The organism is Nonomuraea sp. NPDC001831, assembly GCF_042892035.1.
Classification (GTDB): domain Bacteria; phylum Actinomycetota; class Actinomycetes; order Streptosporangiales; family Streptosporangiaceae; genus Nonomuraea.
Map to the genome: position 1 here is coordinate 224,557 of NZ_JBIATU010000009.1, position 109,821 is coordinate 334,377.

Sequence of the window (109,821 nt, forward strand, 5' to 3'; positions counted from 1 at the left end):
AACGCCATGGTCGTGGCGACCTGCTGCTTGCCCGAGCCCTTGCCGAACTGGCTGTAGACGTCGTCGCCGGGCAGCTTGACCGGCTTGGCGCGCACGACCCGCTTGGGCAGCACACCGCCGAGCGCCGCGCGGCGCTCCTTCATGTACTGGATCTCGGGGTCGTTCTCGCCCGGGTGGAAGTACGGGGGCAGCTCGCCCTCCAGGGCCGAGTCCGGGATCGGCAGGTAGAGCCGGTCGCGGAACTCCTTCAGCTCGGCCTTGGTGAGCTTCTTCATCTGGTGGGTGGCGTTGCGCGCCTCGAAGTCCTTGCCCAGCGTCCAGCCCTTGATGGTCTGGGCGAGGATCACCGTCGGCTGGCCGACGTGCTCGCGGGCCGCCTTGAAGGCCGCGTAGACCTTGCGGTAGTCGTGGCCGCCGCGCGACAGCTTGCGGATGTCGTCGTCGGACAGGTGCTCGACCATCTTGCGCAGGCGCGGGTCGCCGCCGAAGAAGTGGTCGCGGATGTAGCCGCCGGTCTCCACCGAGTAGGTCTGGAACTGGCCGTCGGGCGTGGTGTTCATCTGGTTGACCAGCACGCCGTCGACGTCGGCCGCGAGCAGCGGGTCCCAGTCGCGGCCCCACACGACCTTGATCACGTTCCAGCCGGCGCCGCGGAAGTACGACTCCAGCTCCTGGATGATCTTGCCGTTGCCGCGTACCGGGCCGTCGAGCCGCTGCAGGTTGCAGTTGATGACGAACGTGAGGTTGTCCAGCTCCTCGCGGGCGGCCAGGCCGATCGCGCCGAGCGACTCGGGCTCGTCCATCTCGCCGTCGCCGAGGAAGGCCCACACGTGGCTGCGCGAGGTGTCCTTGAGCTCGCGGTTGAGCAGGTAGCGGTTGAACCGCGCCTGGTAGATCGCGCCGATCGGGCCGAGGCCCATGGAGACCGTCGGGAACTCCCAGAAGTCGGGCATGAGCCGCGGGTGCGGGTAGGAGGGCAGGCCGCGGAAGCCGTGCGACAGCTCCTGCCGGAACGCGTCGAGCTGGGCCTCGTTGAGCCGGCCCTCCAGGAAGGCGCGGGCGTAGATGCCCGGCGCGGCGTGGCCCTGGAAGAACACCTGGTCGCCCGACTCGCCGTGGTCCTTGCCACGGAAGAAGTGGTTGAAGCCCACCTCGTAGAGCGAGGCCGCCGAGGCGTAGGTGGCGATGTGGCCGCCCACGTTCGTACGGGCGTTGGCCCGCGACACCATGACCGCGGCGTTCCACCGGATGTAGGCGCGGATGCGCCGCTCGACGTGCTCGTCGCCCGGGAACCAGGGCTCGCGCTCCGGCGGGATCGTGTTGATGTAGTCGGTGCTGCGCAGGCCCGGCACGCCGACCTGGTGCTCGCGGGCCCGTTCCAGCATGCGGAGCATGAGGTAGCGGGCTCTGGTGCGGCCTTCGGTCTTGACGACATTGTCGAGGGACTCGAGCCACTCGTTGGTCTCACTGGGGTCGACATCAGGCAGCTGGCTGGGTAGGCCGTCGCTGATGATCGAGAATCGCTGGCGTCCGGAAGCCACTGGGTCTCGCCTTCCGAGAATGACTGAAGTCTGGTCTGGGTCGCCTTCCATCCTGGTCGCTAGTCGTAGAAAACGCATCTCTACTGACGGGTAACCAGAGCGTCCCTGCTGGCAGGGCCATGTTGGTGGCCTAGACCACCGATGGTAGGACGAATCGCCACCAAAGGTTACATCGGTGGAGCAATTTAACAAGACTAGAAAACGGACGAAATTTCCCCCCAATCCTAGGGGGCTGGCCCGGTGGGTCGGCCTCCGCCCTCAACCCTCCCCCGAACGGGGCGGTCCTCACCCGGACGGGGCGGCCGGGCCGCGCCGCGCGAGTCTAGCCACCGTCTTCGCGGCGGGGCCGGGCGGGGCGGCGCGTCGCGCCGGGGAGGGGAGCGGCACACACCTCTTCTCCTTGTTTCTGTACGCGCTTCGGAGCCGCCGCACCTTCACGGCGTGCACCCGAGGCGCGTCGTACCCGTGGCCGGTCGTACCCGTGGCCGGTCGTACCCGAGACGGGCCGTACCCGAGGCCGGTCGTACCCGAGACGGGCCGCATTCGGGACAGGCCGCACATCCGCGCCCGCCGCCGAGGTGTCCGCGCAGCGGCCCCAGAGAACTCAGGGAGCGGCGGGCGGTCGCGAAGCCGGGTCCTGCATCCTGTCGGCCCCTCTGAAGTCGTGTGTCCGGATGCCTGGGCGTCTCTCTCCTTGTGTCTCTTGCCGGGCCGGCCCTCTGTCGTGCATCCCCAGCGGCTGCCTCCGCTCGCGTCGCAAACGGCTCTCGGCCGGGCCGCTGCCGAAATGAGGCCATATCGGAACCATCAGGCGACAGAGCCGGACGCGACCCCGCCGTCCTGCCTCTGACCAGCCCTGACGCCGTAGTGGTCAGGTGATCCGACGACCATGGCCCGGCCGCGGCGCCCGAAACGCGGCGCCCGTGGCGCGTAACGTTTCGGTCATCATTTTCGGCCCCTATGAAGACCGGGCAAAAAATCGCCGTCATCGGCCTCCGCCCTTTTCCTGGGCCGTCCGCCGTACCAATGTGGAAGGTATGAATGCGACGGCAGGAGACCGGCTCCTGATGCACGGCAACACCGTCGGCGAAAGGGAGCGAAGCGGCGTCATCACCGAGGTCCACGGCCCGGACGGCGGGCCTCCGTACATCGTGCGGTTCGACGACGGCCACACCGGGCTGGTCTTTCCCGGCCCTGATGCGGTCGTTGTGCCTCAGTAGGATTTCCCTGTGAGATCAGAAATCATCTCCGTGGCCACGGGTTCACGCGAGACCGTGCACGACATCACCGCTGAATGCGCTGAATTCGTGCGCGCGCAGGGAGAAGACGGCCTGTTGCACGTTTTCGTGCCGCACGCGACCGCGGGCGTGGCGCTGCTGGAGCTCGGCTCCGGCAGCGACGACGACCTGCTCGCCGCGCTGCGTGACCTGCTCCCGGCCGACGACCGCTGGCGTCATGCCCACGGTTCGCGCGGTCACGGCAGGTCACACGTCATGCCCGCGCTGATCCCGCCGTACGCCACGATCCCCGTGCTGGGCGGGAGAATGGCGTTGGGCACATGGCAGTCCGTCGCGCTGGTCGACCTCAATGTCGACAACACGCAACGCCAGGTTCGCCTGTCGTTTTTGTCAGATTGATTCTGGCCGACTACGGCCGTACCCGTGGCGACCGTTGACGACTGAGGGTCACAGCGTGTGGACTGTGCCGAAGCGATAAACCGCATAGAGCGGGGCCACTCAAGCAGGAGGGATAAACGTGAGCGCGACCGCGGGTCAGGCGCAGGGCGAGCGCGGCCTGGCCGAACGACTCGGCCTCAAGCCGGGTCAGGTGGTGCAGGAGATCGGTTGGGACGAGGACGTCGACGACGAGCTTCGCGACTCCATCGAGGACCTGACCGGCAACGAGCTGCTGGACGAGGAGAGTGACGACGTCGTCGACGTGGTGCTGCTGTGGTGGCGCGACGGCGACGGGGACCTCTTCGACGCCCTCAGCGACGCCATGCGAGCACTCGCCGAAGCCGGCCAGATCTGGCTGCTGACTCCCAAGGCCGGGCGCGATGGCCACGTGGAGCCGAGCGACATCGGGGAGGATGCCGCTACCGCGGGTCTCTCGCAGACCAGCAGCATCTCAGCCGCACCCGACTGGTCCGGGACCAGGCTCGTCGCACCGAAGGGCCGACGTTAGGAAACTCCGAGGCCGGCCGATACGGCAGGATGATGGCTGTGAACGCACATCCTGCCGAGGTCGGCGCACCAGCTCCGGATTTCGAGCTGCAGGACCAGCACGGCGCCCCGGTGAGACTGTCCATGTTCCGGGGCGAGAAGGTCGTGCTGGTCTTCTATCCGCTTGCCTTCAGCGGGATCTGCGAGGGCGAGCTCACCGCGCTGCGCGACCAGCCTCTCGACGCGCGGGTGCTCGCCGTGTCGGTCGACTCCGTGTTCGCCCTGCGTGCCTGGTCCGATCGAGAAGGTTACGAATTCGCCCTGCTCTCCGATTTCTGGCCACATGGACAGGTCGCCCAGGCGTACGGTGTGTTCGATGAGGCGAAGGGGCTCGCACGTCGGGGGACCTTCGTCATCGACGGCGAGGGCGTGATCCGGTGGTCGGTGATCAGTCCGATCTCCTCGGCACGTGACGTCGCCGACTACGTCAAGGCACTCGCCGACATTTCCTGACCTCGGAGGGAACGATGCCCTGCTACCGATGCGGGGCCCGGCAGACCGACCCGGTCCGTGGCGCCAGCCCGTGGCAGCGCGGGGTGCGCAACGAGTCCCAGGTGCTGATCTGCCCGGACTGTCAACGGCTGCACGACCTCGATCTCGACTCCTGCGCCACCTGCGGGTCCACCGCGCTCATCTGCCGGCTGGGGGAGATCGAGTGCCGCGGCTGCGGCGCCGTCCGGCAGGCCCGGGAGCCGAAGGGGTTCGAGGAGCAGGGCGCGTACGCGGGGTCCGGGGCTCCGCCGGGGCTGTCGGCGGAGGTCGAGGCGGCGCTCAACCGGGTGCTGGGCAGGGCCTGACCGCCCGGGTGATCTTGGGCCCAAGGCTCTGGCGCCGTGCGGTCGGTCTCCCAGTTCAGGGCCCTGGTGCCGCCGGCTTCGACCGCGACGCCGCGCCCCCCTTCCGCCTGAGAGATTCTCAAGCGCCTTTTCGGACATTTGCTGACCTGCGCTATCGTCTCCTTTCGTGTCCGCTATGAGTTCGTTCGTCGTCGCGCTCGACGTCGGTGGCACGTCCATGAAGGGCGGCCTGGTCAGCGAGTCCGGTGAGGTGTTGCTGAGCGAGCGGCGCCACACTCCTCGCGCGGAGGGCCCTGAGGCGGTCGTGTCCGCCATTTCAGACTTCATCGGCCACCTGGCCTCCTCCGGCGACGGCGAACCCGCAGGCGTCGGTCTGGCCGTCCCCGGGCTGGTGTCCGAGAACGCGGCTCTCTATGCGGCGAACCTGGGCTGGCGTGACGTCCCCGCCTCGAACTTCACCACCCTGGACATCCCCGTCATGCTGGGCCACGACGTCCGCACGGGCGGTCTGGCCGAGAGCATCCTCGGCGCCGGAAGAGGCGTCTCCGACTTCCTGTTCCTCCCGATCGGCACCGGTATCGCCGGAGCCTCGATCATCAACGGCGACCCGTACGGCGGCTCCTCCGGCTGGGCCGGCGAGATCGGCCACACCCCCGTCTTCCCCGACGGCGAACAGTGCGCGTGCGGCCAGTTCGGCTGCCTGGAGACGTACGCCTCGGCGGCCTCGGTCGGCCGCCGCTACAGCCAGCGCGCGGGCGTGGAGGGCGTGCGCGCCGAGCAGGTGGTCGCCTCCGACGACCCCATCGCCATCGAGGTGTGGGACGAGGCCGTGGAGGCCCTGTCGCTCGCTCTGGCGACGTACACGCTGCTGCTGGACCCCTCGGTGATCGTCCTCGGCGGCGGCCTGGCCGAGGCCGGCCCCGCCCTCTTCGATCCCGTACGTACCCGCCTGGTCAAGCGCCTGGCCTTCCGCGACGCGCCCCCGCTCGTCCCGGCCGCGCTGGGCGTCGACGCCGGCATGCTGGGCGCCGCCCTGCTCGGCTGGCGAGCCGCCGGCCGCCCCGAACTGGGCCCCGGCTGGACGGTGAATGTGCGATCGGCCCCTCTGGTGTCGTAAGGTTAGTGCCGATCAGGGGGCGGTTAGCTCAGCGGTAGAGCACTCGCCTTACAAGCGAGGGGTCACTGGTTCGAACCCAGTACCGCCCACCTCGTAGAACAGCCCCGTTTCCGATCACGGAAACGGGGCTTCGTGCCATCAGCGTGCCATTAGCCGGTGCGAGGGCTTTTCTCGATCTTGCGTTCACGGCGTCGCCGATCTTGCCATCGACATGGGTTCGCGGCTCGGGCAGTACGGGTCAGGAGCGTGCGTGTCATCCGCAAGGCTTCAAAGCGAGGGGTAGGTGCGAGGCTCCACTACGATGCGGTGCCACGCCTGCACCGCCCTGGAGCACAGGAAGAGCGAGTACACGGAGAGCCCTCTGGGGCTGCTGTTCCGCGTCCGCCTGTAGGCCCGGTCGGTGTTCAGACAGGGCGTCAGACGGACTGGACGACGATGGTCACGGCCAATGCTGTCGCGCTCAGGAGCATCGCGACGATTGGCAGGGTTCGATTGGTGGCTGTCCCGACGCGAGCCTCGGACATGCCGAACCCCGACATGAAGGCGGCCACGTACGACACCCAGATCCCGACGCGGGCCAACACCATGGTCACGTCGAGCAGGAGGGCCAGGATACCGAGGCAAAGGCCGACGACACCTGCCCAGTTGTGCGTTGTCGGGGCTGGCATAGGCGGCTGCTAAGGCTACTGGTCGTACGGCTGGTGTACGACCCGTAGATTTGGCGAGTTTTGGGATCCCAGCCGCTCTCGGCGCCTTTCGGTGAAGGGACGTGCGAAGGCGAGCTTGCACCTCCGCTGCCAACTGACGTTTGTTGTCCTCGAAGGCCGATCCCAACGGCTTCCCGGCCCAAGCCTCGTCATGAAATGATCCACTGCGGTTGGATCCACGTGAGGACTGGCATGTCTCCCAAAGCGATGGCGTTCGTCGCCTTCCTGTTGATCGGCTCGGGCATTCTCACTGGCCTGATGTCCGTTACGGCAGGTGGTGAATCCTGCGGTTCGGCATTTGTCGGAGTCGCCTGGCAGCAACTCGATCCGTCCTCCGACGTGTTCGACAGGCTCCAACATATGGACAACTGCACAGACCGGCGGAACCTCGTCAAGATTCCCGCTACCGTGCTGATCGCCGTAGGCGGGGTCACATTGTTCGCCGCCTTCCTTTCACGGCGACGCATATCCGTTTCGGACGGATAGAGTGGCCGGCCGCTTCTACGGCGGTGGCCGGCGTTCGACTGTGCTCCGGTGACTGGCATGCTCTGTGGTGTGACGATTCGTACTGCGACCCGCCGGGATCTGCCCGCGATCATCGCGCTCCTGGCCGACGAGGACACCGTGGTCGATGCCGAAACCGTTGAGGTCGACGAGGCGTACGAGCGAGCCTTCAAGGCCGTCGACACCGACGAGCGCAACGAGATGATCGTGATGGACGAGGCAGACGGTACGGTCATCGGCTGCCTCCAGCTGACGTACATCCCTGGCCTGGGACGACACGGGCAGGAGCGGGCGCTCATCGAGGCGGTCCGGGTGCGTGCCGATCGACGTGGGGCGGGGCTCGGGCGCGAACTGCTCACCTGGGCGATCGAGCGGGCACGCGCCCGCGGCTGCACTCTGGTTCAGCTCACCAGCAACAAGCGCCGCACCGAGGCGCATCGTTTCTACGACTCTCTCGGCTTCGTCCGCAGTCACGACGGGTTCAAGCTGTCGTTCTGAGGCGGGGCGCCGAGCGGGGGGTCATGACCCCATGCGAGATGAGCCGACGATTTTGATCGTGCGTACTCCGGGTTTTCCGATCAGCTTGGCGAGTGCCGGTTTCGAGTGTCCGTAGACGACCAATCCATAGATCCTGCCTTCATGTGCTGCCTGACGTAAACGGCGGAGATCGAGCCCGAAAGACTTCAGGTTCAGTGCGTCGGTCCACTCCAGCTTGGCCGCCCAACGTCTGTACAGCTCGATCGGCGAAGTGTTCTGGCATTCGGTTTCATAGACCGCGCACGACCGCCAGTAGACCGGTTTGTCGGCGTCCCCGCGCGATCGGGAGAGGAACAGGAACACGGCGTCCAATCGGATTCCTTGCACGTCCAAGGTGGTGGTCAGTTCGTTCTCGGTCATGGGGGCCGTCAGTTCCACGACGGCGGTGGAGAAGTCATTCTTGCCCAGGGCCGCTATCGCCTGGCGGGCCTGGTTTTTGGCCGGCTCGTCGACGCCCTCGCCGCCGTGGAACGAGCGCAGCAACGGGCTCATCATCGCCTCGGGCATGGCGGGAGCGGAGGTCCTGCCCAGCACGTCGGTCACTATCTCTTCGTGTGCTGGATGATCTCGCAGACTCGGATGCGTCTCGAAACTGCTGACCGTCACGCCCATCGACAGGGGGCCCACACCCACCTCGTGGCCCACGATGACGTCGTACTCCGGATGCGCCACCTGGAAGGCGCCGCCATAGACCTCGCGCATGCGTTCGGCGCGCCCGCCGAACAGGTGCACGCCTTCGGCCAGACAGGCGAGCAGAACGAGGATGACGACGATGACATACCCGGTTCTGCGTGAATTTCCGGTGCGGCTGTCTGCGGTCAAGGCGGTCTCCCGTGCGTGCCGATGCCGGTCGAACAGTGATGATCAAATCAGATCGCCGGTGAATGGGGGCGCCTGGCCGGACACCGGTACGGCATCGTTTGTTCCGCTGTGCCGGCCGGTGCGGCGGTGCCGCACCAAGATCGCACTAAGATCGCGTCCCGTGTCTTCGGAACATTTATGGCGGTTTATCAGGATCGGATTAGTAAGTCTGATTCTTCTGACGGCGGTCGCGGGTCTGGTGCTCGGCGACACCTGGCTCTGGGTGGCCGCCGAGTGGTCGCCGCCGACCTTCGGCGAGCTGGACACGGCCGACGGGTCCGACGCCTCGGTCGGTCTGACGCTGTTCGGGGCCGCCCTGGTGAAGGCGGCGCTCCTGTGGCTGATTCTGCGCACCCCGGAACGGGGGTCGCTGGACCGCGCGGAGAGGGCGCTGCGCCGGCTGTTGTACCTGGCGGTGGCCCACGCGCTCGTGTTGTGGTACCCGCTGGCGCTGCTCCCGGACGCGGTCGATGCGGCGTTCACGCTCGTTCTGTGGGCCGCGATCGACGTCCTCTACCTGCTCGTCATCCGGTGGCGGTCCGGCCTGTTGCGCGGGGCGGCCGGAGTGCTGTTCGCGGTGGAGCTGGCCGGGGCGGCCGACGACCTGCTCGACGACCTCGACCTCCCGGAGCTCGGACCGGGCGGCGTCATCCAGGTGGTCCTGATCGGGGGCGGAGTGCTGGCGACCCTCGTCACCGTCCTCGGGCAGTGGCGTGACGGCCGCTGGAGCCGCGGCACGCTGATCGCCGGGGTGGCGTCGGTGGGCGGTTACGCGCTGGCGATCCCGTTCAACCTCCTCGTCGCAGGACCCTACGGCGGCGGTCTGGCGATGGTGATCGCGATGGACGCGACAGGGCTCCTCACCACCGTGTGGATCGCGGCCACCGCTCGTGAGCTGCCTGCCGAGGGCCGCCCGGCGGATCTTCAGCCCGTCCGGCGGCGCGGGTTCCGCGTCGCGGTGGCGGCCGTCGCCGTGCTGTCGCCCGTCGTACTGATCAATCCGGAGCAGGACGCGCGCCTGACCTACACCGCCGGGTCGGCGGAGTGCTACGACCGGCCCAGCTTCGGTGACGTGAATCCCGCGGACCGCGACGCCGTGTTCCTGTGCCGGGCGCGGAGCACGGACGGCGCGACTCCGCCCATGTTCCCCGACACCACGTCCGACCAGGCGGTCCTCGCGTACGGACGGGCGCTGTGCCGCGCGAAGGACGCCGGCGAGCAGGAGGCGATCCTGACGCGGGCCGGCAGCGCCCGGGCCGCCTGGCGGGTGGCCCCCGAGGAGCTCGTCTACCTCTGCCCGGAGATCATCGGCGCCACCCGCCCCGACCTGCTGCGGTCGACGGCGGAGGAGGCGGCGGCGAACGCGGCCCGCCTCGCCGGAGAGAACGCGAAGTGCCGGGACCCGTGGCCCCGGACGAAGGGCGTCGTCCAGGCCACGGCCAAGTACTTCCTGTTCGTCGACGGCGATCCGGGATACCTGGTCCAGGACGGCGAGGGCGAGGCGGCCATGGAGGAGGCGGAGCTGGCGACGGCCCGGTCCTACGAAGACGGCGCCCTCATCGGGGTGGCCGGCAGCACGGCGCTCATCGGGCACGTCGAGGACGTCGTCGATCTGTGCCTCACGGTGAAGGCCTTCCGCGCCGCGCCGCCGCTGCGGACCGCCGGGTGGGATCAGGTCCACGAGGTGCCGATCGTCAGCCGCGGCGGCCGGCTCGCGGTGCCCGAGATGGGCGACGGCGGTGACGTGGGCGCGGGCGCCCCGATGCCGAACCTGGCGATCGCCGGGAAGGGCCGCTACCGGCTCCGTGTCCACGTGCGGATCGGCGAGGCGGGGGAGGAGCACCTGGTCGTCGTGTTCCCGGGCGCGTCGAGGAAGAGGCTGAAGCTGAAGTCCTGATCCGAGGCCGGACGCGCCGGTGCTGGTCAGCGGCAAGGAGCGGATGCGGCACGGGCCGGCGAGGAACGCGCTCCGATCGCCAGGCCGATGTGCACTGACTGCGACTTCTCCGTAACGGCCGCGAAGTATTGTGGTGGAGGTGCCCGGGGTAAGGGCTCTTAAGCCGAAGGGGCTGCGCAGTCCGCGAACGGAGAGCCACCTGCCATGCGAAATCGCACGTTGCGGATCCCCGCCACCGCGGCCGCCGTCCAGGAAGCCATCGACCAGGCGACGGCGGGAGAGGTCGTCCTGCTGGAGCAGGACGGCCGCCTCGTGGCCGCGGTGGTGCCCTACGAGGTGGCCGCCGCCGGCGTCGACCTGCTCAACGAGGCTCAGGACGCCGCCGACCGGCGGTCGGGGCTGAGGCTGATCGCGGAGCTCGAAAGCGGCATGGAGACGATGCGGCTCGGCGACCTGCGCCGTGAGCTGGCCTCATGAAGGGCTACTACGAGATCCAGCTCTCGTCGGCGGCGGTGCGGCAGATCCGTGCCGTGCACGCCGCGGAGCCGATGGCCGCCACGTTCGTCCTCGACTGCCTGGAGTATCTCTCCACCGACCTCGACTCGGGCCTGCTGCGCACGATCGACAAGGAGGCGGGGCTGCTGAAGGCGGAGATGGGTGACTTCGAGGCCCTGTGCTGGGTGCGGCACGAGGAGATGAGCCTGGTGATCCTCACCGTCTCACGGAGTCGTCACCCAGCGTGACGCCGCGCCGTCGTTCGCCCGGACGGCGAAGTCGCGGACGTCCCGCATCCGCCGCGTGCTGACCGGCTCGGCGTAGATGTAGGGGCACATGTCCGACCGGGTCATCTTCGATCGCTGGTAGAGCGAGAAGTCGCACCAGGCGTAGTCGTGCCGGGTGAGCTGCTCGATCACCTCCTGCCTGATGCGTTCGCCGTACATGGAGTCGTGCATCTCGATCAGCAGCGCCGGTTGGTGGTGGGCGATTGTCTCCGCCGCGCCCGCCAGCGCCTTCCCCTCATGTCCCTCGATGTCCATCTTGACCAGCCGGATCCGCTCCCGGGACCGGGAGGCCATGACGTCGATCGGCAGGCCGTCCGCCTCGCCGAGGAACGCGCCGTACCCCTCCTCGCCGTGGTGGAGCGCGGACGTGAGGCAGTCGGCGGGGACGGTCGCCGGCTCGCCGGCGGCGAGCGTACGCGTGCAGGGGCCGGCGGTGACGTCGTAGGGGTCCCAGAGCCGCAGCCGTGCTCCGGAGTCGTGCGCGGCCACCGGGTGCACGTCGACGTTGCCGATCTCGTTGAGCCGCAGATTGAGGTGCAGCGCGCTCAGCGCGACCGGGTTCGGCTCGACGGCGACGACCTTCGTGAAGGCCCTGGCCATGCGTAAGGCGTAGTGGCCGACGTGGGCGCCGACGTCGAGGAAGGCCGAACCGGGCTCGGCGAAGGACTGCAGGAGGCGCCAGATGTCCTGCTCGTGCGGCCCCGGGCCGACGCGGTCACCGCTGGCGGGCCGGAGGGCCCAGGTGAGTCCGTCGCGCTGGGAGAGGGAAGGCGTCGTCGACATCAGGACTCCCGGGGAGGTGTTCCGCGCTCACCCACGTGTGATCGTTCTCGCGTCGGAGGAGATCCAGCTGCGGTGCGGGTAGTAGCTCCTGAGCTCCCGCATGCGGGAGGAGTCCGTGAAGAAGACGAACTCCAGGTTGGCGCGCCGCAGCATGCTGTGTTTCGACTCCTCGCCCAGCAGGCCCCCGACCAGCGGCACCGCGTTGACCGCCACTTCGGTGAGCGTCGACAGGCCGGTCATCGCGAACCGTTCGGCGACCTTCGCCAGGCCGGGCATCTTCCTGCGCAGGAAGATGCCGAGCTTCGTGGGCTTGACCGCCAGATGAGGACGCGTGGCCCGGATGTGGTCGCAGATGCGCTGCCAGTAGTCGGCGGCGCAGTCGGCCAGGGCGGCGGCCAGCACGTCGTCGGCGTCGCGGGCGTTCGAGACCTCGAGGTAGGACTGGATCTCGAACAGCTCCCTGGCCTGTTCGCGCAGTTCGAGTATCTCCTCGAAACGCAGCATGGCCAGCAGGTCGGGCGGCGGGCCTTCGACCATCCGATAGGCCGTCTCGACGAGCTCCCGCATGTCGAGCTGGGGGTCCGGCCCGCCGTGCGCGGGCCGCTCATCGGCGAGGACGGCCTCGGCGAGGCCGGTGGCGTCCCCGGAGTTCCAGTCCGAGCCCATGATGCGCGCGTTGAACGCGCGGGCGTGCGCGGTCTCGTCGAAGAGGCCGTGGATCTGGATCAGCTCGCTGCTCACCGGCAGTCCGGAGTCGTGGAGCAGCGCGAAGATGGGGGTGTGGGAGAACCGGGGCCTCGACAGGATGTCGTCGTACCGTCGTCTCAGTTCGATCGGCTGCGCTGCCAGCAGGCCGGTCAGCACCGAGCCGGGTGAGCTGGCGGCCTCGCGGACCTGCCGCATGAAGTCGTCCTTGGCGGTGACATAGTCGTAGCGGACGACGACGGAACCGTCCCCGGCGAGAACGCCGTCCAGTTCCCTGATCATGCGGTCGCGGGCGGCCGAGACCGGCGAGACGACCCATCCCTTCCCGTCGGGGCTGTTCCGCTTCCAGCTGTCCAGGACCTCGGCGAGAGAGTCGCAGGGATCGAGCCGGTCCTCCTGGTAGAGGTAGTTGTGGGCGCGGAGGCCGACCGCGACGACGCCTCCCGCGACGAGGTCTCTGAGCAGGCGGTAGAAGTTGTTCTCCCGCAGGTCGGACCTGCTGAAGTCGCCCACGACCCGGGGGTTGTCCACCAGCTGCGTGTCATGCACGTAGACCCGCTCGTTGAACAGCGCCCCGAACACCAGCAGGGCCCGTAGCTGCATGGTGGACGTGATGCCGGCCCAGATCGGTTCCAAGGCGGCGAATTGCGACGTGGCGCGCAAGGCGTTGATGGAGCGGGAGTCATCGCGCTTCATCTCTTCGAGATACCACCCTTCGGTCGCCACCCCTAAGGGAAGCACAGCCGGGTACCGCAGGGAAGGTCGTCATGGATAGTGGGTCGGCCGGGGGTCCCGGGTCGTACGATCCGCTTGGTTGCTCGTGGCGTCTCCTTGGGAAAGGGGCCGGTTGTGGCATCGCTCGAAGAGGCCGTGGAGTCCAGGGATCATCTCGTCGCCGTCTGGAGCGAGCTGGTACGGGACCGAGGCGGCCGGACCGGCACGGACGACGGCGTCGTGCACATGTGGGCCGACAGCCCCTTCGGCTTCTGGAACACCCTGACCCTGGCCGGTACGGGCATCCCCGCGGACGCGCTCGGCGAGCGGCTCGCGCGGGCGGCGTCCTTCATGAGGGGCAGGGCCGCAGGCGGATATGTGTGGATCTTCGAGGATCTGTTGAGCCCTCAGGCTCGGGAGAGCCTGTTCCGGCGGGCGGCCGAGGCCGGGCTGGAGCCGGCGTTCTCGGGCCGGGGCATGGCGGGCGACCTGTCCGTGCCCGATCCGGTTCATCCGGACCTGGAGTTCCGGCGGGTGGAGAACGAGGAGCACCTCGCCGCGTACGGCGACATCAACGCACGCGCCTACGGCATGACGCCCGAGGCGGGCAGGCTCGCCCTGGCCGGTTCCGAACTGTGGCGGCGCGACGTGCACGCCTACCTCGGGTACCGCGACGGACGGCCGGTGACCTGCGCCGCCACCGTCGCCGGGCCTCGTTCGATCTTCCTGGCGCTGGTCGCCACCCTGCCGGAGGAGATGCGCAAGGGGTACGGCGAGGCCGTCACCCGCAAGGCGATCCACGAAGGCGGCAGGCGCAGCGGGCACCGGCGGCTGGTCCTGCACGCCACGCCGGCCGGGCAGCCGGTCTACGAACGCATCGGCTGCCGAGCCAACACGGCGATCCACTTCCTCCAACTCGCCGGGCATGCCTACATCGGATGATCACGGGTAGCGCTGTGCGACCACCCCAGCCACAGAAGTGGAGCACGGCATGATCACTCTCATTCTGCTCATCCTCGCCCTGGCCTGCTTCGTCCTGTCCGCCTTCAACATCGGCGGCGCGCGCGTCAACCTGCTCGCCCTCGGGCTGGCCCTCTGGGTGCTCAGCGAGATCATCCCGAAGCTCGGCCAGCTCTGACCCCCAGCGCCTGAGACCACCCCCTACGGGCAGGAACACGCACATGGACGCCCTCACCATCGTCGCTCTGCTGGCACTCCTCGCCGGAATCCTGATCGCCCTCACCCAGAGGGTGTGGCCCATCGCGTTGTTGTGCGGCGGGTTGTTCATGTCCGTGCTGGCGGACGCCGGTCTCATCGTCACGTAGGCGAAGGAGACCGGCCGCCCGGCCCGTTCAGCAGTAGGTGATGCCCGTGACGGTGAACGGGATGTTGTGGTACGGCGTGTACTCCGACCGCTGGCCGGGGGAGACGCAGGGGCCGACCTCGGGCCACGAGCCCACGGTGGGGTCCGGATGGGTGACGCGGATGACCACGGCGTAGTTGCCGGAGCCGCCGCTGCAGTACGCCCAGGCGGTCTTGCCGTCCCGGCCGGTGGTGCAGCCGGTGGGGGAGGCGTGCGCGGGGGAGGCGGCGCCGAGGAGGGCGACGGTGGTGAGGACGGTCGCGAGGGAGAGGGTCACGTGCTTTCTCGCGCGCATGTGCTGACCTCCAGAGGGTCGTCAGGCAGTGCACTCTTAGGAAAGCTTCTTAAGAGAAAGTAACCGCACCGTTCCCGCCGTCAAGCCCCTGTCCGGCCGCCGGGACGCCGCCGTCAGCGGGGACGCGGGCCCTTCTTCCTGCGGCTCGCCGGCGCGGCGCGGCGACCGGCGCGGTTCTGGGCGGCGGGCTTGGGGGGCTGACGTCGTGCCTGCTTCTCCTGAGGGGCGGCGGGAGCGCGGCCCCGGGAGCTGTTGACCGTGCGGCCGCGCACGATGCCGATGAAGTCCTCCACCAGGTCGGTGGTCGCGTCGGTGGGCCAGGCCAGGGCGACCTGGGACTGGGGCGCGTCCGTGACCGGGCGGTAGGTGAGGTCTCTGCGGTGGTGGAGGCGGGCCAGTGACTGGGGGACCAGGAGCAGGCCGGTGCCGGCGGCCACCATCTCGACCGCCTCGGCCGTGGTGGCGGGACGGGTGAAGGCCGGTTGCCCGGGCCGCGACGCCCACTCGATGGCGTCGTCGAGGGGATGGAAGATCTCCTCGTCGGCCAGGTCGGCCAGGGTCACCTCGTCGGCGGCGGCCACGGCGTGGTCCTTCGGCGTCACGACCACCGTGGTCTCGACGTAGAGGGGGATCGCGCTCAGGCCCTCGCGGTCGATCGGGAGCCGGACGAACGCGGCGTCGGCCCCGCCGCTGCGCAGGAGGGCCAGCGCCTCGGGGGTGGGGGCCGTGACCAGCGTGAGGGGCACGTCGGGCAGCCTCTCGGCCCAGACGCCGGCCCACTTGGCGGGGGTCACGCCGGGCGCGTACGCCAGCCGGAAGTCTTCGCCGCTCTCGTCAGTCACGTCCTCAGGGTATCGATGTCGGGGACGCTGTCCCGACTGGCTAGGCTTGGGGGCATGACCTCGTCCAAACCGAAGAGCATCCAGACGATGAAGCCCGAGACGGCGGCCAAGAAGCTGGGTGTCCTTCTCTCGGCCACGCCCGCGGAGTTCCAGGCGGGCGTCGTCTCCAGGGACGAGCTGAACGAGCTGCAGGCCAAGCCGCCCGCCTGGCTCGCCGACCTGCGCCGGAACGGGCCGCACCCCAAGCAGGTCGTCGCGGCCAAGCTCGGGGTCTCCATCTCGGGGCTGCTCAGGGCCGGGATCACCGAGCCGCTCACGACCGCCGAGATCGACGCGCTGAAGGCGGAGAACCCCGACTGGCTGGAGCGGGAGCGCACCGTCCAGGCCGAGGCCCGCAAGGAAGCCCTCCGGCTCAAGCAGCGTTAGCCGCCGCCTCTCGGACATGACGGCGCGGCCCGCCGGCGGGCGGGCCGCGCGTCACCGCCCGGTCAGGCGCGTGCCAGGTCGGGGATGCTGGACAGGCCGTGTGCGAGGTCGTCGTCCGTCGGCTCGTCGTCGGGCAGCAGCCCGGCCTGGAACATCTCGTAGGCGGCCAGGTCGAAGTGGCCGTGTCCGGACAGCGCGATGAGGATCGCCTTCGACTGGCCCTGCTCGCGGCAGCGCAGCGCCTCGTCGATGGCGGCCCGCACCGCGTGCGCCGACTCGGGCGCGGGCACGATGCCCTCCTCGCGGGCGAACAGCACGCCGGCCTCGAAGCAGGCGGTCTGCCGCACCGCGACCGCCTCCATCAGCCCGTTCTCGACGGCCCGGCTGATCAGCGGCGAGATGTCGTGGGCGCGCAGGCCGCCGGCGTGCACGGGCGGCGGCACGAACTTGTGGCCCAGCGTGTGCATCCGCGACAGCGGGGTGAGCCGGGCCGCGTCGGAGTGGTCGTAGGCGATGCGGCCACGGGTCAGGGTGGGGCAGGCGACCGGTTCGGCGGCGACGAGCCGGATCTCGCGCCCGCGGCGCAGCTTGTCCCGCAGGAACGGGAAGCACATCCCGGCCAGGGTGCTGCCGCCGCCGCAGGGGCCGACCACGATGTCCGGGTAGTCCTCGGCGAGCTCCATCTGGAGCATCGCCTCCTGGCCGATGACGGTCTGGTGGGCGCACACGTGGTTGAGCGAGCTGCCGCGGGTGTAGCCCAGGTCGGGGTTGGCGTAGGCGACCTCCAGGGCCTCGGACTTGGCGATGCCGAGGCTGCCGGGGTGGTCGGGGTCCTCGGCCAGCACGGCCCGTCCGGCCGCGGTCAGCGGGCTGGGGCTGGAGTTGCAGACCGCGCCGTACGCCTCCATGAGGGCTCGGCGGTACGGCTTCTGCCGGTAGCTGACGCCCACCATGAACACCTGCGCGCTCAGCCCGAACATGGCCGCGGCCGAGGCGATCGAGCTGCCCCACTGGCCCGCGCCGGTCTCGGTGACCAGCCCCGTCTTGCCGATCTGCTTGTTGTAGTACGCCTGCGGCACCGCCGAGTTGGGCTTGAGACTGCCGACCGGCGAGACGCCCTCGTACTTGTAGTAGATGCGGGCGGGGGTGTCCAGGGCGCGTTCGAGGCGGCGCGCCCGGTAGAGCGGGGTGGGCCGCCACTGGCGGTAGATGTCGCGCACCGGGCCGGGGATCTCGAACTCCGGCTCGGTGCTGAGCTCCTGGTCCACCAGGGGCTCGGCGATCGTCCTGCACAGCTCGGCCCGGGTGATGGCCGCGCCGGTGGCCGGGTCGAGGATGGGGGCCGGCTCGCCGAAGTCCGCGGCGATGTTCAGCCACGTGTACGGGATGTCGTCCTCGTTCAGGGTGTATTTGACGGTCTCGTTCAACGGATACCTCTCATCAGGACTTCGTCGAGGGATGTCAGACGCCCGCTTCCGCGGTCAGCGAGCCCTTCACGGTCTGGTCCCGGCCGCCCAGCAGCCCGGGGTGGGACGTCCTGAAGCCCTCCAGGACGAGCTCGTAGGGGAAGTCGTCGAACTCGCCGTGCCAGTGCAGGAACTCCATGTGCCGCCGGCCTGACTCGTCGTGCGGGTGGTAGACGCTGTCGGCGGTGCCGTCGAACTCCAGGGGCTTCAGGCGGTACAACCGGCACAACATCTTGTTGAACACGGGGGTGGCCTTCACCCAGCGGCCTGCGAGCTGGACGGAGACCAGGCCGTGGAAGCGGAACACGTCGCCGCCGACGAGCTCCTTGAGCCGTCCGGAGGCCAGGTGGTTGCGCACGTCGGCGAACACCAGCCGGGACGGGATGCCGAGCGCGCGGGCGGCGGCGGCGTACACCACCGACTTGTGCAGGCAGAAGCCGCTGCCGCGGGCGATGATCGTGCTGGCCCGCAGGCCGTCGCGGGACATGTCGATGTCGTAGACGTCGTACAGGATGGTGTCGCGCACCTTGTAGTACAGGCGTACGGCCTGCTCGGTGGGCGTGGTGGCGCCCTCGACGGCTCCTTCGGCGAACTCGCGCACCACGGGGTGGCCGGCGTCCAGGAACTTCGTCGCGGCCAGGTCAGCGGCCAGGTCAGCGGCCAGGTCAGCGGCCAGGTCAGCGGTCATGTGTGTGACTCCTTGAGGCCGAGCATCCGGGCGATGCGGATCCGTTGCATCTCCGAGGTGCCGGAGTAGATGGTGCCGCCGACCGCGTCCCGGAGCTCCTTCTCCAGCCCGGTCCCGGTCAGGTAGCCGCTGCCGCCGAAGATCTGGATCGCGGCCAGCGCCGACCTGACGTTCGCCTCGCTGGTGACCACCTTGGCGATCGCGATGTCGGTGGCGACGTCCCGGCCGGCGGCGAAGCCGCGCGCGGCGTCGTACAACCAGCGGCGGGCGGTCTCCACGCCGATCTTCATGTCCACGATCTGGCCGGCGACCAGCTGGAACGAGCCGATCGGCCGGCCGAACTGGCGGCGCCGGGAGGCGTGCTCGACGCAGCGGTCCAGCCGGTGCCGCATCGCGCCGGCCTGGACGATGAAGGAGCACAGGATCTCCCACCGCATCACGTGCTCCAGCACGGTGAAGCCCATCCCGGGCCGGCCCACCACGTTGGCGGCCGGGACCCGGCAGTCGCGCAGCGTCAGCTCGCCGAGCGGGGACGTGCGCAACCCCATCTTGGGCACGTCCGGGCCGGTCAGCAGGCCCGGGGTGTCCCGTTCGACCAGGAAGGCGGTCAGGCCGAAGGGGCCCAGGTCGCGGTCGGTCACCGCGTAGACCACGATCAGGTCGGCGACCGGGCCGTTGGTCACGAACACCTTGTCGCCGTCGAGGATCCAGTCGTCGCCGTCGGGTTTGGCGGTCATGCCCATGCCCAGCACGTCGGAGCCGCCCCCGGGGTCGGTGATCGCGTGCGCGGTGATCGTCGTGCCGTCGCAGATGCCGGGCAGGTGGCGGGCCTTCAGCTCGGGGCTGCCGAAGCGTTGCAGCGGGATCCCGGCGCTCACGATCTGCGTGCAGAGCGAGAAGCACAGCCCGCCGTCCCGGCAGCCCTCGCCGAGGCCCTCCAGGACGTACATGGTGCTGAGCAGGTCCAGGCCGCGGCCGCCCCATTCGGGGGAGAACGGCAGGCGCAGCAGCCCGGAGGCGCGCACCTGCTCCCACTTGTGCGCCGGCAGGCCGGCGGTCCGGTCGGCGTCGCGGTCGGCGTCCAGGTGGCCTTCGCCCAGCACCTCGTACCAGTCCGCGAACTCGGCCCTGAGCTCGCGGTGTGTGTCGCTCCACTCGTCCATGGGTGACCAGATCCGTCAGTAGTGGGAGAACTCAGCCTCAGCGAGCTGGTGGCGCTCGTCGCCCTGCAGCGCGGGGGAGAAGACGCAGATCAGCCGCAGGTCCTCGCCCGCGTCGGCGATCAGGTGGTGCGGGTCGTTCTGGTCGAGCGCGTACATGGTGCCCGGCTCCAGGACGTGCTGGCGGCCGTCGGCGTCGATCACGGCCCCGCGCCCGCTGATGCAGTAGCACGCCTCCAGGTGCTTGCGGTACTGGAGGGGGGAGCTGGTGCCGGCCCAGACGATCGTGTCGGTGAGCGAGTAGCCCATGCCGTCGCGCTCGACCAGGAAGCGGTGGCTCAGGCCGTTCCCCCACTCGACCGGCGTCACGTCAGAGATCTTGCGGATGATCATTGCAGTGTCCGTTCTGCTGGTGCTGATAATGCTTTTCCGACGAATTCACGAATGGCGGCCACGGTCCGGAAGTTCTCCGGGGCGATGTCCAGCTCGTCCACCGGGACGTCGAACCGGTCCTTGATCCAGCCGATGAGCTTCAACAGGCCCAGACTGCTGATGACCCCGTTGCGGAAAAGGTCGTAGTCCGCCTCGAGTTCGTCGGGCGGAGTATCGGGAAGATACTCGGTCACCACGAATTCTTTAATCTGGTGTGTGATGTCCACGAAAGGCAGCATCACACGCGCGCGCACGCGGACGCATCTCCGAGAATGCGCGTGCCCGCAATAGGCTTTTGCGTGTCAGCCGATGCGCTTTCTGTCCACCTTTCCGGTCGAGGTGCGCGGGAACGGCTGCTCGACCAGCCTGATGGCGGACGGGATCGCGGCCCGCGGCAGCCGCATCGCGCAGTGCGTGCGCAGGCGCAGCCCCGACAGCCGCCCCGGCCCCGTCCCGCGGACGAACGCGGTGAGCCGCGTCTCGGCGCCGTCCACGGCCGGGACGACGGCCGCCTCCAGGACGTCGTCGTGCTCCAGCAGCACCCGCTCGATCTGCTCCAGGTTCACCCGGATGCCGCGCACCTTGAGCTGGAAGTCGTCCCGGCCGACGAGGAACAGCCGGCCGGCGGCGTCCCGGCGGACCAGGTCGCCGGTGCGGAAGAAGCGGCGGCCGTCCGGCCCGGTCACGAACCTGCCGGTGGCCGCCGCCGGGTCGGGGGTCACGTACCCCTCGGTCTGGAAGGGCGTCCAGACCAGGAGCTCGGTGCCGCCGTCGTCCGGCGGGACGGGGGCCAGATCAGGCCCGAAGGCCACGACGACGCCGGGCAGCGGGCGGCCGATCGGCAGCGGGGCGGGCCCGGCCGCCTCGGCGGCGTCGAACTCGTGCCAGAAGCTGTCGTTGGTCTCGGTGCAGCCGTAGACGTTGTGCAGCCGGGCGCGCGGGAACCGGCGCGGCAGGCCGGCGCGCAGCAGGACCGGCGCGTGGTCGCCGGTGACGATGACGTGCCGCACGCCGGGGAAGACGCCCTCCTCCAGCAGCTGGTACAGCATGGGCACGCCCTGGACGACGGTGACCCCGCAGGCGGCGAAGAAGTCGCAGACGTAGCGGGGGTTGGCGGCCAGCGCCGGGTCGACCAGGGCGACGCAGCCGCCGTGCCGCAGGGTGGCCCACACGTCCAGCAGGCACAGGTCGAAGTTGAGCGGCGCGTAGTTGAACACCACCTCGCCGGGGCCGAGGCCGAACGCGTCGCCGGCCCATTCGGTGAACCGCGCCACCGCGCCCGCCGACAGCGGGACGATCTTCGGGGTGCCGGTCGAGCCGGACGTGGTCAGCATGAACGCGGTGTCCTGACCGGCGACCGCCACCGGCTCGGGGACCTCCGGCCCGCCGGGGTGCTCACCGTCGGGCCCGCCGATCACGGCGGTGACCACGTCGGGGTGTTCGGCGGCGTCCTCGGGCGTGGCGGCCAGCACCTCGACGCAGCCCGCCCGCGCGCACAACTCGCCGAGCGCGACCGTGCCGAGGTCGATCGGCGGCAGCAGCAGCGGACGCCCGGCCGCCAGGCAGCCGAGCACGAGCGCGACCGCCTGCGGCGACTTACGGGCGAGCACCGCCACCGGGCCCGCTGGAAATGCGTTCAGTTCTTTCTGGGCCCGTCCGGCCATGGTGGCCAGTTCGGCGTAGCTGACTTTTTCCGTCCTGGTGCGCAGCGCCGGTGCCGATGGTTCTCTCTCGGCGTGCGCGATGAAATCGCGGAGCAGTTCTGTGGTCATCGGAAGGTCACCCATCGATTTCTTGGTTACCGGATACCAATGATTTTGTTCGATGTGCGACCGCGGAATCGGGAATGCGGGTTTCAGCTAATTGCCCGGGTCCGGCAGCTTCCTGCAACGCCTCGACCACGAGAACGGGTCAGGACCGTACTTCCAGTTCTTCGGCCCGCTCCGGCGGGCCGGCCGCCGGGGCGGGCGGCTCCTCCTCGGCGCGGGTGGCCAGCACGCAGCCGCCCAGGATCAGCGCGAACGAGACGACGATCAGGGCGGTCAGCGGCTCGTCCAGGATCAGCACCCCGGCGACGATCGCCACCGCCGGGTTCATGTACGTCGACACCAGCGCCCGCGACGGCCCGGCCTCCTTGATCAGCTCCACGAACACCACGAACGCCAGCCCGGTGCAGACCACGCCGAGGCCGCCCAGCGCCGCCAGTACCTGCCAGCTGGGCATGGCGGACGGCCAGGTCCAGATCGCGGCGGGCGTGTAGACCAGCGCGGCCAGGGTGAGGCAGGCGGCGGTCAGCGGGATGGTGGGCAGGTCCCGCAGGTACCGGTCGGCGACGAGCGGGGCGATCGAGTAGCAGAGCGCGGTCAGCAGCACCTCGCCCATCGCCCAGGCGTCCCCGCCGCCCAGGTGCGGCCCGGCCAGCACGGCGACGCCGGCCAGGCCGATCACCAGCCCGGTCCAGCGGGCCCTGCCGAGCCGTTCGCTGCCGCCGCTCAGGCGGGCCAGCGCCACGCCGAGGATGGGGGCCGCGGCGATCAGCAGGCCGCTGGTCGAGCTGGTCAGCCGCCGTTCGGCGTCCGACAGCAGCCACCAGGGCGCCAGGATCTCCAGGCAGGCGAACGCGAAGACCGGCCGCCAGTACCGCCGGACCATCGCCAGCTGCCCGCCGCGGATCGCCAGCGGCAGCAGCAGCGCGGCGCCGATCGCGGTGCGCGCGAAGACCAGCACGGGCACCGGCACGCCGCCGACCGCGACCTTGATGAGGAGGTAGGGGATGCCCCAGATCACGGACATCAGGGCGAACAGCACCCAGCCACGGCGGCTCACATGCGTCTCCTTGGGGTCGAGATGGACGGCCTGCTCATGAAATGTCTGCTCATGTACGGTCTGCCTGCTCATGGACGGTCTGCTCAGGCGGAGGGCGGGGGAGCAGCCGGAGGGGCGGGAGCGGCGCCGGGGATGCGGGCCGGCGGCCTGCGGAAGACCGACGGCGAATCCATGAAAATCCTCCAGCCTATTCGCTGCCGCGCGACAATTCCCGCACGAAAGCAATTCTTCCCGAGAATCGCACGGCGTCCGTGTCGCGGCTTCTTTCAACGTGCTCTTTCAGTGGACAATCGGCTCGGCGCCAAGGGATGCTGGACGCGCGACCGGAGTGCCGCCGATCGGTGTCCTCGCAGGTCAGTCGCTCGCAGGTCGGTCGCTCGCAAGTCAGTCGCGAAATCACCGGCCCTCGCCGGACGGCGCCGGGCCGTTGGTCCCGCCACGCCAAGCCGTGCACTGTCACCCTGAAACGGAGGGAAACCACCCATGACCGATAAATCCCCCAATCCCGCGCTCCGGCAGCTCGACGTGCTCATCGGCACCTGGCGGGTCAGCAACGTCGAGGACGGCAAGGCGACCGACGCCGGCACCGTGCGCTTCGAATGGCTGGAGGGCGGCAACTTCCTCGTCCAGCACGTCGACCTGGCCGACACGAAGGCCGTGGAGTACATCGGCTACGACGAGGAGAGCAAGACCCTCAAGTCGCACCTGTTCGGCCAGTCCGCCGAGATCCTCAAGTACACCTGGGAGGTCAGCGGCGACACGCTGACCATCTGGTACGGCGACCAGGGCTCGCCCGCCCGCTTCGTCGGCAAGTTCAGCGAGGACGGCAACACCAACACCGGCGCCTGGGAGTGGCCCGGCGGCGGCTACCAGTCCACGATGACCCGGGTCTGACCCCGTTCGGCGCGCCGGCCCGGCGGCGAGGTCGCCGGGCTGCGGCCGGACGCGATCTGGCAGAACCTTGTCAAGGATGACCGAAAAGTCCGTAAGATACGGGCCCTAATGGTACGGATGTGACTTGGGGGCCCTGACGTGACGCTGCTGTCCCGGCGAAATCTTCTCAAATCCGGCGCGATCGCTGTTCCTGCCGCGATCCTCGCACCCGGCACGGCGGCCCAGGCGGCTCGGGCGGCGCGGCCCATGCCCGGGGTCGAGATGTCGGGCGTCGCGCCCGCCTCGCTGGCCGGTTTCGACAACCTGTTGAAGAAGTTCGTGCTGGACCGGCGGATCACCGCCGCGCAGCTCGCCATCATGAAGAGCGGCAAGATCGTGCTGGCCCGGGGCTACCGCTACAACGACTTCTCCCGGGCGCTGCCCGCCGTCTCGCCGACGTCGTTGTTCCGGATCGCCAGCCTGAGCAAGAACATCACCTCCGCCGCGATCATGCGGCTGGTGCAGGACGGCAAGCTCAGCCTGTCGGCCAACGTCACCCAGCTCCTCGGGCTCACCCCGCTCGACGAGCGCATGGGCCAGGTCACCGTGCTGCGCCTCATGCAGCACCTCGGCGGCTGGGACCGCGGCGTCTCCAAGGACCCGCTCTGGCTGGACCACACCATCTCCGCCGCGCTCGACGTGCCGCTGCCGATCAGCCACGCCGACATCGTCAAGTACGCCACCGCCCGGCGGCTCGACTTCGACCCCGGCAGCAAGATGGTCTACAGCAACTACGGCTACCTGCTGCTGGGCCGGGTGATCGAGAAGGTCTCCGGCATGTCGTACGAGTCGTACGTCACGACCAAGCTGCTCCAGCCGCTCGGCATCACCCGCATGCGGCTCGGTCGCAGCCTGCGGAGCGAGGCCGCGCCCGGCGAGGTCGCCTACGAGTCGCAGTACACCAACAAGTCGGTGGTGGACGCCTCCGGCGCCGTCGTCCCCTACCAGTACGGCGGCTTCAACATGCCCAACCAGGACGCCAACGGCGGCTGGCTCGCCTCCGCCGTCGACCTGGTCCGCTGGACCCTCGCCTTCGACCGGCCCGGCACGGTGCTGAGCTCGGCCTCGATCGCCAAGCTGGTCGCCAAGCCGGAGATCGGCGTCAACCAGTACGGATCCTGGTACGGCGGCGGCTGGTGGGTGCGCCAGGTCACCGGCCACCTCAACACCTGGCACGACGGCTCGATGCCCGGCACGTACTCCTACCTGGCCCGCCTGCAGAACGGCTTCAGCTACGCGGTCGTGTTCAACCGCAGGGAGGAGACCGGGTCGCTCGACTTCGACGCGCTCGACGACGACATGAACAAGGTCACCGTCTCCTCCTGGCCCACGACGGACCTGACCTCCCGCTACTTCTGAGGACGCCGCGAGGGCAGGGAAACCCCTACGGCTGAGCACATCGCGAGCTTCAGGTGCTCATTTCACCGACTGGAGCTCCTTCAGGTAGTCCTTCAGCGGCTTGAGACCCACCTCCGCGCGCCGTTCGTCGACCCGCGCCTCGTCCTCGATCGGGGTGCGGGGCCGCCATCGGCCCTCGGGAGTGGTCTCCCACTGCGTCCCGTACACCTGGGGCTTCTTCTCCGCCACCCGCACCCGGTCCACCAGGTAGGCCAGGTCGGACGGGTCGGCGTCGCCGTCGTCCACCGCCCGCCGCATCATCTCCAGGCCCCGGCGCTGGAAGGCCAGGTCGCGGTCGGCGTGCTGGACGAGCGCCCAGGCCGCCTGCGCGCCGTCCTTGCCGACCAGTTCGTACCCCGGCCAGCCGTAGGCGTCGAGGATCTGCCGCATACGCTCGATCATCCCTCCGTCCGTCCCGGGACGCGAGGGATGGCCGCTCACATCCGGATACGCGCGTAGGCGTGCAGCGCGTCCTACATCCGGGTGCGTGCGTACGCCTGCAGCGCGTCGCGGACGAACCTCGCCCCGGCGGCGTCGTCGTACATGGCGGCGAAGCGGGGGTCGTCGACGTACATGTCGCCGAGGCAGCTCACCATCTCGATCGAACGCTCCCGGTCGCCCTCGGCCGTCGGCGTGCCCGGGATCTGGCTCAGCCACCGCACGTGCCGGGCGGCCAGCGACTGGGCGCGGTCGGAGGTGGGCGAGGCCCCGGCCTGCGCTGCGGCGACCCACGCGGCGACCAGGTCCTCGGCCGCCCGCTTCCAGGCCCGCTGCTGGTCGAGCGTCTTGCCGTGCCACCAGTCGTTGCTCACCTGGAACGCGCGCTCGCCCCAGCGTGCGATCACGTCGTCCTTGTAGTGGTCGTTGAAGCCGGCCAGCATGACGTCCATCCGCGGTTCCGCCCCCGCCAGCAGGGCGTCCAGCGTGTGTCGCACGGACCTGATCTGCCGGTCGATGCGATCGCGCTCCTCCTCCAGCGCGGCGATGTGGGCACGCAGCCCGTCGGCCGCGTCCACCTCCTCGGCCAGCACCTCGGCGATGGCCGGCAGACCCATGCCGAGCCGGCGCAGGAGCAGGATCCGCTGCAGCCGCAGGACCGCGGCGGAGTCGTAGCGGCGGTGACCGTTCGCGCCCACGCGGGACGGGGTCAGGAGCCCGACGCTGTCGTAGTGCCGCAGGGTGCGGCTGCTGACGCCGGCCCTGGCCGCCAGCTCCTGGATCGTCCACTCCATCGTTCCAGTGTCACCCGCGGCGGAGCGTGGTCGCGATGATCTCCGCGCTGTCGGCGTGCAGGGCCTGCGCCGCCGTCTGGCCCGTCGCCGCCAGGTAGGCGTCGACCAGCCGGTTGCCCGCGGCGTACCCGGCGCCCATCGGCAGGCCCACCGGGGTGACGCCGAGGTGCTCGGCCCCGGGGTCGCCGTGCACCCAGGCGGTGAAGTTCTCCATGCCCGTCACGTCGAGGCCGGTGAGCACCTTGGCGAAGACCGCGTCGTCGTGCAGGTGCGGCACGCCGATGCGGGCATAGCCGAGCTCGTCGCCGTAGAGCTGGCGGGCGAAGGCGTCGGCCAGGCCCTCGCCGACGATGTGCTCGCCGACCGTGACGGTCATCGGGTCCCACACCACTCCGCCCGGGCTCCATCGCAGGTTGTGGTGGAGCTCGTGCACGGCGGTGGCCTCCAGCCGCTCCACGTTCTCGGGGAAGGGCCACAACGTGATGGCGATGTTGCCCGAGATGCCGCCGAACCCGGTCAGCCCCTTGCAGGGCCCCATGAAATGCTCGTCAGCCGGGTCGCCGAGCACGAACAGCACGGTGATGTCCGGCACCTCCAGCCCCGGCGTCGCCTCCAGCAGCACGGCGAGAGCGTCGTCGAGCGCGCGCTGCATCCGCTCCCAGGCGCCGGCCGCCTCCAGGGTGTCCAGCGCGTCGAGGCAACGCTCCTCGTCCCGGTCGATGGGGAACCCGGACGTCTGGAGATGCACGGACACCAGATCGACCTCGCCCGGGTAGTAGCGGTACATGCCGGCGTTGGGCTCCAGCATCGAACGCAGCAGGCCGGGCCGGTCCGCCATCGGGGCCAGCAGGATCCGCCGCATGGCGGAGCAGGTGTCAAGAACGGTGATCGACATGGCCCCGATGCTAAAAGTTGACGCAACGTCAACGTCAAACCAGCGCGATCCGGCTTTCGCGACTGCTCAGAAGGGGAGTCGGGCATTACTGCTGATCCTTGGGAGCCAAACGGGGAGCCACTGGCTCTACCTGGCCTGCGGCTTGAAGATCTTGTCCATCACGACCGCGACGAAATTGCCGCCGCCCGCGCGGGGATGGTCGCGAGGCGCGGGGGCAGGCAAGGGAACGTTCTGAGGCGCTTGCATCATGGCCAGAATCGCCAAGTGACGCCGGTCGGGGGCCGCGGAGGCGACGTCGTCGCGCCCCCGGCCTCCACCTCGAAGGAGAACGCATGGATCATGACACCGATCTGTGGAATCGGCTCGCCGCGCACGGCATCGACTTCGAGACCCCCTTCCGCGGCGTCTGGTGCGAAAGGCTCACCGTCGAGCAGGCGGCGCACCGGCTGGGCGCCGACCCGGACACCGCCCGGCCCGGCGTCATCCGGGAGATCGTGACGGGCGAGTATCGCGGTCAAGAGGGCGGAGTCGTCTGGATCGGCGATTACGCCCCCGGCTGGATCCTGGCGATCCAGCTCGACGGGAACCGGCTCTGGGAGTGGGACGCCTGGGCGCGGCTCTCCGGCGAGAAGGGCAGACTGCTCAGCCTCGGCTGGCCACTGCACGACCTCGATGGTGTGGAAGACCTCCAGTACCTGGTCGGCGGGGAACTAGTCACCTCCCTGGTCGTCGGCGATCCCGAGGAGCGGGACGGTAGCGATCCCGACGCGCTCGACGACTACCTCGACGGCCTGTCCTTCTTCGGCGACACCGCGTACGCGGAGGTCACCTCGGCCCTGCGCCTCATCGGCCGGATCACCGGCAGGGAGATCGACGACGCGTGGCTCGGCGGCACGCACACCCGCTATGCCATCAGGGAGAGCTCCGGCTAAGTGCACCCCCGCTGGGAGGCGTACCTGATGCGCGCCTTCCCCTCGATCCAGGCCCACCAGGAGCAGGAGGAGGCCGCGCCCGCGCGGGGATGGCTCCGAGGCGCGGGGGCAGGCAAGGGAGAGTTCTGAGGCGCTCGCATCATGGCTGCCCTTGTGCATGCTCCGGCCAACGAATCGGCCGCAGAGCAGTGGCGGACGAATCGCCAGCTCGTTCAGGTCCTCGGACACGCTGGGGACGGGCAACGGACAGCGGTTCGGGAGCCAGGGGAGGGAGCCAAGCCCGCCGACCAAGACCGACATCACGAGACCGGCAGTGACGATGAGCAGGTGGAAGGCTCCCCGTTCGACTCCTTCGGACCATGTCGCCCCCTTTTCCCCTGCCGCAACGTCAACGTCGAACCGAGTTTTGCCGCGTGGCGGAATCCGGCCAGACTGGGCCGGACAGTTCGAAGGAGAACCTGATGGCCAAATACCTGCTGCTCAAGCACTACCGGGGCGCGCCGGCGGCGGTCAACGACGTGCCGATGGGCCAGTGGACGCCGGAGGAGGTCGCGGCCCACGTCCAGTACATGCGGGACTTCGCCGCCCGGCTGCAGGAGAGCGGTGAGTTCGTCGACAGTCAGGGGCTCTCGCCCGAGGGCACGTTCGTCCGCTACGACGGCGAGGGGCGGCCGCCGGTCACCGACGGCCCGTTCGCCGAGACCAAGGACCTGATCGCCGGGTGGATGGTGATCGACGTCGCGAGCTACGAACGGGCGCTGCAGCTGGCCGGTGAGCTGTCCGCGGCTCCGGGCGCGGGCGGCGAGCCGATCCACGAGTGGCTGGAGGTGCGCCCGTTCCTGCCCGGTACGCATCTGGTGGACGAGTGAACGAGTCGTTTCCTGGCCGGGACGCATCTGGTGGACGAGTGGACGAGGCGCTGCTGCGGGAGCTGGTGCCCGCGGTGATCGGTGTCGTCGTCCGCCGCGGCGCGGACTTCGCGGCGGCCGAGGACGCCGTCCAGGACGCCCTGACCGAGGCCGTGCGCGTGTGGCCGGACGACCCGCCCCGCGACCCCAAGGGCTGGCTGGTCACCGTGGCCTGGCGCAAGTTCCTCGACGCCGCCCGCGCCGACGCCTCCCGGCGGCACCGCGAGACCCGCGTCGACAGCGAGCCCGCGCCGGCCCCCGGGGAGGCGGTGGACGACACGCTCCAGCTGTACTTCCTGTGCGCGCACCCGTCCCTGACGCCGGCCTCGGCCGTCGCGCTCACGCTGCGCGCGGTCGGCGGGCTGACCACGCGTCAGATCGCGCAGGCGTACCTGGTGCCGGAGGCGACCATGGCGCAGCGGATCAGCCGGGCCAAGCGCACCGTCTCCGGCGTGCGGTTCAACCAGCCCGGCGACGTCGCGACCGTGCTGCGCGTGCTGTACCTGGTCTTCAACGAGGGCTACTCCGGCGACGTCGACCTCGCCGCCGAGGCAATCCGGCTGACCCGGCTGCTCGCGGCGAAGATCAAGCACGAGGAGGTCGCGGGCCTGCTCGCCCTCATGCTGCTGCACCACGCCCGGCGTCCGGCCCGCACCGCTCCCGACGGGAGCCTCGTGCCCCTCGCCGAGCAGGACCGCGGCCTGTGGGACACCCGCCTGATCGCCGAGGGCGTCGACGTGCTCCAGGCGGCCCTCGCCCGCGAGCGGGTGGGCGAGTTCCAGGCCCAGGCCGCCATCGCCGCGCTGCACGCCGACGCCCCGACGGCCGGGGAGACCGACTGGGCGCAGATCGTCGAGTGGTACGACGAGCTGGTGCGCCTCACCGGCAGCCCGGTGGCCCGCCTCAACCGGGCCGTCGCCGTCGGCGAGGCCGACGGCCCGCACGCCGGGCTGGCCGCCCTGGCCGAGCTCGACCCGGCCCTGCCCCGCCACGCCGCCGTCGCGGCCTACCTGCACGAACGCGCCGGGGACCCGGACACCGCGGCACGGCTCTACACCGAGGCCGCCCGATCGGCGCCCACTCTCCCCGAACGCGACCATCTCACCCGTCAGGCGGCCCGGCTGGGCGGGGCGTGAAGGTCCGGGCCTGACGTCGTCCGGCTGCGCGGGGCGTGAGGGGCTGGGCCTGACGTCGTCCGGTTGCGCGGGGCGTGAAGGTCCGGGCCTGGGGTCGTCCGGCTTCGGGCTGCCGGATCCTCAGCCTCCGGTGACGACGAGCACCAGCCCCGACGCGACCAGCCCCACCTCGACCACCACCACGAACGCGCCGGCGGGCAGCCGATCGACGATCTTCTTGCCCGTCCAGGCCCCGGCCGCGCTCGCCGGCGCCAGCGCCAGCCCGGTGGCGACGCCGGACGTGGTGAGCACGGCGGCCGCGCCGAAGACGACCAGCTTGGTCAGGTGCATCACCACCGCCGCCGCGGCCTCCGTGCCGATGTAGGCGCCGCGCAGCAGGCCGCGGGCCAGGAAGAACGGCGCGACCATCGGCCCCATGGAGCCGACCAGCGCCGAACCGAACCCGGACACGGCTCCGACGGCCGCGAACGCCGCGTCGTCCAGCCGGACGCCATGCGGCCGCCTGCGTCGCCAGACCACCATGACCAGCAGGAACACTCCGATGACCCGGGTCAGCGCGGCCAGCGGGGCGGCGGCGAACACCAGCGCGCCGGCCGCTGCGGCGGGCACCGCCCCCGCCGCGAAAACGCCCACCAGACGGCGGTCGACCTCGTCCCGGTTGAACCACACCCGGCTGCCGTTGCCGGCGAGCTGCGCGACGGTCAGCACCGCGACCGCGTCCCGGGTGCCGAGGACCGCGACGAACACCGGCAGCAGCAGCACCCCGCCGCCGAACCCGGCCACCGCCGACAGCGTCGCGGTGGCAAACGTCGCCGCCACCATGACGACCACGACCAGGACGGTGTTCACGCCCCTCACCTCTCTCCGGGGATGCGCGGCCTGTCATTCACCGGGCGCGGAGCAGCAGGAGCAGCCGGGGGCGGGTCCGTCCGCCTGCTCCTCAGGGCCGGTCGGGACGGCGCAACAGGCGTCGCCGCGCCAGGCTTCGCGGCCTTCCTTGACCGCGACGGCCGCGATCACCAGCGCGGCGACCGGGTCGGCCCAGGACCAGCCGAACAGGCTGTTGAGCGCCAGCCCCACCAGCAGCACGCCGGACAGGTAGGTGCACAGCAGGGTCTGCTTGGAGTCGGCCACCGCGGAGGCGGAGCCGAGCTCGCGTCCCGCACGGCGCTGCGCACGGGACAGGAACGGCATGATCACCAGCGACGACGCCGCAAGGATCAGTCCGGGCGTCGAATGCTCGGCCTCGCCCACCCCCAGCAGCGTGCGGACGGCGTCGAAGGTGACGTAGGCGGCCAGCGCGAAGAAGGAGATCGCGATGACGCGCAGTGCGGTCCGCTCCCGCCTTTCATGGTCGGCCGCGGAGAACTGCCAGGCCACCGCGGCGGCCGAGGCGACCTCCACCACCGAGTCCAGGCCGAACCCGACCAGCGCGGCGGAGGAGGCCCGGGTGCCGGCGGTGACGGCCACCACCGCCTCGATCACGTTGTAGGTGATGGTGGCCGCGACCAGCAGGCGGATGCGGCGCCGCAGGGCCGTCCGGCGCGCCGGGGTGGTGACGTGGGCGGTGGTCACGACACCGGCTCCTCTGCGACCCCGGCGGGGGTAGGACGCAGCGTCACGGCGTGCCCGGTGGCGGCCAGCAGCTGCTCGGCGGAGGCGAGCAGGTCCATCAGCTCGGGACGGGTCAGGGAGTAGAACGACTGGCGGCCCTCGGCGCGGTAGTCGATCAGGCCGCAGTCGCGCAGGCAGGCCAGATGCTTGGACACCGTGGACTGGGCCAGGCCGAGCTGGGTGGTCAGGTCGACCACGCGGGCCTCGCCGCGGGCCAGGCGCTGGACGATGCGCAGCCGGGTCTCGTCGGCCAGGGAGTGGAACAGCGCGGCCGCGGGGGAGATGCCGGCGGCGATGTCGGCACTGACGCAACGGCCGCCTTCAGGATCAATCGCCATACGGCGATGTTAGCCCGAATCCGGCATCTATGGTGAAACGCGGTGCTCGCCCGGCGCCTTTCGGTGTCTGTTGGAAAGTGTTCGTCGGACGTCTTTCGGGGTGGAGCGGGCGTCTGGGAGGCTCGCCTCTGTGAGTGAACCAGGGCGCCGGGGCCGCCCCGCCACCGATGAGCGCGAGACCGTCACGATCCTTCGGGTGCTCGGGACGACCGGCATCGCGGCGGGGCTGGCCTCGGCCGCGTTCATGCTGCTGCAGTGGTCGAGCCCGCCGCTGACCTGGCTGGCGTTCCTGCTCGTCGTCGCGCTGGTCGGGGTCGGCCTGCGCGTCGAGGCGGCGATCCTGGCGCGTTCTGCCCGCTGACCCGGCGCCCGTGCCGCCCGGCCTGCCTCCCGGCCGGTCGGCCGGGAGGCTTTCAGCGGGACGGTCGGCGGGCTCGCGCGGGTCAGCGTTCGCAGACGACTCCGTCGCCGTCGCGGTCCTGGTACCAGGCGTACTCGGGGTCGACGCCGCGGCGGTACGGGCCGTAGCCGGCGGCGTTCGCCTCGGCGCAGGTGCGGAAGCGCGGGTCGGTGCCGGAGGGCGGGGGCGGCGTGGAGGACGGGGTCGGCTTCGGGGTCGGGGTCGGCGTGGAGGTGGACGTGTCGCACCTGCCGGACCAGATCCGCAACTTATCCGCCTTGGCCTTGGCCTGCTCCGCGCGGAAGAGGCTCTTGTAGGTGTCGTCCGGCTTGGATAAGACGGCCTTGCCGTAGCCGTAACGGATCAGGTTGCGGTTGACGTGCACGCCCTTGGCGTTCCACACGTGCGAGGGCGGGCGGCCCGGCGTCTTGGCGGTGAGGAGGTGGGCCGTCGTGCCGGGTGGCAGGAGCGCCGCCGTGCGGGCGGTCGCCGCCCTGGACCAGCATCGTCCGCGCTCGGGCGTGTCCACGCCGAGCAGCTGCACGCGGATCTTCGTGGTGCCGCGCACGACGTCGACGGTGTCGCCGTCCACGATCTTGACGACCCGGGCCGCGACCGTGCCCTTGGGGACGGCGGCCGCCTCGGCCGGCGTGCTCAGGGCGACGGTGAGGGGCAGCAGGGCGGCGGCCGTGGCGGTGACGATCCTGACCGTGCTCGCGTTCGTAGGCATGGCGTGACTCCAGGGACGGATGGTCCGGACGTGAGGAGACGCGCCGACGGAGACAGGGGTGTACCGCCGGAAGGGCACGGTTATGTCACTCCTGGTCGAGGTGCGGCGACGCTGCGCTTAGGGTTTGACTGGTCGCCGGCCCCCTCGGGGTGGCCGACGTCCGAGGTCAGAGGCTTGTGCGGCCCTCCTCGGCCTGCCTCGCGCGGACGGTTGCGCGGGCGGGGCCGGGCGGGTTGTCAGAGGCGGGCCGGCGCCGGAGCCGCGATATGCTCGTACTGGTGTTCGATAAGCTGCCTGCCTCTGGGGGAGTGTCGTGGTTGTCGCCAAGGAAGCCGCATGGGTGGGCTTGAGCTGGGATGACTGGTCCGATCTGAGCGAGATCCGCGCCCGCCTCGACGCCGGCGCCGATCCGCATGCCGACCTGTGGCACGAGGGGCCGCCCCTCCACCTCGCGGCCGAGTACGGCTCGCCCGGGGTGGTCGCCGAGCTGGCCCGCCGGGTCGGCGACGTCGACGCCGCGTACGAAGGGCACAGCGCGCTCTGGCGGGCCGTGTTCGCCCAGCAGAGGGACAACGCGCTCGCCCTGGTCGCCGCAGGGGCCGATCCGTGGCGGCCGATGACGGGCGGCTGGTCGCCGGGGCGGCTCAGCCTGGCCGGTCCCAACCCGGGTCTGTTCTTCCCCTTCCCGCGCGACAGGCCCACGTTGTCGGAGGCGGAGAACGCCGCCGTCGTGGAGGCCGAGCGGCTGATCGAGGCCCTGGGCGACTTCGAGTACGACGGGCTGGGGCTGGTGTGCGTCGCGGGCGTCACCGCGGCGGAGGCCGCGCGGCGGCTCGGGGCGACGGTGGCCGAGGGAGCCGGGATCGACGGGGTGCTCGACGAGCCGTACCCGGGCGAGGGCGACGGTCTGGTGGGAGCCACCGACGTGCCGGGCGGATGCGTGCTCAGCCGGCGCCGGGGCGCCGAGATGACGAGCGCCGACGTGATCAACCGCCTCTCGGCCGGGACCGTCTGCTACGCGATGTACGCCGACCCGAAGGGCGGCAACCAGGGCTACAGCTCGCGGGACGGGGTCGTCGAGGAATGGGACGCCCAACCGGGCGGCGGCTGGGTGTCGCCGGACAGCTCGGCGGGCGAGGTGCTGAACGCCTTTCTCTACCAGGGGGAGGGGGTGGCGTACTGCTGCGCGTACACGGGGCTGCGGCTCACCGACGCCCGGCCCGTCCTGGGGCCGCCCGACATCTGGCTGCACCTCCCGCCTCGCGGCTGACGCCGGTCGGCCGGTACGTGTTGCTCCGGAGTCAGGGCCGGGCGGCCGAGGCCGCGCCCAGCACGGCTCCGTGTGAGCCCAGGGTCGAAAGCCGGACGGGGACGGACCCGAGGCCGCGGGGCGCATACCGGCGGATCGTCTCGATCAGGGGGACGGTCAGGAGCTCGCCGAGGCCGGTGACGCCGCCGCCCAGGACGATCACGTCCGGGTCCAGGAGGGTGGCGGCGGAGGCGATCGATCGGCCGAGGATGACGGCGGCCTCGCGGATCACCTCGCGGGCCAAGGGGTCGGCGTTCTCCGGCCCAGCCTGCTGACCGGCGGCTCCGAGGGGGTTCCGCGAGTCGGTGGTTTCGGCCGGGTGTCGCAGGGCGGGGAGCTCGGTGTCGTGTCCCGGTGTGGAGGGGGATCCGAGGGCGGGGGAGCCAGTGTTGTGTCCGGATTTGGGGAGGCATCCGAGGGCGGCGGGCTCGATGTTGTGTCCCGGTGTGGAGGGGGATCCGAGAGTGGGGGATCCGGTGTTGTGTCGGGCTGCGGGGAGGGATCCGAAGTCGGGGGCGGTGCCGCCGCGGGCGTGGTAGGCCGACAGGATCGCCGGGCCCGACGCGTACGCCTCCAGGTGGCCCGTCGCGCCGCAGGGGCACGGGCGGTCGGCGTCGGCGTTCGGGGGCAGGACGGCCGGGGTGTGGCCGAGCGAGCCGGCCATGCCGTTGCGGCCACGCAGGAGTTCGCCGTCACGTACGAGGGCGCCGCCGACGCCGGTGCCGATCGTGAGGACCAGGGCCAGACGGCTCCCTCGGGCCGCGCCGTGGCGGGCCTCGCCGAGAGCCCAGGCGTGCACGTCGTTGAGCACGGTGACGGGCAGGCCGAGCCGTTGGGTGAAGGAGGTAGCCAGGTCGGTGCCCCGCCAGCCGGGCAGGGCGTCGGTGGCGTGCGTGACCACGCCGTTGTCGTCGATCGTCCCGGCGCTGCCGACGCCGCAGGCGATGACGTCCATTCCGGCGGCGCGTGCCTGGGTGAGGCGGTCTTCGGCCAGCTCCAGTGCGGCGGCCAGCACCGATGCGGCACCGCCGTCGGCGGGTGTGGGGACGCGGGCGGGGAGGTGGATCTCCGTCTCGCTCCGAGTGGCCGAGGCCGGGATCAGGGCGGCGGCGGTCTTGGTGCCGCCGATGTCGATGCCGAGCACGACGGGGATGCCGTTCGTGCGGCGTCGCACGGTGGGGGTGCTGGTGGTGTGGCGTCGCACGGTGGGGGCTCTGTTCAGGTGGGTGTGTTCGGCTGACGTGCCTTCTGCGAGGAGTGGCGCGGTGCTGTTCGGGTGGGGGTGTTTGGCTGCGGGGACTTGGGTGGTGCTGTGCGGGGAGGCGGTGCGGGCGGCGGCTGGGGGGCGTGCTGCGGTGGGCATGGGGTCGCCGGTGTGGTGAGGGTGGGCGCGGGGTGGGGTGGGGGTCACCGGCTTGCCCTGGGGGTGGCTGCGGTGAGGTGGCGGGTTAGGGCGAGGGGGTCGGTGATGGCGGCGCCGATCACGACCGACCAGGCGCCTCGGGCGAACGCCTCCGCCACGTGGGCGTCGGTGCGGAGCCGGCCCTCGGCCACCGTACGGACCCCGAGGGCGGCGAGCTGCCCGACCAGGTCGAGGTCGGGCTCGTACGGAACCCCGGGCCGAGGGGCGGACCCGGTCCCAGGACGGGAGGCGGAATCAGCGGCGTCAGCCCTCAGGGGGAGCGCGGGATCGGTGGCGGAGTCGCCGACGGCGGGGGCGGCTGGGGCGGTGTAGGGGGTGTAGCCGGAGAGGGTGGTGGAGATCAGGGCTGCGCCTCGGTTCCAGGCGAGGAGTCCTTCCTCTGCTGTCGAGACGTCGGCCATGACGGGTACGCCCAGTTCCTTCCACACCCGTTCGACCAGGGACGGCAGGTCGCCCGCTGCCGGTTCGGCCTCCGCCGTCACCTCCAAGGCCACCATGTCGGCGCCGGCGCGTACCAGGGATTCGCACAGGGCGAAGGTGGGGGTGATCAGGGGGCGGACGTTGGGGCGGGGGACCTTGGCCAGGCCGATCAGGGGAAGGTCTGTGGCGGCCTTGACCGCGCGGACGTCCTCGGGGCCGTTCACGCGCAGACCGGCCGCGCCGCCGAGTTCGGCGCAGCGGGCGAGGAGCGCGATGGTGTGCGGGTCGCGGAGGGGGTGGCCCTCGGGGGCCTGGCAGCTCACGACCAGGCCGCCTTCGATCGCGGTCACCACATCCATTTGGTACAGCCCAATCTTCCGGCATAGAGAGAAGTTCCACCTCAGTTGCCCGATTGGTATAGCCCAATTACGATCGGAGCGTCAAGAGGAACCCCCTGACCGAGGACGACCACCGTGACGAAGATCGGCCGGCTCACAGACCATCTGCTCACGCTCATCGAGACCGAGCTGAAGCCGGGCGAACGGCTGCCCGCCGAGCGCGATCTCGCCGAGGAGTTCGGGGTCAGCAGGCTGACCGTGCGCCGGGCGGTCGACCGGCTGGAGACGGACCAGCGGGTCTACCGCGTCCAGGGCGCGGGGACGTTCGTCGCGCACCGGAGCATCGCCAAGACGATCGAGCTGACGTCGTTCAGCGAGGACATGCGGGGGCGAGGGCTGGAGCCGGGGTCGCGGCTGCTGGAGGCGGCCGAGGTGCCCGCGGGGGCGCGGGTGGGGCAGGCGCTCGGCATCAGCCCGGCGGACGCGGTCGTGCGGCTGTGCCGGGTGCGTACGGCCAACGGTTCGCCGATGTGCTTGGAGCGTGCCCACGTGCCGGCCGCGTTCGTGCCCGGACTGCTCGACCGGCCGCTCGGCGGGTCGCTGTACGAGGTGCTGGCGGGGGCGTACCGGATCAGGCTGGAGCGGGCCGAGCAGTCGATCAGGGCCACGGTGCTGGAGCCGGAGGAGGCGGAGCTGCTGGAGGCGGCGCCGCTGGCGCCGGCGTTGCTGGTCGAACGGGTGGCCTACGACAGGCGGGGGCGGGCGGTCGAGGCGGCCAAGTCGATCTACCGGGGCGACCGCTACTCGTACGAGATCGCGATCCGGCGGTGAGGGCGGGCCGGGGCGAAGGGGGCTTGCCGGGGGCGATGGGTGGGGTAGACGACAGAAGGACGGGATTGTCCTCAGGGAGGACAGGAGGACGGGATTGTCCTCAGGGAGGACAGGAGGACGGGATTGTCCTCTGGCTGGACAGAAGGGCGGGATTGTCCTCAGGCAGGCTGGCCGGAGTGTCCGGCCATGCCATGCGATGGAGGGGCCGATCGGAGTAGTCGGCCATGCGACGGAGAGGTCGATCGGAGTGTTCGGCCATGCGATGGAGTGACATGTCGAGCCGGCGGCGGGCGGTGCTGCTCGGGCTCGGTTCCGCGGAACTGGTGCTCACCGGAGCCGCCGCCGTGGATCTGTGGCGGCGGCCGCAGCGGGAGATCCACGGCTGGAAGGGCGTCTGGTGGCTGGGCATCCTCGTGCAGCCGTTCGGCCCCATCGCCTACCTGGCGTACGGCAGGCGCAGGGGCCGTAGGCGGTGAAGCCTCGCGTCAGCGGGCGGTGAAACCGCCGTATCCGTTGGCGTTCATGGTCGTGTGCGGACGGAAACCGCCGTATCCGTTGGGGTTCATCCGCGGGTGTCCACCCAGACGCTCACCGTGGTGTGCGGCGTGATCCCGGTGTAGGACGTCTGCCCGGCCGGCACCCACGGGCCCTCGATCGGGATCAGGCCGACCTCGGGCAGGAAGTGACGCTGGATCACGTGGATGCGGTGCTCGCCGGTGCCGCTCGGGCAGTAGCTGGTGGCCCAGCGTTCGGCCTGGTTGAGCTGGTACGTGCAGCCGGTGGGCGCGGCGGAGGCGGCGGGGGCGCCCAGCAGGACCAGGCCCGCGGCCAGGGCGGCGCAGCCGGCGGTCCGTCTTCTCGCGTTCATGCGGGGCTCCTCGGAGGTGTGCGCGCGGCGAGAATTGCTTAGGAAAGTTTCCTAAACATTAGAGCCGGGAAGCCGTACCGTCAACGGTTCACCACCGGTCGTGCACCTGCGGCCGGATCCGCTCGTCGTAGACGGCCCGCACGGCCTCGAGCGTCTCCGCCGGGAGCGGGGGCAGGTCGGCCGCCGCCGCGTTGGAGCGTGCCTGGCCGGGGTTGCGCGCGCCGGGGATGACGACCGAGACGCCGGGCTGGTCGAGGATCCAGCGCAGCGCGAACTGGGCCATGGACGCCCCCTCGGGCACCAGCCCGGCCAGCCGCCGCACCGCCTCCAGGCCGGTGCCGAACTCCACGCCGGAGAAGGTCTCACCGACGTCGAACGACTCGCCGTGCCGGTTGTAGGTGCGGTGGTCGTCGGGGGCGAACACGGTGTGCTCGTCGTAGCGTCCCGACAGCAGGCCGCTGGCCAGCGGGACGCGGGCGATGACGCCCACCCCGGCCGCGCGGGCGGCGGGCAGCACCCGCTCCAGCGGCTTGAGCCGGAACGCGTTGAGGATGATCTGCACGGTCGCCACGCCCGGCCTGGCGATGGCGGTCAGCGCCTCCTCGCAGGTCTCCACGCTGACGCCGTACGCCGCGATCTTCTGCTCGGCGACCAGCGTGTCCAGGGCGTCGAAGACCGCGTCGGAGGAGTACACCGGGGTGGGCGGGCAGTGGAGCTGGACCAGGTCGAGGGTGTCCACGCCGAGGTTGCGCCGGGAGCGCTCGTTCCAGGCGCGGAAGTTGTCCATCACGTAGTTGGCCGGCACCTGCGCCATCCGGCGGCCCATCTTGGTGGCCACGGTGAGCCCGGGATGCGCCTTGGCGAAGCGGCCGACGATCTGCTCGCTGCGGCCGTCGCCGTAGACGTCGGCGGTGTCGACGAACGTGACGCCCGCTCCCACGGCCGCCTCCAGGGTGGCGAACGCCTCGTCCTCGCTCACCTCGCCCCAGTCGGCGCCGAGCTGCCAGGCGCCGAGGCCCACGACGCCGACCTGGCGTCCCGTACGTCCGAGTATGCGGTGTTCCATGCTCTTTGTCCGTTCGTCTGGTTCCTGCGACCAGTGTCCCGGACGAAAGGTACGGGCGTGCCGCGGGGGCACGCCCGTACCGCCGTCAGCGAGGCCGGTAGCTGCACCGCACGCCCGTGTGCACGGTGGCCCGCAGCTCGTCCCCCAGCGCCTGGTCGGCCGACGAGACGCGGGAGATCGCCCGCCTGATCGCCTTGCCCACCGCGATCCGCGCGCGTTCCTCCGTGCCGGTGAACGGCCGCGCCCGCCCGCCGATCCCGGTCGCCGCCGACAGCTCGGCCACCAGCCATTCCCGCTCCAGCCGCAGCGCGGCGGCCCGTTCCAGGTCGTTCATCGCCTCCAGCTCGTCGATGTCGGCCTGCAACTGGGTCAGCCGCTGCCGGTAGGTCTCCCTGGCCAGGTCGTCCAGCACCGGTTGCGCCGAGGCCGGCTCGCTGTCCTGCGCCGGCGCGCCCGCGGCCAGGTCGGCGGCCAGGATCTCGCGCCCCGGGTTGGCGATCAGGGTCGCCAGGTGCTGCATGCCGACGCTGTGCTCGACCACCACCAGCCGCCCGCCGTGCTCGACCTGCCAGTGCCGTCCGTGCCTGCGCAGCCGGAACGCCCCGTGCGCCGCGCCCGCCCTGCCGACCACGGCCGGCAGCACCATGCCGAGCTCCCTGGCCTCCTGCGCGGCGGCGTTCTGGGCGGCCCGCGCCGCTTTGTCCTGCGGCCCGTCGCGCAGCGCGAGCGCCTGGCCGAGCCGCCAGCGCGACAGCGTCGCCGCGGGCCAGTGGCCGAGCGCGAGACTGGCCCGGACGGCCTCCGTCAGGTGCCCGGCGGCGCGGTCCACGTCGCCGGTCGTGAGCGCGGCCATGCCCAGGCTGTGCTGCACCGAGCCGAGACAGAGCACGCCCAGGCTGGCCACCACCGGCAGAGCCGCGAACGGCAGCAGCAGCGCGTACGCCTCGGCGGCGGCGCCGGCGTCCTGGAGCAGGTGGGCGGTCTCGACGACGCAGTACATCGAGAACAGCCACGTGCTCGACCTCGGCAGGTCGGCCAGGTCCCGGCCGCGCAGCCGGGCCAGGTGGCCGGCCGCCGCCCTGCGGTCGCCCGAGGTGGCCGCGGCCAGCGCGAGGCCCGCCAGGTAGGAGTTGTCGATCGGGCTGAGCGTGGGCGAGCTGACCAGGTCGGCCACCGTCGGCAGCAGCTCGGCGATGCGGCCCTGGTACCAGCGGATGGCGGCGATCTGGCCGCCGTACCAGCCGGTGGCGTCCATGTCGCCGGCCTGGACGCCGCGCTCGAAGCAGTCGCCGGCCATCTTCTCCGCCTGCTCGAACCGGCCCGCCCTGATGGCCAGCATCACCCTGATCACGTCGGTCACGAACCCGACGGCCAGGTGGTCGTGCTCGGCCAGCAGGCCGCGCAGCTCCTCCAGGCCGCGTCCGGCGTGCGGGTCGGCCGCCAGGTAGAGGTCGACCGTCCGCCACAGCAGGCCCATCAGCAGGTCGCCCCTGCGCCGGGTGACCGCCGCCTGGCCGATCAGCTCCCTGGCCAGCTCCAGCCGGGCCGGCCCGTGCTCCGGGCCGAGCAGGCAGTGGTGGGCCAGGCTCAGCGCCTCGGCCAGCGCCGCCGGATCGCCCGCGCTCCTGGCCCGCGCGACGAGCCGGAGGATCTCCTCGTGCCCGCCCGCGCCGTAGTCCTCCTCCCCGGTCATCCTGATCCGCAGCCGCAGCGCCAGCGACGAGCACGGATCGATCAGCGACAACGCGTGCCGCTGACGCGCGCGCACCGTCTCCGACTCCGCGCACGTGCGGTGCTCCTGCACCCACACCCCGCCCAGGCCGAGCGCCGCCCTGGCCAGGGCGGGCACGTCGCCGCACGCCTCGGCCTGCCGGTAGGCCGAGTCGAACCAGCGCCTGGCGGTCTGCAGATCCCCGTTCACGTACAAAGCGCGCTCACCGAGCACGAGCGCGAGCCTGATGTCCGGATACGGGGGCAGGCGAACCCCCAGCTCCTCTAAAACGCCCACGGTTTCCGTCCCCATTCGGTCATCCGGGCTGAGCTTCCAGACGGTCCCCCGAATACCGTTCTGCCATAACGACGTGCGGGGGCGGTGGACGGTTCAGCCGAACGCGCTGGCTACCCTGTGCGCATGATTCGCCCCGCCACCCCAGCAGACGTCCCCGCCGTCGTGCGCATGATCCTTGAGCTGGCCACGTACGAGAACGCCGCGCACGAGGTGCGCGTGACCGAGGAGATGCTGCGGACGTCGCTCTTCGGGGAGCGGCCCGCCGTGTTCGCGCACGTGGCCGAGCAGGACGGCGAGCCCGTCGGCTTCACGATCTGGTTCCTGACCTACTCCACCTGGCGCGGCGTGCACGGCATCTACATGGAGGACCTGTACGTGCGCCCCGAGCACCGGGGCGGCGGCCACGGCCGCGCGCTGATGGCGGAACTGGCGAAGATCTGCGCCGAACGCGGCTACCAGCGCCTGGAGTGGTCGGTGCTCGACTGGAACGAGCCGTCCATCGCCTTCTACGACAAGCTCGGCGCCGAGCGGCAGGACGAGTGGCTGAAGTACCGGCTGACCGACGAGCCGCTGGAGCGCCTGTCCCGCTGAGGACGCCGGCGAAGCTGAGGCCGCCGGTGAACAGGTGTGCCGCGCAGGCCGGCCCCCCGGCGTGACCTGCGCGGCCTCCTCGTCAAACTCCGACGTGCGAGCGGGACCGCTGGCCCTGCGTGCTGTCGAACATCTCGGTGCCGCGCTCTTCGAGGTCCTTGTGGGTCTCCTCGATCCGCAGCGCGACGCCGATCGCGAAGAACGTGGGCGCCCACTCGCCGATGAAGATCCCCCACCGGTCGGCCCGGTCGAGGCCCGCGCCCTCCTTGTTCTTGGAGATCATCCAGGAACAGAAGGACAGGCCGATGGACGCCAGCCCCGCGGCGTACATGTGGCCTGACTTGATGCCCATCTGGTGCAGCTTTTTGATCATTATTCCCCCCTTGCCATGAGTGCTGTTACCCCCGGGAAGGCCACGTAACCAGCCAGAACTCCGATCATTACCGGCGTGTTTCGCCGGTGACGCTTGTGCGCGTCCTGTTACCGCGGTGAATCACCCGTAACCGCCGCAGCCTCGCCGGCTGCCGGAACGCGTAACGCGGTCCTCCTACCGTGGTGCTCCCGACGCCGAGCGGAGGAGAGATCGATGGCGCGCTGGATCACCGAGTGGCACCCCGACGACCGGGCCTTCTGGCAGCGGACCGGCAGGCACGTCGCCCGGCGCAACCTGGTCTTCTCCATCGTGGCCGAGCATCTCGGGTTCACCGTCTGGACCCTGTGGAGCGTCGTGGCGACCAGGATGGGGGCCTACGACTTCTCCACCGACCAGCTCTTCTGGCTCGTCGCGCTGCCGAATCTGGTCGGAGCCGTGCTGCGGGTGCCCTACACGTTCGGGCCGGGCCGGTTCGGCGGGCGCGACTTCACCGTGGCCAGTGCGGCGCTGCTGCTGGTCCCGGCCGTGCTGCTCGGGGTGGCGGTGCAGGATCCCGGCACGCCGTACTGGCTGTTCCTGGTGATCGCGGCGCTGGCCGGGGTGGGCGGCGGGAACTTCGCCTCCAGCATGGCCAACATCACCTACTTCTACCCGCGCGGCAAGCAAGGGCTGGCGCTCGGGCTGAACGCGGCGGGCGGCAACGTCGGGGTCAGCTCGGTGCAGCTGGTCGTGCCGCTGGTGATCGGCTCGCTCGGGACGGCCGCCGCCGGCTGGTTCTGGATCCCGTTCATCGTGGTGGCCGCGGCCTGCGCGTGGTTCTTCATGGACAACCTGGCCGGCGCCAGGGCCGAGCCGCGCGAACAGCTCGCGGTGGCCGGACGGGCGCAGACGTGGATCATGTCGGTCCTGTACGTCGGCACGTTCGGGTCGTTCATCGGCTACTCGACGGCGTTCCCGTTGCTGAGCAAGAGCCTGTTCCCCGAGGCGCCGTACGCGGCGGTCGCCTTCGCCGGGCCGCTGCTCGGCTCGCTGATCAGGCCGGTGGGCGGCTGGCTGGCCGACCGGCTGGGCGGCGCGCGGGTGACGCAGTGGAACTTCGCGGCCATGGGCGCCGGGGTGCTGCTGGCCTGGGCGGCCGCCGCCGCGGGCGGCTTCTGGCCGTTCTTCCTGGCCTTCCAGCTGCTGTTCCTCACCGCGGGCATCGGCAACGGCTCGACGTACCGGATGATCCCGGCGATCTTCCACGCCAAGGCGGTCGCCGAGCGCGGCGCGGGCCCGGAGGCGCTGCTGCACGGCAGACGTCAGGCCGCGGCGGCGATCGGCGTCATCTCGGCGGTCGGCGCGCTCGGCGGGTTCCTCGTCAACCGGGCCTTCGGCATGGCGTTCGCCGCGGCCGGCGACCCGGCGCCGGCGTTCCTGGCCTTCGCCGCCTTCTACGCCGCCTGCCTGGCGCTGACCTGGTGGTGCTACACGCGCACCGTCGGCGTCACGGTCGTCGCCAGCCTCGCCCACGCCCGGGTCTGACATGACGAAGACGCACTGCCCCTACTGCGCCCTCCAGTGCGGCATGGAGATCGGCCCGGCACTGGAGATCACGCCCAGGACCGACGTCCCGGCCAACGCGCCGGGCGCGCTGTGCCAGAAGGGCTGGACGGCGGCCGAGCTGCTCACCAACGGCGAACGCCTGACCACGCCGCTCCTGCACGGCGAGCCGGTGGAGTGGGAGACCGCCCTGGACCACGTCGCCGCCCGGCTGCGCGCCATCCGCGCCGAGCACGGCCCCGACGCCGTGGCCGTGTTCGGCGGCGGCGGGCTGACCAACGAGAAGGCCTACCAGCTCGGCAAGTTCGCCAGGGTCGCGCTCGGCACCAGCCAGATCGACTACAACGGCCGCTTCTGCATGTCCTCGGCCGCCGCCGCCTCCCTCCGGGCCTTCGGCATGGACCGGGGCCTGCCGTTCCCGGTCACCGACCTGGCCGGCGCCGACGTCGTGCTGCTGGCCGGCGCGAACGTGGCCGAGACCATGCCGCCGTTCGTCCGGCACCTGTCGGGGCCGCGGCTGATCGTCGTCGATCCGCGCCGCACCCCGACGGCCCGGCTGGCCTGGCTGCACCTGCAGCCCACGCCCGGCACCGACCTGGCGCTCGCGCTCGGGCTGCTGCACCTGGCGATCGCCGACGACCTCGTGGACGCCGGCTACGTGGCCACCAGGACCACCGGGTTCGACGCCGTGCGCACCTCGCTGGCCGCCTGGTGGCCCGAACGCGTCGAGCGCGTCACCGGGGTGCCGGTGCACCGGATGCGGCAGGCCGTCCGCGCGCTGGCCGCCGCACGGAACGCCTACGTGCTGACCGGGCGCGGCGCCGAGCAGCACGCCAAGGGCACCGACACCGTCACCGCGTTCATCAACCTCGCCCTGGCGCTCGGCCTGCCCGGCCGGCACGGCTCCGGCTACGGCTGCCTGACCGGCCAGGGCAACGGCCAGGGCGGCAGGGAGCACGGCCAGAAGGCCGACCAGCTCCCCGGCTACCGCAGGATCGACGACCCGGCGGCCCGCGCGCACGTCGCGGAGGTGTGGGGCGTGCGGGCCGAGGACCTGCCGGGGCCGGGGCGGTCGGCGTACGAGCTGCTGGACGCGCTCGGCACCCCGCGGGGGCCGCGGGCGCTGCTGCTGTTCGGGTCCAACCCGGTGGTGTCGGCGCCCGCGTCCGGGCACGTCAGCGGCCGGATCGCCGGGCTGGACCTGCTGGTCGTGGCCGACGTGGTGCGCTCGGAGACCGCCGCCATGGCCGACGTGGTGCTCCCGGTCACCCAGTGGGCTGAGGAGAGCGGCACGATGACCAACCTGGAGGGCCGCGTCCTGCTGCGCCGCCGGGCCGTCGCGCCGCCGGAGGGCGTCCGGAGCGACCTGGACGTCATCGCCGGGCTGGCCGCCCGGCTCGGCCACCGCTTCGACACCGACCCGGCGGCCGTCTTCGACGAGCTGCGCCGGGCCACCGCGGGCGGCGTCGCGGACTACTCCGGCATCACCCACGAGCGCATCGCCGCCGGGACCGGCCTGTTCTGGCCCTGCCCGTCGGAGGACCACCCCGGCACGCCCCGGCCGTTCCTGGACCGCTTCGCCCACCGGGACGGCCGCGCCCGGTTCGTCCCGGTCGAGCACCGGCCCGCGGCCGAGGAGCCCGACGCGGACTACCCGGTGTACCTGAGCACCGGCCGCGTCCTGTCCCACTACCAGAGCGGCGCCCAGACCCGCCGGATCGCGTCGCTGGTGCGGGCCGCCCCCGAGCCGTTCGTGGAGCTGCATCCCGACCTGGCCGCGCAGCTCGGCGTCGCCGCGGGCGACCTGGTGCGGGTCAGCAGCCGCAGGGGCCGCAGCAGGGCGGTGGCCAGGATCAGCGACGCCATCAGGCGCGACACCGTGTTCATGCCCTTCCACTGGGAGGGCGCCAACCGGCTGACCAACCCGGCGCTCGACCCGGTCTCCGGCATGCCGGAGTTCAAGGTCTGCGCGGTCAGGGTGGAGAGGGACTCATGAGGCTCGTCGTCGTGGGGAACGGGATGGCCGGGTCACGCCTGGTCAGCGAGGTGCGGGCGCGCGACCCGCGGATGCGGGTGACCGTGTTCGGGGCCGAGGCGGGCCCGCCGTACAACCGGGTCCTGCTGTCGGACGTGCTGGCCGGCAGCGCGCGTCCCGACCAGGTGCGCCTGGTGGACCCCTCCTGGTACGCCGCGCACGGCGTCGAGGCCGTGCCCGGCGTCGAGGTCGCCCGCATCGACCGCGACACCAGGCACGTGGTGACCGCGGACGGGCGGCGCGAGCCGTACGACCTGCTGGTCCTGGCCACCGGCAGCCAGGCGGTCGTGCCGCCGCTGCCCGGCGTCGGGCGGGCCGTGCCGTTCCGCACGCTGGCGGACTGCGAGCGGATCGTGCGGGCGGCCGGACGGGCGCGCCGGGCGGCCGTCGTCGGCGGCGGGCTGCTCGGCGTCGAGGCCGCCCGCGGCCTGGCCGGGCGCGGCCTGCCGGTCACGCTGCTGCACCTGGCCGGGCACCTGATGGAACGCCAGCTCGACGCCGAGGCGGGCGAGGTGCTCGGCGAGACCCTGGCCGGGCTCGGCGTGGCGGCCCGCACCGGCGTCAGCGCGGCGGCGGTCCAGGCGGACGGCGTCCGCCTGGCCGGCGGCGAGCTGGTCGAGGCCGACCTGGTCGTCCTGGCCTGCGGGGTGCGCCCGGTCACCGGGCTCGCCGCCGCGGCGGGCCTTGAGGTGCGGCGCGGCGTCGTCGTGGACGACGAGCTGCGCACCGGCGACCCGTCGATCTTCGCCGTCGGCGAGTGCGCCGAGCACGACGGCACGGTGTACGGCCTGGTCGCCCCCGCCTGGGAGCAGGCCGCCGTGGCGGCCGAGGTGATCACCGGCGGCAAGGCCCGCTACCGCGGCTCCCGGCTGGTCACCAGACTCAAGGCCAGGAGCGTCGAGCTGGCCGCCATGGGCGAGACGCAGCTCGGCGAGGAGCACGCCGAGGTGGTGCGCTTCAGCCACCGCGCCCGCGGCACCTACCGCAAGCTCGTCATCCGCGACGGGCGGCTGGTGGGCGCGATCCTGCTGGGCGAGAGCGACGCCGTCGGCACCCTCACCCAGCTCTTCGACCGCGGCGGCCCGGTGCCGGGCGACCGCGCGGGCCTGCTGTTCCCGGGCCTGTCGCCGGCGCCCGTCGCGGGCAGCCCGGTGCTGATGCCGGACGCGGCCGAGGTCTGCCGGTGCAACAACGTGACCAAGGGCCAGATCCGGGCGTGCTGGGAGGCCGGAGCCCGCGACGTGGCCGGGGTGGCCGCCGCCACCAGGGCCACCACCGGCTGCGGCACCTGCCGCGACGCCGTGGAGGGCATCGTCGGCTGGTTGTGCGATCAGGAAGGAGTGCCGGCATGAGGAGGATCGTCGTCGTCGGGTACGGCCCGGCCGCGCACCGCTTCGTGGAGACCCTGGCGAGCCGGGGCTTCGACGGGCGGATCACCGTCATCGGGGAGGAGCCGCGCCCGGCCTACGACCGGGTGGCGCTGACCTCGTACCTGTCGGGCGCCACCGTGGCCGACCTCACCTACCCGGTGCCAGCCGGGACCGTGACGCGGCTGGGCAGCCGGGCCGTCGCCGTGGACCGGCAGGCGCGGACGGTGACCGTCGAGGGCGGGGCCGTCGAGCCGTACGACGTGCTCGTGCTGGCCACCGGGTCGGCGCCGTTCGTGCCGCCGGTGCCCGGACGCGAGCACGCCCACGTCTACCGCACCATCGACGACCTGGACGCCATCCGCGCGGCCGCCGGGCACGCGGCAGAAGGCGTCGTGGTCGGCGGCGGCCTGCTCGGCCTGGAGGCGGCCGACGCGCTGCGGACGCTCGGCCTGAAGGCGCACATCGTCGAGATGAGCCCCTGGCTGATGCCCCGCCAGGTGGACGAGGGCGGCGGCGCGGTGCTCAAGGGCCACATCGAGGCGCTCGGGCTCGGCGTGCACGCCGGCTCGGGCGTCCAGGAGGTCGTCACCGGGCCGGACGGCCGGGTCGCCGGGGTGCGCACGCCGTCCGGCACGCTGATCGAGGGCCAGGTCGTGGTGTTCTCGGCGGGCGTCCGGCCGCGCGACGAGCTGGCCAGGGCGTGCGGGCTGGAGGTGGGGGAGCGGGGCGGCGTCGTGGTCGACGAAGGGATGCGCACCGCCGACCCGTCGGTCTACGCGATCGGCGAGTGCGCGCTGGCCGGCGGCACGGTCCACGGCCTGGTCGGGCCGTGCAACACGATGGCCGAGGTGGCCGCCGACCGGATCATGGGCGGGACGTCCTCGTTCGCGGGCGGGGACACCTCCACGAGGCTGAAGCTGCTCGGCGTCGAGGTCGCCCAGTTCGGCGCGATGGACGGCGCCCTCGACGTCACCTACATGGACCCGGTCGCCGGGGTCTACAAGAAGCTGTTCGTCAGCGACGACGCCCGCACGCTGCTCGGCGGCATCTGCGTGGGGGACGCGGGGCCGTACGCGGCGCTGCGGCCGTTCGTCGGCAAGCCGTTGCCCGCGCCGCCCTCCGATTTGCTGTTCAGCGGCTCCGGGGCGCCGCTCGACCTGCCCGGCGACGCGCAGGTCTGCTCCTGCAACAACGTGTGCGCGGGGGACGTCCGGCACGCCGTGGCCGAGCTGGGCGTGACCGACGTGCCCGGCCTCAAGGCGTGCACGCGGGCCGGCACCACCTGCGGGAGCTGCCTGCCGATGCTCAGGCAGCTCCTGGAGGAGTCGGGGGTCGAGGTCGGCAGGTCGTTGTGCGAGCACTTCGCGTACTCGCGGGCCGAGCTGTTCGACATCGTCCGGGTGCGGGAGATCACGACGTTCTCCCGGCTCATCGCCGAGCACGGGCAGGGGCGCGGCTGCGACGTCTGCAAGCCCGCGGTGGCCTCGATCCTGGCCTCGCTGCACCACGGGCACGTGCTCGACGGCGAGCGGGCCGCGTTGCAGGACACCAACGACGCGTTCCTCGCCAACATCCAGAAGAACGGCACGTACTCCGTCGTCCCGCGCATCCCGGGCGGCGAGATCACGCCGGACAAGCTCATCGTGATCGGCGAGGTCGCCCGCGACTTCGGGCTCTACACCAAGATCACCGGCGGGCAGCGCATCGACCTGCTCGGCGCCCGGGTCGAGCAGCTGCCGGAGATCTGGCGACGGCTGGTGGCGGCCGGCTTCGAGTCCGGCCACGCCTACGGCAAGGCGCTGCGCACGGTGAAATCGTGCGTGGGCTCGACCTGGTGCCGCTACGGCGTCCAGGACTCCGTCGGCCTGGCCATCGCCCTGGAGCTGCGCTACCGCGGCCTGCGCTCGCCGCACAAGCTCAAGTCGGCCGTGTCCGGCTGCGCCCGCGAGTGCGCCGAGGCCAGGTCGAAGGACTTCGGCGTCATCGCCACCGAGCAGGGCTGGAACCTGTACGTCGGCGGCAACGGCGGCTTCCGGCCCCGCCACGCCGACCTGCTGGCCACCGACCTGAGCACCGGCGACCTGATCAGGACGATCGACCGGTTCCTGATGTTCTACGTCCGCACCGCCGACCGGCTGCAGCGCACCGCCGCCTGGCTGGAGTCGCTGGACGGCGGCCTCGACCATCTCCGGAAGGTGATCATGGAAGACTCGCTCGGCATCTGCGCCGACCTCGACGCCCAGATGGAACAGCACGTCGCCACCTACGCCGACGAGTGGGCGGCGACCCTGGACGACCCGGAGAAGCTGGGCAGGTTCGTCAGCTTCGTCAACGCGCCCGGCGTGCCCGACCCGTCGATCGTGTTCGCCTCCGAGCGCGGCCAGATCAGGCCGGTGATGGCCCGATGAGCTGGACCCCGGTCTGCGAGTACGCCGCCCTGCCGCCGGAGCGCGGCGTCTGCGCGCTGGTCGGCGGCCGGCAGGTGGCGCTGTTCCGCACCTACGAGGGGCACGTGCACGCCCTGGACAACCTCGACCCGTTCAGCGGCGCGTACGTGCTCTCGCGCGGCATCGTCGGCACCAGGCGGGGGGAGCCCACCGTGGCCTCGCCGCTGCACAAGCAGGTCTTCTCGCTGCTGTCGGGGGCGTGCCTGGACGAGGAGGCCGTCCAGGTGCCCGTCTACGCCGTCCGGGTGGCGGCCGGGCGGGTGGAGGTGAGCGTTTAGCCGATCAGAGCAGGGGCATTGACCTGCTGAAACACGGGGGACGGGAGGTGCGCGTGGCCTACGACGCCTCCGCCTACGGGCGCGGGATCGCCGACATCTACGACGCCACGGTGACGGAGCTGCCGACCGCCGCGGCCGTCGAGCGGCTGGCGACGCTGGCCGAGGGCGGTCCCGTGCTGGAGTTCGGCATCGGCACCGGACGGCTGGCGCTGCCGCTCGCCGCCCGCGGCCTGTCCGTCGCCGGGATCGACGCCTCGCCGGAGATGACCCGCGAGCTGCGCGCCAAACCCGGCGGCGCGGCCGTCCCCGTGACGGTGGGCGACTTCTCCACCATGCGGGTCGAGGGCTCGTACGCGCTGGTGGTGCTCGCGATCAACACGATCTTCGCCCTGCCCACCCAGGAGGCGCAGGTCAACTGCTTCGCCAACGCGGCCCGGCACCTGCGCGCGGGCGGGCGGTTCGTGGTCGAGGCGTGGGTGCCCGACCCGGCCGCCTTCCGCGACGGCTCGGCGCTGCGGCTGCTGTCGCTGGCCGAGGACGCCGTCCTCATCGAGGCGGCCAGGCTCGCCCCGGCCACCCAGCACATGCGCACCACCCGCGTACGGCTGACCGGCGAGGGCGTGCGGCTGCTGCCCGCCAACCACCGCTACGCCTGGCCCGGCGAGCTCGACCTGATGGCCAGGCTGGCCGGGATGGCCCTGGAACACCGCTGGGCCGACTGGGTCGGCACCCCGTTCACCGACGAGAGCCGCGCGCACGTCTCCGTCTACCGCAAGGCCCCCTGATGCGCCTGCCGCCCGCCCGTGGCCCGCTCACCGACCTGCTGTTCGACCGGCTCGCCCGGCCGCCCGCGACGCTGCCCGACGCGCCCGGCCCCGACGGCGAGGAGGATCTCCAGCTCGCCCTGTTCGCCTGCTACGAGCTGCACTACCAGGGCTTCGACGAGGTGGACGACCGCTGGGAGTGGGAGCCGTCGCTGCTGCGCCTGCGCGGCCTGCTGGAGGACCGCTTCGAGCGGGAGCTGGCCGGGGTCGTGCCGCGTCCCGCGCCGGTGCCGCCCGGCGAGGTGCGGCGCGCGCTCACCGTGCTGACCGCCGAGGACGACGACGGCCCGTCGCTCTCGCTCCACCTCCAGCGCGAGGCCGGGATCGACGCCTTCCGCGAGTTCGTGATCCACCGCTCGATCTACCACCTGAAGGAGGCCGACCCGCACACGTGGGCGATCCCGCGCCTGCGCGGCCGGCCCAAGGCGGCCCTGGTGGAGATCCAGGCCGACGAGTACGGCGGCGGCCGGCCCGAGCGCATGCACTGCGAGCTGTTCGGCCACACCATGCGCGGCCTCGGCCTCGACGACTCCTACGGCGCGTACCTGCCCCGGGTCCCCGCGGTCACCCTGGCCGTCACCAACGCCATGTCGCTGTTCGGGCTGCACCGGCGGCTGCGCGGCGCGCTGGTCGGCCACCTGGCCGCGATCGAGATGACCTCGTCGCTGCCCAACCGCCGCTACGCCGCGGGCCTGCGCCGGCTCGGCGGCGACGCGGCGGCGGCCCGGTTCTACGACGAGCACGTGCAGGCCGACGCCGTGCACGAGCAGATCGCCGCGGCCGACCTGTGCGGCGGGTTCGCGGCCGCCTTCCCCGCCCTGACCGGCGACGTCCTGTACGGCGCCGCCTGCGCCCTGGCCCTCGAACGCCGCTGGGCCGAGCACGTCATGGACAGCTGGGAACGCGGCGCGTCCTCGCTGCTCGGCCAGGAGGTGCCCGCATGATCGACCTCGACTACGTGGTCCCGCTGCGCTGGCAGGACGACTCCGGCCTCGACGAGCTGACCGCGTACCTGCGGGCCCTCGCGCCGCACGTACGCGTGACCGTGGTCGACGGCAGCCGGCCCGAGCTGTACGCCCGCCACGCCCGCCGCTGGCGCTGCCTGGTCCGGCACGTCAGCCCGGCGGCCGGCCTGTCCTTCGCCAACGGGAAGGTCAACGGCGTGATCACCGGGCTGCGGCTGGCCGCGGGCGACCGGGTCGTGATCGCCGACGACGACGTGCGCTACGACCTGCCAGCGCTGGCCGAGATGCACGACCTGCTCGCCCGCGCCGAGCTGGTCAGGCCGCAGAACTACTTCGACCCCGCCCCCTGGCACGCCCGCTGGGACACCGCCCGCACCCTGCTCAACCGCGCGTTCGGCGCCGACTACCCGGGCACGTTCGGCGTCCGGCGGTCGTTCTTCCTGGCCATGGGCGGCTACGACGGCGACGTGCTGTTCGAGAACCTGGAGCTCGTCCGCACCGTGCGCGCCCACGGCGGACGCGAGCTGCGCCCGCCCGGCCTGTACGTCCGGAGGTTGCCGTGCGACGCGCGGCGGTTCTGGTCGCAGCGGGTGCGGCAGGCCTACGACGACCTCGCCCAGCCGGTGCGGCTGGCGTCCTTCCTGGCGGTGCTGCCCGCGATCGCGCTGGTACGCCGTCCGCTGCCGCTGCTGGCCGCCGCCGGGGCGGTCGTCGCGCTGGCCGAGGCCGGGCGGCGACGGGCCGGCGGGCGGCGGGTCTTCCCCGCCGGCGCCTCGCTGTTCGCGCCGGTGTGGGTGCTGGAGCGGGCGGTGTGCTCCTGGCTGGCGGTGGGCGCGGCCTGCGCGGGCGGCGTGCCGTACGCGGGGGGACGGCTCGCGCGGGCCGCCCACTCGGCGCGGTGGCTGCGCGCGCGGGCTCAGGAGTCGGCGGGCGGGTCGGGCTCGCTCGGCGCCTGGAAGCCGACGGACTTGTGCGAGCCGTCGCAGAACGGCTTGGTCGAGGATCGGCCGCACCGGCACAGCGCGACCGTGGCCCTTCCCGGGTCGATCGGCTCGCCGTCCTGAGTCAGCAGCTCGAAGGGGCCTCTGATCAGCAGCGGGCCGTCCGCACAGGGCGTGACGGTGGTCGTCGGTTCGTCCATCGTCGTCACCTGCCCCGTCGAAGGGCCCCCTCACCTGCGAGGACGTCGCTACAGGGCCTCCACGGGCGGGTACACGTGCGGGGTGGGGTGCGCCGCGGGAAGGACGCACCGCCGCCCGGACCGGACGCTGGCACAGCGTTCGGCGTCCTCACGTTGGGGCAGTGGTTCCGGGTTCGCCTGTGTTGGCCGCACTGGAGGGACGCTATAGGCGGCCCTACCCCGCCCGGTCTCGGGTCGGCAACGATCACAGCTCTGAACGGTCTCTCCAATGACAGTGAAGCGTTACCGTGAGTAATACCGACATGAGGTAAAGGGGTCGTGCGGAGTGCCTAAACCGGGCATTCGGGAACGACCGGCGAGGGCATCAACCCGGCCATGAGCAAGATTTCTGAGCGCAGGGCACTCCTGCTGGCCGCGATCGTTCCCGTCCTCCTGGTCGCGGGCTGCTCCGCGGGGAGCAACACGCAGGCGATGAAGGGGGAGGCCAGCCCCGCCACGCCGACCGACACCATGATGACGCCCACCGAGACCGGCATGGAGTCGCCGACCACGACCGAGACCATGACCGAGACCGCCACGCCGACCGGCACCATGACGGCGGCCACCCAGCCGCGCGCCGCCGTCCAGAACTACTTCGACGCCCTGAAGTCCGGCAACGTGGACGCGGTCGTGAAGACGTTCTCCAGCGACGCGGTGGTGGCCTTCGACGGGCAGGCCACGGCCACGGGCTCGCAGGCCGTCCGCAGCCTCTACGAGAAGCTGCTCAAGGACGGCGCCGACCTGAAGTCGGCCACGCACACCATCGACGAGACGCGGAACGCGGGCAGCCAGGACGCCTTCGCGCGCGCGACCAGCAAGCAGGGCGACACCACCTACCGCGAGCTGTTCATGCTCACGCACCAGGGCGGCCAGTGGCTGATCTCGCGCTTCATGAACAACCAGGGCGCCTGACGCGGCCCTGCTCCGGAATACGGTAGGGGGGTACCGTGTTGCGGTCGGTGTAGCGAGCGAGAGGACCGGGAGATGGCCGGGTACACCGACGGCAAGCAGGACCACCTCCGGCGGCTGCGCCGGATCGAGGGCCAGGCGCGGGGCATCCAGCGCATGGTCGAGGACGACAAGTACTGCATCGACATCCTGACGCAGGTCTCGGCGACGACGAGCGCGTTGCAGTCGTTCGCGTTGTCGCTGCTGGAGGAGCACATGGCGCACTGTGTGGTCGAGGCGGCGCGCAAGGGCGGGGCCGAGGCGGAGGCCAAGGTCAAGGAGGCGGCCGACGCCATCGCCCGCCTCGTCCGGTCGTGACGGATCCACGCGGGGCGCGCGCGGGCGGGTTAGCGTGGGGGACGTGCAGGACCTGACGCGGTTCCAGAACCCCCGCTTCGCCCAGGCGTACGAGCGGATGAGCGCCGAGTCCGAGCGGCGGGGCGCGGCCGGGCACCGGCGGCGCCTGCTGGCCGGGCTGGCCGGGCGGGTGCTGGAGGTCGGCGCGGGCAACGGGCTCAACTTCGCGCACTACCCGGCGGCGGTGCGCGAGGTGGTCGCCGTCGAGCCGGAGGACCGGCTGCGCGGGCTGGCCGGCCGGGCCGCGGCCGGCGCGCCGGTGCCCGTGACCGTGGTCGCCGGGCACGCCGCCGACCTGCGGTTCGCGGACGCCTCCTTCGACGCCGTGGTGCTCTCGCTGGTGTTGTGCTCGGTGCCCGACCAGCGTGCGGTTCTCGGCGAGGTGTCCCGGGTGCTCAGGCCCGGCGGCGAGGTGCGGTTCTACGAGCACGTGCGCTCCTCGCGGGCCGCCGGCGCGCTGGTGCAGGACCTCGTGACGCCGCTGTGGCGGCGGATGGCCGGCGGGTGCCGCCTCAACCGCGACACCGAGCGCGCCATGGCCGACAGCGGGCTGGTGGTCGAGGAGCGCGAACGGTTCGCGTTCCGGCCGTTGCCGTTGTCGCCGAGGTTGCCGCACATTCTCGGACGCGCCAGAAAACCGGCTTGACCAGTAGCCCGGACGGTTCTTCACGGCCGCTGTGGCGACAAATCTGGAAAAATGGGTTTTTGTTCTGATGCGGGGTTATTGCGTTGTGGTGTCACCGGGGATGCGGGGCGTGATACGGCGCTGATCCACCAACGCCAGATAAACGGCGAACGCCCCCTGCGCCCACATCCCGGCCTGCTGCGCGGTCAGCCGGACCTCCTCGCCCTCGTGCGTGACGATCAGATAACCACCCGGCGCGCGGCGCCAGGCGACCAGAACGTTCTCGTAAACCAGAACGTCGAGCATCGCGGTCAGATATTCGCCTCCGGTGGCGGACACGGCGTAAGCCTCCTCGCTCCTCGCCGAATTCTCGCCCTGATTCCTTCGTGCTGACTCCATTGTGCGCGCCGCACCGGGAATTGTCGCACCCGTCCGATGGGAAATCGTTCGGCTGCTCCGCCGATTCGCGGGCGGAACCTGGCGGGGCCGGGCGGTGTAGGGAGGTCGGAGGTGCGTGATGACGAGAAACATGGCCGTACCGGTCGGCAGGCCGGCTGCTCTGACGGCTGCCCTGACGGTCGCCGTGCTGGGCGTCCTGGTGGTGTCCGGGTGGTGGGCGGGGGCGGCGTCCGCGTCCTCGCGTGGGGGATGGGCGGTGACCTACCTCGATCCGCCGCCGGCGGCGTTCGCGGGCGGGAAGACGTACACGGTGGGGTTCTGGGTGCTGCAGCACGGCACGCATCCGTACGCGGGCGAGCTGGACCCGGTCGGCCTGCGCCTCACCAGGGCCGACGGCAGGAGCGTCACCTTCCCCGGCACCCCGCTGCCCGAGGCCGGGCACTACGCGACGTCGGTGGCCGTGCCGGACGGGGTGTGGCGGGTGGAGAGCCTCCAGGGCTGGTTCGAGCCGTACGCCGTGGGGACGCTCACGGTCCCTGGGCGGCTGCTGGCCGACCCGGTGCCGCCGGACAAGGTGGCGACGTTCGGCGGGGACGGAAAGGACCCATGGGGCGCGGTCCGGCCGCCGGGCTTCGCCCCGGGCAAGAGCACACCGGCACCGACCGGTGAGCCGGCCGCTGAGCCGGCCGCTGAGTCGACCGGGACGCAGGCCGGGGGCCCGACCGGGACGCGGCCCGAGGTGCAGGCCGGGGTGGAGGCCGGGACGCAGGCCGGAGGCGGGGCCGCTGGGAGTGCGGCGGCGCGGGTTCCGGCCGGAGAGGCGCCGGGCGGCGGGGTTCCGGCGTACCTGCTGGCGCCCGCGGCGGTGGCGGGCGCGCTGGTGGCGCTCGTGGCGTCCCGCCTGCCTCGCCTTCGCGGCACGCCGAGACGACCGGGACCACCGGGACGACAGGGACGACAGGGACGACCTGGCGGCGCGCGCCGGAACGCCGCCCCCGACGACCCTCCCGACGAGGACGGATCCGCGGAGACTCTCGTCATCGGCGGTTAGCGTCGCCCGGGACAGGTCAGGCGGAGGGCTCGCGGAACTGTTCGATCATCGCCGCGTAACCGTCGCCGGCGCGCCCGCCGGCCGCCGCGCGCCGGGCCAGTTCCAGGAAGAGGTCCGGCAGCTCGGTGTTGACGCCGAGCGCCCGGCTCTCCTGCGCCAGGTGCTCCATCCCGCCCAGGTGGACGGCGAGGGTGGCGTCGGCGGCCGGGTACCGGCCCTCGTCGATCTGCCGGGCGTAGGCGGAGACGTAGCCGGTCGTCACGCCGATGACGGTGGTGGCCAGGGACGCGAAGGTCGTCGCCTTGACGTTCGCGGCGCCCAGCAGAGCGGCGCCCTGGAGGAAGCCGTTCAGCACGCCCCACATGACGCTCAGGACGGACATGTCGTACAGGGCGGACAGGGCGTGGTCCTCGCCGAGGTGGACGGTCCCGTATCCGGAGAGCGCCCGCAAGGTGGGCAGGTGCTCCTCGAAGGCGGCCTGCGGGCCGGAGTACAGCACCGTGGCGTCGGCGGTGCCGATCGCCTGAGGGAGGGCGAGGATCGCCCCGTCGAGACAGGCGCTCCCGATCGTGCCCGCCCACCTCGCGGTGTCGCGGGCCTGGACGGAGGTCACCGTGGTCAGGTTGACGAGGGTGCGGCCGGCCAGCGAGGAGGCGACCGGCTCCAGCAACCCGTGCACGGCGTCGTGGTCCGAGACGCAGACGACGACGAGCGGGCTCACCTCTACCGCGCTTCCGACGGACCTGGCCAGGACGGCTCCCTTGGCGACCAGGTCGCCGGCCTTGGCCGTCGAGCGGTTCCAGACGGTGGTCGGGTGACCGGCCGCCAGGAAGGCCGTGGCCAGCGCCTGGCCCATCAGTCCGAGGCCGACGACGGTGACCGGTGCCTGGGAGGCGGACGAGGGGGACATACGTGCTCCTTGTGTGGTTCGCACGGCTTGCGCCGCGCTTGGGTGGCGAGGCTGCGGTCCGGCGGGGCGGTTCAGGCGAAGAACCCGACGATGCTGCGGATGCGGCCCCCGTCGAACTCCACGACGTCGTAGCCGGTGACGGCCGGGCCGAGCCGCCAGCGGAACAACGCGCGGTCATGGTGGACGCCGACCACGGTGTCCAGGGTGAACCGGAGGTCGCCGAGCCCGCTCCGGACGCGGCCGATCACCTCGGACAGCTCGGCGTGCCCGCGCAGGCCCGCGTTCTCGGGATCGACGTAGAGCGAGTCCTCGGTGAGGACGGACCTCATCAGGGCCGACCGGGCGGCGGCGTCCGGCTCGTTCCAGACGTCGAGGTAGGCGTGGATCACGTCGATGGTGCTCACCTGCTGACTCCCAACACAGCGTTCGATTAGTACACGCCGTTCAGTAAACAGCATGCCGTGTAAGCTGTCGACCGTGAGCGACCCCAGGACGAGCCGACGGGACCGGCTACGCGCCCAGACCAGCGCCGAGATCAAGACGATCGCCCTGCAGCTCATGGCCGACGGCGGCCCCGACGCCATCTCGCTGCGCGCGATCGCCCGCGAGATGGGCATGACGGCCGGCGCGATCTACAGCTACTTCCCCACCCGCGACGACCTGGTCACCACGCTCATCGGCGACGTCTACACCTCGGCCGTGGACGCGGCCGAGGCCGCCCGCGACGCGGTGCCGCGAGACGATCCGGGCGGGCGGATCCTGGCCTGGGCCCGGGCCATGCGCGGGTGGGCGCTGGCCAACCCTGAGGGCTTCCGGCTGATCTACGGTGACCCTGTGCCGGGCTACCGTCCACCCGGCGAAGGTCCGGGCAAGGAGGCCGAAGCGCGCGCCTGCGCCGGCCTCGTCGGGCTGGTCGCCGCGGCCTGGCCGGCGGCCCGGGAGTGCGCGTCCGGGGGCGCCGCCTACACCTGGGACGACTTCGACCCCGCCCTGGTCGCCCACGTCCGGGAGGACTTCCCGGACCTGCCGCCGGCGGCCGTCGCGGTGACGCTGCGGGTGTGGGGCCGCATGCACGGGCTCGTCGCCCTGGAGATCTACGGCCACCTGCGCGCCCTCGTCCACGACCCGGCCGCCGTCTACGACGACGAGATGCGCGACCTCGTCGCCTCTCTCGGCCTCCCGCACTGACCCCTCCGGTCGCCGGCCCGGCCGCGTTCGTGCTGGTGAGGGGGGGATGTCGGTCGCGGGGAAGTCGGATTCCGGTTGCTACCGTGAGGGGCAGGTGATTCTGATCTTCGGGCTCTGCGGCAGGTGAGAGCGGTGGGCGCTGTGCTGGGGCTCGTGGCGCTGCTCGCCGCCGGGATCGCCGCGGTGTACCTGGCCTCCCTGGCCCTGTCGCCCGGGGGAGTCGTGCGGGTGGGGCCGTTCCTGTCCGGGGCGCGGCCCCGGGAGCACGCGGTGTCCCGCTTCCACGTCCGGTGGTACGCCGTGACGCTGGTCTTCCTCGCCTTCGACATGGAGATGGTCTTCATGTACCCGTGGGCCCTCGTGGTGGCCGAGGTGGGGCTGCCGGCGGTGGTGGAGATGTTCGCGTTCCTGGGGCTGCTGCTGGTCGGCGTCCTGTACGCGTGGCGGGAAGGGGCGTTCCGGTGGGCCTGAGGGGGTGGCTGCTGCGGCAGGCGGCGCTGCGGCCCCGGGTGCTCCTCGTCGCCTGCCCGTACGGGACGGGCGCGCGGCTGCTGGCAGAGGCGGAGGCGGACCGTCGTGGCTGGCCGGTGGCGGCGTCGGCGGCGGAGGCGAGCGTGCTGGTGGTGTGCGGGCGTCCCGGGGCGGAGCTGGCGGCGGCCGTGCGGCAGGTCCGGGGGACGGTCCCGGTGCCGAGGGCGCTGGTGGAACTGCCGCCGGACGTCCCGGCCGACGAGGTCGTGGCCGCGCTGGACGACGCCGTCCGCGTGCTGGGGGACGAACCCCGCCAGTGGCGGGAGGCCGGCGTCCTGGCCGCGGGGACGTCCGGGGACGACCCGGACGGCACGCCCATGGCCGACCGAGGGGCCGACCGGGACGGGCTGAAGCTGGACCGGCTGCACGTGCCGCTGGGTCCGGTGCTCGCGGACTGGCCCGCGGGGCTGGTGGTGGAGACCGTCCTGCAAGGGGACGTCATCCAGGAGGCGCGGGTGCGAACCCTGCCGGCCGACGGGACGGGGGACGCGTTCTGGACGCCCGGACCGGGCGCGAGCCAGGAGGAAGCCCGGCGGCGTACGGCGGCGGCCCGGCTGGACGGCCTCGGCAGGCTGCTCGGCGTGGCCGGATGGCCCGCCGCCGCGGCGGACGCCCGGCGCCTGCGCGACCGCCTGCTCGCGGGCGCCTTGGACGAGCGGGGAAGACGCCGATGTGTCCGGTTCACGCGGCGGGTGCGCCGGTCACGGGTGCTGCGGTGGATGTTGCGCGGCACGGGGGAACTCGGCCCCGGCGCCCCACGACGGCTGCGCGGGGACACCCTGGACCGGGCGCGCCGGTGGCTCGACGACGTGGAGGCCCTGACCGAAGAGCGCTCCGGACCCGGGGACGGCGACGACGTCCCGGTGGACCGGGTGCTGGCGTTGTTGCCGGGCCTGCTGGCCGGGACCGAGCTCGCCGTGGCGCGGCTGATCGTGGCCGGTCTCGATCCGGACCTCGACCGGCTGCCCTCGGCAGCCAGGGACGGGTGAATCGATGGTCGCGGGCACGGTCTGGGGGACGGCCGCGGGGATGGCGGTGCTGACGTGGGGGGCGGCGGCCTTCGACGCGGCGCTCGGCGCGGGCCGCCGCGGCTCGTGGCGGGCGGCGGCGGTGGCGCCGTTCAGGGAGGGGGCGCGGCTGGTGGTGCAGCAGCGGCGGCGCACGGACCGGGCCGACGTCCTGCTCACCCGGGCCGGGGTCGTGGTGTTGCCGGCGGCCGCGCTGCTGGCCGCCGTCGTCCTGCCGGTCGGGGGCGCGCCGGTGCTGGACCTGGGGGCGGGGGTGGTGTGGTTCAACGCCATGGAGGTGTGCGTCTGGGGGGCTCTGTGGCTGGTCGGGTGGGGGGTCAACGCCATGTGGCCGTTGGTCGGCGGCTACCGATTCCTGGTCCAGGGCCTGGCGTACGAGCTGCCGCACATGTTCGTGCTGATCACCGCGGGCGTGGGGGCGGGATCGTTGCGGTTCGCGGACCTGGTGGCGGCGCAGCGCGGGTGGTGGTTCGTGGTGTGGATGCCGGTCGCGTTCGTGGTCTATCTCGTCTCGGCGGTGGCGATGGCGTTCTGGGGGCCGATGGGGCAGCCGGTCGGGCGGGACGTGTGCGGCGGCGTGCCGGCCGAGCTGGGCGGCGCCGACCGGCTGGTCTTCCTGGCCGGACGCCATGCGCTGCTGGTCGTGGCGGCGGCCGGGACGGTGCCGCTGTTCCTCGGCGGCGCGGCGGGGCCCGTGCTGCCCGGCTGGGTGTGGGGGCCGGTCAAGACGGCGGCGGTGCTGGCCGTGCTGGTACTGGCCGGGCATCGTATGCCGGTCGTGCGGATGGACCGGTTCGTGCAGTTCGCGTGGGTGGTGCTGATCCCGGCCACGCTCGTGCAGCTGCTCGTGGTCGCGCTGGCGGTGCTGCCGTGAACGTGGCGTTCTGGGCGCTGGCGGTCGTCGCGGTGGCGGGTGGGGTGGCGGTGTTCGCGGTGGACTCGATGGCGCGGGCGACGTTCGCGCTGCTGGTCTCGCTGCTGGCCGTGGGCGGGACGCTGCTGCTGATCGACCTGGAGTACCTGGGGGTGCTGGTCGTCCTCATGATGGTCATGGAGATGCTGGTCATGGCCGTCTTCATGATCATGTACATGATGAACCCGGCCGGGCTCATGCCGATGAAGATGGTGCACAACCGGCGGGGCGCGGCGGCCGTCGCCGTGGCGGTGTTCGTCCTGCTGGCCGCCGGGGCGCTGCTCGTCCGCCCGCCGAGCCGGCGCGGACGGCCGCCGGCGGACCCCACGCACGCGCTCGGCCTGTCCCTGATGGGGCCGAAGATGCTGGTCATGATGGTCGTCGGGGTGGCGATCCTGGCGACGATGATCTCCGCCGTGCTGCTGGCCACCCACCGGGGACGGTACGACCGGTGACGCTCCAGGCCTTCCTGCTGCTGGCCGCCGCCCTGCTCGCCGTCGGCCTGTACGGCGTGCTGTCCCAGCAGTCGATCGTCATGCTCATGATGGGCCTCGAACTGATGATCAACGGCGTGATCGCGGCCGCCGGCGGCTTCTGGTACCACGTCGCCCCGGCCGCCGCGGACGGCCAGGTCCTCGTCCTGGTCGCGGTCACCGTGATGGCGCTGGAGATGGCGATGGGCTTCGCCGTCACCACGGCCGTCTTCCGCGCCCGCGACGTGGACACGACCGACGCCGCCGGAGACCTCAAGGGATGAGCCCGTCCCTGTGGCTGCTGCCCGCGCTGCCCGCCGCCGCCGGCGCGCTGCTGATCCCGGTGCGCCGCGCCGCGCCCGCCCTGTCCGTCGCCCTGTCCGTCGCCACGGCCGCGCTCACCCTCGCGCTGGCCGGGCACGCGGCGGCGACCAGGCCCTCGGCCACCGCCCGGCTGATCCTCGGCGAAGGGCTGGCCGTGGACGGTCTCTCGGCGGTCATGGTGGTCACCGTGGCGGCGGTCGGGCTGGCCGTGCTGGTGTTCGCGGCGGCCGAGCAGCGGTCGGGGCGCTTCCACGGGCTGATGCTGATCTTCCTGGGCGCGATGCTGGCCACGGTGACCGCGACGGACCTCGTCCTGCTGCTGATGGGCTGGGAGGTCATGGGCGCGATGTCGTACGCGCTGATCGGCTACCGGTGGCGCGACCGCGAGCGCGTACGGTCCGCAGCCGTCGCCTTCGTCACCACCCGGGCCGGCGACCTGGGCCTGTACGTCGCCTGCGGCGCGGCCCTGGCCGCGGGCGGCGGCCTGGCGCTCGCCGGGCTGCCGGGGCTGCCGCCGCCGTGGCGGGACGTGGTGGCGGGCGGGGTCGTGCTGGCCGCGCTGGGCAAGTCGGCGCAGGGGCCGTTCGCGTTCTGGTTGTCGCGGGCGATGGCGGGCCCGAGCCCGGTGTCGGCGTTCCTGCACGCGGCGACCATGGTGGTCGCGGGGGCGTACCTGCTGCTGCGGCTGCACGCCCTGCTCGCGGCCACCGGCTGGGCGGCGGCGGTGGCGGCCTGGACGGGCGCGGTGACCGCGCTGCTGCTCGGCCTGGTCGCGCTGGCGCAGCGGGACCTCAAACAGCTCCTGGCCGCCTCGACCTGCGCGCAGGTCGGGTTCATGGTGCTGGCGGCGGGGTCGTCGGCGGTCTCCGGCGGGACGGCCCACCTGGTCGCGCACGCCGCCGTCAAGAGCCTGCTGTTCCTCGCGGCGGGGGCCTGGCTGGCGGCGCTCGGCACCAAGGACCTGGCCGGGCTGCACGGCGCGGCCCGTCGGTTCCCGCTGGCGGGGGTGGTGTTCGGGGTGGGGGCCGCGGCCCTGGCCGGGGTGCCGCCGCTGTCGTTGTGGGTGACGAAGGACGCCGTCCTGGGCGGGGTCGGGCAACCCGGACCGCGCGCGGTGGCCTTCGCCGCCGGGCTGGTGGCCGCCCTGTACGCGGGGAAGGCGCTGGCCGCGGTCTGGCGGCCCGCCGACGCGGCGACCGGCGCCGGGCGCGAGCGGCGGGCCACGGGCCGGGTGGCCTGGCCCGAGCTGCTGCCGCTGCCGGTGCTCGCCCTGGTGGCGGCCGGGTTCGGCGTCGTCGGGCTGCCCGCGGTGCACGGCTGGTGGTCCCGGCTGGTGGGCGATCCGGGCGCGCCCGGCCTCACGGCGGGCGACCTGGCCCTGTCCGGAGTCCCGGCCCTCGCCCTGGTGACCGCCGCGATCGCGGTGCGGCCCGGGACGCTCGTGATCGCGGTGCGGCCCGGGAAGGCCGCGATCGCGGCGCCGCCCGGGACGGCTGTGCTTCCGCGCGTGCGCGGGGTGTTCGGGGGCTGGCTGGGGCTGGAGCGGGCGGCGCGGGCCGGGGTGTGGCGGCCGTTGCTGGGGGCGGCGCGGTGGGCGGCCTGGTTCGACGAGCGGGTCGTGCAGGGCGCGGTCGAGGCCGTCGCGCGGGCGGGGCTGCGAGCCGCGCGGCTGGCCGGAAGCCCCCTGGAGTCGGGGCTCGACGCGCTCGTCCGGCGGGCCGGCGGCGCGGTGCGACGCCTCGGCGGGCTGGCCAGACGCCCCCAGACCGGACAGGTCCACACCTACTTCGCCCAGGCCGCCGTCGCCCTCGTCGTGCTGGCCGTCGTGTTCGCGATCGTGAGGTGAGGCGTGCTCGACGTCGTCGTGTTCCTGCCGCTGGCCGCCGCCGCCCTGTTCCTCCTGCCGGGCGTCACGGCACGGGCGGCCGGCCTGATCCGGGTGGCCGCGTCCGCCGCCGACCTCGCCCTGGTCGTCGCCCTGTGGGCCGGGTACGGAGGCGGCCTGGCGTACGAGACCAGGCTGCGCTGGATCCCGACGGCGGGGGCCGGCTACCACGTCGGCGTGGACGGCCTGTCGCTGCCGCTGATCGCCATGACCGCGGTGCTGTTCCTGCTCTGCGCCGTGCACTCGCTGGGCGAGCCCACCAGGCCGAAGGCGCACGCGGCGCTGTTCCTGTTCCTGCAGACCGTCTCCACCGGGCTGTTCGCGGCACTCGACCTGCTGCTGTTCTTCGTCTTCTTCGACCTGTCGATCGTCGGCATGTACTTCGTGATCGTCGGCTGGGGGCACGGCGACCGGGCCAGGTCCGCGCTGACGTTCTTCCTCTACACCTTCCTGGGCTCGCTGGCGCTGCTGCTCGGCTTCATCGGCCTCTACCTGGCCGCCGACCCGCACACGTTCGACCTGGCCGACCTCACCCGCCGTCCACCGGACGCGGGCGCGGCCGTGCTGCTCGCGATCGGGATCGGCCTGGGGGTCAAGACGCCGGTCGTGCCCGTGCACACCTGGCTGCCGCCCGCGCACACCGACGCCCCGGCCGCCGGGTCGGCCATCCTCGCCGGGGTGCTGCTCAAGATGGGCGCGTACGGGCTGGCCCGCATCGCCGTGCCGCTGCTGCCCGGCCCGTGGCGCGCGTACGCCTGGCTGGTCATCGTGATCGGCCTGGTCAGCGTCCTGTACGGCGCCCTGGTGGCGCTCGCCCAGGAGAACCTCAAACGGCTGGTCGCCTACACCTCGGTCAACCACATGGGCTACGTCGTGCTCGCCCTGGGCGCCGCCGGGCTGGCCGGCGGGCCGGCGCGGGCCAAGGAGCTGGCGGTCAGCGGCGCGGTCACCCAGATGGTCAGCCACGGCCTGGTCACCGGCGCGCTGTTCCTGATCACCGGCGTGCTGTGGGACCGCGCGGGCGGCTACGCGCTCGGCCGCTACGGCGGCATCGCGGGACGGGCGCCCGTGCTGGCCTGGCTGACGGCGGTGGCGGCCTTCGCCTCGCTCGGGCTGCCCGGACTGTCCGGGTTCATCGCCGAGTTCCAGATCTTCACCGGGGTGATCGGCTCGGGGGCCGTGGTCGCGGGCGCGCTCTCCGTGACCGGCATCCTGGTCACCGCGGCGCTGTTCCTGCGGGCGCTGCAACGCGCGTTCCTCGGCGAGCCGGGCGAGCTGACGCCGCGGGTCACCGACGTGCGGCCGCGCGAGCTGGGCGCGATCGCCCCGCTGCTCGTCCTGTCGCTGCTCATCGGCCTGGCGCCGCGTCCGCTGCTGGACCTGATCGAGCCCGCCGCGCGTGCCGTCGTCGCCCTGGCGGGCCGATGAGCGCACCGCACGGCGGCGCGGCGGTGACCGCGATGCTGCCCGAGGTGCTGATGCTGCTGGGCGCGGTGACGGCGCTGCTCGCGGGGCTGTTCGTGGCTCGCGGGCGGCAGCGCGTCGCCGCCTGGGTGTGCATGGCGGCGCTGGCCGGGGCCGCCGCGGCGAGCGCCGCCGCCCTGCCGCGCCCCGCCGTCCTGGCCTTCGACGCCTACGTCGTCGATCCGGCGACCGGAGCCGCCCGGCTGACCGTCTGCCTGGCGACCCTGCTGGCCGTGTGGCTGGCGACCGGCCGGGTCAGGGGGGACGGCAGGGAGAGCGAGCTGTACGTCCTGATGGTGCTGGCGGCGCTGGGGTCCGTCCTCATGGCGGGGGCGGACGACCTGCTCGTGCTGGTGGCGGCGTACCTGCTGGCGAGCGTTCCGGCGTACGCGCTGGCGGGGTTCGCCAAGGACGCGTCCGGCACCGAGGCGGCGCTCAAGTACTACCTGCTGGGCGCCTTCCTCGGTGTGCTCATGCTGGCCGGGGCCACCGTCGTGTACGGCTGGTCCGGCGCCACCGCCTACCCCGCCGCGCGGGCCCCGGCCGTGGGCGCGGTGCTGCTGCTGGCCGGGCCGCTGTTCAAGGCCGGGGGAGCGCCCGCGCACTTCTGGGTGCCCGACGTCACCGAGGGCACGTCGGCGCCGGTGGCCGCGTTCGTGACCACGGTGCCCAAGATCGGGGCGCTGGTGGCGCTGTACCGGCTGGCGACGACGGTGCTGGACGAGCCCGCGCTGCTCGCGGTGCTGGCCGCCGTGACGATGACGCTGGGCAACCTGGCCGCCTTCCAGCAGGAGAACGTGCGGCGGTTGCTGGCGTACTCGACGGTCAGCCAGGCCGGTTACCTGCTGGTCCCGGTCGCGGTGGCCGGACGCACCGCCCTGGCCGCGCCCGCCCTGCTGGCCTACCTGGCCGCCTACGCGGTCACGAACCTGGGCGCGTTCGCCGTCGTGGTCGCCACCGGGGCCGAACGGCTGGCCGACTACGCCGGGCTCGGCCGCCGCTCGCCGTGGACGGCGTTCGCGCTGGTGGTGTGCCTGCTCGGCCTGGTCGGGACGCCGCCGACCGCGGTCTTCGCCGGGAAGCTGCTGATGTTCGCGGCCGCCTGGGACGGCGGGCACGCCTGGCTCGCGGTGGTCGCCGCCGCCAACACCGTCGCGAGCCTGTTCTACTACCTGCGCTGGATCCGCCCGGTCTTCGCCGCGGACGGCCCGGCGCACCCCGCCGGATCGAGCCCGGTCGCGCAGGTGTGCGCCGCCGCCTCGATCCTGCTCGGCCCGGCCGCCGGGCTCGCCGTGCTGATCGCCCGCTGACCCGGCGCGCGGGTCACAGGTCGCGTTCCTGGGCGTCGAGGATGGCGACCGAGACCTCGACCGCCCTGGCCGCGTCGCCCGCCTCGATCGCCGCCAGCAGGTCGTCGTGCGACGGGTCGGGCGCCAGCGCGGCCTGCTCCTGGTCCCGGACGCTGTCGCGCAGCGCGTCGCGCATGCTGCGGTAGAGGTCGGCCAGCAGCGGGTTGTGCGCGGCGTCGGCCACCAGCAGGTGGAAGTCGGCGTCGGCGTCGGCGAACCCGTCGAGGTCGCCCGCGCCAGCCGCCGACCCGCGGCGGGCCAGCGCCTCGCGCATCGCGGCGACGTCGTCGCCGGTGCGCTTGACCGCCGCCAGCCGGGCGGCCACCAGGTCGAGCCCGCGGCGCACGTCGATGATGTCCATCGCGGCCGCCCGGTCGAGCCGCCGGCGCAGCGCCACCTGCGACTCGTCGGTGGCGGTGACATACGTGCCGTCGCCCTGCCTGGTCTGCAGCAGGCCGGCGTGGGCCAGCACCCGCACCGCCTCGCGCACCGACAACCGGCTCATGCCGAGGCTCTCGGCGAGCCGGCTCTCGGACGGGATCTTCGTCCCGACCGGCCACACCCCACTGGTGATCTCCCTGCGGAGCTCCTCGATGGCGGCATCGACGAGCGAGGTCCGCGCGACGTTTCGCATGCGATCTCTTCCGTCCCGGTGAGCCTCCAGCCTAGAGGAGCGCGGCGGCCAGGCGCTCGATCGTCTCGCGGCCCTCCAGCGGTGTCACCCAGGCGGGCGGCAGCGCGTCCGCGCCGCGCAGCGCGCCCACCAGGTTGCCGCAGACCGAGCCGGTCGAGTCGCTGTCGCCCGAGTGGTTGACCGACAGCAGCAGCGCCCGCTCGGGCGAGGGCTCGGCCAGGGCGCAGTAGACGCCGATGGCCAGCGCCTCCTCGGCCACCCACGCGCCGCCCAGCGTCTCGACCTGCTCGGCGGAGGGCGGGCCTGAGGCGGCCAGGTCGAGCGCCGCGCGCAGAGCGCCGGACGTCTCCTCGTGCCCCGGACGGCCGCCGAGCAGGCCGAGGGCGTGGCCGACGGCGGCCTCCAGCGGCTCGCCGGCCATCACCCGGGCGACGATCGCGGCGAACGCGCCCGCGGCCAGGTAGCCGGTCGGGTGGCCGTGGGTGATCTGCGCGCAGACCGCCGCCAGCTCGAACGCGGCGTCCGCGTCGTACGGCGCGAGCAGCCCGAACGGCGCCGAGCGCATGACGGTGCCGCAGCCCTTGGAGCCGGGGTTCACCGGGCCGGGCGCGCCGGACGGCGACGGGCCGGGGAAGGGTTGCCGCAGCCCGGACAGGCAGGCGTTGCCCGGGGCCCGCCGGGAGTACAGCCAGCCCTCCTCGCGCAGCGTGCCGGTCCGGTGCGGCCGGTCGGCGGGCGGCGGGGCCTGGTGCTCCTGGGTGTCGAGCCAGCGCAGGTACGCCTGCCGCACCTCGCCGGGCGTGCGGTCGCGGATCAGCGCCTCGACGGTGAACAGGGTCATCTGGGTGTCGTCGGTGACGAGCGCGCGCCTGCCCCGCCAGGTGGTGACATAGCCGGTGACGCCGTCCTGGCCGTGCTGCCGGCGGATCTCCCGCAACGACTCGAACTCGATGGGCGCCCCGAGGGCGTCGCCGATCGCGCCGCCGAGCAGGCAGCCCCGGATCCGATCCTGTGCCTCCATAGGTGGGATCTTGTCAGCTTTCTGGGCGAGTGAGAGATTGCGGGAGAAATTACGACACTTGTCACGGAGGTCACGCGTGCCACAATTACGCCCGGCCCTCTTCGCGGTCGCCCTCACCCTGGCGATCGCGACCCCGGCACAGGCCGCTGCCGGACCCACGATCACCGTCAAGGACGGCCGGACGCAGCCGGTCTTCTCCTACGCCGACGCCGTCCGCGAGCACGTGTACGTCGAGTCCACCGTGGACAGCGACCTCGACGGCGCGCTCGACCGGGTCAGGGTGGACATCATCCGTCCCAAGGAGTCCGGTCCGGGCCTGAAGGTGCCCGTGATCATCGACGAGAGTCCGTACTACGACAACTCCGGGCGCGGGAACGAGGGGGAGCGCAAGCAGTACGACGCCTCCGGAAATGTCACGAAATTCCCCTTGTTCTACGACAACTACTTCGTCCCGCGCGGCTACGCCGTGCTCAACGTGGACATGCTCGGCACCACCAGGTCCGACGGCTGCCCCGACATGGGCGGCAAGGCCGACGTGCTGGGCGGCAAGGCGGTCATCGACTGGCTGAACGGCCGCGCCAAGGCGGTCAGGGCCGACGGCACCCCCGCCGTGGCCGACTGGACCACCGGCGACGCCGCCATGATCGGCAAGTCCTACGACGGCACGCTGGCCAACGCCGTGGCCGCCACCGGCGTCGAGGGCCTGAAGACGATCGTCCCCATCTCGGCCATCAGCTCCTGGTACAAGTACCAGCGCTCGAACGGCGTGGTCTACAACTACGACTACGCCTCCTGGCTGACCAACTACGTCGACACCGACCCCGAGGCCAAGTGCCAGGCCGTCCGCGACCGCATGGACGCCGAGGACGGCGACGACACCGGGAACTACAACGCCTTCTGGAACGAACGCGACTACCTCAAGGGCCTGCTCGGCGACGTCTCGAAGGTCAGGGCCAGCGTCTTCGTCGTGCACACGGTCAACGACCTCAACGTCCGGCCGGACAACTTCTCCGCCTGGTGGCAGGCCCTGGCCCAGCGGAACGTGCCGCGCAAGATCTGGGTCGGCCAGTACCAGCACGTGGACCCGTTCGACTTCGAGGGCCGCAGGGACCTGTGGGTGGACACCCTGCACCGCTGGTTCGACCACTGGCTGCACGGCGTCCGCAACGGGATCACCAACGAGCCCCGCGCCGACGTGCAGCTCGGCCCGGCGCAGTGGACCACCCAGCGCGACTGGCCGGCCCCGTACGCGCTCAAGGCCGTGCTACGGCCCGCCGCCGACGGCTCGCTCGGCCTGCTCAAGGCCCGCGGGAACAGCACCGCCACCTTCACCGACCTCGCGCTGAGCGAGACCGAGATGGTGGCCGACGTCGGCACGGCCAAGCCGGGCCGCGCCGCCTTCACCACCGGCGCGCTCCCGCTCGACCTGCGCCTGTCCGGCACCCCCACCGCCGACCTGCGGGTCAAGCTCGACAAGCCCACCGCCAACCTGACCGCCCTGCTCGTCGACTTCGGCGAGGACACCCGCGTCGACTGGCGGCGCGGCCAGGGCGTCACCACGCTCACCGAGGAGGACTGCCACGGCGAGAGCACCGCGGCCGACGACGCCTGCTACAAGAAGGTCACCACGAACGTGGCCACCCGGCCGCTGGAGATCGTCGCCCGCGGCTGGATCGACGTCCAGAACCGCGACTCGCTCAGCCGGCCCGAGCCGCTGCCCGTCGGCACGTACGGGACGGTCAGGTGGCAGACGCTGCCGCAGGACTACACCTTCAGGAAGGGGCACCGGATCGGCCTGGTGCTGGCCGGGACCGACACCACCTACACCAGTGAGGAGGGCACCGGCGCGACCGTCACCGTCGACCTGACCAGGAGCAGCGTGTCCGTGCCGTTCGTGCTCGGGACGCCGCTGGCCGACGTGCCCCAGGACAGCGCCACGTTCAGAGGGCCGCGACAGCTCGACCTGCCCGAGCCCGAGCCCGGGTTCCGGTTCTTCTAGCCGCGCGTGGGGCCCCGGCCGGTCCGGGGCCTCATCGGCAGTTGCTCCAGCGGACGCCGCCGGCGTCGAGCCGCCGCACGCCCTTGTCCCTGGCGACCGTCCAGGCCACCTTCAGGGTGAGCGTGCCGCCGGCGGTCACCGTCCCGCCGGTGCGCAGGCCGTCGCCGGTGGCGCGGCCCGTCCAGACGATGGTGATCCGGCCGCGCCGCACGTCGGGCCCTCCCGGGCAACCGGGCCGCGAACGCGGGTCGAGGACGCGGAAGGTCGTGCCGTCGACGACGATGCCGCGCGTGCCGGTGGCCGAGACGACCCGGCACGTCGCGGTGCACGCCAGCGAGAACGCCCCGGCCCGCCCGGACCCCAGCCACGCCGACCGGGGCGACACCCGGGCCGTGGGCGCCGCCGGTTTCGGCAGGTCGGCCTTCCGGTCCAGGGACGACAGCGCGGACCCGGCGGCCGGGCCGATCGCGGCCGTCCAGCGCGTCGGCGTCTCGGCCGGGACGGCCGCCTGCGCCGCCGCCCTGGTGACCACCGCGGGATGCGCGCGCGCGTTCAGCACGGCCCACACCAGGCCCACCACCAGCAGCCCCACGCCCAGCAGCAGGCCCAGCCTGGCCACCGTGCGGATCGGGGCCTCGCTCTCCTCCTCGGGCTCCGCCGGCTGCTCCCGCCAGAACTCCTGCCAGGGCGCCTCGCCGTCGAGCCGGTCGAGTCCGCCCGGCTCGCCGTTCCAGCCGATGCCGCCGTACCGGATGATCAACGCGCCGGGCGGGGCGGCGGCGCCGTCACCGCCACCGGCCTCACCGCCGCCGATCGGCGCGCTCAACGGGCCGGTCACCGGGCTGTTCACCGGGCTGTTCACCGGGCCGCCGACCGGGCCACCCACCGGGCCGCCGACCACGGTGCCGCTGAGGCCGCCTTCTGTGCGGTTGTCGTAGACGAGCTTGTCGCCCGGGGAGCCGCCGCGGAAGGGCCGGGCGCGGCTCGTCGGCGTGAACGGGTGCCGCCCGCGTGCCGCCCGCCCCGGGGGCTCCTGGTCGGCGGCGGCCGCGCCCGCCGCCGACCAGGGGTTTCCCGGTGTCGCCGTCGTGGGGTCGGCGACCGGGGGCATCGACGTCGCCCCCACGCCCGGCGGGGCCGCGAACGGCTCCACCAGGGTGCGTGCCAGCACGGGGAAGCCGTCCGCCCGCCAGAGGGGTCCCTCTCCGGGCAGCGGCTGCGCCGAGGCGAGCCGGTTGGTCAGTGTGCCGGGCAGCTCCGCGATCGGCAGCCGGCGCAGCAGCGTGGCGGCCGACATGGTGCGGGGCGCGGCCCGGCAGGCGGCGCAGCCCTGGATGTGCCGGCTGATCCGGGCGCGGGCCCGGCGGCCCGGCGAGGTGACCCAGGCCGCCACCCGCGTGGTCAGATCAGGACATCCGGTACGGCCGCGCGCGGCGATGATCGCGGCGAACCAGCCCTCCAGCGCGTCGGCCGCCCGCGCCACCACGGCGCTGACCTCGTCCTGGTTCAGGCTGAAGACGGTGGCCAGCTCGGCGTCGGACAGGCCGTGGCGCAGGGACAGGTCGAGCAGCTCGCGCAGCGGGCGGTCGAGGGACAGCAGCGCCTCGGGCAGCAGCTCCGACATCCGCCCCGGACGCGACCAGGAGCCGATGCTGGCCGGCTTGGCCACGAACGCGCGGTGGGCGCGGGCCAGGGCGTAGAGCCAGGGCCGGTGCAGGGCGGGGTCGCGCAGCCGGTCCGCGTAGAGGTGGGCGGACACCAGCGCGCCGGCGGCCGCCTGCTCGGCGTCGCCCGCGGCCAGCTCGGTGCGGCAGTAGTCGTAGAGGCGGGAGCCGTGCGTGTCGCACAGCTCGCGGATGGCCTGGCGCGCTTCGTCCGAGAGCGTTCGCCACATGCGGTGTCGCACCTCCTCAGCGGTGTCTCAGACGGGCCGGGCCCCACCGGCGGAGCCGGGAACGGTGTCGAGCAGCGAGGCCTGCGCGAGATAGGCCCGCGTGGCCTCCGGATCGCCGGCGATGGCCCGCAGCCCGGCCATCGCCGCGGCCAGCCGGGCGCTGTCGCGCTCGCGCACGCCGGCCGGCCGCGTCTCGCCGCGCGGCATCACCCGCTGCAGCAGCACGGCCCGCCGCCGCCACGCCCACGCCTCCAGCGCGGTGGGCGGCGCGAAACCGCCGAGCACGGCCGCGATCACCTGGCCGACCTCGACGGCGTCGTGGATGCCGGCGTTCATGTTCAGGCCGCCGACCGTGGACGTCAGATGCGCGGCGTCGCCGACGAACAGCACCCGCCCGCAGCGGTAGGACGTCAGCACGCCCCTGGACAGCCCGAACCGGTCGGCCCCGGTCACGTGGATGGGCCCGCTCGCCCCCGGCAGGGCGCGGCGGACCAGCATCGAGACGTTGGGCGAGGACAGCGGCTCGGTGGCGTCGCAGGGGATCCTGAAGATGATCCGCCAGTGGTCGGGCAGCGCGAGCAGCGTGCACGACTGCTGCACGTCGCGGACGTAGGTGAGCGGCGCCAGGCTCGGCAGCAGCCGGTCGAGCGGTGAGTCGGTGAACACCCGCAGCGCCTGCGTCGGGTAGGCCGACCTCGGGAAGGGCAGGCCGAGCGAGCCGCGCACCGTGCTGTGGCCGCCGTCGGCGGCGATCATGTACCGGGCCCGCGTCCAGGTCTGGCCGACGCGGACCCGGATGCCGGTGCCGCCCTCGGAGACGCCGTCGACGCGGGTGCCGAAGCGCACGTCGACATCGGGGTAGGCGTTCAGGGCCGCGAGCAGCAGCGGGGTGAGCGCGGCCTGGTCGGCGTGGACCCTGAACGGGTGCTTGGTCAGGCCGTTGAGCCGGTTCATGCCCATCTCGGCCAGCACGATCCCCGACCGGTCGCGCCACTGCACCCGGTCGACCACGCGGCCCTTGGCGACGAGTTGCGAGGCCACGCCCAGCTCGTCGAGCAGGTCGAGCGTGGCCGGATGGAAGGTGCAGGCCCGCGCCTGCCCGGCGAGCTCGTTCTCCCGCTCCAGCACGGTGACCGGGATCCCGGCCCTGGCCAGCGAGAGTGCCGCGGTCAGCCCCGCCGGGCCGGCCCCGACGACGATCACGCCGTTCATGCGGGGCGCCTCCCCTGCTCCGCCATCTGGCGGCGGTAGGGCACGCGGCTGAGCGTGACGTGCTCGCCGATGGCCCGCGACAGGGCCCACCAGGCGGTGCAGAGGTTGGACGTGAGCAGCATGCGGTCGTTGCCGGCACTGAGCGGCCCGAGCACGGGCAGCGTGGCCATGCCGGTGCCGGTGAACAGCAGCACCGCGTCGCCGGGCACCTCGGCCCGCTCGACCTGGGTGATCAGCTCGGCCGGGGTGACCGCGTAGGAGGAGTAGCCGCCCTTGGCCGCCCGCACCTGCACGACCTGCGTGACGTTGAGCCCCGCCGTCTTCCAGAAACGCTCGGCCAGCTCGGTCAGCCACGGCTGGTACGGCGAGACCAGCACGATGTCGCTCACGCCGGCGTGTTCCACCGCCTCCCTGGTGGCCTGCGTGGAGGAGGCGAACGGCACGCCGGTCGAGGCCGACAGCCGCGCGCACTGGTCGGCGTCGTCGTCGGGGCCCAGCAGGTAGCGGGACTCGCTGCAGGCCATGACCAGGGCGTCGAGCGGCAGGCCGTCGAACGCGCAGACCATGCCGGGCAGGGCCTCGTTGTAGCTCTCCAGCCGTTCGGCGAGCGACACTCCCCGGTGCACGGGGAAGCGGGTGACGTGCATGTCGGCGCGCGAGCCGAGCAGGCGGGTCAGCTCGGGCTCCGCCGAGGGATTGGCGGGGGCGACGATCACGCCCACCCTGCCGCGGCTCATCTCGCACCTTCCGGGTCGGGGACCGTCCGCATGACGGTCAGGCCAGCGCCTGGTCGATCTCGCCGATCGCCTGCACGGACACCTGCCGGATCCGACGCAGCCGGTGGACGGTGCGCGGCGGGGCCTCGGCCCGCGACGGCTCGTCCCGGCCCTCGCTCCTCGGCTCGGCGGGCTGGGGTCGTGCGCCCCGGGCGTGCACCTCGTGCGGCTGCCGCCTGGACACCTCGTCGGTAAGCATGATCACTCCTGTCGGTCGCGGATCCGGGGGACGCGGGCCGGGCGCGGCCCGCGGACGTCGTGGCCACCGGCACGGGGGCCCGCGCGGGCGCCGGCCCCCTGAGGGGGCGGTCGATCAGAGCCGTGGCGCCCGTCACGCCGATCGTCGCGCCCGGCGTCGCCGCCGTGCCGGTGGCGCCGGCCGGGGAGCCGGGCGGGCCCGCCTCCCCGGTCGGGGAGGCCGCCGCCCGATCACGGGCGGACGGCCGCGAGGAAAGCCGGCCCCAGGCACTACCCCTTGGTTTGGCCGGCACGCCAGCCGCTACCGCGCCGGCCGACAGCACCGTGCCGACTTTGTCGGGCACGTGACGCACGGTGCCGGAGGGATGGGGTAGCGCCGGAGCCGGCCGCATGAGGGCCGCCGGCACGGCCGCGCGCGGCGCGGGCGGTGCGGGCGGGCCGGTGGGCGGCCAGGCCCGGCGGGGGAGGGGGAGCGGCGTCATCGCGCCGTCTCCTGGTCGAGCGCGGTGGCGGCCCTGTCGGGCACGCTGCCGGGCACGCTGTTGGGCACGCTGACGCAGACCATGCGCTCGGTCAGCCCCGCACGCGGCCCGCCGGCGCGCGAGCGGGCGGGCGGCGCGGTGCCGGCCACCGTGCGCGCGACCCTGGCGGCCAGCGCGAGGTGCTCGGCGCAGCGCCGGCTCACCTTCGACTCCAGCCCGGCCACCTGGGCCAGCCTGAGCCTGATGGGTTCCAGCGACGACCGGCGTTCGAGCCCGTCGAGGTCGGCCAGCCGGACGGGCCAGCGCAGCGCGTCGCGGCAGCGCTCGACCACCGCGGCGGGCAGCTCGGCGGCGGGCATCCCTTCGTGCCGCAGCCGGGTGGCGATCATGACGGCCGCGAACGACGTGCGGTCGAAATGGGCCAGCCGGCCGGACAGGGCCGCGCCCAGCATCCTGGCGCGGTGGCCCAGGCAGACCGCGCTCCAGCCGAGCAGCAGCAGCCGGTCGGGGCCGGGTTCGGTGTGCCAGCCAGCCAGCCGCAGCTCGCGGGCCATGCGGTGGTGCAGGCGCCAGCGGTGCCGCGGGCTGTCCAGCCAGATCTCGACCCCGCCCAGCGGCAGCTCGGCGACCTGGACGTCGCGGCTCGTCAGCGGGCCGGCGACCCGCGCGCAGATGCGCCGGACGACCTGCTGCTGCCCCCGGGAGACCGGATCCTCCAGGAAGCGTGAGCCGTCGAGGGAGTCCATGGTCACGTCCGGCCACCTCCTTGCCGGAGACTCTCGCGAATCGTCCGGGCTGTTAAGCCACAGTTACCACGCGCTCCGATACTGTGCTGGAAAGAGGGCCTATGTCAACTCACACTTTGCGAATATGTTGATACCTACCCGCCGGGCAGAGCTGGCTCGCGTGGCAGGGGACAGTGGGGGTCTCGTACCTTAGGCTGGGAAAAGTTCACGGGCGGTAGGAGGTGCGCCGTGGCGAACTTCGCCGAACGGCTCGATCTCGCGCTGACCAAGCGCGGCTTCACGGGCGCCCAGGTCGCCTCCGCCCTCACCGAGGCGGGCATACCCATCACGCGCGCCTACGTCAGCCAGCTGCGCACCGGCAAGCAGACCAACCCCACCCTCCAGGTGCTGCGGGCGCTGGCCGCCTGCCTCCAGGTGAGCGTGGGCTGGCTGGTGGGCGACGAGCACTACGAGTCCGGCGCGGTCGAAGACCTGCAACTGCGGGCGGCCGCGATCGGCCTGTCGGCCTCCGGGTTGTCGGAGGGGTCGCTGGCCGTCCTGCGCGGCGTGGTCGAGCTGGCGCGCCGGGCCGAGGGGCTGCCGGGCGAGCCGGAGCCGGCCGCGGAGATCCCCGAGGCCGCCACGCCGCTCAACGACTCACAGCGCCGCGCGCTCGGCAAGCGGCTGCACGGCCTGCGCATGGGCGTGCGGCTCTCGGTCGAGCAGGTCGAGGGCTCGCTCGGCAAGGGCGCCGCCGCGATCCCCGCGATCGAGGAGGGCCGACTCGCGCCCACGCCGATCACGGTCGAGCGCCTGCTCGGCCTCTACGGCGTCACCGCCCCGCCGGTCCGCGAGTACGTGCTCTCGCTGGCCAGGGGCGAGCGCGAGGCCGCCTGGTACGACGCCCAGTCGGTGCCCGTCTGGCTGGCCACGGCCTACGCGCTGGAGCAGCGGGCCACGGTGATCCGCACCTACCATCCCCAGTTCGTCCCGCCGATGTTGCAGACCGAGGACTACGCGCGGGCCGCGATCACCGTGGCCGGGCCGGCCACGCTCGGGCAGTCGTCGGTGGAGGAGGCCCTGGCGCTGGTCATGGCCCGCCAGGAGGCGCTGGCCGGGGCCGGCGACACGGTGTTGTGGGCGGTGATCGACGAGGCCGTGCTGCTGCGCTCGATCGTCGGCCCGCACGCCCAGCTCCGCCAGCTCGACCTGCTGCTCGACCACGCCAAGCGGCCCAACGTCTCGCTGCACGTCGTGCCGATCGACGACCCGGCGTACGTGCCCCGCACCGGCCCGTTCACGCTGTGGCGCTTCGCCGAGGCGTTCGAGCCCGACGTCGCCTGCGCCCATGGCGTCGAGGCCGACGAGCTGATCACCGACGCCGCCGCGGTCGAGACCTACCACCAGGCGTTCACGAAGTTGTCGGTGACGACCACCACCCGCGAGGAGACGTACGAGGTGCTGGAGCTCCACCGCGAACGCCTGTCACGCTCGACAGGGAAATGATCTCCGGCCGGCGGCCATTCAGGTAAGGCATATTTCCGCAGAATTCATGCTTTTCCTGTTGTCTTCCGGCGCGCAACGAGGATCATAAGGTCTGGGTCATCGAGTGGGGTCCGAAAGGACCGGCTTTTCCCGAGATAGTGGGCGAGGGGAAAGGGGCAACACTCAATGCGTCAGCGTGCCATCCGAAACTTGGCGAAGCTGGAGATGACCCGAGCCATGACCACCCGGGTGCTCGACGCGGCCGCGGGCGGGAAGAACAACTTCTCGGCCGACCGCGACCTGGTACGCCGATATGACCAGGCCGCGTCCGTGACGACCACCGCCGCGCGGGCCGTGCTGCAGTTCCTGGTGCGCGTGGTCCGGCATCTGGCGGCCGAAGGCGTGGACCAGTTCGTCGTCGTGGGCAGCGGCGTGCCCAGCGGCCTGCCCCCGGGCGGCCGGTTGCACGACGTGGCCGCGGGCTGCCACGGCGGCCACGGCGGCCCCGGCGGTGTGCCCGTCCGGGTGGTCTACGTGGAGAACGACCCGATGGTGCTGGCCGGCGCGCGGGCCACCATCGAGCCGGGCACCGATCTGGTCCGGGTGGTCGAGGGCGACGTGCGCGAGATCGACGCGATCCTCGGCGACCGGGTGGTGCGCGCCTTCCTCGACTGGGACCGTCCCGTGGCCGTGCTGCTGCTCTCCACCCACAGCCTGGCCGACGACGACCACGTCCACTACGTGATCGAGCGGGTCCGCCGGGCGGCGTCCGACGGCAGTTACCTGTCGCTGCTGCAGACCACCTTCGACGGCGTGCCGGGCGAGTTGCTGCCGGCGGTCCGGGACCTGCTGGCGATGACGCTGCCCGGCCACGCGATCCGCGGCAGGCAGGAGGTGGCGGCGCTGCTCGACGGGCTGGTGCTGGTCGATCCCGGGCTGGTGTGGGTCCCGGAGTGGCGGCCCGACGACCACGGCGCCGCCTGCTCCGCCCGGCCGAGCTCGTCGGGCACGTACGGCGCCGTGGCACGCCTCCCGTGAACGCCCGGCCGCCCGTCGAGCCTCTATGAACGCCCGGCCGTCCGTCGATTCTGTGAACGCCCCGATCGCCCGGCGAGCCTCTGTGTACGCCCGGCCGTCCGTCAGGCGCCTGTCGAGGCGGCGGCGGGCGTGGCCGGCTCACCGGCCGCGCCCTTGGGCGGCTCGACCCCGAACGCCAGCACCGCCACCACCGCCAGGATGAGCGGGACCGCCCCGAGCAGCGCGGTCGTGCCGATCGACGGCGCCGCCGCCCCCGCCACGAGCACGGCGGTCACCGCCACGCCGCCGGCCTTGCCCATCCCCGCCGACAGCCCGGAGCCGCGCGAGCGCACCCGGGTCGGGTAGATCTCCGAGCTGTAGGCGGCCAGCACCGCGGCGATCGTCGCCGTCCCCACGATCGGCCCGGCCAGCAGCAGGTACAGCCAGGTACGGTCGTGCGCCAGCGTCTCGCCGGAGAAGGCCAGCACCGCCAGCGCCACCCCGACCAGCGCCGACAGCGTGACGATCGTCTTCTTCGCGCTCCACAGGCCGTACATGGCGGCCGAGATGAAGATCAGCGGCAGGCCCAGCAGCGTCGAGTCGCGCAGCGCCCGGTCGGCCGTCTGCTGGTCCAGGCCCAGCTTCTGCAGGTTGGACGGGATCCACAGCTGGAAGCCGTAGGTGACCAGGCCGATGCTCAACCCGAGCACCACGACGGCCACCGTCAGCCCGGTGAACGGAGGGCGGAACAGCCGCGAGTAGCCGCCCGCGTGCTCGTCCTCCACCCGCTCGACGGCGGCGGCGGCCTCCTCGGTGGTGGCGGCCGCGCCGTACCTGGCCAGGACCGCGCGGGCCTCGGCGTCGCGGCCGTGCGCGAGCAGGAAGCGCGGCGACTCGGGGATGAACCGGTTGAGCAGGATGAGGAACACGCCGGTCGGCAGCCCCACCAGCCACAGCACCCGCCAGGAGAACGTCGGCGCCAGCGACGCCGACAACCAGCTGGCCGCCAGGTAGGCGACCGCCAGGTTGCCGCCGATGAGCACCATCACCCAGCCCTTGTGCCGCGGCGGGATCGTCTCGGCCAGCAGCGAGAACGTGATCGGCAACATGCCGCCCGCGCCCAGCCCCATGGCCACGCACATGGCCAGGTTCCACTCGAAGTCCGGCATGACGCCGCAGATCGCGGTGCCGATGAACAACACCCCGGCGAACAGGATCGACGGCTTGCGCCCGATCTTGTCGCCCATCCAGCCCCACAGCAGCGAGCCGAGCACCGTCCCGGTGAGCCCGGCCAGCGGCAGCAGCGCCACGGGCAGCTCGCCGGCCGGGTTGAGCGCGGACTTCAGCCCGTACTCCTTGGCCATGCCGGGCGCGACGAAGCCGAGCGTGATCGGCTTCATGGCGTCGATGATCACCGCGACCGACATGACCACGATCAGCCCGATGTGCGCCGGACGCATGCGCGCGTCGTCCAGGGCGCGGACGCGTACCTCGGCGGCCGGTCTGGCCGTCAGCGCGCCGGGCGGGATCAGCCCGTACGCGGTGACCGCCAGCCCCGCCACGATCAGCGCCATGCCGATCGTCATCGGCAGGTCCATCGGCATGCCCGCCAGGCGGTAGTGCATGTCGGCGCCGTGCAGGTACATCGGCAGATGCAGCACGACCCCGGCCACCGTGGCCAGGAAACCGAGCCAGAAGTACAGCGGTCGAGCCAGCTCGACGCCCCCCATCGCCCCTCCGTAGGCAGAACCGTGAGCAGATCCGTGATCAGATCAGGCGGCCGCCGTGCAGCCGCCATTCGACGAACAACACCCGCATCGGCCCGTTCACGAACAACCACTGGCCGACCCAGACGAAGGCGAACATCACCGCGAACGCCCACCCCCTGACCGGGCCGGCGACGCCGGGGACGAGCCCGTTGTCCAGCAGCACCCACATCAGCAGCCCCTCGGGCACGGCCGTGACCAGCCCGAACAGCGTCGGCCAGTCCTTGTCCCAGCGGAACTGCATGAACAGGTGGTACAGCAGCTCCCACCCGGCGCCCACGACGGCGACGGCCAGCAGCACGAGGAAGGCGTCCCGGAAGGACATCGGCAGCACCAGGGTGATCAGCGCGGTCAGCGCCGCCCCCACGGTGGCCAGCGTGAACAGCCGGGTCTGCAGCCGCCCGGCCAGCGTCGGGATCAAGGGAGCCTCCTGTTTCCCGCCCACCGCAGCCACTGGGCCGTGGACCGCACCGGCCCGAGCCCCTTGCAGAACCCGCGCCGGGTCAGGTCGGCGGCGATGTCGAGCGCGGCGGTCTGCATGCCGAGGAAGCTGTCCACGGCCAGGAAGTGGTTGCCGGCCGTGGCGGCGCCGGAGGCGTACAGGACGCCGCCCTCGCTCTCGGCGCCGAGCACCTCGAAGTTCTGGCCGACGCTCAGCCGGCCGGCCTTGTTGGGCCGGGCGCCGCCGTGCCGCAGCAGGTCGTCGAGGACGCGGTGCTCCGGCATGTCGGCCTCCAGGCCGGTGCAGTCGATGATGAAGTCGGACACGTACTGCATGGCGGCGGCGTTCACGCTGCGGGTGTGGGTGACCAGGCGGCCGTCGGGGGCGCGTTCGATGCGGTCGACGACGGCCTGCGTGGGGTGGTACCAGTTGCCCTGCCGGCCCCTGCGCATCTGCTCCTGCCAGCGGGCCAGCTTCGGGGTGGTGGTGCCGGCCACCGTCTTGGAGATCAGGGCGCGCTGCTCGGGCGTGGCCTTCCTGAAGCGGGCCTTGAGCTGGCCGCCGAAGGCCGACTTGGGCATCGTGAACGCCTGGTAGGCCCAGCCGTCGCCGCCCTTGCGCCGCATGAACACGTTCGGGCCGTGCGGGCCGGCCACGTACGTGCGGAACAGGTGGACGATCTGGGTGTGCAGGCCGTACCGCTCGCGGTCGTCCATCAGGCGCTGGAGCACCCGCGAGGCCACGATCCCGGCGCCGCGCACGACCACCACCCCGGGCCGCTTGCGCAGCTGGTCGTAGACATGCTCGTGCGGCTCGTAGGCGTTGACCACCCGGTAACGCTCGCCCTGCGCCTGCCGGAACTCCTGAAGGTCGTCGAGGAACTTCAGCCCCGGGTAGCCGACGGCCAGGTGCACGTACTGGGAGCGCAGCACCACCCGCTTGGTCGGCGAGGTGCCCGGCGGCGGCGTCAGCACGGTGAAGTAGCCGCCCCCCATCCGCTTCCTGACCATGCGCACCTGGCCCTTGGCCAGCATGTGCCAGTAGCCGATGCGGTCGGCCTCGCGCCGCACGGTCTGGGTGACCAGCCCGGCGCGCGGACTGTAGAAGTCGGTGAACAGCGGCTCGGCGAGCACCTGGAGGATCGGCTTGAGCGAGCCATCCTGCCAGGCCTCCTGCACCGCGTAGGAGGGGAAGCCCCAGATGTTGTCGGGACGCGCCCCCGCGTCGGACCGGATGCGCTCGTGCGCGGGCAGCTGCGAGACGCGGGTCAGGTACTCCCACGTCTGCCAGGGGGTGTCGCTGGTGGAGAGCACCCGCATGGCCGGGATCGGCACGCCTCTGATGCGCAGCACGTCGACCAGCGTGAACGAGCCGAGACCGCCGCCCACCGACACCAGCGGCACGTCGTGGACGGGGATGCCGGCCGACTGCACCAGCCAGTCCGTCCAGGACGAGGAATGCAGTAGCTCCGGAGTCAGGTCTCCCCGTGACATGCTGTGACCGAGCCCTCCCTGTCGCGGTTAAAAGTAGCGTAAAAGCCGGGGATTCAGTCCCACCAGAACGACCAGGCGTGTCGCCCGATGATCTGCTCGGCGTACCCCTGGAGGTCGCCCGGCCCCTGCACGACGTTGTCGGGACAGAACGCCCAGTGCTCGGCGGCGACGTGGAGGGCGTGCTCGGGGTCGGCCGGCGGCGCGGCCACGCTGAGGTCGAGCGTGTTGAAGCCGACGCTCACCACGCGGGCCCCGAACCGGTCCTCCCAGCTGCGCACCACGGCCGCCAGCGGCACCATCCACTCGTTGTGGTGCAGCGCGCCCTGCCACCCCATGACCGCCAGCGCGTCGGCCCCCCGGCCCGCCGCGACCAGCCCGAGCGGCATGCCCTTGGGCGCCAGCTCGCGGGCCAGCCAGTCGGCCACGTCGCCGGGGTCGGCGCGGGGCACCCCCGGCGGCGCCAGCCCCGGGCAGAGCGCCCCGTACGGCTCTAACTCCGCCAGCGCATCGCGCGGCATCTGCGCGACCCACTCCTGCCACACCTCGGTCATGAACCCCTCGGCGGTGAAGTGGCCGATCAGCATCGGGTCGTCGGGCACGATCTGCCCGATCGCCCACGGCTGGGCCGACTCGTCGAGCAGGACCGGCCACAGGCCGCTGTGGGCGTGCCAGACCCGCATGAACGACCAGTCCTCGCCGGCGGCGGGCTCGTCGCTCATCCAGAACGCCGGCCGGGCCGCCACGGCCTGCCGGGTGTAGGCGGGGTCGGGCCAGACCACGTCGCCCGCGGGCAGGCCCGGGGGCAGTCTGCGCCCCCTGCCGCCGTCGGCGAACAGCTGGCACAACTCAGGTGGCAGCTGGTGATCGTCCATGCCCTACCGTTCCGATACCGAATCCCGTCTCGGAGATGGTAGTGCCGCCGGTCGCCCCGGGGCTTTGGCGGCACGAGAAACCTTCGTGGACCAGCGGATGCGGTACTTCACGGCACAATGATGGCTGTGATGCCCTTTGACGCGGTTCTCACCGATCTTGATGGCGTGTTCCGCCTCTTCGACCACACCGCCCAGGCCGAGATCGAGGCCCGGTACGCCCTGCCGCTCATGGCCACGGCCTTCGCTCCCGAGCTGATCGAGCCGGCCATCCTGGGCCGGATCAGCGAGCGTGAATGGCTGGAGGCGGTGGCGGTCGCCCTCGGCGGCGACGAGCGGGCCCGCCAGGCGGTGGCCGAGTTCGCGGCGGTGCCGTTCCGGGTGGACGAGGAGGTCAGGGAGCTGCTGGCCAAGGCGCAGCAGCACGTGCCGGTGGTCATCGTGACCAACGCCACGGACACCGTTGAGGAGCACCTCGACCGGCTCGGGCTCACCTACTTCGCCGACGACCTGGTCAGCAGCGCCAGGGTCGGCGTGATCAAACCCGACCCGCGCATCTACGAGATCGCCGCCGAGCGCGCCGGGGCCGACCCCGCGCGCTGCCTGTTCGTCGACGACCGGCTGCCGAACGTGGAGGCCGCCAGGGCGCTCGGCATGACGGGCGTCCACTACCGCAGCGTCGCCGACCTGGCGGCCGTCCTCGGCGAGCTCTGAGGCCGGACGTGCGCCGGCCCCGCCCGCGGGAGAACGGGCGGGGCCGGCGGGCGGGTCAGTCGGCGCAGATGGCGAACACGCTGATGCCGACGTCGTTGTAGCCGATCTGGCGGCCGAGGGCGATCCAGCCGCGGGCGTCGTCGGTGGGGAACGACCCCACCAGGATCGCGCCGTTGCCCCGGGCCTCGCCGCCGCCGCCGAGCACGTGCTTGGAGCCCGGGCAGTAGACGGTGCGGCGCTGGAAGTTCGGGACGTTGGCGTTGGGCAGGCTGACGAGCTGGTAGCCCGGCGGCAGCGCGGCGCGGGTGGCCGCCGAGACGGGACTGGACGCCTGGAGGGCCACGACGGTGGCCGTGACGCAGGCAGCGGTGGCGAGGGCGATGACGGAAAGGAACAGAGACTTCTTGACGGGCATGGTCTCTCCTTGTCCTGTTCCCTGACAGGCACGGTTTCCGGGCAGCACGCGACACGCCGGCTCATGCGGTGCTTAAGGGGGCGACGTGAGAGCAGGGATGAGGGTGTTGACACGTTGAGTATCTGCTCCGTCGCATTCCGTGTCCATACGTGTTCCGCAGGTTTTCCGGGAATCCGGGTTTCCGGCGCGGCCCGCGCCGGCCGCGCCGGAAACGTCGAGCAGGCCCCATGGGCCCGGTCGTGGCGCCGGTCAGTAGCCGCCACCGCCGCCGTAGGGCGACTTCGTCTTGGGGGCGGCGGAGGGGGCGGCGGAGCGGGTGGGGGCCGGCGTGCTCGCGGGGGCGGCGGCCGTGGAGGTCGGCTTCGTGCCGGCGGGGGCGATCACGCCGATCAGGCCGTGCTTGGCGCCCTCGATGCCGGCCGAGAACCACAGCGTGTTCACGCCGCCGGTGGCCGCGGTGCCGGGTTCGAGGTCCCACAGGCCGGGCAGCTTGACGGGCCGGCCGCCGGACGTGGTGATCGCGCCCAGGTGCCGGTCGCCCTTGTAGGCGTGCACGGTGCCGTCGCCGAAGTTGCCGACCAGCAGGGCGCCCGCGTACTGGCCCCAGCCGCGCGGCGCGGCGGTCATGGCCCAGGGGGCGTCGAGCCCGACCCTGGAGATGCGGCCGGTCAGGCGGCCGTCGGCGTCGAAGCGGCTCACGAAGCCCTTGCCGGCGCCGAAGACGGGCTTGCCGGTGGTACGGTCGCGCAGCGCGTACGCCACCCACACGCTGCCGTTGACCACGGCCACGTTGTAGGCGTTGTAGCCGCGCGGCACCCGCGAGTCCTGGAACTGCCAGCCGGCCAGGCGGATGCGCCGGAAGTTCTCGTCGAAGGCGTGCACCCGGCCGTGGGCGAAGTCGGCGGCCAGCAGGAACTCGCCCTCGCCGGTGCGTACGAGCTCCAGGCCCTTGTAGTCGGCGCCGCGGGTGAACGCGGCGATCACGGCGTTGGCCGGGTCGGCCTCGGCGTTCCAGCCGGTGATGGCGCCGCTCGGGCTGCTGAAGATGAACGTGGCCGGCTTCCCCTTCACGGTGAAGCCGTCACCCGGGTTGAACACCTGGCCGGTCGGGGAGCCGCCGGGGATCCACACCTCTGTCTTCTCCTTGCGGCCCGTGCCGGAGTAGACGGTGGCGGTGCCGGTGCCGGCGTTGGAGACCCACAAGGTCTTGCCCATGGCCAGGCCCCACGGGTTGACGACCTTGGGGTCGGTGACCGGGGCCTTGCCCTTGACGTCCGACACAAGGTTGATGACGTCGAAACGGGTCCTGGTGGTCGCCTGCGCGGGGGCGGTGAGGGTCGTCCCCGCCACGACGGCGACAGCGCAGAGCGTGATGATGCGGAGCCGCATCCGTGCCTCCTAGTGAGCGCTTGTGACGCGAGATACGCGGTGGGCGCGCAGCGGGTTCAGCCGGGCCGGAAATATCGGCGGGCGAGTTTTCCCGTCCAGGGCGGGGGAGAAGGAGAGTCATGAACGTGTTGGGCATCGACATCGGCGGTTCGGGAATCAAGGGCGCCCCGGTCGACACCGAGGCCGGAGAGCTCGTCCAGGAGCGGTTGCGCATCGCCACGCCCCAGCCGGCCAAGCCCGAGGGGGTTGCCGAGGTGGTGGGCGAGATCGTCAAGCATTTCGACTGGGACGGCCCGGTCGGCGTCACCTTCCCCGGCGTCGTCGTCGACGGGGTCGTGCAGACGGCGGCCAACGTCCACCACTCGTGGATCGGCGTCGACGCCGCCGCGCTCTTCGGCGGCGCGACGGTGCTCAACGACGCCGACGCCGCCGGCATCGCCGAGATGACCTTCGGCAGGGGCCGCGACCAGAAGGGCACGGTGCTGATCCTGACCTTCGGCACGGGCATCGGCAGCGCCCTGTTCGCCGACGGCACGCTGGTCTGCAACACCGAGCTCGGCCACCTGGAGCTGCGCGGCAAGGACGCCGAGGATCGCGCGTCGGCGCGGGCCCGCGAGGAGCACGACCTGAGCTGGGAGAAGTGGGCCGAGCGGGTCGAGGAGTATCTCAGGCACGTGGAGATGTTGTTCTCGCCGGGCCTGATCGTGATCGGCGGGGGCGTGAGCAAGAAGGCCGACAAGTTCCTGCCGCACGTCACCCTCGACACCCCCGTGGTCCCCGCCGCCCTGCAGAACGAGGCCGGCATCATCGGCGCCGCCCGCCACGCCGCCACCACCGGGCCGGCGCGGTAGGGGCCGCCGCCGCGGTCCCGGCGCGGCCGGGAGCGCGGGCGGCGGTGCCGGGCGCGATATTGGGATGCGGGAGGCGGGCCGCGTCGGGCACCATGGGCCGTTGGCTCCGGGGCCACGGGGCTCAAATATCCTGAAAGCAGTATGGGAACGCCTTCGTTGTCCTCTCCGCTCGCCGACCTCCAGTCCCGCCTGCCCGAGCTCATGCCGCGCGACCAGCGGCGGCTGCGGCGCAGGCTCGACGGCATGCGCCGGGTGCGCTCCCGCGACGCCCGGGACAAGATCGTCACCGAGATCCTCGCCGACGTCGAGCGCGCCGAGCAGCGGCTGGCGCGCCGCCGCGAGGCCGTGCCGCAGGTCCGCTACCCGGAGAACCTGCCGGTCTCCCAGCGCAAGGACGACATCCTGGCCGCCATCCGCGACCACCAGGTGGTGATCATCGCGGGCGAGACGGGCTCCGGCAAGACCACCCAGATCCCCAAGATCTGCCTTGAGCTCGGGCGCGGCGTGCGCGGGCTGATCGGTCACACCCAGCCGCGCCGCATCGCCGCCCGTACCGTCGCCGAGCGCGTCGCCGAGGAGCTCGGCACCGAGCTCGGCGAGGTCGTCGGCTACAAGGTGCGCTTCACCGACCAGGCGAGCGACCGCACGCTGGTCAAGCTGATGACCGACGGCATCCTGCTGGCCGAGCTGCAGAACGACCGCATGCTCGACCAGTACGACACCCTGATCATCGACGAGGCCCACGAGCGCAGCCTCAACATCGACTTCATCCTCGGCTACCTCAAACAGCTCCTCCCGCAGCGCCCCGACCTCAAGGTCGTCATCACCAGCGCCACCATCGACCCCGAGCGCTTCTCCCGCCACTTCGGCGACGCGCCGATCATCGAGGTCTCCGGCCGCACCTACCCGGTCGAGGTCCGCTACCGCCCGCTGGCGGAGGACGACGACCAGACCGGCGGCATCGTCGACGCCTGCCGCGAGCTGGTCACCGAGGGCCCCGGCGACATCCTGGTCTTCCTGTCCGGCGAGCGGGAGATCCGCGACGCCGCCGACGCCCTGTCCAAGGCCGACTTCCGCAACACCGAGATCCTGCCGCTCTACGCCCGGCTCAGCGCCGCCGAGCAGCACCGCGTCTTCCAGCGTCACACCGGCCGCCGGATCGTGCTGGCCACCAACGTGGCCGAGACCTCGCTGACCGTGCCCGGCATCAAATACGTGGTCGATCCGGGTTTCGCCCGCATCTCCCGCTACAGCCACCGCACCAAGGTGCAGCGCCTGCCCATCGAGCCCATCTCGCAGGCCAGCGCCAACCAGCGCAAGGGCCGCTCGGGCCGCACCTCCGACGGCATCTGCATCCGGCTCTACGAGGAGGAGGACTTCCTCTCCCGGCCGGAGTTCACCGACCCGGAGATCCTGCGCACCAACCTGGCCTCGGTCATCCTGCAGATGACCTCGATCGGGCTGGGCGACATCGAGGCGTTCCCGTTCGTCGAGCCGCCCGACCGCAGGCAGGTCAAGGACGGCGTCAACCTGCTCCACGAGCTCGGCGCGTTCGACGCCCAGGGCAAGCTCACCGGAATCGGCCGCAAGCTGGCGAGCCTGCCGGTCGACCCGCGTCTCGGCCGCATGGTGCTGGAGGCCGAGAAGAACGGCTGCCTGCGCGAGGTCATGGTGATCGCCGCCGCCCTGTCCATCCAGGACCCGCGCGAGCGGCCGTCGGACAAGCAGCAGCAGGCCGACGAGAAGCACCGGCGCTTCGCCGACCCCGACTCCGACTTCCTGACCTACCTCAACCTGTGGAACTACCTGCGCGACAAGCAGAAGGAGCTGTCCTCCAGCGCCTTCCGGCGGTTGTGCAAGGCCGAGTTCCTCAACTACCTGCGGGTCCGCGAGTGGCAGGACATCTACAGCCAGGTCCGCCAGGCGCTCGGTGCCCAGCCCGGCAGCGCGCCCGCCGACCCCTACCAGGTGCACGTGTCGCTGCTGGTCGGGCTGCTGTCGCACATCGGCGTCAAAGACGTCATGGACAAGCAGCGCGCCGCCGACGGGCGGCGGCCGATGCAGGAGTACATCGGCGCGCGCAACGCCCGCTTCGCGATCTTCCCCGGCTCGGCCCTGGCCAAGAAGCAGCCGCAGTGGGTGATGTCGGCCGAGCTGGTCGAGACCTCGCGGCTGTGGGCCCGGGTCAACGCCAAGATCGAGCCCGACTGGGTCGAGCCGCTCGCCCAGCACCTGGTCAAGCGCACCTACTCCGAGCCCCACTGGGAGAAGAACCAGGGCGCGGTGATCGCCCTGGAGAAGGTCACCCTGTACGGCGTGCCGCTCGTGGTCGGCCGCAAGGTCAACTACGGCCGCATCGACCCCGACCTGTCGCGCGAGCTGTTCATCCGGCACGCCCTGGTCGAGGGCGACTGGGACACCCACCACCGCTTCCTCAAGGACAACCGGCGGCTGCTCGAAGAGGTCGAGGAGCTGGAGAACCGGGCCCGCCGCCGCGACATCCTGGTCGACGAGGAGGTCCTGTACGACTTCTACGACCAGCGCGTCCCGGCCGACGTCGTCTCGGCCAGGCACTTCGACTCCTGGTGGAAGAAGGCCGGGAAGGAGCAGCCGGAGCTGCTCACGTTCTCGCCGGAGATGCTGGTCAACGAGGGCGCCGACATCAGCGCCCGCGACTATCCCGACACCTGGAAGCAGCTCGGTCAGCGGATGAAGCTGACCTACCAGTTCGAGCCGGGCGCCAACGCCGACGGCGTCACCGTCCACGTGCCGTTGCAGGTGCTCAACCAGGTCAACTCCGACGGCTTCGACTGGCAGATCCCGGGCCTGCGCGAAGACCTGATCACCGCGCTGATCCGGTCGCTGCCCAAACACCTGCGCCGCAACTTCGTGCCCGCCCCCAACTACGCCAGGCAGGTGCTGGCCGGGGTCAGGCAGGGCGGCGAGCCGCTGCTGGAGGCCGTGGAGCGGGAGCTGCTGCGGCTCACCGGCGTCCGGGTGCCGCGCGAGGCCTGGCAGCTCGACCAGGTGCCCGACCACCTGCGCATCACCTATCGGGTGATCGACGAGCGCAAGCGCACGGTGGCCGAGGACAAAGACCTCGACGCGCTCAAGCGCCGGCTCGCGCCGCGCCTGCGCAAGACCCTGTCGGAGGCCGGCGACGACCTGGAGCGCACGGGCCTGCGCACCTGGAGCTTCGGCACCCTGCCCAAGGTGTTCGAGCAGGGCCGGATGAAGGGCTACCCGGCGCTCGTCGACGCGGGCGAGTCGGTCTCCGTCAAGATCTTCGAGACGGCCGCCGAGCAGCGCCGCGCCCACTGGCCCGGCACCCGCCGGTTGCTGCTGCTCAACGTCACCAACCCGGCCAGGTCGCTGCTCGGCGGGCTGTCCAACCAGGCCAAGCTGGCGCTGTCGCGCAGCCCCCACGGCGGCGCCGTCGCGCTGTTCGACGACGTCGTCAACGCGGCCGTCGACAAGCTGATGCTCGACCTCGGCGGCCCCGCCTGGGACCCGGTCGGCTTCGACCGCCTCCACCAGCACGTCCGGGCCGAGCTGCACGACACGGCGGCCGACGTGCTGGCCAAGGTCGAGCAGATCCTGAGCGTCTGGCACGCCATCGGCACCCGCCTCGACGGCCTGCGCTCGAGCGCCTCCACCGACGACGTGCGCGAGCAGCTCGGCAAGCTGGTCTTCAAGGGCTTCGTCACCGCCACCGGCAGCCGCCGCCTGCCCGACGTCCTGCGTTACCTGCGGGCCATCGAGCGGCGTCTCACCAAGCTCCCGGAGGAGCCCTGGCGGGACGAGGAGTGGATGGACCGCGTGCACAAGATCGAGGACGATTACCACGACCTGCTGGCGAGCCTGCACCCGGCCCGCCGGGGCGACCCCGACGTGACGGAGATCCGCTGGTTGATCGAGGAGCTGCGGGTCAGCTTCTTCGCCCAGACCCTCGGCACCCCCACGCCGGTGTCGGAGAAGCGCATCGCCAAGGCGATGGAGAAGCTGCGGCCCTGAACCTCGGGGCGGCACACGGACGTACAGGGGGAGTGATGGTCAAGGCCGTCAAGGCCGTCGTGCTCGACGTCGGCGAGACGCTGATCGACGAGACGCGCATCTGGTCGCGCTGGGCCGACCGGCTGGGGGTGAGCAGGTTCGTGCTCATGGGCGTGCTCGGCGGCATGGCGGCGCTCGACCGTTCCCACCGGGAGGCCTTCCAGCTCGTCCGGCCCGGTCTCGACGTGGAGGCGGAGATGGCCGCCTGGGAGCGCGACGACCCGGCCGGGCTGCGCAACCACTTCGACGGCGACGACCTCTACCCCGACGTGCGGGAGGCCCTGGCGGCGCTGCGCGCGGCCGGGTTCCAGGTGATCATCGCCGGCAACCAGCCCAGCCGGGCCTTCGACGCCCTGGTGGCGATGGACCTGCCGGTCGACTCGGTGCACACCTCCGAGGGCTGGGGGTTGTCCAAGCCCGCCCCCGAGTTCTTCGCCAAGGTGGCCTCGGTGGCCGGTCGCGAGCCGGGGGAGATCCTCTACGTCGGCGACCGGCTCGACAACGACGTGCTGCCCGCCGCCCGTGCGGGCATGCGCACGGCGTTGCTGCGCCGCGGCCCCTGGGGTTTCCTGCACGCCGAGCGCCCGCAGGCGAAGGCCGCCGACATGATCGTCGACGACCTGCACGCCCTGCTGCCCGCCCTGCGCCGGCTCACCTGAGGCCCGCGGAGATGATCCGGATCAGGTGAGCCGCGCTGTGCCCGTGCGGGCCAGGTGAGCCGCGCGTGGGCTTCTGCGGGTCAGGTGAGCCGCGCGCGGCTTCTGCGGGTCAGGTGAGGTCCTCGTCGGGGTCGATGCGCAGGGCGCGCTCCTCGGCCGACAGGTCCTCCCGGTCCGCGTCCCAGTCCACGCCGATGGCCTCGTCCTCGGTGTCGGGGTGGGCGCCCTCGTCGGGCTCGGTCAGGCGGTGCTCCTCGCGCGGGGCGCGGCGCGGGCGGTCGGGCAACTCCTGGCGCAGCCGCTCGTCGAGCGTGGCCTCGTGCTGGGGGTCGTCCTCTTTGACCTCGTGATGCAGGCCGAGGTCATCGGTCCACTCCCTGACCTCGATGTCCTGCTCGTCGGCCATGCCGAATCGGTCTGGAGGTAGTTCGCTCATACTGCGCCCTCTACCCACCGTACGGACCGGAATCCTACGACTTGGCCCGGCTTAGGGCCTCCTGTAGCTCATCCTTGTCCATCTGGGACCGTCCGGGGATGTCGGCCTGCTTGGCCTGCTCGTACAGCTCCGCCTTCGTGGGCTCGGCCGCGCCGCCGCCCTTCAGGGCCCGCAGCTCCTCCTCCCGGCGCTGCAGGAACGCCTTGCCCAGCTCGCGCAGCTCGGCCTCGCTCGCCGTCCTGGCCAGGGCGGGCAGGAGAGTCGTCTCCTCCTCCTGCACGTGGTGGCTGACGGACTCGACGAGCTGGTCGAGCGTCTCGGCGAACTCGGGGGTGCCCGGCTGCGCGCGGACGAGCGCGTCGAGCAGCACCTCGGCCTCCTTGTGCTCCTCGACGCCGTGGTGGGCGTCCAGGCCGGGGTAGACGCGGTCCTCCTCGGCGCGGGCGTGCGCGGTCAGCAGGGCGCGCAGCTCGGCCACGGCGGCCGACGGGTCGCCCGCCCCCTTCTTGAGCCGCTCGAAGAGGGACTCGACGGTCCGGTGGTCATGGGTGATCAGAGTGATGACGTCCGTTGCCATGGCGGCACCCGCTACCCGCCCGGTCACCGTCCAATCGCGGCGCCCACCAGGGAGCGGGGGTCGGCGGCGCCGGCCAGCATGCCGTCGGGGCGCACGTCGATGAGGTGGGCGTGGCCGAAGGAGCCGCCGTACGGCAGCGTGCGCACCGGGTGGCCGAGCACGGTCAGGCCGTCGGCCCAGGTCGTGCCCTCCTCCAGGTCGAGCACGGCGTCGTCGGGGGCGTCCCAGGTGTCGAAGCCGTTGCCGCCGCCCAGCCGCCAGCGCGGTGCGGCGAGCGCCTGGCCGGGCTCCTCGCCGTGGCGCAGCAGGCGGGTGATGACCTGGGCCAGGATCTGTGGCTGGGCGTCGCCGCCCATCGTGCCCACGACCGTGCGCAGCCCGCCGCCGGGACGGGTGATCAGCGCGGGGGTCAGAGTGTGCGGCGGACGGCGGCCGGGGCCGTACTCGGCCGGGTGACCGGGACGCAGTGAGAAACCGATGCCGCGGTTGTGAAGGTTGATCCCGGTACGCGGCTCGAAGAGCATGCCGCCGAACCCCGACGCGTTCGACTGGATCAGCGACACCCCCATCCCGTCGCCGTCGACCGCGCACAGGTACGTCGTGTCACCGTCGGCGGACGGCGCCCGCAGACGGCTGCGCCTGACCGGGTCGACCAGGGCCCGGCGGCGGGCGATCTCGCCGGGGTCGAGCAGGTCCTTGGCGTCTTCGTGCAGCAGGTCCAGCCGGTCGTGCCCGGCGGCCCTGGCGGCCTCCGACAGCAGGTGGGCCCAGGCCGGATGGCGCGGCGAGCCGGGCAGGTCGAGCCCGTCGAGAACGGCCAGGGACATCAGCAGCAGGTAGCCCTGGGAGTTGGGCGGCATCGACCACACGTCGTGGCCGAAGGCGCGCACCCGCAGCGGCTCGACCCAGTCCGCGCCGGGGACGGCCAGGTCGGCGGCGGTGTACTCGCCCGCGCCGAGCTCGATCAGGCCCTGCCCGAACTCGCCGAGGTAGAAGCCGTCGCGGCCGCCGTCGGCCACCGCCTGGAGCGCGCGGGCCACGCCGGGACGGGTGACGCGATCGCCGGCCCGGCGTACGGAGGCGAAGTCGCCGCCGCCCGGCCGCGCGGCCGCCGTACGGGCGCCCGGGACCAGCAGCGGCGAGGCGGGGAAGCCGTCGCGGGCCAGCGCGATCGCGGGCCGCAGCAGCTCGGCCATGGGCAGCCGGCCATGCCTGGCGTGCAGGGCGAGCCACCCGTCGACGCAGCCGGGCACCGGCACGGACCTGACGTCGTGCAGGTGCGGCATGCGGGTGTGCCCCTCGGCGCGCAGCCGGGCGGGGTCGGCGCCGGACCCGGCGCGGCCGGAGGCGTTGAGCGCGGTGACCGTGCCGGGAACTGTGCCGGGAACTGTGCCGGTGCCCTTGTCGGCGACTGTGTCGGCGACTGTGTCGGCGACTGTGCCGGTGGCAGTGCCGTCGTGGACGAGCGCGAACAGGTCTCCGCCGAGCCCGCACATGTGCGGCGCGACCACGGCGAGCACGGCGTTGGCCGCGATCGCCGCGTCGGCCGCCGAACCGCCGCGGTCCAGCGCGCCCACCCCGGCGGCCGAGGCCAGGTGGTCGACGGTGCAGACCATGCCGTTCGGGGCGTATCTGGTGTTGTGCACGTGAAGAGACTAAGCCCGTTCCGGGGCCAGACGGTGCTCCAGACGGCGCTCCAGGCGCGGCCGGAAGGCCGCCTGACGGACGGTCCGGCCGGACAGGCGGGCCAGCACGAGCGCCGCGAGCAGCGTCGCGGCCACGCACGACACGCCGCCGATGCCCAGCGACAGGCGCGGCCCGAACGCGTCGCTCAGCCACCCGAGCAGCGGCCCGCCGATCGCGCCCGCGCCCGCGCTCACCATGCCCAGCGCGGCGATGACCCGCCCGCGCATCGCGTCGGGGCTGTCGAGCTGCGCCCGCGCCGAGACCGTGGTGTCGATGATCACCGCGCCCGCCGCGATCGGCAGCATCATCGTGGCGAACGTCCCCAGAGCGGGCATCAGGCCGCTCAGCGTCTGCGCGACCCCGGTCAGGAACGCGGTGATCAGCAGCAGCCGGATCGTCAGGTGCGGCCGGGCGGCGGCCAGGAAGCCGCCCACGACCGTGCCGGCGGCGAACACGCTGGACAGCAGGCCGTACCCGGCGGCGCCGGCCGCCAGCGGGCCCGCGCTCATGGCGGCCATGGTGACCTGGTAGTTGCGGCCGAGGCTGCCCAGCACGAGCGAGAGCGCCAGCATCACGAGCAGCCAGGGGGTGCGCAGCACGTACCGCAGGCCGGCCGCGACCGCGCCGGGCTGCCGCTCGGAGCCGGCGAGCCGGTGGAACTCCGCGCGCCGCATGAGCGCGACGGCCGCGATCACGACGAAGAAGGTGGCCGCGTTGAGCAGGAAGAGCCCGCCGTTGCCGGTCAACGGCAGCAGCACGCCGGCCAGGCTCATGCCGAGGATGCGTCCGCCGGAGTTGAGGATCGAGCCGAGCGCCATGGCGTTGGGCAGGTCGGCCGGCGGCACCACCTCGGCCCCGAACCGTCCGAGCGCGGGCCCGCCGAGCGCGGAGACCACGCCGCCCGCCAGCGCCACCGCGTAGATCGGCACGACGGAGTCGCCGCCGGAGAAGGCGATCAGCGCCAGGACGGCGGCCAGCGCGGCCTGCGCGAGCTGCGCGGCGACGACGACGGGCCGGGTGGGCAGCCGGTCGGCCAGCGCCCCGCCCCACATGCCCAGCAGCAACGTCGGCAGCGCCTGCATCACCAGGCTGAGCCCCACGCTGGTGGCCGACCCCGTCATGGTGAGGATCAGCCAGTTCACCCCCAGGACCTGCATCCAGGTGCCGGTGACGGACACGATGTCGGCTCCCGCCCAGAGCCGGTAGTTGTGGTGGCGCAGGGCGCGGAAGGTGGAGGAGCGCGGTGGCAAGACTGGTCCTAGCCTCGGTACGGGGAAACGCGGGAGTCAACGCGCGGCACGATCGCGACGATTCCGATTTGCCCGAAATGTGAGGTAAGACACGGTTAAAATAGGTTTAGCGTGAAAAATTAGACCAGTTCGAGCGGGCGGTCCCGGTCCACCAGGGCCGCGTAGTGGCCGCCGAGCGCCATCAGCTCGTCGTGGGTGCCGCGCTCGACGACCTTCCCGTGGTCGAGCACGACGATCTGGTCCGCGTCGCGGACGGTCGACAGGCGGTGGGCGATCGTGATCGTCGTCCGCCCCCGCGCCAGCGTGTCCAGGGCTTCCTGGACGGCTCGCTCGGTCTGGGTGTCGAGGGCGCTGGTGGCCTCGTCGAGGATCAGCACCGGCGGGTTGCGCAGCAGCGTGCGGGCGATGGCCAGGCGCTGCTTCTCGCCGCCGGAGAACCGGTAGCCGCGCTCGCCCACCATCGTGTCGTAGCCGTCGGGCAGCGAGGCGATGTGGTCGTGGATGCGCGCGGCCCGCGCCGCCGCCTCCAGCTCCTCGTCGGTGGCCGCCGGACGGGCGAAGCGCAGGTTGTCCGCGATCGAGGCGTGGAACAGGTACGTCTCCTGCGAGACCACCCCGACCACCTCGCTCAGCGTCTCGAACGTCAGGTCGCGCACGTCCACGCCGTCGATGGTGACCCGGCCGCCGGTCACGTCGTACAGGCGGGGGAGCAGGTAGCTGAGGGTGGTCTTGCCCGAGCCGGTCTCGCCCACGACGGCCAGCGTCGTGCCCGCGGGGACGGTGACGTCGACGGCGTGCAGGGTGCGCTCGTCCTCGTAGGCGAAGTCGACGCGCTCGAAGCGCACCTCGCCGCGTACCCGGTCGAGGGTGCGGGCGCCGGGGTGGATGTCCACCGACAGGTCCAGGTACTCGAAGATGCGGCCGAACAGCGCCAGCGAGCTCTGCACCTCGACGCCCAGCCGCAGCAGCGACACCGTCGGCCGGAACAGGCTCGACTGCAGCGTGGTGAAGGCCACGAGGGTGCCGACGGAGATGATGCCGGTGTAGCCGACGGCCCAGTAGATCAGGGCGGGCATCGCGGCCATGATGATCTGGATCGACGACTGCCGCCAGCGTCCGGCCATGCTCGTCCGTACGCCGAGCTCGGCCAGCTCGTCGGAGGCGCGGCCGAACCGGTCGGTCAGCTCGGCGGAGCGGCCCATCGTCCGGCCCAGCAGGACGCCGCTGATCGACAGCGACTCCTGGACCATCGAGGAGATCACGGCGAGCTTGCGCTGCCGTTCGCTGGTGATGCGCTTGCGCTCGGCGCCGACCTTCCTGCTGATCCACACGAACACCGGCAGCAGCAGGAGCGAGATGACCGTCAGCCGCCAGTCGAGGGCGAGCATCGCCACGATCGTGGCGATCACGGTGGTGAGGTTGGAGATGATCGAGGTCGCGGTCGAGGTGACGACCGACTGCATGCCGCCGATGTCGTTGGCGATGCGCGACTGCACCTCGCCCGTCTTGGTGCGGGTGAAGAAGGCCAGCGACATGCGCTGGAGGTGGGAGTAGACCGAGATGCGCAGGTCGTGCATCACCCGCTGGCCCACGGTGGTGGAGATGAGCGTCTGCAGCACGTCGAACACGCTCGTGGTGACCGCGACCGCGATCATGCCGAGCGCCAGCAGCGTGAGCAGCAGCGCGTCGCGGGACGGGATCGCCACGTCCAGCACCTCGCGCAGCAGGAACGGCGAGGCCAGCCCGACCAGGGACGACAGCAGGATAAACGCGCCCACCAGGACCAGCCGGCCGCGGTAGGGGGTGAAGAGTCCGATGATGCGCCGCAGCGGCGCGCGTGGTTCGTCGGCCAATAGGAGGCCTCCTTTCGGATGTCCACTCAAACAGAGGTTAACTCATAATTGTTCCGGCTAAAATCGTCGGTATGGGAGAGAAGGAGCTCGCGGAGCTCTTGCACCTGGTCAGCAGGCGTCTGCGGCACGGATACGTGCACCGGCTGGTGCCGCTCGGGCTCAATCCGGGGCAGGCGCGGGCGTTGCGCGTGCTGGGCGAGGCCGGCCGGCCGCTGCGGATGGTGCAACTGGCCGACGAGCTGCGGATCGTCCCGCGCTCGCTGACGCCCGTCGTGGACGCGCTGGAGGAGGCCGGGCTGGTGCGCAGGGAGGTCGATCCGGCCAACCGCCGCTCGACGCTCGTCGTGATCACGGACGCGGGCCGGGCCATGGCCGAACGGGCCAGGGACGCGCGCAGGGAGGCCGGCGAGGGCCTGTTCGCGGTGCTGTCCCAGGAGCAGCGCGACCAGCTCAGGGACCTGCTCGGCGCGGTGGACGGCCAGTTCCGGTGACCACGCCGCCGATGACCGTGCTCGGGGGAGGGCGGCCGGTTCAGGTGAGCGCGCCGCCGACGACCGTGGCCAGGCAGGGCGGCTGGGCCATCAGGGCCGAGTACGGGTAGCGTCCGCGGGCGTCGAAGACGGCGAAGTCGGCCCGGCTGCCCGGCCCGAGCGAGCCGATCCGGCCCGGCCCGGCGTCCAGGCCCAGTGCCCGCGCCCCGCCCAGCGTCGCGGCCTCGACCAGGCGGCGGTCCAGCCCCCGCACCCGCAGTCCCAGCTCCCTGGCCCGCCGCCGGACCCCGGCCGCGAGCCCGAGCAGGTCACCGGCCGGGGCGAGGCCGTCCAGGGGGCGGCTGCCCAGGGCGAGGGGGTTGCCCTCCTCCAGGAGGGTCAGCACGTCGGCGGCCTGGTCCTGTCCCGGCGGGCAGATCGCGACCACGCTGCGGCGCAGGCGCAGCAGCTTGCGCTCGCCGGGGTCGAGCGGCCGGGCGCAGGCCACGTGGCAGTGGGGGCCGAGCGCGCCGGCCTCGTCCAGGGCCATGGGGGAGTGCCGGTCCAGCCCGGCCAGCAGCCGCAGGCCGAACGTCCTGGCCAGCACGGCGACGTCCTCCAGCACCTGCGGGTCGCGGGTCCGGGCCGCGATGCCGACCGGGCACGGCCGGTCCACCTCGCGCAGGGCCGTGATCAGCGCGTCCCGGTCGTGCTCCTCCCACTCCCGCTCGCCGGCGCTGGACGCCTCGACGTACGAGACGCCGGGAACGCCCGCGACATCGGCGGGGTCGGCCACCACGGCGGCCCGCGTGGTGACGCCGGGGCTGACGCCGGGGCCGACGCCGGGGCCCGGCGTCGGCGGCGCGCAGCAGGCGTCCACCAGCCCGGCCACGATCATGCCCGGCCAGCGGATCTCCTCCGCGACGCGGAAGCGGGACAGCAGCTCGGCCCGCGAGCCCACCTGGAGCACCCGCCCGCCCCTGATCACCACCGTCCCGTCGCGCACGGGCTCGGCGCAGACCGGCAGCACCAGCGGAGCGGAGTGCGCCACGACCGGCGAGGGCGCACGCCTGCCCGGAAACGGCCCCGAACCCGACCCGCGAACCGGCCCCCACACCGACCCGCGAACCGGCCCCGAAGCCCGTCCCGCACCCGGACCTGGAACCCGCGCAGCACGCTTCGCACCCGCCATCGGCGCTCCCGTCGGATTTGCCCTTTCGGCATTAAACGCGAGCGGCGGCGGCGAAGGCAATCAGGCGCCGCGGGCGTCCCGGGGCTGGTAGCGGCCGGACAGCCGGGCCAGTTTCAGGCCCAGGTGCAGGGCCAGCCGCTCGCCGCCGTCCTTGAGGTCCGTACGCGCCAGCTCCTCCACCCGCTGCAGCCGGTAGTACAGCGAGGTGCGGTGCAGCCGCAGCGCCCGGGACGTCGCCACCGCGCTGCCCGCCAGGTCCAGGTACGTCTCCAGCGTCTCCAGCAGCGGCAGGTACTGCTCGTCGGCCAGCAGCCCGTCGAGCCCGGGATGCACCTCCTGGTCCGCGAGCTGGGTGAGCATCCGGTAGACGCCGAGCCGGGCCCACTCGGCCGACCGCCCGAGCCCCGGCACCCGCGCGGTCACCTCCGCCGCGTGCCGGGCCTCCGCGTACGACCCGGCCGCCTCCGCCAGTTCGAGCCGGGTACGCCCGACCCCCACCACCACGGGCACCGGCATGGCCGCGTGCAGCTCGTCGGGCGGGACCGGCGGCCCGGCGGTGAGCAGCACGGCGTGGTCGTAGCGCACCAGGTGCAGCGGGTGGTGGCCGCTGAGCCGCCGGCGCAGCGCCAGCAGCCCCTGTTCGAGCGCCAGGCGCAGCCCCTCGTCGGGCTCGGCCGAGCGGGGCCGGGCCACCAGCACGGTCACCGGCTGGCCCTGCGGGAACGCGCCCGCCTCGATGAGCTGCCTGGCCGCGTCCCGCTCGCCGCGCAGCAGCCCGGTGACCGCCTCCAGCTCCCGGTGGGAGGCCAGCCCGGTCGCCAGGCTCTCGTGGAACAGCGCGAGCGCCAGCCCGGGAACGGCCGCCGCCGCCTCGGCCACCTTCTCGTCGGACATGGCCGGTCCGGCGTCGATGAACCACAGGAAGCCGAGCAGGCCGTCGGCGTGCCGCAACGGGACGCACACGCGCGGCAGCAGCCCCAGGTGCGGCGCGCCGGCCGTGCGCAGCGGGGCCTGCGCCTCGTGCACGCCGGCCGCCCGCAGCCACTCGCGCACCTCCGGGGTGGTGTGCCGGCGCAGGATGGAGTCGCGGCGGATGTCGTCCATGGCGCCGTTCTGCTCGCTGTAGGCGATCACGCGCTGCACGCGGTCCTCCAGCAGCAGGGGACGCCCGAGGCGCACGGCGAGGTCGTCCACGATCCGCTGGAGATCCGCCACTGCTCCACCTAGGTCACGCTGGACATTTCGACAAATGTCGGAAGGGTTGCTACACGTCTTCCCTACAGCTGATCGGTGATCTCCGTCAATAACGTCTATACCGTCAATCCGTGAATGCCCCGAAGAAGCTGCTGAAGGGTTTGCTGGCGGCCATCGTGCTGTTCCCGGTGAGCCTGATGGCGACCCCTGCTTCCGCAGCACCCCCCACCGTCGATCCCGAGTACCCCTGGCGGCAGAACCACTGGCCGCAGACCCAGCCCTGGCAGCAGGACGAATCGGCCGACGCCCAGACGTTGCGCGCCCGTCCTCCCGGCGGCCTCACGCCTCTCGACCCGCAGAACTGGGAGAACCCCGACCACATGACGTGGGCGGACTACAAGAAGCCTCCGGGCACCAACTGGAACGACCCGGCCGTCAAGGGCTCCAAGCGCACCTTCAAGGGCGCGCTGGTGCTGCTCGACTACCCCAACCAGGCGTTCGTCGTCACCCAGCCCAAGGGCTCGACGATCTACGCCAACCCGAGCGCCGAGGCCCATGACGTCCCGCGCGACCAGGTGGCCAAGTTCTACCAGGACTTCCTCAACACCCCGAACACCCTCAACAAGGGCCACACCATCCACGAGTACTGGATGGAGGACTCCGGCGGCCGGTACGGCGTCGAGCTGACCGGGTTCGGCCCGTACACGATGCCGGGCAAGGACCACGAGTACGCGCTGGAGCCCGGCTTCAACGGCACCTCGGGCTGCCCGGCGGGCGACACCTGCAACAAGAACCTGCGCACCGACGGCCACAACGCCTGGATCAACGCCGTCGGCGAGGACGTCGCCAAGCAGTACGACTTCGTCTTCTACCTCAGCGCCGGCCAGGACGAGTCGTCCACCTGGCAGGAGTTCGGGATGATGAAGTTCCCGACCAAGGAGGACGTGCCCGACGAGTGGGGCCCGCCCGACCCGGCCCTGCCCAACTGGCTGAAGACGCGCTACGTCGAGTGGTCCTCCTGGCAGGCGGCCTCCAACTTCTGGCCCAACGCCAACATCGGCGTCGACTCCGTCCAGGCCGAGAGCTCCGGCATGGCGGTCTACGCCCACGAGTTCAGCCACATCCTCGGCGTGCTGGACAACTACAACAACCCGTACGGGGTGCCGCCGGTCCGGGCGTACACCGGCGTCTGGGAGATGCTCAGCCGCGGCAGCTTCAACGGCCCCGGCGGGCCGCACTCCCGCTGGCTGATCCCGCCCACGGCGGGCGCGTCCATGGGCGCCCAGCACATGCTGCGCAACAAGCTCAAGCTCGGCATGGTGGACGAGCAGAACGTCCTGCGCCTGTCGCGTGAGGCGCTCGACGAGTCCGGCCTGGTCACGGCCAAGATCCTGGCCCGCGCCGTGCGGCCGGGGCAGGACGACCTGTCGGGCGTCAACATCTCCTTCGACGCCCCCGGCGACAAGAGCAGCTGCTCGGCGACCGACCCGCTGTGCGACCGCGGCGGCTACCAGAACTACACGGTCGAGGTCGTGGACCGGATGGGCTCCGACTCCTTCACCCCCGACTCCGGCGTGCTGCTGGCCAAGACCAAGAACGAGGACCGGGCGCCGTTCGAGTGGGTGATCGACGCCAACCCGCAGGACATCGGCATGACCGACTACGTGATGCCCGACGGGACCAAGGTGCCGATCACCGTCGGCGACTACCGCCAGCTCTCCGACGCCCTCTTCCACGCCGGGACCGACTCCGGCAGCGAGTACGAGTACGTGGACCAGGCCAACCGCCTGCACTTCTACGTCACCGACCTCAAGCGCAACCGGAACGGCGAGCTGTCCTACACCGTCGCCATCCGCTCGCTGGACGGCTCGGGCCCGCAGAAGCGCGGCGTGCGGGTGCTGCCCGCGGCCGGCGTCCCCACCGGCAAGAACGTCTCCACCTGCACGTTCCCGGTGTTCAACACCGGCAAGGCGGCCCCCGCCCAGGGGCAGCACCCCGAGGACGTCAGCGCTTACCTCAACTCCGACGTCTACCGGGTCAAGGCCGAGGTGCAGGGCAAGGGCTGGACCGCCCAGGTGCCCAACGCCCTGGCCTCCGTCGCCTTCGGCAAGCAGGCGCCGGTGACGGTCAACGCGGTGCGCGCGCCCGGCGGCGACCGTCTGGCCCGGGTCAAGCTCACCGCCGTCTCGGAGAGCGACCCGACCAAGACCGCCACGGCCACCTGTCACGTGATCGGCCTTTAGCGGAACGATGGGGCACGGCTGGCGCTCGCCGTGCCCCATCGGCTTGAATCACCCCCGGAAGGGGGTGTTCGGTGCCGGGAAACTTACCGGACAAACCGCGACGTAAGCGGGTGACGTGGGCGGCGCCCGTCTCGGCGGGGCTCGCGGCCGCCGCCGCCAGTGTGCTGGCCGCCTCGCTGGAGTGGGACATCCCGCCCACGGCCAAGATCGGCGTGACGCTCGCGGCGGCGCTGCTCGTCGGCGTCACCACGTGGGCCACCACCGAGGCCACGCCCCGGCGGCGCGCCGCGCCCGCGCCCGAGCCCGGCGTCCGGCCGCCCGACCAGTGGCCGCCCGTGCCCGAGCACTTCACCGGGCGCGCCGACTCCCTCGCCACCCTGCGCGAGATCTTCGCCGCCCGCCGGAAGTCCTCCGACCTGTCCCCGCCCCTGGTCGTCTCCGTGTACGGCCGTGGCGGCGTCGGCAAATCGGCGCTGATGACCCGGTTCGGGCAGGAGGTCGCCGACTGGTTCCCCGACGGCCGGCTGCACGCCGACCTGCGCGGCGGCGTCGACGCCCCGGTACGCCCCGAGGAGGTGCTGATCGGCTTCCTGCGCGGCCTGGGCGTGCGCCTGGCCACCGACCCCCGGCGGCCTCGACGAGCTGCGCACCCTCTGGCTGACCTGGACCAAGGGCCGCAAGATCCTCATCGGCCTGGACAACGCCCACGACGCCGCCCAGGTCAAACCGCTGATCCCGGCCGAGCCGGGCTGCGCGGTGCTGGTCACCTCGCGCTCCCCGCTGTTCCTGGACGGCACCCACGACACCCGGCTCGGCGTGTTCACCGAGGCGCAAGGCGTGGAGCTGCTGGCCCGGCTGGCCGGCGGCGCGCGGGTGGTGGACGACCTGGAGTCGGCCAAGGAGATCGTCCGGCTCTGCGACCACCTGCCGCTGGCGATCAACATCTGCGGCGGGCGGCTGGCCACCCGCGAGCAGTGGACCCTGCGCGAGATGGCCGGGCGGCTGAGCGACGAGCGCCGCCGTCTCGACCAGCTTGAGGTGGCGCAGGGTGTGGACAAGAGCGTGCGGGCCTCGGTGCAGCTCAGCTACGACGACTGCACCGGCATCCAGCGCCGCCTGCTGCGCCTGCTCAGCGCGCTGCCCGCGCCCGACGTGCCCGGCTGGGTGGCCGGCGAGCTGCTCGACATCTCCGGCCTGGACGGCGCCGACCAGCTCGAAGCGCTGATCGACGCCCAGCTCGCCGAGTGCTCCGGCGCCGACCAGACCGGCGCGATGCGCTACCGCCTGCACGACCTGGTCCGGGTGTTCGGCGCCGAGCTGGCCGGCCAGGACGAGGAGGAGCGCCGCAGGGCCGCCGTCGAGCGCGTCCTGCACGGTTACCGCCGCCGGGCCGAGGAGGCCGCCCAGAACCGCTGGCCGCAGGACTGGAGCAAGGGCGGCCGGCGCGCCGACGCCGAGGGCCAGCTCGGGGCGGGCGACTGGCTCAACGCCGAGCGGCTGTCGCTGCTCGCCATGATCAACCTGGCCGCGCAGCTCCGCCTCTGGGAGCTGACCTGGGGGCTGGCCAGGGCGTTCTGCTCGTTGTGCCACTCGCTGCGGGCCTACTGGGCCGACTGGGCGGACGTCGCCGACATCGGCTGCGAGGCGGGCCGGCGTACCGGTGACCGGCGCGCGCTGGCCATCGCGCTGCTGAACAGCGCGATCGTGCGCGGCGGCATGGGCCTGCGCGAGCGCGCTCTGCGCGAGGCCGAGCAGGCGCTGGAGATCTTCGGCGACCTCGGCGAGACCTGGTGGGCGGCGCGGGCCATGCGCACGGTCGGCATGACCCTGATCAGCGGCGGGCACCTCGACCGCGCCCAGGACTACCTGATCGGGGCGATCACCGCGTTCAAGGGCGAGGACGACCTGTGGTGGATGGCCCGCACCCAGCGCAACCTGGCCGAGATGCGCATGGCGGAACGCCGTCCCGAGGAGGCCCGCGACCTGCTCGAAGACGCCCTGGAGATCTTCCAGCGGGCGGGCAACCGCTACTCCGAGGCCCAGACCCTGCGCGTCTACGGCGAGGTGCTGGCCGCCCAGGCGCGCGGCGAGCGCCGGGCCGGCGACCACCGGGCCGCCGACGCCCTGTTCGTCAGGGCCGGGTTCAGTCTCGACCGGGCGGCCGAGATGTTCCGGCAGCGCGGCGAGCTGTGGGAGGAGGCCCGCTGCCTGCGCGCCGCGGGCGAGGTGGGCGATCCGGCGGGCGGGCTGCGCGAGCTGGAGTACGTCCGGCGGGCCGAGGAGATCCTGGTGGCGCTCGGCGACTCGTGGGGGGTGGCGCGCACCGCGGTGTCGGCCGGGCGCGCGCTGGCCCGGCTGGGCCGGATCGAGGAGTCCGAGCACGAGCTGCGCCGCGCCGTGCGCGGCTTCCAGGAGCTGGAGGACCGCTGGTGGATGGCCAGGAGCCTGCGCTACCTCGGCGAGGCGCACCTCGACGCGGGCGGGCCGGACGCGGCGGTCGGGCCGCTGGAGCTGGCCAGGGAGATCTACCGCAGCCTGGGGAACGAGGCGGGCATGCGCCGCACCCTGGAGCTCCTGCGGCAGGCCCGGCCCTGACCGCCCGCAGGGGTCAGGAGTCGCGCGAGGGATGCCACTGCGGGCCGGTCGCGCCGCGCTCGTGCCGCTCGTGCGGGCCGTGCGGGCCGGTCGCGCCGCGCTCGTGCCGGTCACGCGGGCCGGTCGCGCCGCGGGCGCCGCGGTCGTGCCCGCCGGCGCGGGGGCCGAGCGCGCCGGTGCCGTAGGCGTCGCTGAAGGGGCTTCTCAGCAGCTCGCCCGCCGCCTGCCTGGCCTGCAGCACGCTCTCCTCGAACAGCTTGCGCACGTGGGCCGCCTGGTCGGACAGCTCCCTGATGCGCTCGTGCGCCAGCTCGTCCCGTACGGTGTCGGCGAGGAGCTGCTGGTACTCGGGGGTCTTGGCGGCCAGCGCCTCCAGGCGTCGGTGCGCGTGGTACACCTTGTCGGCCTTGAGCACCTGCTTGGCGTACTTCTCCAGGTGGCGTACGCGGTGCGAGAGCGAGGTCCAGGCGGCGTCGAGGGCGCTGGTGTACGGCTTGAAGGCGTCCTCCATGCCCGGCGGCAGCTCGCGCGGGATGAGCCTGCCCTGCTCGGCGTGCATCGACGACAGCCGCCGCAGCCGGTGGGCGATCTGCCAGACCTCCTCGGGCAGCGACACCTGGTTCTCCACCGAGTCGATCAGACCGGCCTTGTGCACCTTGGAGTTGAGCACGGCCGTGGCCGCGTCCTGGGCACGGCGCAGCAGCACCTGGCAGGGATGGTCGAGGTCCTCGGGCAGGACGTAGCGGTCGGCGTGGGTGGTGGCGAGACGTAGCCGTCGTTTGACGATCCGGTGGGAGCTGTCCAGCGCCATCCACCGGATCAGGGCGATCAGTCCCATGCCGAGCCCGGCCACGAAGACGGCCTCGGGCTCGCCGGTCACGATCAGGACCATCACCAGCAGGGCCGGAAGCGCGAAGAGCAGGGCGGGGCTGAAACTGGGATCCATCCGCCTGCCGGAACGGGCCATGTGAAGGATGTGCGGGCTCGACCGCAATTCGACCGAGACGTCCGGGGGCAGCGATGGATCGATCACCAGCCGGGGAGGCAGCGCGCGTGGATCCATACGTTCATGCTGCGTTATGAACTAGGAATCTGCTCATGATTGGCCGACATATAAGGTCGAAGTAATGGATGAGATGACAAGATGGATCGATCTGGAAGGCGCCGTCAACGTACGTGACCTGGGCGAACTTCCCACCCGTGACGGCGGGCTCACCCGCCGCGGCCGGATCTTCCGAGCCGACAACCTGCAGGGCCTCACCCCGGCGGACGTGTCGCTCCTGGTGGGCGAGCTGAACCTGCGCCACGTCGTGGACCTGCGCTCGACCGCCGAGGTCAACCTGGAGGGCCCCGGCCCGCTCACCCGGGCGCCGGAGGTGACCCACCACCACCTGACGCTGTTCGCCGAGGGCGGCAGGCACACCGACGTCGAGGCCGACTCCATCGACGGCGACCGCGTGCTGCCCTGGCAGGAACGGGAGGTCGACGAGGAGCTGCGCGTGACCGGCTTCTACTTCGGCTACCTGCGCGACCGTCCGGACGCCGTCGTGGCGGCCCTGCGCGCCATGGCCCTGGACGACGGCGCCGCGCTGGTGCACTGCGCGGCGGGCAAGGACCGCACCGGCGTGCTCTCGGCGCTGGCGCTGGAGGTCGCCGGGGCCACCCGCGAGGCCATCGTGCAGGACTACGTGGCCACGGGCGAGCGCCTGGAGCTGATACTCAAGCGCCTGCGCGCCAGCGACACCTACCGGGACGACCTCGACTCCCGCCCGGCCGACGACCACCGGCCCCGGGCCCGCTACATCGAGCAGTTCCTCAAGGTGCTGGACGACCGCTTCAGCGGCCCGATGGGCTGGCTGCGCGGCCACGGCTGGACCGACGCCGACGACGCCGCCCTGCGCGCCCGCCTGCGCGACTGATCAGCCCAGCCGCCAGCCCAGCTGTCAGCCCAGCTGTCAGCCCAGGTGGACGACCATGCGCTGGGCGGCCGACAGGTGGGCGGCCTCGATGACGGCCAGCGTGTCGATCGAGCCGCGCGGGTCCACCGGCGGCGGCGCGCCCTCGCGCAGGGCGCGTTCCACCCCGCGGTAGAAGTCCAGGTACGCGCCCGGCTCGGTGGGAACGGGCCGGGCGTCGTCGTCGGTGCCGAGCAGGCCCCAGCGGCTCTCCTCGTCCGCGCCGAAACCGGGGGAGTCCGGGGTCAGGCCCGCCCGCAGGCGCTCCTCCTGCACGTCCATGCCGTGCTTGACGTACGCGCCCGCCGAGCCCAGCACCCGCAGCCGCGGCCCGAGCCGGGCCGCCACCGAGCTGGCCCACAGGTGGGAACGCACCCCGCCCGCGTGCCGCAGCGCGATGAACGTGTCGTCGTCGGAGGCCACGCCCTGCCGCCGGACGTCGCTCTCGCAGTAGACCTCGTGCGCCGGGCCGAACAGCTGCAGCGCCTGGTCGACCAGGTGGCTGCCCAGGTCGTAGAGCAGGCCGCCGATCTCCTCCGCGCCGCCGGTCTCCCGCCAGCCGCCCTTGGGCACCGGACGCCAGCGCTCGAACCGCGACTCGTAGCGCAGCACGTCGCCGAGCCGCCTCTCGGCGATCAGCCGCCGCACGGTGAGGAAGTCGCCGTCCCAGCGCCGGTTCTGGAACACGGTCAGCATGACGCCGGCCTGCTCGGCCAGCCGCACCAGCTCGCGGGCCTCCTCGGCGGTACGGGCGACCGGTTTGTCCACGACGACGGGCAGGCCCTCGGCGAGCGCGGCGGCGGCCATGCTCACGTGCGTGCGGTTGGGGGAGGCGACCACCACGAGGTCGCTGTGCTCCCACAGCTCACGCACGTCCGGCACGCCGGCCGCGCCGTAGCGGTGGGCCACCTCGGCCTGCCGCTCCGGATTGCGCGTCACGACCGCGGACAGCCGCAGGCCCGGAGTGGCGTGGACGAGCGGCGCGTGGAAGTACGCCCCCGCGGTGCCGTATCCGATCAGGCCCACCCGGATCTCGCTCATCCGCCCAGGTTAGCCGGTACGGCCCGGCCTGCCCGTCACTCGTCGTCGCGTTCGGCCAGGAAACGTTCGAACTGGGCGGCCAGCTCGTCGCCGGTGGGCATCGGGGTCGTCTCGGCCATCAGGTTCTGCCGCTCCGCGCCGCCCGCGAACGCGTCGTACTGCTGCTCCAGCCCGCTGATGGCGGTCGACAGCTCCGAGGACGCCTGGATCTGCTCCTCGATCTCCGCCGTCGTACGGTGGGCCGCGTCGCGCAGCGCCTCCATCGGGAACACCAGGCCGGTGCCCCGCGTCACCGCCTCCAGCCCGGTCACCGCCGCCGTCGGGTACTCCGCCTGCGACAGGTAGTGCGGCACGTGCACCGCGTACCCGACCGCGTCGTGCCCCTGCGCGCCCAGTCGCAGCTCCAGCAGCGCGGCCGCGCTCCCCGGGACCTGGACGCGGCCGAAGGCGCTGGTCTGGGAGTTGATCAGCTCGGGGCGGCTGGCGTGCATGGTGATGCCCAGCGGACGCGTGTGCGGCACCGCCATCGGGATGCCGTGCAGCGTGACGATCTTGCTCACCTTCAGCCGTTCCAGCAACTCTCCCACCGCGCGGGTGAACAGCTCCCATTCCCGGTCCGGCTCCGGGCCGCTCATCAACAGGAACGGCGTGCCCGTGGCGTCATGGGCGACATGGACGGCGAGCTCGGGGCTCTCACACTCGACCCAGCGGTCGGTGTCGAAGGTCATGATGGGCCGCCGGGACCGGTAGTCGAGCAACCGGTCCACGTCGAACGTCGCCACGACCCGGTGCTCCAGCTCGGCCAGCAGGTGGCCCAGCGCGAGGCGTCCGGCGCCGCCCGCGTCGACGAAACCGTCGAAGTGGTACAGCAACACCGGATCAGTCAGCTCGGGCGCGTCGTCTGCGAGCCTGTAGAGATCCTTCGGGTCGAACACGGTTGGACAGCCTTTCCCTAGGTACTCTTCCCCAGAACCTATGGCGAGTCGGATCGATTCCGCGCAAGGCACCCTATCGAGGCACAATCCGGCATCTGGTCGGAGGTGGGGGTCCGCCCTGGCCGGCGCGGCGGGTCCAGGATGTCGCCCGCCGGCTCCGGAGGCTGCCGTTCCGGTCAATCTCGCCATCAGCAAAGGTGACATTTTGCTGATGGCGATGGCCGATCATGGTGGCGCGGAGTCCGGTGAATGATCGTCGCGTCTGGATCCGGGTCCGGCCGCGTCCGGGGCCGTGGGCGCGGGCCGCTCTCCGGGGGCGGGTTCACGCGGGAGTCGGCCGTGGTCAGAGCGCTGCCGGTGACGGAAGCCGAGCAGCGGGACGGCGCTCCGCCGGCAATGGCCCGGCCTGAATATTGGCAAATGCCCAGTTTATCCACCAGTTCCCTTGGAGGTATCCATAGTGTGAAAAAGGCATTAAAGGGCTCCAAGTTGTCGAGTGTGGCCTTTTGAGCAGCCGATCGTCATGCTGAAGGGCGTGGCAACTTCTGCGCATTCCTTCAGTAGGCGACCGCTCCACATCCCTCCGCTCCCGTGCCCGTTCCCCAACGAGATCAACGTGCATGCCGCGGAGGTCGACGCGGAGAGCCACACGTGGCTGGCCGCCTCCAACATGCTCAAGGACGCCGACACCATCGAGCACTTCCGGCGTTCCAAGATCGGCCTGCTCGCCGCCCGTACCAACCCCGAGGTCCCGCGCGACAGCCTCCGGCTGATCAACGACTGGTACAACTGGCTCTTCGCGTTCGACGACGCCTTCTGCGAGGGCGAGCTGATGGGACACCGGGCCTCCGCGCTCGCCCGCGCCCTGCCGCCGCTCCTGGAGATCCTGGACGACCGCAGGAAGCCCGACGACGACGACCCCTTCGGCCTCGCCCTCAACGAACTCCTGCACCGCATCGTCGCCACCTCCACCCCGGCGCAGGTGGACCGGTGGCGCATCACGGTCAAGGAATATCTGTTCGCCCAGATCTGGGAGGCGGCCAACCGCGAGGCCGACCTGATCCCCACCCCGCAGGACTACATCCTGATGCGCCGCATCACCGGAGCCACCTACACCTGCTTCGCCCTCATCGACGCCGGCGGCGGCTACCGCCTGGAGGCCGAGGAGTGGCACCATCCGGACGTGCGGATGTTGTCGGACCTGGCCTGCGACCTCATCGGCTGGGACAACGACCTGCTCTCCTACGCCAAGGAGTGCGACAACGACAAGGCCCGGCACAACCTCGTCACCGTGCTGGCCACCCACCGGAACCTCACCCTCCAGGACGCCCTCCTGGAGGTCTCCGACATGCACAACGAGGCCCTCGCCGCCTTCCTCGACCGGCGCGCGGCGCTGGAGAAGTGGGCCACGCCACCCGTCCGGACGTACGTCCGCGGCCTTGAGCACTGGGTACGCGGGCACATCGAGTTCTCGCTGGGCAGCGCGCGTTACGTGCACGCGTGGCCGGAGGGAACTCGCTGGCCCCAGGCCGTGTGAGGGCCCGGGATCAGTCCTCGGCCGGGGCGTCCAGGTCGCCGAGCGCGAGCGTGGACGCCTCGTCGAGGTCGAGGCGGGCGCCGTTCTCGAAGGCGTTCTTGTAGGCCAGCTCGCCCATCATCGACTTGCAGTCCTCGACGCACGCGTCGTGGTCGTCGGTCAGGAACGGGGCGCCCATCTGCGGCAGGCCGGCCGTCCGCCAGTTCTGCTGCAACGCGCCCAGCAGCTTGGCCGCCGTCGGCGCCTGCTTGAGCGCGATGAGGATGCGC

113 protein-coding genes, 1 tRNA gene and 1 pseudogene (2 of these 115 cut by a window edge) are annotated in these 109,821 nt (G+C 72.4%); 60 read left to right on the forward strand and 55 right to left on the reverse strand.

Going from position 1 to position 109,821, the window contains the following annotated elements; genetic code table 11:
- Positions 1–1,541: the 5' portion of a pyruvate dehydrogenase (acetyl-transferring), homodimeric type gene (gene aceE / locus ACFYYW_RS28360; RefSeq protein WP_387652852.1), read on the reverse strand. The gene continues 1,207 nt to the left of window position 1, outside the view; the window shows 1,541 of its 2,748 coding nt (coding positions 1–1,541); its start codon is at positions 1,539–1,541; its stop codon lies off the left edge, out of view.
- Positions 1,542–2,464: 923 nt separating this feature from the next.
- Between aceE and ACFYYW_RS28365 the strand changes: the two genes are divergently transcribed.
- The 7 genes from ACFYYW_RS28365 (at position 2,465) to ACFYYW_RS28395 (ending at position 5,766) form a co-directional block, all read left to right on the forward strand.
- Positions 2,465–2,761 (forward strand): DUF1918 domain-containing protein, encoded by a 297-nt coding sequence (locus tag ACFYYW_RS28365; RefSeq protein ID WP_387652854.1) that lies wholly within the window; start codon positions 2,465–2,467, stop codon positions 2,759–2,761.
- A gap of 9 nt (positions 2,762–2,770) precedes the next feature.
- Positions 2,771–3,178 carry a secondary thiamine-phosphate synthase enzyme YjbQ gene (locus ACFYYW_RS28370; RefSeq protein ID WP_352321050.1) on the forward strand — a complete coding sequence of 136 codons (408 nt, stop codon included), beginning with the start codon at positions 2,771–2,773 and terminating at the stop codon, positions 3,176–3,178.
- Between the two features lie 118 nt (positions 3,179–3,296).
- Positions 3,297–3,725, forward strand: coding sequence for a DUF3052 domain-containing protein (locus ACFYYW_RS28375; protein WP_352321051.1), 429 nt, complete (start codon positions 3,297–3,299; stop codon positions 3,723–3,725).
- Between the two features lie 32 nt (positions 3,726–3,757).
- A complete protein-coding gene (locus ACFYYW_RS28380) occupies positions 3,758–4,216 on the forward strand; it encodes a peroxiredoxin (RefSeq protein ID WP_352321208.1) in 459 nt (152 codons plus the stop codon).
- Between the two features lie 14 nt (positions 4,217–4,230).
- On the forward strand, positions 4,231–4,560 hold the full coding sequence (locus ACFYYW_RS28385; RefSeq protein ID WP_387652856.1) for a hypothetical protein: 330 nt from the start codon (positions 4,231–4,233) through the stop codon (positions 4,558–4,560).
- Between the two features lie 175 nt (positions 4,561–4,735).
- Positions 4,736–5,677, forward strand: a complete 942-nt coding sequence (locus ACFYYW_RS28390; protein ID WP_364414857.1) for an ROK family protein — start codon at positions 4,736–4,738, stop codon at positions 5,675–5,677.
- A gap of 17 nt (positions 5,678–5,694) precedes the next feature.
- Positions 5,695–5,766 (forward strand) — tRNA-Val (locus ACFYYW_RS28395).
- A gap of 327 nt (positions 5,767–6,093) precedes the next feature.
- On the opposite strand, the gene ACFYYW_RS28400 is transcribed toward ACFYYW_RS28395, so the two are convergent.
- Positions 6,094–6,345, reverse strand: coding sequence for a hypothetical protein (locus tag ACFYYW_RS28400; RefSeq protein ID WP_387652858.1), 252 nt, complete (start codon positions 6,343–6,345; stop codon positions 6,094–6,096).
- 231 nt (positions 6,346–6,576) lie between these two features.
- Between ACFYYW_RS28400 and ACFYYW_RS28405 the strand changes: the two genes are divergently transcribed.
- A complete protein-coding gene (locus ACFYYW_RS28405; protein ID WP_387652860.1) occupies positions 6,577–6,870 on the forward strand; it encodes a hypothetical protein in 294 nt (97 codons plus the stop codon).
- Between the two features lie 69 nt (positions 6,871–6,939).
- Complete coding sequence (locus ACFYYW_RS28410; protein ID WP_387652862.1) at positions 6,940–7,386, forward strand: GNAT family N-acetyltransferase; 447 nt, start codon at positions 6,940–6,942, stop codon at positions 7,384–7,386.
- 21 nt (positions 7,387–7,407) lie between these two features.
- On the opposite strand, the gene ACFYYW_RS28415 is transcribed toward ACFYYW_RS28410, so the two are convergent.
- Positions 7,408–8,247, reverse strand: a complete 840-nt coding sequence (locus ACFYYW_RS28415; protein WP_387652864.1) for a hypothetical protein — start codon at positions 8,245–8,247, stop codon at positions 7,408–7,410.
- Between the two features lie 238 nt (positions 8,248–8,485).
- Between ACFYYW_RS28415 and ACFYYW_RS28420 the strand changes: the two genes are divergently transcribed.
- The 3 genes from ACFYYW_RS28420 (at position 8,486) to ACFYYW_RS28430 (ending at position 10,926) form a co-directional block, all read left to right on the forward strand.
- Positions 8,486–10,183 (forward strand): hypothetical protein, encoded by a 1,698-nt coding sequence (locus ACFYYW_RS28420; protein WP_387652866.1) that lies wholly within the window; start codon positions 8,486–8,488, stop codon positions 10,181–10,183.
- Positions 10,184–10,387: 204 nt separating this feature from the next.
- A complete protein-coding gene (locus ACFYYW_RS28425; protein WP_364414849.1) occupies positions 10,388–10,660 on the forward strand; it encodes a hypothetical protein in 273 nt (90 codons plus the stop codon).
- Positions 10,657–10,926: a hypothetical protein gene (locus tag ACFYYW_RS28430; protein WP_352323195.1), complete on the forward strand. Its 270-nt coding sequence runs from the start codon at positions 10,657–10,659 to the stop codon at positions 10,924–10,926. The genes ACFYYW_RS28425 and ACFYYW_RS28430 overlap by 4 nt, the downstream gene beginning before the upstream one ends.
- Here the strand turns inward: ACFYYW_RS28430 and ACFYYW_RS28435 are convergent.
- Positions 10,903–11,748 carry an FkbM family methyltransferase gene (locus ACFYYW_RS28435; RefSeq protein WP_387652868.1) on the reverse strand — a complete coding sequence of 282 codons (846 nt, stop codon included), beginning with the start codon at positions 11,746–11,748 and terminating at the stop codon, positions 10,903–10,905. The two genes, ACFYYW_RS28430 and ACFYYW_RS28435, sit on opposite strands and share 24 nt — an antisense overlap.
- A gap of 27 nt (positions 11,749–11,775) precedes the next feature.
- Positions 11,776–13,089, reverse strand: a complete 1,314-nt coding sequence (locus ACFYYW_RS28440) for a hypothetical protein (RefSeq protein ID WP_387652870.1) — start codon at positions 13,087–13,089, stop codon at positions 11,776–11,778.
- 213 nt (positions 13,090–13,302) lie between these two features.
- On the opposite strand from ACFYYW_RS28440, the gene ACFYYW_RS28445 reads away from it, so the two are divergent.
- From ACFYYW_RS28445 to ACFYYW_RS28455, 3 genes are read left to right on the forward strand one after another with little or no spacing between them, the layout of a single operon-like run.
- Positions 13,303–14,109: a GNAT family N-acetyltransferase gene (locus tag ACFYYW_RS28445; RefSeq protein ID WP_387652872.1), complete on the forward strand. Its 807-nt coding sequence runs from the start codon at positions 13,303–13,305 to the stop codon at positions 14,107–14,109.
- A gap of 49 nt (positions 14,110–14,158) precedes the next feature.
- Positions 14,159–14,305 (forward strand): hypothetical protein, encoded by a 147-nt coding sequence (locus tag ACFYYW_RS28450; RefSeq protein ID WP_352323191.1) that lies wholly within the window; start codon positions 14,159–14,161, stop codon positions 14,303–14,305.
- 43 nt (positions 14,306–14,348) lie between these two features.
- Complete coding sequence (locus ACFYYW_RS28455; protein WP_352323190.1) at positions 14,349–14,492, forward strand: hypothetical protein; 144 nt, start codon at positions 14,349–14,351, stop codon at positions 14,490–14,492.
- Between the two features lie 27 nt (positions 14,493–14,519).
- On the opposite strand, the gene ACFYYW_RS28460 is transcribed toward ACFYYW_RS28455, so the two are convergent.
- Entirely contained in the window at positions 14,520–14,825 is a 306-nt protein-coding gene (locus tag ACFYYW_RS28460; RefSeq protein ID WP_352323189.1) for a hypothetical protein, read from the reverse strand.
- A gap of 113 nt (positions 14,826–14,938) precedes the next feature.
- Positions 14,939–15,667 carry a LysR family substrate-binding domain-containing protein gene (locus ACFYYW_RS28465; protein WP_387652875.1) on the reverse strand — a complete coding sequence of 243 codons (729 nt, stop codon included), beginning with the start codon at positions 15,665–15,667 and terminating at the stop codon, positions 14,939–14,941.
- Positions 15,668–15,721: 54 nt separating this feature from the next.
- Here ACFYYW_RS28465 and ACFYYW_RS28470 point away from each other — a divergent pair, with 54 nt between their 5' ends.
- Entirely contained in the window at positions 15,722–16,093 is a 372-nt protein-coding gene (locus ACFYYW_RS28470; RefSeq protein ID WP_352323187.1) for a DUF5997 family protein, read from the forward strand.
- Positions 16,094–16,155: 62 nt separating this feature from the next.
- On the opposite strand, the gene ACFYYW_RS28475 is transcribed toward ACFYYW_RS28470, so the two are convergent.
- The 7 genes from ACFYYW_RS28475 to ACFYYW_RS28505 all read right to left on the reverse strand — a co-directional run bounded on the left by ACFYYW_RS28475 (position 16,156) and on the right by ACFYYW_RS28505 (position 22,737).
- Positions 16,156–17,520: a TrpB-like pyridoxal phosphate-dependent enzyme gene (locus ACFYYW_RS28475; RefSeq protein WP_352323186.1), complete on the reverse strand. Its 1,365-nt coding sequence runs from the start codon at positions 17,518–17,520 to the stop codon at positions 16,156–16,158.
- A gap of 34 nt (positions 17,521–17,554) precedes the next feature.
- On the reverse strand, positions 17,555–18,247 hold the full coding sequence (locus tag ACFYYW_RS28480) for a transglutaminase family protein (protein WP_387652878.1): 693 nt from the start codon (positions 18,245–18,247) through the stop codon (positions 17,555–17,557).
- Positions 18,244–19,410: an acyl-CoA dehydrogenase family protein gene (locus ACFYYW_RS28485; RefSeq protein ID WP_352323184.1), complete on the reverse strand. Its 1,167-nt coding sequence runs from the start codon at positions 19,408–19,410 to the stop codon at positions 18,244–18,246. The genes ACFYYW_RS28480 and ACFYYW_RS28485 overlap by 4 nt, the downstream gene beginning before the upstream one ends.
- A gap of 15 nt (positions 19,411–19,425) precedes the next feature.
- Positions 19,426–19,800 (reverse strand): ectoine synthase, encoded by a 375-nt coding sequence (locus ACFYYW_RS28490; protein ID WP_387652880.1) that lies wholly within the window; start codon positions 19,798–19,800, stop codon positions 19,426–19,428.
- Positions 19,797–20,066, reverse strand: coding sequence for an acyl carrier protein (locus ACFYYW_RS28495; protein ID WP_352323182.1), 270 nt, complete (start codon positions 20,064–20,066; stop codon positions 19,797–19,799). The genes ACFYYW_RS28490 and ACFYYW_RS28495 overlap by 4 nt, the downstream gene beginning before the upstream one ends.
- Before the next feature lie 75 nt (positions 20,067–20,141).
- Positions 20,142–21,611 carry an AMP-binding protein gene (locus ACFYYW_RS28500; RefSeq protein WP_387652882.1) on the reverse strand — a complete coding sequence of 490 codons (1,470 nt, stop codon included), beginning with the start codon at positions 21,609–21,611 and terminating at the stop codon, positions 20,142–20,144.
- Positions 21,612–21,750: 139 nt separating this feature from the next.
- Positions 21,751–22,737 (reverse strand): DMT family transporter, encoded by a 987-nt coding sequence (locus tag ACFYYW_RS28505; RefSeq protein ID WP_387652884.1) that lies wholly within the window; start codon positions 22,735–22,737, stop codon positions 21,751–21,753.
- A 411-nt stretch (positions 22,738–23,148) separates the two neighbouring features.
- Between ACFYYW_RS28505 and ACFYYW_RS28510 the strand changes: the two genes are divergently transcribed.
- On the forward strand, positions 23,149–23,559 hold the full coding sequence (locus ACFYYW_RS28510) for a hypothetical protein (protein WP_352323179.1): 411 nt from the start codon (positions 23,149–23,151) through the stop codon (positions 23,557–23,559).
- 246 nt (positions 23,560–23,805) lie between these two features.
- Positions 23,806–24,957 carry a serine hydrolase domain-containing protein gene (locus ACFYYW_RS28515; RefSeq protein ID WP_387652886.1) on the forward strand — a complete coding sequence of 384 codons (1,152 nt, stop codon included), beginning with the start codon at positions 23,806–23,808 and terminating at the stop codon, positions 24,955–24,957.
- 57 nt (positions 24,958–25,014) lie between these two features.
- On the opposite strand, the gene ACFYYW_RS28520 is transcribed toward ACFYYW_RS28515, so the two are convergent.
- Genes ACFYYW_RS28520 through ACFYYW_RS28530 form a run of 3 tightly spaced genes read right to left on the reverse strand, consistent with a single transcriptional unit; the run spans position 25,015 to position 27,123 of the window.
- Positions 25,015–25,437: a DUF6624 domain-containing protein gene (locus tag ACFYYW_RS28520; RefSeq protein WP_387652888.1), complete on the reverse strand. Its 423-nt coding sequence runs from the start codon at positions 25,435–25,437 to the stop codon at positions 25,015–25,017.
- A 32-nt stretch (positions 25,438–25,469) separates the two neighbouring features.
- Entirely contained in the window at positions 25,470–26,228 is a 759-nt protein-coding gene (locus ACFYYW_RS28525; protein ID WP_387652890.1) for a MerR family transcriptional regulator, read from the reverse strand.
- A 10-nt stretch (positions 26,229–26,238) separates the two neighbouring features.
- Positions 26,239–27,123, reverse strand: a complete 885-nt coding sequence (locus tag ACFYYW_RS28530) for a DUF2268 domain-containing protein (protein ID WP_387652892.1) — start codon at positions 27,121–27,123, stop codon at positions 26,239–26,241.
- A 332-nt stretch (positions 27,124–27,455) separates the two neighbouring features.
- On the opposite strand from ACFYYW_RS28530, the gene ACFYYW_RS28535 reads away from it, so the two are divergent.
- The 4 genes from ACFYYW_RS28535 (at position 27,456) to ACFYYW_RS28550 (ending at position 30,099) form a co-directional block, all read left to right on the forward strand.
- Entirely contained in the window at positions 27,456–28,055 is a 600-nt protein-coding gene (locus ACFYYW_RS28535; RefSeq protein ID WP_387652894.1) for a hypothetical protein, read from the forward strand.
- Positions 28,056–28,184 carry a hypothetical protein gene (locus ACFYYW_RS28540; protein ID WP_387652896.1) on the forward strand — a complete coding sequence of 43 codons (129 nt, stop codon included), beginning with the start codon at positions 28,056–28,058 and terminating at the stop codon, positions 28,182–28,184.
- A gap of 332 nt (positions 28,185–28,516) precedes the next feature.
- Positions 28,517–28,924 (forward strand): YciI family protein, encoded by a 408-nt coding sequence (locus tag ACFYYW_RS28545; protein WP_387652898.1) that lies wholly within the window; start codon positions 28,517–28,519, stop codon positions 28,922–28,924.
- 38 nt (positions 28,925–28,962) lie between these two features.
- On the forward strand, positions 28,963–30,099 hold the full coding sequence (locus ACFYYW_RS28550) for an RNA polymerase sigma factor (protein ID WP_387652900.1): 1,137 nt from the start codon (positions 28,963–28,965) through the stop codon (positions 30,097–30,099).
- Positions 30,100–30,219: 120 nt separating this feature from the next.
- On the opposite strand, the gene ACFYYW_RS28555 is transcribed toward ACFYYW_RS28550, so the two are convergent.
- Genes ACFYYW_RS28555 through ACFYYW_RS28565 form a run of 3 tightly spaced genes read right to left on the reverse strand, consistent with a single transcriptional unit; the run spans position 30,220 to position 32,051 of the window.
- Complete coding sequence (locus tag ACFYYW_RS28555) at positions 30,220–30,948, reverse strand: TSUP family transporter (protein WP_387652902.1); 729 nt, start codon at positions 30,946–30,948, stop codon at positions 30,220–30,222.
- A gap of 33 nt (positions 30,949–30,981) precedes the next feature.
- Positions 30,982–31,674 carry a cation transporter gene (locus ACFYYW_RS28560; protein ID WP_387652904.1) on the reverse strand — a complete coding sequence of 231 codons (693 nt, stop codon included), beginning with the start codon at positions 31,672–31,674 and terminating at the stop codon, positions 30,982–30,984.
- Complete coding sequence (locus tag ACFYYW_RS28565) at positions 31,671–32,051, reverse strand: ArsR/SmtB family transcription factor (protein WP_387652906.1); 381 nt, start codon at positions 32,049–32,051, stop codon at positions 31,671–31,673. Before ACFYYW_RS28565 ends, ACFYYW_RS28560 begins: the two co-directional genes overlap by 4 nt.
- Positions 32,052–32,181: 130 nt before the next feature.
- Between ACFYYW_RS28565 and ACFYYW_RS28570 the strand changes: the two genes are divergently transcribed.
- Complete coding sequence (locus tag ACFYYW_RS28570; RefSeq protein ID WP_352322723.1) at positions 32,182–32,412, forward strand: hypothetical protein; 231 nt, start codon at positions 32,182–32,184, stop codon at positions 32,410–32,412.
- Positions 32,413–32,494: 82 nt separating this feature from the next.
- Here ACFYYW_RS28570 and ACFYYW_RS28575 read toward each other — a convergent pair whose 3' ends face one another.
- Positions 32,495–33,181, reverse strand: a complete 687-nt coding sequence (locus ACFYYW_RS28575; protein WP_387652908.1) for a thermonuclease family protein — start codon at positions 33,179–33,181, stop codon at positions 32,495–32,497.
- Positions 33,182–33,521: 340 nt separating this feature from the next.
- On the opposite strand from ACFYYW_RS28575, the gene ACFYYW_RS28580 reads away from it, so the two are divergent.
- Positions 33,522–34,451 (forward strand): ankyrin repeat domain-containing protein, encoded by a 930-nt coding sequence (locus ACFYYW_RS28580; protein ID WP_387652910.1) that lies wholly within the window; start codon positions 33,522–33,524, stop codon positions 34,449–34,451.
- 31 nt (positions 34,452–34,482) lie between these two features.
- On the opposite strand, the gene ACFYYW_RS28585 is transcribed toward ACFYYW_RS28580, so the two are convergent.
- Both ACFYYW_RS28585 and ACFYYW_RS28590 read right to left on the reverse strand, forming a co-directional pair.
- Positions 34,483–35,694: an ROK family protein gene (locus ACFYYW_RS28585; protein ID WP_387652912.1), complete on the reverse strand. Its 1,212-nt coding sequence runs from the start codon at positions 35,692–35,694 to the stop codon at positions 34,483–34,485.
- A gap of 203 nt (positions 35,695–35,897) precedes the next feature.
- Complete coding sequence (locus tag ACFYYW_RS28590) at positions 35,898–36,692, reverse strand: N-acetylmannosamine-6-phosphate 2-epimerase (RefSeq protein WP_387652914.1); 795 nt, start codon at positions 36,690–36,692, stop codon at positions 35,898–35,900.
- Positions 36,693–36,806: 114 nt separating this feature from the next.
- On the opposite strand from ACFYYW_RS28590, the gene ACFYYW_RS28595 reads away from it, so the two are divergent.
- Together ACFYYW_RS28595 and ACFYYW_RS28600 are read left to right on the forward strand one after the other, a co-directional pair.
- Positions 36,807–37,502, forward strand: coding sequence for a GntR family transcriptional regulator (locus ACFYYW_RS28595; protein ID WP_387652916.1), 696 nt, complete (start codon positions 36,807–36,809; stop codon positions 37,500–37,502).
- Positions 37,503–37,759: 257 nt separating this feature from the next.
- On the forward strand, positions 37,760–37,978 hold the full coding sequence (locus tag ACFYYW_RS28600; RefSeq protein ID WP_387652918.1) for a PLDc N-terminal domain-containing protein: 219 nt from the start codon (positions 37,760–37,762) through the stop codon (positions 37,976–37,978).
- 86 nt (positions 37,979–38,064) lie between these two features.
- Here the strand turns inward: ACFYYW_RS28600 and ACFYYW_RS28605 are convergent, their stop codons facing one another.
- The 3 genes from ACFYYW_RS28605 to ACFYYW_RS28615 all read right to left on the reverse strand — a co-directional run bounded on the left by ACFYYW_RS28605 (position 38,065) and on the right by ACFYYW_RS28615 (position 41,444).
- Positions 38,065–38,370 carry a hypothetical protein gene (locus ACFYYW_RS28605; protein ID WP_352322731.1) on the reverse strand — a complete coding sequence of 102 codons (306 nt, stop codon included), beginning with the start codon at positions 38,368–38,370 and terminating at the stop codon, positions 38,065–38,067.
- Between the two features lie 88 nt (positions 38,371–38,458).
- The gene (locus tag ACFYYW_RS28610) at positions 38,459–39,436 is read right to left on the reverse strand and encodes an aldo/keto reductase (protein WP_387652920.1); all 978 of its coding nucleotides are present in this window, start codon (positions 39,434–39,436) and stop codon (positions 38,459–38,461) included.
- A gap of 85 nt (positions 39,437–39,521) precedes the next feature.
- Complete coding sequence (locus ACFYYW_RS28615; RefSeq protein WP_387652922.1) at positions 39,522–41,444, reverse strand: hypothetical protein; 1,923 nt, start codon at positions 41,442–41,444, stop codon at positions 39,522–39,524.
- An 84-nt stretch (positions 41,445–41,528) separates the two neighbouring features.
- Between ACFYYW_RS28615 and ACFYYW_RS28620 the strand changes: the two genes are divergently transcribed.
- Complete coding sequence (locus ACFYYW_RS28620) at positions 41,529–42,035, forward strand: GNAT family N-acetyltransferase (protein ID WP_352322734.1); 507 nt, start codon at positions 41,529–41,531, stop codon at positions 42,033–42,035.
- 82 nt (positions 42,036–42,117) lie between these two features.
- On the opposite strand, the gene ACFYYW_RS28625 is transcribed toward ACFYYW_RS28620, so the two are convergent.
- A complete protein-coding gene (locus ACFYYW_RS28625; protein ID WP_352358938.1) occupies positions 42,118–42,408 on the reverse strand; it encodes a hypothetical protein in 291 nt (96 codons plus the stop codon).
- 213 nt (positions 42,409–42,621) lie between these two features.
- On the opposite strand from ACFYYW_RS28625, the gene ACFYYW_RS28630 reads away from it, so the two are divergent.
- The 8 genes from ACFYYW_RS28630 to ACFYYW_RS28665 are packed head-to-tail and all read left to right on the forward strand — an operon-like array spanning position 42,622 to position 52,933.
- Entirely contained in the window at positions 42,622–43,932 is a 1,311-nt protein-coding gene (locus ACFYYW_RS28630; protein ID WP_387652924.1) for an MFS transporter, read from the forward strand.
- A 1-nt stretch (position 43,933) separates the two neighbouring features.
- On the forward strand, positions 43,934–45,946 hold the full coding sequence (locus ACFYYW_RS28635) for a molybdopterin oxidoreductase family protein (RefSeq protein WP_387652926.1): 2,013 nt from the start codon (positions 43,934–43,936) through the stop codon (positions 45,944–45,946).
- The gene (locus ACFYYW_RS28640) at positions 45,943–47,337 is read left to right on the forward strand and encodes an FAD-dependent oxidoreductase (protein ID WP_387652928.1); all 1,395 of its coding nucleotides are present in this window, start codon (positions 45,943–45,945) and stop codon (positions 47,335–47,337) included. Before ACFYYW_RS28635 ends, ACFYYW_RS28640 begins: the two co-directional genes overlap by 4 nt.
- Positions 47,334–49,763 carry a nitrite reductase large subunit NirB gene (nirB, locus tag ACFYYW_RS28645; RefSeq protein WP_387652930.1) on the forward strand — a complete coding sequence of 810 codons (2,430 nt, stop codon included), beginning with the start codon at positions 47,334–47,336 and terminating at the stop codon, positions 49,761–49,763. Before ACFYYW_RS28640 ends, nirB begins: the two co-directional genes overlap by 4 nt.
- A complete protein-coding gene (gene nirD / locus ACFYYW_RS28650) occupies positions 49,760–50,080 on the forward strand; it encodes a nitrite reductase small subunit NirD (protein ID WP_387652932.1) in 321 nt (106 codons plus the stop codon). Before nirB ends, nirD begins: the two co-directional genes overlap by 4 nt.
- 53 nt (positions 50,081–50,133) lie before the next feature.
- A complete protein-coding gene (locus tag ACFYYW_RS28655) occupies positions 50,134–50,865 on the forward strand; it encodes a class I SAM-dependent DNA methyltransferase (protein WP_387652934.1) in 732 nt (243 codons plus the stop codon).
- Positions 50,865–51,848 (forward strand): iron-containing redox enzyme family protein, encoded by a 984-nt coding sequence (locus ACFYYW_RS28660; RefSeq protein WP_387652936.1) that lies wholly within the window; start codon positions 50,865–50,867, stop codon positions 51,846–51,848. The genes ACFYYW_RS28655 and ACFYYW_RS28660 overlap by 1 nt, the downstream gene beginning before the upstream one ends.
- Entirely contained in the window at positions 51,845–52,933 is a 1,089-nt protein-coding gene (locus tag ACFYYW_RS28665; RefSeq protein WP_387652938.1) for a glycosyltransferase, read from the forward strand. Before ACFYYW_RS28660 ends, ACFYYW_RS28665 begins: the two co-directional genes overlap by 4 nt.
- On the opposite strand, the pseudogene ACFYYW_RS28670 reads toward ACFYYW_RS28665, so the two are convergent.
- Positions 52,897–53,010: pseudogene (locus ACFYYW_RS28670) on the reverse strand (hypothetical protein); the annotation flags it as partial. The gene ACFYYW_RS28665 and the pseudogene ACFYYW_RS28670 sit on opposite strands and share 37 nt — an antisense overlap.
- Before the next feature lie 375 nt (positions 53,011–53,385).
- Here ACFYYW_RS28670 and ACFYYW_RS28675 point away from each other — a divergent pair.
- From ACFYYW_RS28675 to ACFYYW_RS28685, 3 genes are all read left to right on the forward strand, one after another.
- The gene (locus ACFYYW_RS28675; RefSeq protein WP_387652940.1) at positions 53,386–53,961 is read left to right on the forward strand and encodes a YybH family protein; all 576 of its coding nucleotides are present in this window, start codon (positions 53,386–53,388) and stop codon (positions 53,959–53,961) included.
- Between the two features lie 72 nt (positions 53,962–54,033).
- Positions 54,034–54,315: a metal-sensitive transcriptional regulator gene (locus ACFYYW_RS28680; RefSeq protein WP_352322745.1), complete on the forward strand. Its 282-nt coding sequence runs from the start codon at positions 54,034–54,036 to the stop codon at positions 54,313–54,315.
- A 43-nt stretch (positions 54,316–54,358) separates the two neighbouring features.
- Positions 54,359–55,000 (forward strand): class I SAM-dependent methyltransferase, encoded by a 642-nt coding sequence (locus ACFYYW_RS28685; RefSeq protein WP_387652942.1) that lies wholly within the window; start codon positions 54,359–54,361, stop codon positions 54,998–55,000.
- Positions 55,001–55,075: 75 nt separating this feature from the next.
- On the opposite strand, the gene ACFYYW_RS28690 is transcribed toward ACFYYW_RS28685, so the two are convergent.
- A complete protein-coding gene (locus tag ACFYYW_RS28690) occupies positions 55,076–55,318 on the reverse strand; it encodes a hypothetical protein (protein WP_352322747.1) in 243 nt (80 codons plus the stop codon).
- Between the two features lie 178 nt (positions 55,319–55,496).
- On the opposite strand from ACFYYW_RS28690, the gene ACFYYW_RS28695 reads away from it, so the two are divergent.
- Positions 55,497–56,429, forward strand: coding sequence for a hypothetical protein (locus ACFYYW_RS28695; protein WP_387652944.1), 933 nt, complete (start codon positions 55,497–55,499; stop codon positions 56,427–56,429).
- Between the two features lie 16 nt (positions 56,430–56,445).
- Here the strand turns inward: ACFYYW_RS28695 and ACFYYW_RS28700 are convergent, their stop codons facing one another.
- Both ACFYYW_RS28700 and ACFYYW_RS28705 read right to left on the reverse strand, forming a co-directional pair.
- On the reverse strand, positions 56,446–57,339 hold the full coding sequence (locus tag ACFYYW_RS28700; protein ID WP_387652946.1) for an NAD(P)-dependent oxidoreductase: 894 nt from the start codon (positions 57,337–57,339) through the stop codon (positions 56,446–56,448).
- A 71-nt stretch (positions 57,340–57,410) separates the two neighbouring features.
- Positions 57,411–57,743: a nuclear transport factor 2 family protein gene (locus ACFYYW_RS28705; RefSeq protein ID WP_387652948.1), complete on the reverse strand. Its 333-nt coding sequence runs from the start codon at positions 57,741–57,743 to the stop codon at positions 57,411–57,413.
- A 73-nt stretch (positions 57,744–57,816) separates the two neighbouring features.
- On the opposite strand from ACFYYW_RS28705, the gene ACFYYW_RS28710 reads away from it, so the two are divergent.
- The 9 genes from ACFYYW_RS28710 (at position 57,817) to ACFYYW_RS28750 (ending at position 66,455) form a co-directional block, all read left to right on the forward strand.
- The gene (locus ACFYYW_RS28710; protein ID WP_387652950.1) at positions 57,817–58,527 is read left to right on the forward strand and encodes a TetR/AcrR family transcriptional regulator; all 711 of its coding nucleotides are present in this window, start codon (positions 57,817–57,819) and stop codon (positions 58,525–58,527) included.
- A 132-nt stretch (positions 58,528–58,659) separates the two neighbouring features.
- A complete protein-coding gene (locus ACFYYW_RS28715; RefSeq protein ID WP_387652952.1) occupies positions 58,660–58,998 on the forward strand; it encodes an NADH-quinone oxidoreductase subunit A in 339 nt (112 codons plus the stop codon).
- Positions 58,989–60,047 (forward strand): hypothetical protein, encoded by a 1,059-nt coding sequence (locus tag ACFYYW_RS28720; protein WP_387652954.1) that lies wholly within the window; start codon positions 58,989–58,991, stop codon positions 60,045–60,047. The genes ACFYYW_RS28715 and ACFYYW_RS28720 overlap by 10 nt, the downstream gene beginning before the upstream one ends.
- A 4-nt stretch (positions 60,048–60,051) precedes the next feature.
- Positions 60,052–60,960 (forward strand): NADH-quinone oxidoreductase subunit H, encoded by a 909-nt coding sequence (locus ACFYYW_RS28725; protein WP_387652956.1) that lies wholly within the window; start codon positions 60,052–60,054, stop codon positions 60,958–60,960.
- Positions 60,957–61,454 (forward strand): NADH-quinone oxidoreductase subunit J, encoded by a 498-nt coding sequence (locus ACFYYW_RS28730; protein ID WP_387652958.1) that lies wholly within the window; start codon positions 60,957–60,959, stop codon positions 61,452–61,454. The genes ACFYYW_RS28725 and ACFYYW_RS28730 overlap by 4 nt, the downstream gene beginning before the upstream one ends.
- Positions 61,451–61,756 carry an NADH-quinone oxidoreductase subunit NuoK gene (locus tag ACFYYW_RS28735; protein ID WP_387652960.1) on the forward strand — a complete coding sequence of 102 codons (306 nt, stop codon included), beginning with the start codon at positions 61,451–61,453 and terminating at the stop codon, positions 61,754–61,756. The genes ACFYYW_RS28730 and ACFYYW_RS28735 overlap by 4 nt, the downstream gene beginning before the upstream one ends.
- Positions 61,753–63,642 (forward strand): proton-conducting transporter membrane subunit, encoded by a 1,890-nt coding sequence (locus tag ACFYYW_RS28740; RefSeq protein WP_387652962.1) that lies wholly within the window; start codon positions 61,753–61,755, stop codon positions 63,640–63,642. Before ACFYYW_RS28735 ends, ACFYYW_RS28740 begins: the two co-directional genes overlap by 4 nt.
- Positions 63,643–63,645: 3 nt before the next feature.
- Positions 63,646–65,109, forward strand: coding sequence for a NuoM family protein (locus ACFYYW_RS28745; RefSeq protein WP_387652964.1), 1,464 nt, complete (start codon positions 63,646–63,648; stop codon positions 65,107–65,109).
- Complete coding sequence (locus ACFYYW_RS28750) at positions 65,106–66,455, forward strand: NADH-quinone oxidoreductase subunit N (RefSeq protein ID WP_387652966.1); 1,350 nt, start codon at positions 65,106–65,108, stop codon at positions 66,453–66,455. The genes ACFYYW_RS28745 and ACFYYW_RS28750 overlap by 4 nt, the downstream gene beginning before the upstream one ends.
- 13 nt (positions 66,456–66,468) lie before the next feature.
- On the opposite strand, the gene ACFYYW_RS28755 is transcribed toward ACFYYW_RS28750, so the two are convergent.
- Both ACFYYW_RS28755 and ACFYYW_RS28760 read right to left on the reverse strand, forming a co-directional pair.
- Positions 66,469–67,128, reverse strand: coding sequence for a FadR/GntR family transcriptional regulator (locus ACFYYW_RS28755; protein ID WP_364414799.1), 660 nt, complete (start codon positions 67,126–67,128; stop codon positions 66,469–66,471).
- 31 nt (positions 67,129–67,159) lie between these two features.
- Positions 67,160–68,149: an ADP-ribosylglycohydrolase family protein gene (locus tag ACFYYW_RS28760; protein WP_387652969.1), complete on the reverse strand. Its 990-nt coding sequence runs from the start codon at positions 68,147–68,149 to the stop codon at positions 67,160–67,162.
- Between the two features lie 76 nt (positions 68,150–68,225).
- Between ACFYYW_RS28760 and ACFYYW_RS28765 the strand changes: the two genes are divergently transcribed.
- Entirely contained in the window at positions 68,226–70,148 is a 1,923-nt protein-coding gene (locus ACFYYW_RS28765) for a Xaa-Pro dipeptidyl-peptidase (RefSeq protein WP_387652971.1), read from the forward strand.
- Positions 70,149–70,179: 31 nt separating this feature from the next.
- On the opposite strand, the gene ACFYYW_RS28770 is transcribed toward ACFYYW_RS28765, so the two are convergent.
- The 5 genes from ACFYYW_RS28770 to ACFYYW_RS28790 all read right to left on the reverse strand — a co-directional run bounded on the left by ACFYYW_RS28770 (position 70,180) and on the right by ACFYYW_RS28790 (position 75,462).
- Positions 70,180–72,042 carry a hypothetical protein gene (locus ACFYYW_RS28770; RefSeq protein ID WP_387652973.1) on the reverse strand — a complete coding sequence of 621 codons (1,863 nt, stop codon included), beginning with the start codon at positions 72,040–72,042 and terminating at the stop codon, positions 70,180–70,182.
- 27 nt (positions 72,043–72,069) lie between these two features.
- Entirely contained in the window at positions 72,070–73,254 is a 1,185-nt protein-coding gene (locus ACFYYW_RS28775) for an FAD-dependent oxidoreductase (protein WP_387652975.1), read from the reverse strand.
- Entirely contained in the window at positions 73,251–73,991 is a 741-nt protein-coding gene (locus ACFYYW_RS28780) for a hypothetical protein (protein ID WP_352330774.1), read from the reverse strand. The genes ACFYYW_RS28775 and ACFYYW_RS28780 overlap by 4 nt, the downstream gene beginning before the upstream one ends.
- A 37-nt stretch (positions 73,992–74,028) precedes the next feature.
- The gene (locus ACFYYW_RS28785) at positions 74,029–74,229 is read right to left on the reverse strand and encodes a hypothetical protein (RefSeq protein WP_387652977.1); all 201 of its coding nucleotides are present in this window, start codon (positions 74,227–74,229) and stop codon (positions 74,029–74,031) included.
- Between the two features lie 477 nt (positions 74,230–74,706).
- A complete protein-coding gene (locus ACFYYW_RS28790) occupies positions 74,707–75,462 on the reverse strand; it encodes a hypothetical protein (protein WP_387652979.1) in 756 nt (251 codons plus the stop codon).
- 222 nt (positions 75,463–75,684) lie between these two features.
- Between ACFYYW_RS28790 and ACFYYW_RS28795 the strand changes: the two genes are divergently transcribed.
- On the forward strand, positions 75,685–76,941 hold the full coding sequence (locus ACFYYW_RS28795; RefSeq protein WP_387652981.1) for a Scr1 family TA system antitoxin-like transcriptional regulator: 1,257 nt from the start codon (positions 75,685–75,687) through the stop codon (positions 76,939–76,941).
- 189 nt (positions 76,942–77,130) lie between these two features.
- Positions 77,131–77,958 carry an SAM-dependent methyltransferase gene (locus ACFYYW_RS28800; protein ID WP_387652983.1) on the forward strand — a complete coding sequence of 276 codons (828 nt, stop codon included), beginning with the start codon at positions 77,131–77,133 and terminating at the stop codon, positions 77,956–77,958.
- Between the two features lie 101 nt (positions 77,959–78,059).
- Here the strand turns inward: ACFYYW_RS28800 and ACFYYW_RS28805 are convergent, their stop codons facing one another.
- Genes ACFYYW_RS28805 through ACFYYW_RS28820 form a run of 4 tightly spaced genes read right to left on the reverse strand, consistent with a single transcriptional unit; the run spans position 78,060 to position 82,510 of the window.
- Complete coding sequence (locus tag ACFYYW_RS28805; protein ID WP_387652985.1) at positions 78,060–79,667, reverse strand: MFS transporter; 1,608 nt, start codon at positions 79,665–79,667, stop codon at positions 78,060–78,062.
- 37 nt (positions 79,668–79,704) lie between these two features.
- Complete coding sequence (locus ACFYYW_RS28810; RefSeq protein ID WP_387652987.1) at positions 79,705–80,124, reverse strand: hypothetical protein; 420 nt, start codon at positions 80,122–80,124, stop codon at positions 79,705–79,707.
- The gene (locus tag ACFYYW_RS28815) at positions 80,121–81,638 is read right to left on the reverse strand and encodes a hypothetical protein (RefSeq protein WP_387652989.1); all 1,518 of its coding nucleotides are present in this window, start codon (positions 81,636–81,638) and stop codon (positions 80,121–80,123) included. Before ACFYYW_RS28815 ends, ACFYYW_RS28810 begins: the two co-directional genes overlap by 4 nt.
- Before the next feature lie 53 nt (positions 81,639–81,691).
- Entirely contained in the window at positions 81,692–82,510 is an 819-nt protein-coding gene (locus ACFYYW_RS28820) for a DUF4253 domain-containing protein (RefSeq protein WP_352328337.1), read from the reverse strand.
- A 129-nt stretch (positions 82,511–82,639) separates the two neighbouring features.
- Here ACFYYW_RS28820 and ACFYYW_RS28825 point away from each other — a divergent pair, with 129 nt between their 5' ends.
- Complete coding sequence (locus tag ACFYYW_RS28825) at positions 82,640–83,221, forward strand: HAD family hydrolase (protein WP_387652991.1); 582 nt, start codon at positions 82,640–82,642, stop codon at positions 83,219–83,221.
- 55 nt (positions 83,222–83,276) lie between these two features.
- On the opposite strand, the gene ACFYYW_RS28830 is transcribed toward ACFYYW_RS28825, so the two are convergent.
- Positions 83,277–83,636 carry a hypothetical protein gene (locus ACFYYW_RS28830; protein WP_364389890.1) on the reverse strand — a complete coding sequence of 120 codons (360 nt, stop codon included), beginning with the start codon at positions 83,634–83,636 and terminating at the stop codon, positions 83,277–83,279.
- A 249-nt stretch (positions 83,637–83,885) separates the two neighbouring features.
- Complete coding sequence (locus tag ACFYYW_RS28835) at positions 83,886–85,025, reverse strand: TIGR03118 family protein (protein ID WP_387652994.1); 1,140 nt, start codon at positions 85,023–85,025, stop codon at positions 83,886–83,888.
- A gap of 119 nt (positions 85,026–85,144) precedes the next feature.
- Between ACFYYW_RS28835 and ppgK the strand changes: the two genes are divergently transcribed.
- The 3 genes from ppgK to ACFYYW_RS28850 all read left to right on the forward strand — a co-directional run bounded on the left by ppgK (position 85,145) and on the right by ACFYYW_RS28850 (position 90,588).
- Positions 85,145–85,876, forward strand: a complete 732-nt coding sequence (gene ppgK / locus ACFYYW_RS28840; RefSeq protein WP_387652996.1) for a polyphosphate--glucose phosphotransferase — start codon at positions 85,145–85,147, stop codon at positions 85,874–85,876.
- 141 nt (positions 85,877–86,017) lie between these two features.
- Complete coding sequence (gene hrpA / locus ACFYYW_RS28845; RefSeq protein WP_387652998.1) at positions 86,018–89,890, forward strand: ATP-dependent RNA helicase HrpA; 3,873 nt, start codon at positions 86,018–86,020, stop codon at positions 89,888–89,890.
- Positions 89,891–89,925: 35 nt separating this feature from the next.
- On the forward strand, positions 89,926–90,588 hold the full coding sequence (locus tag ACFYYW_RS28850; RefSeq protein WP_387653000.1) for an HAD family hydrolase: 663 nt from the start codon (positions 89,926–89,928) through the stop codon (positions 90,586–90,588).
- A 109-nt stretch (positions 90,589–90,697) separates the two neighbouring features.
- Here the strand turns inward: ACFYYW_RS28850 and ACFYYW_RS28855 are convergent, their stop codons facing one another.
- The 5 genes from ACFYYW_RS28855 to ACFYYW_RS28875 all read right to left on the reverse strand — a co-directional run bounded on the left by ACFYYW_RS28855 (position 90,698) and on the right by ACFYYW_RS28875 (position 96,390).
- On the reverse strand, positions 90,698–90,994 hold the full coding sequence (locus ACFYYW_RS28855) for a DUF5709 domain-containing protein (protein ID WP_352321564.1): 297 nt from the start codon (positions 90,992–90,994) through the stop codon (positions 90,698–90,700).
- Between the two features lie 64 nt (positions 90,995–91,058).
- Positions 91,059–91,601 (reverse strand): hemerythrin domain-containing protein, encoded by a 543-nt coding sequence (locus ACFYYW_RS28860; RefSeq protein ID WP_387653003.1) that lies wholly within the window; start codon positions 91,599–91,601, stop codon positions 91,059–91,061.
- 23 nt (positions 91,602–91,624) lie between these two features.
- Positions 91,625–93,247, reverse strand: coding sequence for a gamma-glutamyltransferase family protein (locus ACFYYW_RS28865; protein WP_387653005.1), 1,623 nt, complete (start codon positions 93,245–93,247; stop codon positions 91,625–91,627).
- A 9-nt stretch (positions 93,248–93,256) separates the two neighbouring features.
- A complete protein-coding gene (locus tag ACFYYW_RS28870; RefSeq protein WP_387653007.1) occupies positions 93,257–94,537 on the reverse strand; it encodes an MFS transporter in 1,281 nt (426 codons plus the stop codon).
- 119 nt (positions 94,538–94,656) lie between these two features.
- The gene (locus ACFYYW_RS28875; protein WP_387653009.1) at positions 94,657–96,390 is read right to left on the reverse strand and encodes an ABC transporter ATP-binding protein; all 1,734 of its coding nucleotides are present in this window, start codon (positions 96,388–96,390) and stop codon (positions 94,657–94,659) included.
- A 71-nt stretch (positions 96,391–96,461) separates the two neighbouring features.
- Between ACFYYW_RS28875 and ACFYYW_RS28880 the strand changes: the two genes are divergently transcribed.
- Positions 96,462–96,881: a MarR family transcriptional regulator gene (locus ACFYYW_RS28880; RefSeq protein WP_352321555.1), complete on the forward strand. Its 420-nt coding sequence runs from the start codon at positions 96,462–96,464 to the stop codon at positions 96,879–96,881.
- Positions 96,882–96,921: 40 nt separating this feature from the next.
- Here ACFYYW_RS28880 and ACFYYW_RS28885 read toward each other — a convergent pair whose 3' ends face one another.
- Together ACFYYW_RS28885 and ACFYYW_RS28890 are read right to left on the reverse strand one after the other, a co-directional pair.
- The gene (locus ACFYYW_RS28885; protein ID WP_387653011.1) at positions 96,922–97,911 is read right to left on the reverse strand and encodes an amidohydrolase family protein; all 990 of its coding nucleotides are present in this window, start codon (positions 97,909–97,911) and stop codon (positions 96,922–96,924) included.
- Between the two features lie 201 nt (positions 97,912–98,112).
- Positions 98,113–99,267 carry a PucR family transcriptional regulator gene (locus ACFYYW_RS28890; RefSeq protein WP_387653013.1) on the reverse strand — a complete coding sequence of 385 codons (1,155 nt, stop codon included), beginning with the start codon at positions 99,265–99,267 and terminating at the stop codon, positions 98,113–98,115.
- Between the two features lie 110 nt (positions 99,268–99,377).
- Between ACFYYW_RS28890 and ACFYYW_RS28895 the strand changes: the two genes are divergently transcribed.
- Together ACFYYW_RS28895 and ACFYYW_RS28900 are read left to right on the forward strand one after the other, a co-directional pair.
- Positions 99,378–101,489: a M6 family metalloprotease domain-containing protein gene (locus ACFYYW_RS28895; RefSeq protein ID WP_387653015.1), complete on the forward strand. Its 2,112-nt coding sequence runs from the start codon at positions 99,378–99,380 to the stop codon at positions 101,487–101,489.
- Positions 101,490–102,176: 687 nt separating this feature from the next.
- Positions 102,177–104,084 carry a tetratricopeptide repeat protein gene (locus ACFYYW_RS28900; RefSeq protein ID WP_387653130.1) on the forward strand — a complete coding sequence of 636 codons (1,908 nt, stop codon included), beginning with the start codon at positions 102,177–102,179 and terminating at the stop codon, positions 104,082–104,084.
- Between the two features lie 13 nt (positions 104,085–104,097).
- Here the strand turns inward: ACFYYW_RS28900 and ACFYYW_RS28905 are convergent, their stop codons facing one another.
- A complete protein-coding gene (locus ACFYYW_RS28905; protein WP_387653017.1) occupies positions 104,098–105,147 on the reverse strand; it encodes a hypothetical protein in 1,050 nt (349 codons plus the stop codon).
- 73 nt (positions 105,148–105,220) lie between these two features.
- Here ACFYYW_RS28905 and ACFYYW_RS28910 point away from each other — a divergent pair, with 73 nt between their 5' ends.
- Entirely contained in the window at positions 105,221–106,003 is a 783-nt protein-coding gene (locus ACFYYW_RS28910; RefSeq protein ID WP_387653019.1) for a tyrosine-protein phosphatase, read from the forward strand.
- Between the two features lie 36 nt (positions 106,004–106,039).
- Here ACFYYW_RS28910 and ACFYYW_RS28915 read toward each other — a convergent pair whose 3' ends face one another.
- Together ACFYYW_RS28915 and ACFYYW_RS28920 are read right to left on the reverse strand one after the other, a co-directional pair.
- Positions 106,040–107,080, reverse strand: a complete 1,041-nt coding sequence (locus ACFYYW_RS28915; protein WP_387653021.1) for a Gfo/Idh/MocA family oxidoreductase — start codon at positions 107,078–107,080, stop codon at positions 106,040–106,042.
- Positions 107,081–107,115: 35 nt separating this feature from the next.
- Complete coding sequence (locus tag ACFYYW_RS28920; protein WP_352321542.1) at positions 107,116–108,015, reverse strand: PAC2 family protein; 900 nt, start codon at positions 108,013–108,015, stop codon at positions 107,116–107,118.
- 616 nt (positions 108,016–108,631) lie between these two features.
- Between ACFYYW_RS28920 and ACFYYW_RS28925 the strand changes: the two genes are divergently transcribed.
- A complete protein-coding gene (locus ACFYYW_RS28925; RefSeq protein ID WP_352321540.1) occupies positions 108,632–109,552 on the forward strand; it encodes a hypothetical protein in 921 nt (306 codons plus the stop codon).
- Between the two features lie 10 nt (positions 109,553–109,562).
- On the opposite strand, the gene ACFYYW_RS28930 is transcribed toward ACFYYW_RS28925, so the two are convergent.
- On the reverse strand, positions 109,563–109,821 hold the final stretch of the coding sequence (locus ACFYYW_RS28930; RefSeq protein ID WP_387653024.1) for an ATP-binding protein. 1,850 nt of this gene lie beyond the right edge of the window; only the last 259 of its 2,109 coding nucleotides appear in the window; its start codon lies beyond the right edge, outside the window; it ends in the stop codon at positions 109,563–109,565.

What these genes read in the sequence shown, in the direction of transcription:
- ACFYYW_RS28380 (WP_352321208.1), top strand. Translation starts at nt 3,758, where the DNA reads ATGGCTGTGAACGCACATCCTGCCGAGGTCGGCGCACCAGCTCCGGAT.
- ACFYYW_RS28385 (WP_387652856.1), top strand. Translation starts at nt 4,231, where the DNA reads ATGCCCTGCTACCGATGCGGGGCCCGGCAGACCGACCCGGTCCGTGGC.
- ACFYYW_RS28390 (WP_364414857.1), top strand. Translation starts at nt 4,736, where the DNA reads ATGAGTTCGTTCGTCGTCGCGCTCGACGTCGGTGGCACGTCCATGAAG.
- ACFYYW_RS28400 (WP_387652858.1), bottom strand. Translation starts at nt 6,345, where the DNA reads ATGCCAGCCCCGACAACGCACAACTGGGCAGGTGTCGTCGGCCTTTGC.
- ACFYYW_RS28405 (WP_387652860.1), top strand. Translation starts at nt 6,577, where the DNA reads ATGTCTCCCAAAGCGATGGCGTTCGTCGCCTTCCTGTTGATCGGCTCG.
- ACFYYW_RS28425 (WP_364414849.1), top strand. Translation starts at nt 10,388, where the DNA reads ATGCGAAATCGCACGTTGCGGATCCCCGCCACCGCGGCCGCCGTCCAG.
- ACFYYW_RS28430 (WP_352323195.1), top strand. Translation starts at nt 10,657, where the DNA reads ATGAAGGGCTACTACGAGATCCAGCTCTCGTCGGCGGCGGTGCGGCAG.
- ACFYYW_RS28435 (WP_387652868.1), bottom strand. Translation starts at nt 11,748, where the DNA reads ATGTCGACGACGCCTTCCCTCTCCCAGCGCGACGGACTCACCTGGGCC.
- ACFYYW_RS28450 (WP_352323191.1), top strand. Translation starts at nt 14,159, where the DNA reads ATGATCACTCTCATTCTGCTCATCCTCGCCCTGGCCTGCTTCGTCCTG.
- ACFYYW_RS28455 (WP_352323190.1), top strand. Translation starts at nt 14,349, where the DNA reads ATGGACGCCCTCACCATCGTCGCTCTGCTGGCACTCCTCGCCGGAATC.
- ACFYYW_RS28460 (WP_352323189.1), bottom strand. Translation starts at nt 14,825, where the DNA reads ATGCGCGCGAGAAAGCACGTGACCCTCTCCCTCGCGACCGTCCTCACC.
- ACFYYW_RS28470 (WP_352323187.1), top strand. Translation starts at nt 15,722, where the DNA reads ATGACCTCGTCCAAACCGAAGAGCATCCAGACGATGAAGCCCGAGACG.
- ACFYYW_RS28480 (WP_387652878.1), bottom strand. Translation starts at nt 18,247, where the DNA reads ATGACCGCTGACCTGGCCGCTGACCTGGCCGCTGACCTGGCCGCTGAC.
- ACFYYW_RS28485 (WP_352323184.1), bottom strand. Translation starts at nt 19,410, where the DNA reads ATGGACGAGTGGAGCGACACACACCGCGAGCTCAGGGCCGAGTTCGCG.
- ACFYYW_RS28490 (WP_387652880.1), bottom strand. Translation starts at nt 19,800, where the DNA reads ATGATCATCCGCAAGATCTCTGACGTGACGCCGGTCGAGTGGGGGAAC.
- ACFYYW_RS28500 (WP_387652882.1), bottom strand. Translation starts at nt 21,611, where the DNA reads ATGACCACAGAACTGCTCCGCGATTTCATCGCGCACGCCGAGAGAGAA.
- ACFYYW_RS28505 (WP_387652884.1), bottom strand. Translation starts at nt 22,737, where the DNA reads ATGAGCAGGCAGACCGTACATGAGCAGACATTTCATGAGCAGGCCGTC.
- ACFYYW_RS28510 (WP_352323179.1), top strand. Translation starts at nt 23,149, where the DNA reads ATGACCGATAAATCCCCCAATCCCGCGCTCCGGCAGCTCGACGTGCTC.
- ACFYYW_RS28515 (WP_387652886.1), top strand. Translation starts at nt 23,806, where the DNA reads ATGCCCGGGGTCGAGATGTCGGGCGTCGCGCCCGCCTCGCTGGCCGGT.
- ACFYYW_RS28525 (WP_387652890.1), bottom strand. Translation starts at nt 26,228, where the DNA reads ATGGAGTGGACGATCCAGGAGCTGGCGGCCAGGGCCGGCGTCAGCAGC.
- ACFYYW_RS28530 (WP_387652892.1), bottom strand. Translation starts at nt 27,123, where the DNA reads ATGTCGATCACCGTTCTTGACACCTGCTCCGCCATGCGGCGGATCCTG.
- ACFYYW_RS28535 (WP_387652894.1), top strand. Translation starts at nt 27,456, where the DNA reads ATGGATCATGACACCGATCTGTGGAATCGGCTCGCCGCGCACGGCATC.
- ACFYYW_RS28545 (WP_387652898.1), top strand. Translation starts at nt 28,517, where the DNA reads ATGGCCAAATACCTGCTGCTCAAGCACTACCGGGGCGCGCCGGCGGCG.
- ACFYYW_RS28565 (WP_387652906.1), bottom strand. Translation starts at nt 32,051, where the DNA reads ATGGCGATTGATCCTGAAGGCGGCCGTTGCGTCAGTGCCGACATCGCC.
- ACFYYW_RS28575 (WP_387652908.1), bottom strand. Translation starts at nt 33,181, where the DNA reads ATGCCTACGAACGCGAGCACGGTCAGGATCGTCACCGCCACGGCCGCC.
- ACFYYW_RS28590 (WP_387652914.1), bottom strand. Translation starts at nt 36,692, where the DNA reads ATGGATGTGGTGACCGCGATCGAAGGCGGCCTGGTCGTGAGCTGCCAG.
- ACFYYW_RS28600 (WP_387652918.1), top strand. Translation starts at nt 37,760, where the DNA reads ATGCGATGGAGTGACATGTCGAGCCGGCGGCGGGCGGTGCTGCTCGGG.
- ACFYYW_RS28605 (WP_352322731.1), bottom strand. Translation starts at nt 38,370, where the DNA reads ATGAACGCGAGAAGACGGACCGCCGGCTGCGCCGCCCTGGCCGCGGGC.
- ACFYYW_RS28610 (WP_387652920.1), bottom strand. Translation starts at nt 39,436, where the DNA reads ATGGAACACCGCATACTCGGACGTACGGGACGCCAGGTCGGCGTCGTG.
- ACFYYW_RS28625 (WP_352358938.1), bottom strand. Translation starts at nt 42,408, where the DNA reads ATGATCAAAAAGCTGCACCAGATGGGCATCAAGTCAGGCCACATGTAC.
- ACFYYW_RS28630 (WP_387652924.1), top strand. Translation starts at nt 42,622, where the DNA reads ATGGCGCGCTGGATCACCGAGTGGCACCCCGACGACCGGGCCTTCTGG.
- ACFYYW_RS28635 (WP_387652926.1), top strand. Translation starts at nt 43,934, where the DNA reads ATGACGAAGACGCACTGCCCCTACTGCGCCCTCCAGTGCGGCATGGAG.
- ACFYYW_RS28640 (WP_387652928.1), top strand. Translation starts at nt 45,943, where the DNA reads ATGAGGCTCGTCGTCGTGGGGAACGGGATGGCCGGGTCACGCCTGGTC.
- nirB (WP_387652930.1), top strand. Translation starts at nt 47,334, where the DNA reads ATGAGGAGGATCGTCGTCGTCGGGTACGGCCCGGCCGCGCACCGCTTC.
- nirD (WP_387652932.1), top strand. Translation starts at nt 49,760, where the DNA reads ATGAGCTGGACCCCGGTCTGCGAGTACGCCGCCCTGCCGCCGGAGCGC.
- ACFYYW_RS28660 (WP_387652936.1), top strand. Translation starts at nt 50,865, where the DNA reads ATGCGCCTGCCGCCCGCCCGTGGCCCGCTCACCGACCTGCTGTTCGAC.
- ACFYYW_RS28665 (WP_387652938.1), top strand. Translation starts at nt 51,845, where the DNA reads ATGATCGACCTCGACTACGTGGTCCCGCTGCGCTGGCAGGACGACTCC.
- ACFYYW_RS28675 (WP_387652940.1), top strand. Translation starts at nt 53,386, where the DNA reads ATGAGCAAGATTTCTGAGCGCAGGGCACTCCTGCTGGCCGCGATCGTT.
- ACFYYW_RS28680 (WP_352322745.1), top strand. Translation starts at nt 54,034, where the DNA reads ATGGCCGGGTACACCGACGGCAAGCAGGACCACCTCCGGCGGCTGCGC.
- ACFYYW_RS28695 (WP_387652944.1), top strand. Translation starts at nt 55,497, where the DNA reads ATGACGAGAAACATGGCCGTACCGGTCGGCAGGCCGGCTGCTCTGACG.
- ACFYYW_RS28700 (WP_387652946.1), bottom strand. Translation starts at nt 57,339, where the DNA reads ATGTCCCCCTCGTCCGCCTCCCAGGCACCGGTCACCGTCGTCGGCCTC.
- ACFYYW_RS28725 (WP_387652956.1), top strand. Translation starts at nt 60,052, where the DNA reads ATGGTCGCGGGCACGGTCTGGGGGACGGCCGCGGGGATGGCGGTGCTG.
- ACFYYW_RS28740 (WP_387652962.1), top strand. Translation starts at nt 61,753, where the DNA reads ATGAGCCCGTCCCTGTGGCTGCTGCCCGCGCTGCCCGCCGCCGCCGGC.
- ACFYYW_RS28750 (WP_387652966.1), top strand. Translation starts at nt 65,106, where the DNA reads ATGAGCGCACCGCACGGCGGCGCGGCGGTGACCGCGATGCTGCCCGAG.
- ACFYYW_RS28755 (WP_364414799.1), bottom strand. Translation starts at nt 67,128, where the DNA reads ATGCGAAACGTCGCGCGGACCTCGCTCGTCGATGCCGCCATCGAGGAG.
- ACFYYW_RS28760 (WP_387652969.1), bottom strand. Translation starts at nt 68,149, where the DNA reads ATGGAGGCACAGGATCGGATCCGGGGCTGCCTGCTCGGCGGCGCGATC.
- ACFYYW_RS28770 (WP_387652973.1), bottom strand. Translation starts at nt 72,042, where the DNA reads ATGTGGCGAACGCTCTCGGACGAAGCGCGCCAGGCCATCCGCGAGCTG.
- ACFYYW_RS28775 (WP_387652975.1), bottom strand. Translation starts at nt 73,254, where the DNA reads ATGAACGGCGTGATCGTCGTCGGGGCCGGCCCGGCGGGGCTGACCGCG.
- ACFYYW_RS28780 (WP_352330774.1), bottom strand. Translation starts at nt 73,991, where the DNA reads ATGAGCCGCGGCAGGGTGGGCGTGATCGTCGCCCCCGCCAATCCCTCG.
- ACFYYW_RS28785 (WP_387652977.1), bottom strand. Translation starts at nt 74,229, where the DNA reads ATGCTTACCGACGAGGTGTCCAGGCGGCAGCCGCACGAGGTGCACGCC.
- ACFYYW_RS28805 (WP_387652985.1), bottom strand. Translation starts at nt 79,667, where the DNA reads ATGGGGGGCGTCGAGCTGGCTCGACCGCTGTACTTCTGGCTCGGTTTC.
- ACFYYW_RS28815 (WP_387652989.1), bottom strand. Translation starts at nt 81,638, where the DNA reads ATGTCACGGGGAGACCTGACTCCGGAGCTACTGCATTCCTCGTCCTGG.
- ACFYYW_RS28820 (WP_352328337.1), bottom strand. Translation starts at nt 82,510, where the DNA reads ATGGACGATCACCAGCTGCCACCTGAGTTGTGCCAGCTGTTCGCCGAC.
- ACFYYW_RS28825 (WP_387652991.1), top strand. Translation starts at nt 82,640, where the DNA reads ATGCCCTTTGACGCGGTTCTCACCGATCTTGATGGCGTGTTCCGCCTC.
- ACFYYW_RS28830 (WP_364389890.1), bottom strand. Translation starts at nt 83,636, where the DNA reads ATGCCCGTCAAGAAGTCTCTGTTCCTTTCCGTCATCGCCCTCGCCACC.
- ACFYYW_RS28835 (WP_387652994.1), bottom strand. Translation starts at nt 85,025, where the DNA reads ATGCGGCTCCGCATCATCACGCTCTGCGCTGTCGCCGTCGTGGCGGGG.
- ppgK (WP_387652996.1), top strand. Translation starts at nt 85,145, where the DNA reads ATGAACGTGTTGGGCATCGACATCGGCGGTTCGGGAATCAAGGGCGCC.
- hrpA (WP_387652998.1), top strand. Translation starts at nt 86,018, where the DNA reads ATGGGAACGCCTTCGTTGTCCTCTCCGCTCGCCGACCTCCAGTCCCGC.
- ACFYYW_RS28850 (WP_387653000.1), top strand. Translation starts at nt 89,926, where the DNA reads ATGGTCAAGGCCGTCAAGGCCGTCGTGCTCGACGTCGGCGAGACGCTG.
- ACFYYW_RS28855 (WP_352321564.1), bottom strand. Translation starts at nt 90,994, where the DNA reads ATGGCCGACGAGCAGGACATCGAGGTCAGGGAGTGGACCGATGACCTC.
- ACFYYW_RS28860 (WP_387653003.1), bottom strand. Translation starts at nt 91,601, where the DNA reads ATGGCAACGGACGTCATCACTCTGATCACCCATGACCACCGGACCGTC.
- ACFYYW_RS28880 (WP_352321555.1), top strand. Translation starts at nt 96,462, where the DNA reads ATGGGAGAGAAGGAGCTCGCGGAGCTCTTGCACCTGGTCAGCAGGCGT.
- ACFYYW_RS28905 (WP_387653017.1), bottom strand. Translation starts at nt 105,147, where the DNA reads ATGGATCCACGCGCGCTGCCTCCCCGGCTGGTGATCGATCCATCGCTG.
- ACFYYW_RS28910 (WP_387653019.1), top strand. Translation starts at nt 105,221, where the DNA reads ATGACAAGATGGATCGATCTGGAAGGCGCCGTCAACGTACGTGACCTG.
- ACFYYW_RS28915 (WP_387653021.1), bottom strand. Translation starts at nt 107,080, where the DNA reads ATGAGCGAGATCCGGGTGGGCCTGATCGGATACGGCACCGCGGGGGCG.